General features: G+C 64.4%; 104 protein-coding genes, 2 tRNA genes and 1 other RNA gene (2 of these 107 only partly in view). 43 read left to right on the forward strand and 64 right to left on the reverse strand.

All coding sequences use genetic code 11. The features are described from left to right. From N6L26_RS00275 to N6L26_RS00290, 4 genes are all read right to left on the reverse strand, one after another. Positions 1 to 29: the beginning of a transporter gene (locus N6L26_RS00275; protein WP_263606074.1), read on the reverse strand. Its footprint begins 1,084 nt before the window's first position; only the first 29 of its 1,113 coding nucleotides appear in the window; its start codon is at positions 27 to 29; its stop codon lies beyond the left edge, outside the window. Positions 30 to 98: 69 nt separating this feature from the next. Then, a complete protein-coding gene (locus N6L26_RS00280) occupies positions 99 to 467 on the reverse strand; it encodes a hypothetical protein (protein ID WP_263606075.1) in 369 nt (122 codons plus the stop codon). A gap of 61 nt (positions 468 to 528) precedes the next feature. Continuing rightward, entirely contained in the window at positions 529 to 1,554 is a 1,026-nt protein-coding gene (locus tag N6L26_RS00285) for a retroviral-like aspartic protease family protein (protein WP_263606076.1), read from the reverse strand. Between the two features lie 90 nt (positions 1,555 to 1,644). Then, positions 1,645 to 2,808 carry a sensor histidine kinase gene (locus tag N6L26_RS00290; RefSeq protein WP_263606077.1) on the reverse strand — a complete coding sequence of 388 codons (1,164 nt, stop codon included), beginning with the start codon at positions 2,806 to 2,808 and terminating at the stop codon, positions 1,645 to 1,647. A 256-nt stretch (positions 2,809 to 3,064) separates the two neighbouring features. Between N6L26_RS00290 and rplK the strand changes: the two genes are divergently transcribed. The 3 genes from rplK to N6L26_RS00305 all read left to right on the forward strand — a co-directional run bounded on the left by rplK (position 3,065) and on the right by N6L26_RS00305 (position 4,536). Then, on the forward strand, positions 3,065 to 3,496 hold the full coding sequence (gene rplK, locus N6L26_RS00295; protein WP_067462399.1) for a 50S ribosomal protein L11: 432 nt from the start codon (positions 3,065 to 3,067) through the stop codon (positions 3,494 to 3,496). A 4-nt stretch (positions 3,497 to 3,500) separates the two neighbouring features. Beyond that, positions 3,501 to 4,193 (forward strand): 50S ribosomal protein L1, encoded by a 693-nt coding sequence (gene rplA, locus N6L26_RS00300; protein ID WP_263606078.1) that lies wholly within the window; start codon positions 3,501 to 3,503, stop codon positions 4,191 to 4,193. A gap of 163 nt (positions 4,194 to 4,356) precedes the next feature. Continuing rightward, the gene (locus tag N6L26_RS00305; protein WP_263606079.1) at positions 4,357 to 4,536 is read left to right on the forward strand and encodes a hypothetical protein; all 180 of its coding nucleotides are present in this window, start codon (positions 4,357 to 4,359) and stop codon (positions 4,534 to 4,536) included. Here N6L26_RS00305 and N6L26_RS00310 read toward each other — a convergent pair. From N6L26_RS00310 to N6L26_RS00325, 4 genes are read right to left on the reverse strand one after another with little or no spacing between them, the layout of a single operon-like run. After that, complete coding sequence (locus N6L26_RS00310) at positions 4,533 to 5,435, reverse strand: GNAT family N-acetyltransferase (protein WP_263606080.1); 903 nt, start codon at positions 5,433 to 5,435, stop codon at positions 4,533 to 4,535. The two genes, N6L26_RS00305 and N6L26_RS00310, sit on opposite strands and share 4 nt — an antisense overlap. 11 nt (positions 5,436 to 5,446) lie before the next feature. Continuing rightward, the gene (locus tag N6L26_RS00315) at positions 5,447 to 6,415 is read right to left on the reverse strand and encodes a hypothetical protein (RefSeq protein WP_263606081.1); all 969 of its coding nucleotides are present in this window, start codon (positions 6,413 to 6,415) and stop codon (positions 5,447 to 5,449) included. Between the two features lie 52 nt (positions 6,416 to 6,467). Then, entirely contained in the window at positions 6,468 to 7,226 is a 759-nt protein-coding gene (locus tag N6L26_RS00320; RefSeq protein WP_263606082.1) for a competence/damage-inducible protein A, read from the reverse strand. A gap of 33 nt (positions 7,227 to 7,259) precedes the next feature. Then, the gene (locus N6L26_RS00325) at positions 7,260 to 8,768 is read right to left on the reverse strand and encodes a flavin-containing monooxygenase (RefSeq protein ID WP_263606083.1); all 1,509 of its coding nucleotides are present in this window, start codon (positions 8,766 to 8,768) and stop codon (positions 7,260 to 7,262) included. Positions 8,769 to 8,927: 159 nt separating this feature from the next. On the opposite strand from N6L26_RS00325, the gene N6L26_RS00330 reads away from it, so the two are divergent. Continuing rightward, a complete protein-coding gene (locus N6L26_RS00330) occupies positions 8,928 to 9,956 on the forward strand; it encodes a LacI family DNA-binding transcriptional regulator (RefSeq protein ID WP_263606084.1) in 1,029 nt (342 codons plus the stop codon). A gap of 29 nt (positions 9,957 to 9,985) precedes the next feature. Continuing rightward, on the forward strand, positions 9,986 to 13,312 hold the full coding sequence (locus N6L26_RS00335; RefSeq protein ID WP_263606085.1) for an amidohydrolase family protein: 3,327 nt from the start codon (positions 9,986 to 9,988) through the stop codon (positions 13,310 to 13,312). Positions 13,313 to 13,377: 65 nt separating this feature from the next. Here N6L26_RS00335 and N6L26_RS00340 read toward each other — a convergent pair whose 3' ends face one another. The 9 genes from N6L26_RS00340 to N6L26_RS00380 form a co-directional block, all read right to left on the reverse strand. Next, positions 13,378 to 14,700 (reverse strand): methyl-accepting chemotaxis protein, encoded by a 1,323-nt coding sequence (locus N6L26_RS00340; RefSeq protein ID WP_263606086.1) that lies wholly within the window; start codon positions 14,698 to 14,700, stop codon positions 13,378 to 13,380. Between the two features lie 80 nt (positions 14,701 to 14,780). Next, positions 14,781 to 16,577 (reverse strand): methyl-accepting chemotaxis protein, encoded by a 1,797-nt coding sequence (locus N6L26_RS00345; protein ID WP_263606087.1) that lies wholly within the window; start codon positions 16,575 to 16,577, stop codon positions 14,781 to 14,783. Next, positions 16,574 to 18,112, reverse strand: a complete 1,539-nt coding sequence (locus tag N6L26_RS00350; protein WP_263606088.1) for a putative bifunctional diguanylate cyclase/phosphodiesterase — start codon at positions 18,110 to 18,112, stop codon at positions 16,574 to 16,576. The genes N6L26_RS00345 and N6L26_RS00350 overlap by 4 nt, the downstream gene beginning before the upstream one ends. A 105-nt stretch (positions 18,113 to 18,217) precedes the next feature. Beyond that, positions 18,218 to 19,084 (reverse strand): CheR family methyltransferase, encoded by an 867-nt coding sequence (locus N6L26_RS00355; protein WP_263606089.1) that lies wholly within the window; start codon positions 19,082 to 19,084, stop codon positions 18,218 to 18,220. Beyond that, positions 19,075 to 20,160 (reverse strand): chemotaxis-specific protein-glutamate methyltransferase CheB, encoded by a 1,086-nt coding sequence (gene cheB / locus N6L26_RS00360; RefSeq protein ID WP_263606090.1) that lies wholly within the window; start codon positions 20,158 to 20,160, stop codon positions 19,075 to 19,077. Before cheB ends, N6L26_RS00355 begins: the two co-directional genes overlap by 10 nt. 11 nt (positions 20,161 to 20,171) lie before the next feature. Beyond that, complete coding sequence (locus N6L26_RS00365; protein WP_263606091.1) at positions 20,172 to 20,537, reverse strand: response regulator; 366 nt, start codon at positions 20,535 to 20,537, stop codon at positions 20,172 to 20,174. A 56-nt stretch (positions 20,538 to 20,593) separates the two neighbouring features. Beyond that, a complete protein-coding gene (locus N6L26_RS00370; RefSeq protein WP_263606092.1) occupies positions 20,594 to 21,028 on the reverse strand; it encodes a chemotaxis protein CheW in 435 nt (144 codons plus the stop codon). After that, on the reverse strand, positions 21,025 to 23,415 hold the full coding sequence (locus N6L26_RS00375; protein WP_263606093.1) for a chemotaxis protein CheA: 2,391 nt from the start codon (positions 23,413 to 23,415) through the stop codon (positions 21,025 to 21,027). The genes N6L26_RS00370 and N6L26_RS00375 overlap by 4 nt, the downstream gene beginning before the upstream one ends. 43 nt (positions 23,416 to 23,458) lie before the next feature. Further along, positions 23,459 to 24,826, reverse strand: a complete 1,368-nt coding sequence (locus N6L26_RS00380; protein ID WP_263606094.1) for an MATE family efflux transporter — start codon at positions 24,824 to 24,826, stop codon at positions 23,459 to 23,461. Between the two features lie 122 nt (positions 24,827 to 24,948). On the opposite strand from N6L26_RS00380, the gene N6L26_RS00385 reads away from it, so the two are divergent. Together N6L26_RS00385 and N6L26_RS00390 are read left to right on the forward strand one after the other, a co-directional pair. Next, entirely contained in the window at positions 24,949 to 25,716 is a 768-nt protein-coding gene (locus N6L26_RS00385) for a class II aldolase/adducin family protein (protein ID WP_263606095.1), read from the forward strand. Between the two features lie 37 nt (positions 25,717 to 25,753). Continuing rightward, on the forward strand, positions 25,754 to 26,302 hold the full coding sequence (locus tag N6L26_RS00390; RefSeq protein ID WP_263606096.1) for a (2Fe-2S)-binding protein: 549 nt from the start codon (positions 25,754 to 25,756) through the stop codon (positions 26,300 to 26,302). A gap of 34 nt (positions 26,303 to 26,336) precedes the next feature. Here the strand turns inward: N6L26_RS00390 and N6L26_RS00395 are convergent, their stop codons facing one another. Together N6L26_RS00395 and N6L26_RS00400 are read right to left on the reverse strand one after the other, a co-directional pair. Further along, positions 26,337 to 27,371, reverse strand: coding sequence for a DUF6607 family protein (locus N6L26_RS00395; RefSeq protein WP_263606097.1), 1,035 nt, complete (start codon positions 27,369 to 27,371; stop codon positions 26,337 to 26,339). An 11-nt stretch (positions 27,372 to 27,382) separates the two neighbouring features. After that, positions 27,383 to 29,647 (reverse strand): TonB-dependent hemoglobin/transferrin/lactoferrin family receptor, encoded by a 2,265-nt coding sequence (locus N6L26_RS00400; RefSeq protein ID WP_263606098.1) that lies wholly within the window; start codon positions 29,645 to 29,647, stop codon positions 27,383 to 27,385. A gap of 146 nt (positions 29,648 to 29,793) precedes the next feature. On the opposite strand from N6L26_RS00400, the gene N6L26_RS00405 reads away from it, so the two are divergent. Beyond that, entirely contained in the window at positions 29,794 to 30,138 is a 345-nt protein-coding gene (locus N6L26_RS00405; RefSeq protein ID WP_263606099.1) for an ArsC/Spx/MgsR family protein, read from the forward strand. Here N6L26_RS00405 and N6L26_RS00410 read toward each other — a convergent pair. Then, positions 30,135 to 31,487 (reverse strand): MFS transporter, encoded by a 1,353-nt coding sequence (locus N6L26_RS00410; RefSeq protein WP_263606100.1) that lies wholly within the window; start codon positions 31,485 to 31,487, stop codon positions 30,135 to 30,137. The genes N6L26_RS00405 and N6L26_RS00410 overlap by 4 nt on opposite strands. A 121-nt stretch (positions 31,488 to 31,608) precedes the next feature. Between N6L26_RS00410 and N6L26_RS00415 the strand changes: the two genes are divergently transcribed. Next, positions 31,609 to 32,217: a class I SAM-dependent methyltransferase gene (locus N6L26_RS00415; RefSeq protein WP_412071356.1), complete on the forward strand. Its 609-nt coding sequence runs from the start codon at positions 31,609 to 31,611 to the stop codon at positions 32,215 to 32,217. Here the strand turns inward: N6L26_RS00415 and N6L26_RS00420 are convergent. Then, entirely contained in the window at positions 32,214 to 33,053 is an 840-nt protein-coding gene (locus tag N6L26_RS00420) for a glycerophosphoryl diester phosphodiesterase membrane domain-containing protein (protein WP_263606102.1), read from the reverse strand. The two genes, N6L26_RS00415 and N6L26_RS00420, sit on opposite strands and share 4 nt — an antisense overlap. Before the next feature lie 59 nt (positions 33,054 to 33,112). On the opposite strand from N6L26_RS00420, the gene lipB reads away from it, so the two are divergent. Continuing rightward, positions 33,113 to 33,784, forward strand: a complete 672-nt coding sequence (lipB, locus tag N6L26_RS00425) for a lipoyl(octanoyl) transferase LipB (RefSeq protein ID WP_263606103.1) — start codon at positions 33,113 to 33,115, stop codon at positions 33,782 to 33,784. Then, positions 33,781 to 34,098: a hypothetical protein gene (locus N6L26_RS00430; RefSeq protein ID WP_263606104.1), complete on the forward strand. Its 318-nt coding sequence runs from the start codon at positions 33,781 to 33,783 to the stop codon at positions 34,096 to 34,098. Before lipB ends, N6L26_RS00430 begins: the two co-directional genes overlap by 4 nt. Here the strand turns inward: N6L26_RS00430 and N6L26_RS00435 are convergent, their stop codons facing one another. Together N6L26_RS00435 and N6L26_RS00440 are read right to left on the reverse strand one after the other, a co-directional pair. Further along, entirely contained in the window at positions 34,099 to 34,974 is an 876-nt protein-coding gene (locus N6L26_RS00435) for an HpcH/HpaI aldolase/citrate lyase family protein (protein WP_263606105.1), read from the reverse strand. Positions 34,975 to 35,004: 30 nt separating this feature from the next. Next, the gene (locus N6L26_RS00440) at positions 35,005 to 36,117 is read right to left on the reverse strand and encodes an alkene reductase (protein WP_263606106.1); all 1,113 of its coding nucleotides are present in this window, start codon (positions 36,115 to 36,117) and stop codon (positions 35,005 to 35,007) included. Between the two features lie 53 nt (positions 36,118 to 36,170). Here N6L26_RS00440 and N6L26_RS00445 point away from each other — a divergent pair, with 53 nt between their 5' ends. Next, positions 36,171 to 37,076 carry a DMT family transporter gene (locus tag N6L26_RS00445; RefSeq protein WP_263606107.1) on the forward strand — a complete coding sequence of 302 codons (906 nt, stop codon included), beginning with the start codon at positions 36,171 to 36,173 and terminating at the stop codon, positions 37,074 to 37,076. A 3-nt stretch (positions 37,077 to 37,079) separates the two neighbouring features. Here N6L26_RS00445 and N6L26_RS00450 read toward each other — a convergent pair whose 3' ends face one another. The 5 genes from N6L26_RS00450 to N6L26_RS00470 form a co-directional block, all read right to left on the reverse strand. Continuing rightward, positions 37,080 to 38,396: a DUF2254 domain-containing protein gene (locus tag N6L26_RS00450; RefSeq protein ID WP_263606108.1), complete on the reverse strand. Its 1,317-nt coding sequence runs from the start codon at positions 38,394 to 38,396 to the stop codon at positions 37,080 to 37,082. A 58-nt stretch (positions 38,397 to 38,454) separates the two neighbouring features. After that, positions 38,455 to 40,575: a prolyl oligopeptidase family serine peptidase gene (locus tag N6L26_RS00455; RefSeq protein ID WP_263606109.1), complete on the reverse strand. Its 2,121-nt coding sequence runs from the start codon at positions 40,573 to 40,575 to the stop codon at positions 38,455 to 38,457. A 25-nt stretch (positions 40,576 to 40,600) separates the two neighbouring features. Further along, positions 40,601 to 41,587, reverse strand: coding sequence for a quinolinate synthase NadA (gene nadA / locus N6L26_RS00460; protein WP_263606110.1), 987 nt, complete (start codon positions 41,585 to 41,587; stop codon positions 40,601 to 40,603). 68 nt (positions 41,588 to 41,655) lie between these two features. Then, positions 41,656 to 42,339, reverse strand: a complete 684-nt coding sequence (locus N6L26_RS00465) for a DUF4230 domain-containing protein (protein WP_263606111.1) — start codon at positions 42,337 to 42,339, stop codon at positions 41,656 to 41,658. Beyond that, entirely contained in the window at positions 42,324 to 43,196 is an 873-nt protein-coding gene (locus tag N6L26_RS00470) for an MBL fold metallo-hydrolase (RefSeq protein ID WP_263606112.1), read from the reverse strand. The genes N6L26_RS00465 and N6L26_RS00470 overlap by 16 nt, the downstream gene beginning before the upstream one ends. Before the next feature lie 62 nt (positions 43,197 to 43,258). On the opposite strand from N6L26_RS00470, the gene N6L26_RS00475 reads away from it, so the two are divergent. Then, positions 43,259 to 44,722: a glycerol kinase gene (locus N6L26_RS00475; protein WP_263606113.1), complete on the forward strand. Its 1,464-nt coding sequence runs from the start codon at positions 43,259 to 43,261 to the stop codon at positions 44,720 to 44,722. Here N6L26_RS00475 and N6L26_RS00480 read toward each other — a convergent pair whose 3' ends face one another. Together N6L26_RS00480 and N6L26_RS00485 are read right to left on the reverse strand one after the other, a co-directional pair. Next, on the reverse strand, positions 44,723 to 45,184 hold the full coding sequence (locus N6L26_RS00480) for a DUF1465 family protein (protein ID WP_263606114.1): 462 nt from the start codon (positions 45,182 to 45,184) through the stop codon (positions 44,723 to 44,725). It lies immediately after the preceding gene. 91 nt (positions 45,185 to 45,275) lie between these two features. After that, complete coding sequence (locus tag N6L26_RS00485) at positions 45,276 to 45,485, reverse strand: YdcH family protein (protein WP_263606115.1); 210 nt, start codon at positions 45,483 to 45,485, stop codon at positions 45,276 to 45,278. Between the two features lie 165 nt (positions 45,486 to 45,650). Between N6L26_RS00485 and N6L26_RS00490 the strand changes: the two genes are divergently transcribed. The 5 genes from N6L26_RS00490 to tilS all read left to right on the forward strand — a co-directional run bounded on the left by N6L26_RS00490 (position 45,651) and on the right by tilS (position 51,077). Beyond that, positions 45,651 to 45,806, forward strand: coding sequence for a YdcH family protein (locus N6L26_RS00490; protein WP_253519010.1), 156 nt, complete (start codon positions 45,651 to 45,653; stop codon positions 45,804 to 45,806). Positions 45,807 to 45,877: 71 nt separating this feature from the next. Then, positions 45,878 to 48,148, forward strand: coding sequence for a phosphoenolpyruvate--protein phosphotransferase (ptsP, locus tag N6L26_RS00495; RefSeq protein ID WP_263606116.1), 2,271 nt, complete (start codon positions 45,878 to 45,880; stop codon positions 48,146 to 48,148). Positions 48,149 to 48,288: 140 nt separating this feature from the next. After that, positions 48,289 to 49,116, forward strand: a complete 828-nt coding sequence (locus tag N6L26_RS00500; RefSeq protein WP_263606117.1) for a helix-turn-helix domain-containing protein — start codon at positions 48,289 to 48,291, stop codon at positions 49,114 to 49,116. 103 nt (positions 49,117 to 49,219) lie between these two features. Next, positions 49,220 to 50,137 (forward strand): tetratricopeptide repeat protein, encoded by a 918-nt coding sequence (locus N6L26_RS00505; protein ID WP_263606118.1) that lies wholly within the window; start codon positions 49,220 to 49,222, stop codon positions 50,135 to 50,137. A 70-nt stretch (positions 50,138 to 50,207) separates the two neighbouring features. After that, positions 50,208 to 51,077, forward strand: a complete 870-nt coding sequence (gene tilS, locus N6L26_RS00510) for a tRNA lysidine(34) synthetase TilS (protein ID WP_263607316.1) — start codon at positions 50,208 to 50,210, stop codon at positions 51,075 to 51,077. 6 nt (positions 51,078 to 51,083) lie between these two features. On the opposite strand, the gene N6L26_RS00515 is transcribed toward tilS, so the two are convergent. The 8 genes from N6L26_RS00515 to rimO all read right to left on the reverse strand — a co-directional run bounded on the left by N6L26_RS00515 (position 51,084) and on the right by rimO (position 61,715). After that, complete coding sequence (locus tag N6L26_RS00515) at positions 51,084 to 51,746, reverse strand: L,D-transpeptidase family protein (RefSeq protein WP_263606119.1); 663 nt, start codon at positions 51,744 to 51,746, stop codon at positions 51,084 to 51,086. Between the two features lie 82 nt (positions 51,747 to 51,828). Then, positions 51,829 to 52,422: a bifunctional 4-hydroxy-2-oxoglutarate aldolase/2-dehydro-3-deoxy-phosphogluconate aldolase gene (eda, locus tag N6L26_RS00520; RefSeq protein WP_263607317.1), complete on the reverse strand. Its 594-nt coding sequence runs from the start codon at positions 52,420 to 52,422 to the stop codon at positions 51,829 to 51,831. Between the two features lie 14 nt (positions 52,423 to 52,436). Beyond that, positions 52,437 to 53,405, reverse strand: a complete 969-nt coding sequence (gene glk, locus N6L26_RS00525) for a glucokinase (protein WP_412071357.1) — start codon at positions 53,403 to 53,405, stop codon at positions 52,437 to 52,439. Positions 53,406 to 53,407: 2 nt separating this feature from the next. Beyond that, a complete protein-coding gene (gene edd / locus N6L26_RS00530) occupies positions 53,408 to 55,225 on the reverse strand; it encodes a phosphogluconate dehydratase (protein WP_263606121.1) in 1,818 nt (605 codons plus the stop codon). After that, positions 55,215 to 56,657, reverse strand: coding sequence for a glucose-6-phosphate dehydrogenase (gene zwf, locus N6L26_RS00535; RefSeq protein ID WP_263606122.1), 1,443 nt, complete (start codon positions 56,655 to 56,657; stop codon positions 55,215 to 55,217). The genes edd and zwf overlap by 11 nt, the downstream gene beginning before the upstream one ends. A gap of 85 nt (positions 56,658 to 56,742) precedes the next feature. Beyond that, complete coding sequence (locus N6L26_RS00540; RefSeq protein ID WP_263606123.1) at positions 56,743 to 57,540, reverse strand: transglutaminase-like domain-containing protein; 798 nt, start codon at positions 57,538 to 57,540, stop codon at positions 56,743 to 56,745. Positions 57,541 to 57,733: 193 nt separating this feature from the next. After that, positions 57,734 to 60,100: an EAL domain-containing protein gene (locus N6L26_RS00545; RefSeq protein WP_263606124.1), complete on the reverse strand. Its 2,367-nt coding sequence runs from the start codon at positions 60,098 to 60,100 to the stop codon at positions 57,734 to 57,736. Positions 60,101 to 60,341: 241 nt separating this feature from the next. After that, positions 60,342 to 61,715: a 30S ribosomal protein S12 methylthiotransferase RimO gene (rimO, locus tag N6L26_RS00550; RefSeq protein WP_263606125.1), complete on the reverse strand. Its 1,374-nt coding sequence runs from the start codon at positions 61,713 to 61,715 to the stop codon at positions 60,342 to 60,344. A 77-nt stretch (positions 61,716 to 61,792) separates the two neighbouring features. On the opposite strand from rimO, the gene N6L26_RS00555 reads away from it, so the two are divergent. Then, the gene (locus N6L26_RS00555) at positions 61,793 to 62,191 is read left to right on the forward strand and encodes a DUF1761 domain-containing protein (RefSeq protein WP_263606126.1); all 399 of its coding nucleotides are present in this window, start codon (positions 61,793 to 61,795) and stop codon (positions 62,189 to 62,191) included. Positions 62,192 to 62,194: 3 nt separating this feature from the next. Here N6L26_RS00555 and N6L26_RS00560 read toward each other — a convergent pair whose 3' ends face one another. The 3 genes from N6L26_RS00560 to serS are packed head-to-tail and all read right to left on the reverse strand — an operon-like array spanning position 62,195 to position 65,413. Next, a complete protein-coding gene (locus N6L26_RS00560; protein ID WP_263606127.1) occupies positions 62,195 to 63,313 on the reverse strand; it encodes a potassium channel family protein in 1,119 nt (372 codons plus the stop codon). 52 nt (positions 63,314 to 63,365) lie between these two features. Next, a complete protein-coding gene (gene surE / locus N6L26_RS00565; RefSeq protein ID WP_263606128.1) occupies positions 63,366 to 64,133 on the reverse strand; it encodes a 5'/3'-nucleotidase SurE in 768 nt (255 codons plus the stop codon). After that, on the reverse strand, positions 64,133 to 65,413 hold the full coding sequence (gene serS, locus N6L26_RS00570) for a serine--tRNA ligase (RefSeq protein ID WP_263606129.1): 1,281 nt from the start codon (positions 65,411 to 65,413) through the stop codon (positions 64,133 to 64,135). The genes surE and serS overlap by 1 nt, the downstream gene beginning before the upstream one ends. A gap of 132 nt (positions 65,414 to 65,545) precedes the next feature. On the opposite strand from serS, the gene N6L26_RS00575 reads away from it, so the two are divergent. After that, positions 65,546 to 66,847 carry a sulfotransferase family protein gene (locus tag N6L26_RS00575; RefSeq protein WP_263606130.1) on the forward strand — a complete coding sequence of 434 codons (1,302 nt, stop codon included), beginning with the start codon at positions 65,546 to 65,548 and terminating at the stop codon, positions 66,845 to 66,847. A 54-nt stretch (positions 66,848 to 66,901) separates the two neighbouring features. Here the strand turns inward: N6L26_RS00575 and N6L26_RS00580 are convergent, their stop codons facing one another. Next, positions 66,902 to 69,232 carry a TonB-dependent receptor gene (locus N6L26_RS00580; protein WP_263606131.1) on the reverse strand — a complete coding sequence of 777 codons (2,331 nt, stop codon included), beginning with the start codon at positions 69,230 to 69,232 and terminating at the stop codon, positions 66,902 to 66,904. Positions 69,233 to 69,357: 125 nt separating this feature from the next. Between N6L26_RS00580 and N6L26_RS00585 the strand changes: the two genes are divergently transcribed. From N6L26_RS00585 to N6L26_RS00605, 5 genes are all read left to right on the forward strand, one after another. Then, the gene (locus tag N6L26_RS00585; protein ID WP_263606132.1) at positions 69,358 to 69,969 is read left to right on the forward strand and encodes a TetR/AcrR family transcriptional regulator; all 612 of its coding nucleotides are present in this window, start codon (positions 69,358 to 69,360) and stop codon (positions 69,967 to 69,969) included. Between the two features lie 61 nt (positions 69,970 to 70,030). Next, on the forward strand, positions 70,031 to 70,294 hold the full coding sequence (locus tag N6L26_RS00590; protein ID WP_263606133.1) for a hypothetical protein: 264 nt from the start codon (positions 70,031 to 70,033) through the stop codon (positions 70,292 to 70,294). Between the two features lie 176 nt (positions 70,295 to 70,470). After that, positions 70,471 to 72,153 (forward strand): BCCT family transporter, encoded by a 1,683-nt coding sequence (locus tag N6L26_RS00595; RefSeq protein ID WP_263606134.1) that lies wholly within the window; start codon positions 70,471 to 70,473, stop codon positions 72,151 to 72,153. A 373-nt stretch (positions 72,154 to 72,526) separates the two neighbouring features. Further along, positions 72,527 to 75,172: a TonB-dependent receptor gene (locus N6L26_RS00600; protein ID WP_263606135.1), complete on the forward strand. Its 2,646-nt coding sequence runs from the start codon at positions 72,527 to 72,529 to the stop codon at positions 75,170 to 75,172. Between the two features lie 79 nt (positions 75,173 to 75,251). Next, positions 75,252 to 77,228, forward strand: a complete 1,977-nt coding sequence (locus N6L26_RS00605; RefSeq protein ID WP_263606136.1) for a tetratricopeptide repeat-containing sulfotransferase family protein — start codon at positions 75,252 to 75,254, stop codon at positions 77,226 to 77,228. A 48-nt stretch (positions 77,229 to 77,276) separates the two neighbouring features. Here N6L26_RS00605 and N6L26_RS00610 read toward each other — a convergent pair. After that, positions 77,277 to 77,351, reverse strand: a tRNA-Val gene (locus tag N6L26_RS00610). 79 nt (positions 77,352 to 77,430) lie between these two features. Next, entirely contained in the window at positions 77,431 to 79,311 is a 1,881-nt protein-coding gene (gene sppA / locus N6L26_RS00615; protein WP_263606137.1) for a signal peptide peptidase SppA, read from the reverse strand. Positions 79,312 to 79,413: 102 nt separating this feature from the next. Between sppA and N6L26_RS00620 the strand changes: the two genes are divergently transcribed. Next, the gene (locus N6L26_RS00620; RefSeq protein ID WP_263606138.1) at positions 79,414 to 80,439 is read left to right on the forward strand and encodes an aspartate carbamoyltransferase catalytic subunit; all 1,026 of its coding nucleotides are present in this window, start codon (positions 79,414 to 79,416) and stop codon (positions 80,437 to 80,439) included. Beyond that, a complete protein-coding gene (locus N6L26_RS00625) occupies positions 80,436 to 81,665 on the forward strand; it encodes a dihydroorotase (protein WP_263606139.1) in 1,230 nt (409 codons plus the stop codon). Before N6L26_RS00620 ends, N6L26_RS00625 begins: the two co-directional genes overlap by 4 nt. A 67-nt stretch (positions 81,666 to 81,732) precedes the next feature. On the opposite strand, the gene N6L26_RS00630 is transcribed toward N6L26_RS00625, so the two are convergent. From N6L26_RS00630 to N6L26_RS00640, 3 genes are read right to left on the reverse strand one after another with little or no spacing between them, the layout of a single operon-like run. After that, positions 81,733 to 83,043 (reverse strand): SPOR domain-containing protein, encoded by a 1,311-nt coding sequence (locus N6L26_RS00630; protein ID WP_263606140.1) that lies wholly within the window; start codon positions 83,041 to 83,043, stop codon positions 81,733 to 81,735. Positions 83,044 to 83,082: 39 nt separating this feature from the next. Further along, positions 83,083 to 83,592: a hypothetical protein gene (locus tag N6L26_RS00635; protein ID WP_263606141.1), complete on the reverse strand. Its 510-nt coding sequence runs from the start codon at positions 83,590 to 83,592 to the stop codon at positions 83,083 to 83,085. Positions 83,593 to 83,614: 22 nt separating this feature from the next. Further along, complete coding sequence (locus N6L26_RS00640) at positions 83,615 to 84,331, reverse strand: ParA family protein (protein WP_253518805.1); 717 nt, start codon at positions 84,329 to 84,331, stop codon at positions 83,615 to 83,617. Between the two features lie 230 nt (positions 84,332 to 84,561). Here N6L26_RS00640 and N6L26_RS00645 point away from each other — a divergent pair, with 230 nt between their 5' ends. The 4 genes from N6L26_RS00645 to bfr all read left to right on the forward strand — a co-directional run bounded on the left by N6L26_RS00645 (position 84,562) and on the right by bfr (position 87,920). Next, positions 84,562 to 85,674 carry an SPOR domain-containing protein gene (locus N6L26_RS00645; protein WP_263606142.1) on the forward strand — a complete coding sequence of 371 codons (1,113 nt, stop codon included), beginning with the start codon at positions 84,562 to 84,564 and terminating at the stop codon, positions 85,672 to 85,674. A 69-nt stretch (positions 85,675 to 85,743) separates the two neighbouring features. Then, the gene (locus N6L26_RS00650) at positions 85,744 to 87,033 is read left to right on the forward strand and encodes a DUF418 domain-containing protein (RefSeq protein WP_263606143.1); all 1,290 of its coding nucleotides are present in this window, start codon (positions 85,744 to 85,746) and stop codon (positions 87,031 to 87,033) included. 82 nt (positions 87,034 to 87,115) lie between these two features. After that, entirely contained in the window at positions 87,116 to 87,304 is a 189-nt protein-coding gene (locus N6L26_RS00655; protein ID WP_263606144.1) for a bacterioferritin-associated ferredoxin, read from the forward strand. Between the two features lie 124 nt (positions 87,305 to 87,428). Next, positions 87,429 to 87,920, forward strand: coding sequence for a bacterioferritin (gene bfr / locus N6L26_RS00660; RefSeq protein ID WP_263606145.1), 492 nt, complete (start codon positions 87,429 to 87,431; stop codon positions 87,918 to 87,920). An 89-nt stretch (positions 87,921 to 88,009) separates the two neighbouring features. On the opposite strand, the gene N6L26_RS00665 is transcribed toward bfr, so the two are convergent. From N6L26_RS00665 to der, 3 genes are all read right to left on the reverse strand, one after another. Next, positions 88,010 to 88,216, reverse strand: coding sequence for a hypothetical protein (locus N6L26_RS00665; RefSeq protein WP_263606146.1), 207 nt, complete (start codon positions 88,214 to 88,216; stop codon positions 88,010 to 88,012). A gap of 118 nt (positions 88,217 to 88,334) precedes the next feature. After that, a complete protein-coding gene (locus tag N6L26_RS00670) occupies positions 88,335 to 88,829 on the reverse strand; it encodes a DUF2721 domain-containing protein (protein WP_263606147.1) in 495 nt (164 codons plus the stop codon). Between the two features lie 8 nt (positions 88,830 to 88,837). Next, the gene (gene der, locus N6L26_RS00675; protein WP_263606148.1) at positions 88,838 to 90,238 is read right to left on the reverse strand and encodes a ribosome biogenesis GTPase Der; all 1,401 of its coding nucleotides are present in this window, start codon (positions 90,236 to 90,238) and stop codon (positions 88,838 to 88,840) included. Here der and N6L26_RS00680 point away from each other — a divergent pair. Next, positions 90,201 to 90,938: a CHAP domain-containing protein gene (locus tag N6L26_RS00680; RefSeq protein ID WP_318173609.1), complete on the forward strand. Its 738-nt coding sequence runs from the start codon at positions 90,201 to 90,203 to the stop codon at positions 90,936 to 90,938. The two genes, der and N6L26_RS00680, sit on opposite strands and share 38 nt — an antisense overlap. On the opposite strand, the gene N6L26_RS00685 is transcribed toward N6L26_RS00680, so the two are convergent. From N6L26_RS00685 to N6L26_RS00695, 3 genes are read right to left on the reverse strand one after another with little or no spacing between them, the layout of a single operon-like run. Next, on the reverse strand, positions 90,939 to 91,223 hold the full coding sequence (locus tag N6L26_RS00685) for a DUF3297 family protein (protein WP_263606149.1): 285 nt from the start codon (positions 91,221 to 91,223) through the stop codon (positions 90,939 to 90,941). 39 nt (positions 91,224 to 91,262) lie between these two features. Continuing rightward, complete coding sequence (locus N6L26_RS00690) at positions 91,263 to 91,442, reverse strand: hypothetical protein (RefSeq protein WP_263606150.1); 180 nt, start codon at positions 91,440 to 91,442, stop codon at positions 91,263 to 91,265. Positions 91,443 to 91,453: 11 nt separating this feature from the next. Further along, entirely contained in the window at positions 91,454 to 91,687 is a 234-nt protein-coding gene (locus N6L26_RS00695) for a hypothetical protein (protein ID WP_263606151.1), read from the reverse strand. Between the two features lie 133 nt (positions 91,688 to 91,820). On the opposite strand from N6L26_RS00695, the gene N6L26_RS00700 reads away from it, so the two are divergent. Further along, positions 91,821 to 91,905 (forward strand) — tRNA-Leu (locus N6L26_RS00700). Between the two features lie 63 nt (positions 91,906 to 91,968). Continuing rightward, a complete protein-coding gene (gene tig, locus N6L26_RS00705) occupies positions 91,969 to 93,546 on the forward strand; it encodes a trigger factor (protein WP_263606152.1) in 1,578 nt (525 codons plus the stop codon). Positions 93,547 to 93,617: 71 nt separating this feature from the next. On the opposite strand, the gene N6L26_RS00710 is transcribed toward tig, so the two are convergent. Both N6L26_RS00710 and N6L26_RS00715 read right to left on the reverse strand, forming a co-directional pair. After that, entirely contained in the window at positions 93,618 to 94,973 is a 1,356-nt protein-coding gene (locus tag N6L26_RS00710; protein ID WP_263606153.1) for a cation:proton antiporter, read from the reverse strand. A 54-nt stretch (positions 94,974 to 95,027) separates the two neighbouring features. Continuing rightward, positions 95,028 to 97,124, reverse strand: a complete 2,097-nt coding sequence (locus N6L26_RS00715; protein WP_263606154.1) for a TonB-dependent receptor plug domain-containing protein — start codon at positions 97,122 to 97,124, stop codon at positions 95,028 to 95,030. A 267-nt stretch (positions 97,125 to 97,391) separates the two neighbouring features. On the opposite strand from N6L26_RS00715, the gene N6L26_RS00720 reads away from it, so the two are divergent. From N6L26_RS00720 to N6L26_RS00730, 3 genes are all read left to right on the forward strand, one after another. Further along, positions 97,392 to 98,087, forward strand: coding sequence for an ATP-dependent Clp protease proteolytic subunit (locus N6L26_RS00720; RefSeq protein ID WP_253518732.1), 696 nt, complete (start codon positions 97,392 to 97,394; stop codon positions 98,085 to 98,087). 188 nt (positions 98,088 to 98,275) lie between these two features. After that, entirely contained in the window at positions 98,276 to 99,541 is a 1,266-nt protein-coding gene (gene clpX / locus N6L26_RS00725; RefSeq protein ID WP_263606155.1) for an ATP-dependent Clp protease ATP-binding subunit ClpX, read from the forward strand. 82 nt (positions 99,542 to 99,623) lie between these two features. Then, positions 99,624 to 99,866: a phosphotyrosine protein phosphatase gene (locus tag N6L26_RS00730; RefSeq protein ID WP_263606156.1), complete on the forward strand. Its 243-nt coding sequence runs from the start codon at positions 99,624 to 99,626 to the stop codon at positions 99,864 to 99,866. Between the two features lie 115 nt (positions 99,867 to 99,981). Here N6L26_RS00730 and N6L26_RS00735 read toward each other — a convergent pair whose 3' ends face one another. The 5 genes from N6L26_RS00735 to mtgA all read right to left on the reverse strand — a co-directional run bounded on the left by N6L26_RS00735 (position 99,982) and on the right by mtgA (position 103,528). Beyond that, positions 99,982 to 100,563, reverse strand: a complete 582-nt coding sequence (locus N6L26_RS00735; RefSeq protein WP_263606157.1) for a fasciclin domain-containing protein — start codon at positions 100,561 to 100,563, stop codon at positions 99,982 to 99,984. Positions 100,564 to 100,657: 94 nt separating this feature from the next. Further along, positions 100,658 to 101,377, reverse strand: a complete 720-nt coding sequence (locus N6L26_RS00740; RefSeq protein WP_263606158.1) for an anti-sigma factor domain-containing protein — start codon at positions 101,375 to 101,377, stop codon at positions 100,658 to 100,660. Then, complete coding sequence (locus tag N6L26_RS00745; RefSeq protein ID WP_263606159.1) at positions 101,374 to 101,943, reverse strand: sigma-70 family RNA polymerase sigma factor; 570 nt, start codon at positions 101,941 to 101,943, stop codon at positions 101,374 to 101,376. The genes N6L26_RS00740 and N6L26_RS00745 overlap by 4 nt, the downstream gene beginning before the upstream one ends. After that, entirely contained in the window at positions 101,943 to 102,854 is a 912-nt protein-coding gene (locus N6L26_RS00750) for a cation diffusion facilitator family transporter (protein WP_263606160.1), read from the reverse strand. The genes N6L26_RS00745 and N6L26_RS00750 overlap by 1 nt, the downstream gene beginning before the upstream one ends. A gap of 5 nt (positions 102,855 to 102,859) precedes the next feature. Continuing rightward, positions 102,860 to 103,528, reverse strand: a complete 669-nt coding sequence (mtgA, locus tag N6L26_RS00755) for a monofunctional biosynthetic peptidoglycan transglycosylase (protein ID WP_263606161.1) — start codon at positions 103,526 to 103,528, stop codon at positions 102,860 to 102,862. A gap of 107 nt (positions 103,529 to 103,635) precedes the next feature. Here mtgA and N6L26_RS00760 point away from each other — a divergent pair, with 107 nt between their 5' ends. Next, on the forward strand, positions 103,636 to 104,970 hold the full coding sequence (locus tag N6L26_RS00760) for an amidohydrolase (protein WP_263606162.1): 1,335 nt from the start codon (positions 103,636 to 103,638) through the stop codon (positions 104,968 to 104,970). Between the two features lie 70 nt (positions 104,971 to 105,040). Here N6L26_RS00760 and rpoH read toward each other — a convergent pair whose 3' ends face one another. Further along, positions 105,041 to 105,946, reverse strand: coding sequence for an RNA polymerase sigma factor RpoH (gene rpoH / locus N6L26_RS00765; protein WP_253518675.1), 906 nt, complete (start codon positions 105,944 to 105,946; stop codon positions 105,041 to 105,043). 122 nt (positions 105,947 to 106,068) lie between these two features. Continuing rightward, on the reverse strand, positions 106,069 to 107,013 hold the full coding sequence (locus N6L26_RS00770; RefSeq protein ID WP_263606163.1) for an RluA family pseudouridine synthase: 945 nt from the start codon (positions 107,011 to 107,013) through the stop codon (positions 106,069 to 106,071). 16 nt (positions 107,014 to 107,029) lie between these two features. Between N6L26_RS00770 and N6L26_RS00775 the strand changes: the two genes are divergently transcribed. From N6L26_RS00775 to N6L26_RS00785, 3 genes are all read left to right on the forward strand, one after another. Next, positions 107,030 to 107,425, forward strand: a complete 396-nt coding sequence (locus N6L26_RS00775; protein ID WP_263606164.1) for a M67 family metallopeptidase — start codon at positions 107,030 to 107,032, stop codon at positions 107,423 to 107,425. A 34-nt stretch (positions 107,426 to 107,459) separates the two neighbouring features. Further along, the gene (locus N6L26_RS00780) at positions 107,460 to 108,119 is read left to right on the forward strand and encodes a histidine phosphotransferase family protein (RefSeq protein ID WP_263606165.1); all 660 of its coding nucleotides are present in this window, start codon (positions 107,460 to 107,462) and stop codon (positions 108,117 to 108,119) included. A gap of 95 nt (positions 108,120 to 108,214) precedes the next feature. Continuing rightward, on the forward strand, positions 108,215 to 108,865 hold the full coding sequence (locus tag N6L26_RS00785; RefSeq protein ID WP_263607319.1) for an N-acetylmuramoyl-L-alanine amidase: 651 nt from the start codon (positions 108,215 to 108,217) through the stop codon (positions 108,863 to 108,865). A gap of 21 nt (positions 108,866 to 108,886) precedes the next feature. On the opposite strand, the gene N6L26_RS00790 is transcribed toward N6L26_RS00785, so the two are convergent. Continuing rightward, complete coding sequence (locus N6L26_RS00790) at positions 108,887 to 109,333, reverse strand: BLUF domain-containing protein (protein WP_263606166.1); 447 nt, start codon at positions 109,331 to 109,333, stop codon at positions 108,887 to 108,889. A gap of 15 nt (positions 109,334 to 109,348) precedes the next feature. Further along, entirely contained in the window at positions 109,349 to 111,388 is a 2,040-nt protein-coding gene (locus N6L26_RS00795) for a putative bifunctional diguanylate cyclase/phosphodiesterase (RefSeq protein WP_263606167.1), read from the reverse strand. 195 nt (positions 111,389 to 111,583) lie between these two features. On the opposite strand from N6L26_RS00795, the gene rnpB reads away from it, so the two are divergent. Then, positions 111,584 to 111,998, forward strand: an RNA gene (gene rnpB, locus N6L26_RS00800) — RNase P RNA component class A. A 113-nt stretch (positions 111,999 to 112,111) separates the two neighbouring features. Continuing rightward, a protein-coding gene (locus tag N6L26_RS00805) for a hypothetical protein (protein ID WP_263606168.1) crosses the window boundary here: on the forward strand, positions 112,112 to 112,192 show its beginning. 363 nt of this gene lie beyond the right edge of the window; 81 of the gene's 444 nt are visible here — the first part of the coding sequence; its start codon is at positions 112,112 to 112,114; its stop codon lies beyond the right edge, outside the window.

Genomic DNA, 112,192 nt, shown 5'->3' on the forward strand with positions numbered 1-112,192 from the left:
AGGACGGCGCGCGCAAAAGCGTGTTTCATTGTGTATTCCTGTCGTGAAATGGGGTTTGCCGAGATTGCGGCGCTCCCCAAGGCGACGGGAAACGCCGGTCAGACGACGACAGGAGGTCCGCGACCGGGCGGCAGCAGGAACGCGGTGCGCTGAAGCAGCAGCGCCGCGAGGACGGCGACGGGTTGCTGTTCCACCGGCGGCGCGGCGACGAGCGCGAGGTCTGCGGGTGCCAGCGGCGCATCGCCCGCGAAACCGGCAAACAGGCAGGTCCCGCTTTGATGCGCGGCGCTGTCGTCGGGCGTATGGTCGCGGTCGAGCGGGATGGTGACCACCATCGAGGAATTGCACATCTTGGCCACGATCACGTCGCTGCCGCTGGCCGTATCGGGCATCCACCCGGCGGGCACCAGCGCGCGCAGGAACAGCGTTGCCGCCAGCAACAGCCATATCGCCCTGGTTGAACGCACGCCTTCCATGGCCCGCGCCTTTAAGCGCGCTGCGGCGACGGTGCAATGATGGTTTCGCGGCTTAGCTGCACGCGGTCGATCGGTCCGCCCGCAAACGCGATGCGATCGTGGTGGTGCGCAGGACCAGCGAAGTGGCTTTGCATTTCTTCAACTGGAAACGTACCTTGCGGTCCTTGAAATCGAGCGACACCCGGCGGAAGTTCTCCATCAGATCGGTGCCCAGCAGCAACGAGGGTTTGTCCTCCAGTCCGAAGACCTCGAACGGCGGAATATCCGCAAAGGCGATCGGCACATTGCGCAGCATGATCGGACCCAGCTTCATCTCTTTCACCAGCATGAAGTCGATTTCCATTTCCTTGCCGGTAACGCCAAAGACCTTGATCTTGCTGAAATTGCCCGCGCGTTTCAGCGCCAGCCTATCCCGCAATGCGCGGTTGCCGATGGTGATTTCCGACCCGGTATCGACCACGGCCTCGACCGTCTGCCGCCCGACCTTGACGGCCGTCAGGATCAGTTGGCCGCGCTGGAGGCGGCCACGCACCACGATCACGCCGTCCATTACCGGTTCGGGGGTGAAGCCATCGTCCACGCTGATATGACGTTTCTCGAAATCGAGCAGCAGACGTTGTTCGACCAGCGCGTCGAGCCCGATCATCCCGTCTCCGCCAAGATCGCGCTCATCCAGCACCGGTAGTTCGAGATCGGTCGTCGCCGTCGGGCCAAGCACGATTTCATCGACCAATACGCGGTCGACGAGCTTGCTCTCGGTCACCCCGTGCAGCATCGCCGGGGACCCGGCAGGCATGGCCAGCCGCCCGGCAAGCCTTTCGCCCACCACCGAGCTGTCCGCCCCGCTGTCGACGACGAATTTGTGCGGGCCCGTACCATTGACCATGACATCCACGGTCATCCGGCTGCGCAGCTTGCGCGCGCCGATTTCCTCGCCGCCGATCGCCAGCGTTTCGTCGAACTCGGCAGATGGCAGTTCGGGCATGCGAACGGTTGCCGCTGACGGGTCCTGGGCGGAGGAAGCGGACGCCATGCTCAGCAGCGCGGCAAGAGCGATCGAGGTCAGAGCTTTGCTCATGATCCGTAGCCATAGACGATAACGCCGCGCCGCGCGAACGCAGGTCGATCAGGGGCGCACCTCGCCCGACCGGCGCGCCGGGTTCTGCGTCTAATCGTCGTCGAAATTCTCGTCGACGAGCCGCGCGGCGAGCGCGGCCGCTTCGGTATCGGCAGGATCGGCGAGCACGGCGGATGCAGGCGCCTCAAGGCGGTATTCGAGCATGCCATCCGCAAGCGTACGCACCGCGGTTCCGCGCAGCACCCGCGGGACGATCCGCGTCAGCAGAGTAGTCCCGAACCCGCCCTGTTCGGCAGAGGGTTCGGCGGCTGTGCCACCACCGGGGAGGTTTTCGCGCCAGGTGAACGTGAACAACTGACCTTCGTCGCGATCCTCGACCGTCCAGGCAATCGCCACGCGGGCGTCGGGGTCCTGCGAGAAGCTGTATTTCTGCGCATTGGTAGCCAGCTCGTGGATCGCAAGCGAGATCTGTTGCGCGGCTTCGCTGATGATCTGGGTGGACGGACCCTGGATGTCGATCCGCTCGCCATAGGTCAGCAGGACGGGTTCGAGCTGCAGTTTCACGATCGTCGCAAGGTCGCCCGAATAATTGTCGTCCCCGCGGATCACAGTGGAGGTGGCGCGGGCCAGCGAATGGATGCGGCCCAGCAGCGTGTCGACGAATTCGTCGGTCTTCTCGTGTCCGCGCGCGGTCTGCCGGGTGAGCGAGGTGACGACCGAGAGCAGATTGGCGCTGCGGTGCACCGCCTCGCGTGCCTGGACGGCGAGATTGGCATTGGCCACACGCAATTCCTCGGTCCGTTCGGCGACGAGTTCCTCCAGCTTGGCCAGCGTCTCGTTATGCGCGTCGGCCTCCGCCTCGAGCTTGGTGTTGGCTTCGGCCAGCTGCGCGGGCGAGGGCAGTGCCGCCAGCGTCGGGATCAGCCGGAACAGGACCACCGCGGTTGCCGCCGACACGAGGCCCGTCGCCAGCTTGAGCATTCCGACCCAGGGATAGATCGGATACCACAGCGTGACGATACCCACCAGATGCGTGAGTCCGCACAGCAGGATGAAGCTCGCGAACAGCACCACGAGACCGGAGAAGGGAATATCTTCGCGCTTGCGCAACACCGTCAGCAGCGCGAAGGGAATGGCGGTATAGGACAGGAAGATCAGCAGGTCGCTGCCGGCCCACAATGCCACCAGCCAGGGTTGCCACAGCAGGCACATGCCATGCGGCATATATTGCCAGATTTCGATGAAGTTCTGCATGTGCGCTCCACTTGCGGGAACTTGTGGTAGCATGGTGGGCGGCCCGCGATAGCAGGGCACCTCCCTTATACCCGCTCTTGAAGGCCCCGCGAGCGGGCGAATCGCTTGCATTCGGAGGCCAGATCGCTATGTGCGCGCCTTCCCAGGTCATCCTCGGGATACCCGTGCGGGAGGTTCGCCAAAGCGGACCGCTGGACCGCTTACCATGAGCCACGGTTCGAAAGTGCCGTGGCAACAGTGAGAAAGGAGGCCATTCATGGCCAAGAAGATCGACGGCTATATCAAGCTGCAGGTGCCTGCCGGCACCGCCAATCCCTCGCCGCCCATCGGCCCTGCGCTGGGTCAGCGCGGCGTGAACATCATGGAATTCTGTAAAGCCTTCAATGCCGCGACCGACGGCTTGGAAAAGGGCATGCCGATTCCGACCACGATCACGGTTTATGCCGACCGTTCGTTCAGCTTCACCACCAAGAGCCCGCCGGCCAGCTTCCTGATCAAGAAGGCCGCCAAGCTCAAGTCGGGCTCGAAAGAGCCGGGCAAGGTTTCTGCCGGGTCGATCAAGCGTTCGGCGCTGACCGAAATCGCCGAGCAGAAGATGAAGGACCTGAACGCGAACGACATCGAACAGGCCACCAAGATCATCGAAGGCAGTGCGCGTTCGATGGGCCTCGACGTGGTGGAGGGCTAAGACCATGGCAAAGCAGACCAAGAAGCAGCAGACTGTCGCCAAGCTCGACAGCGAGAAGCTCTACAGTGTGGACGAGGCCATCGCCACGCTGCGCGAACACAAGGCGAAGTTCGACGAAACCGTCGAAGTCGCGATGAACCTCGGCGTCGATCCGCGCCACGCCGACCAGATGGTCCGCGGCATGGTGTCGCTTCCGAGCGGTACCGGCAAGGACGTCAAGGTTGCCGTCTTCGCCAAGGGCGACAATGCCGAGAAGGCTACTGCCGCCGGAGCCGACAAGGTCGGTGCCGAAGACCTCATGGAAGACATGCAGAACGGCAATCTCGATTATGACCGCGTGATCGCCACGCCGGACATGATGGGTGTCGTCGGCCGCCTCGGTAAGCTGCTGGGCCCCAAGGGCCTGATGCCGAACCCGAAGCTGGGCACCGTCACCCCGAACGTGGAACAGGCCGTGAAGGACGCCAAGGGCGGCCAGGTCGAATTCCGCGTCGAGAAGATGGGCATCATCCACTCGGGCATCGGCAAGCTTTCGTTCAAGGACGAAGACCTGAAGGCGAACTTCAAGGCCATCACCGATGCGATCGTCAAGGCGAAGCCGTCGGGGTCCAAGGGCAAGTATGTCCAGAAGGTCACGCTGACTTCGTCGATGGGTCCCGGCCTCAAGGTCGACCTCGCCGAAGTCGAAGGCGCCTGACGCTTTTACGGACGTAGCGGCGGCGCGGGAACGCGGCGCTTTCTACGCCCGAATGCATTTCTGAAGGGCCGGCGGGTGCAAACCTGCCGGCCCTTTTGCATGGGCGAACGGAAAGATCGCCGTGCTGGGGCGTTGATGGGGCAAGATACGCAGGAGAATTTCCATGGAAGCCATCCTTCCCATCGCCACCGTCCTTGGCCCGATCGTCCTTCTCGCAGCGTTGGTCTATGCTTGGCTGCGCAATCGCAAGGCGCCGAAATCGGTCGACCGTGCTGCCGAACGCGGCGCGCGTGAATTACGCGAGGAAGTGGCCGAACGTCCGCAGAAGAATATCGACCTTTAACGCAGGAGCCGCCGCAGCGCGGTCTCCGCGCCGGTTTGCTGCGCGACCCGTTTGCCCGTCGCCACCGTCCGGTCGAACGCCTGCAGGCCGGCAAGCAGCATCCGGTTGATCCAGCTCGGGCGCAGCATCAGGAAACTGGCGCAGCGGATACTGTCGGTACGAAACAGTGCCTTGTGCGCGCCTTCGCCCTCGGTGAAATCGAAATAGCGAAAGCGGTTTTCGGCAAACAGGCTTTCGAGCGCCGCCAGTTGCAGCACGGTGCCGGGTGACAGGCCGGCATGGTCGGGATCGTAGCCAAGATGGGCATAGACCAGCGTGTCGCGCTCGATCGGCAGATAGAGATACGCGGCCGGCTCTCCATCGAGGAACAACAGGAAGGCGCGCACGCGATCCTGCCAGGCGAGCTCGCGCATTTCCGCGCGGGCGGTTTCGCTTTCGGGCAGGCCCGCATCGAGCAGCCGCGCCTGGTAGGTGCGCTGCGACAGCGGCAGCGCCAGGCGGACGAACTCGTCCATCTCGTCGGGCGATTGATAAGTGCGCAGGTCGAGCACGCCGCCCGAGGCTTCTTCGAACTTGCGCCGCTTGCGCCGCAGCGTGTTCCGGGTCTTGCCCGAGAACCGCGCGAGATAATCGTCATAGCCGCGCGCCATGTCGATATAGCTGCGCGCATACTCCTCGCGTCCGCCGATCAGGAAACCCGGCATCGCCTCACGTAGCCGCGCTTCGCCTGCGGGCGGGGCGGACAATACGCGCAGGCCTTCGACACTGTTGAGCGACGGCACCGCCGGGGTCCGCTCGGAGAGGATATCCCTGAGCGAAAAGGCCAGCGTGGCGACATCGCGTTCGACCGTCAGCAGGCGACGCGAACCGACGAAGAAGGGAATTCGGTAGGGGGGCATCGAACCGTCGCTCACGAGGCCCCGTACAACGCATTGGAGGCCAATTGTTCGGCGACGCGCGCGGCGCTGCGGATTTCGCTGTGCGGCATGCCCGCCGCGCCGGTGCCATCGCCGATTTGCGGCGGGCGGCTGGTGAAGGTGGCGCCATGCGCGCCGGGCGTCATGGCAACTGTCTCGCAGAATCTGGCAAACCGGCCGCGCACGATCGCATTGGCGCGCGTGCGGTCGCGGCTCATCAGTTCGAAGCTGTGGCTGACGATATTGAACATCGCCACGCCCTCACGCACGCAGAAGCGCAGCGCGGCGGCCATTTCCCAATGCGATAGCGCGGTGATCTGCGCATGGCGCTGCCCGCTGAAGCTGCGGATCGACCCGACCGGCACCTCGATCGTCCCTTCGCGGCGTACTACCTCGCGGTCGGCTGGGGTCAGGCCGATGCGGCAGTCCGACCCGGCAATGCCCGGCACATGGCTGCTGTCGTAGCGGATGCCGGTCCGTTGCAGCGCGCGCAGTGTCGCATCGTCGGCGCCGTAATTCCCCGCGCGAAAGGCAGTGGGGGCAGGCGCGCCCGCCAGCATCAGGTATTCGCGGCCCAGTTCGAGCAGTTCGACCTGCTCGTCCTCGGTGAAATCGTGCAGGTTCCGCCCCGTGCGGCCGTTCAGCGGATTGGCGTCCCCGGCGATTTCCAGCCATTCCGGATGAAGATGCAATTGCACCTCGTGACCCCGCGCAAGGATCGGCTCGACCACCGCGGCAATCGCCTTGATGCCCCAGACCAGCGCGGGCATCGGATCGACGAAGAACACGCCCTTGATCCCATGCGTATCCATCACCTCCATCTGGTGCTGGATACCCACCGCGCCATCCGCGGTGCGGCCGGCGATCGACCGGGCGTAGACCTCCTCGCGCGCATCCAGCCCCAGCTGGATGGCCAGCCCCGCCGAATACTCGGTATCGATGGTGATGTAGACCGCGGTCATCGGCGATACCCTAGCATGCACCCGGCAGTAGCGCGATGACCGTTCGGTCCGGTCAGATGCCGCCGGGGGTGAAGTCGAACCCGGCGGTGGCCAGCCCGTCGCACAGGCTGTCGACGCAGCTTTTCAGATCTTCCGCACTGGTCGAGCGGACCACGAAATTGGCGCCGACCCGGCCTTCGCGGAAAAACGGATAGCTGCCGATCTGGCAGTCCTGATGTGCCTTTTCGACCTGCCGCAGGATATCGGCGACCTCGCTTTCGGGGGTCCAGCAGCCGACCGTTTCGGACAGGAGCGGCGCGCCGCCCTCGAGCGTGCCGGTCAGCGCATCGAGCATGCCCGCGGTGATATGCGGCACCCCGGCCATCAGATGGATGTTGCCCAGCTTGATCCCCGGCGCGCCCGACATGCGGTTGGGGATCAGCTCGCCCCCTTCCGGAACCCGCGCCATGCGCAGCCGTGCTTCGGTCAGTTCCTTGTCGATGCTGGCGTAATAGCGCTCGAGCATCGCCTTCGCCTCGGGATGGACGACCACGGGGACACCCAGCGCCGCGGCCACCGCATCGACCGTGATGTCGTCATGCGTGGGGCCGATCCCGCCGGTGGTGAAGAGATAATCGTATCCTTCGCGCAGGGCATTCACCGCCTCGACGATCCGCTCGACCACATCGGGTACCACGCGGACCTCGGACAGGCGGATGCCCTGCACCTGCAGCCAGCTGGCGATCTGCGCGATGTTCTTGTCATGCGTGCGGCCCGACAGTATCTCGTCGCCGATCACGACAAGGCCTGCAGTGTAGATGCGTTCGGTCATGACGGCTGGCGTAACGCGGTTGGCAGGCGAAAGCTACTCCGCAGCTTCGAGCTGCTCGTCGGCGCCGCGGGCATTGGCCCCGTGACGGCGAAACTCGAGCAAGCCGTCGTCGACCGGATCGTCTTTCATGCGCTTGCGATCGCTGACATATTCCTGGTTGAGCCGCCAGGGATAGGCCACCGCGTTGCGCGGCATGATTGCCTTGCTGCGCTGGATATAGCCCGAGGAGAAATCGAAGATGTCGTCCTCCTCGATCGCGGCCTCGGCCTGCTCAGTGAGGATCGGCTCGGTCACGTCGACACCGCGCTTCCTGCTGGTGTTCAGTACGCGGCAGACATAATCCGAATTGATATCCGCGCGCAGCGTCCAGCTGGCGTTGAGATAGCCGAACACCACTGCCAGATTGGGCACGTTCGAGAACATGCAGCCCTTGTAGTAGAAGTGCTTGGACAGATCGATCGGCTGGCCTTCCTTCGACAGCGCGATCTTGCCCGCGACCGCCAGCTTGAGACCGGTCGCGGTGACCACGATATCGGCGGGGATGAACTGGTCGTCGGTCAGCCGCACGCCGCCCTTTTCGAAGGCCTTGATATGCCCGGTAACGATATCGGCCTTGCCGCTCTTCAGCGCTTTGAAAAGGTCGTCGTCGGGGACCAGGCAAAGCCGCTGGTCCCACGGATTATAGGGCGGGGTGAAGGGCGCCAGGTCGCAATCCTCGCCGAGCGATTTGCGGATACGCTTGTGCAACGCCTCGCCCATCTTCTGCGGCTTGGTGCGCGCGCGCTTGAAGCCGATGTCCTGCAGCGTGATATTCTTCCACCGGGTGATCCGGTAGGCGACCTTCTCGGGCAGGATCTTGCGCAGGAAATTGGCCATCGCGTCCTTGGCCGGGCGGCTGAACATCCAGGTCGGCGTGCGCTGCAGCATCGTCACCTTGGCGGCCTTGTCGCTCATCGACGGAACGATGGTGACCGCGGTCGCGCCCGAACCGATCACGACGACATTCTTGCCGGTATAATCGAGGTCCTCGGGCCAGAACTGCGGATGGATCACCGTGCCTTCGAACTCGCCGAAATCAAAGCCCGGATCATAGGCCTCGTCGTAATCGTAATAGCCCGATCCGAGATACAGCCAGTTGGCGGTCAGATGCTTGCGTTCGCCTTCGCCGGTTTCCAGCGTGACATGCCAGCGCGCCTCGCTCTCGCGCCAGTCTGCGGCGATCACCTTGTGGCCGAAGCGGATGTGCTTGCGGATGTCGCGCTCGTCGACGATGTCGTCGAGATAATTGAGGATGGCAGGACCATCGGCGATCGACTTTTCGTGCTTCCACGGCTCGAAATCGAAGCCCAGCGTATGCATGTCGCTGTCCGAGCGGATACCGGGATAGCGGAACAGGTCCCAGGTCCCGCCTAAATTCTCGCGGCGTTCGACGATGACGAAGCCGTGGTCCGGCGCCTTTTCCTTCATATGCGCCGCCATGCCGATGCCGGAAATCCCCGCACCTACGATCATCACGTCGAAATCGGTCGCCGTATTCTTCATTGTTCTCTCCCAAGTGACGCGAACGTAACGCAGACTGGAGCGAAGCGCCAGCCTCAGTTGCAGCGCGCAACCTAACCGCGCGCAAAGACCATGCCGCTTGGCTCTCGCTTTCGGCCATGCGCTGCGGTAGGGCAGCCGCAAAGGGAGAGCCGTTAGAGCATGTCCAGTAGCGACAAGCCCGAGCTGCGGCGGGTTACATCGATCGATGTGGCCGAGCGGGCGGGAGTAAGCCAGTCAACTGTCAGCCGCGCGCTCGCGGGATCGGAGACGATTACCGAGGCGACCCGCAGCCGGGTCGAGCGCGCTGCCGCGGAACTTGGCTATCAGGTCAATGCCCGCGCTGCGGGGCTGCGCCGGGGCGAAACCGGGACCATCGCGATCGTCGTCATCGGCCGCGAGGGCGAGGGGCCGACCGCGATCAACCCGTTCTATTACAGCCTGCTGGGCAGCACCTGCGCCGCCGCCGCCGAGGCCGGCTATGAAGCGCTGGTGTCGTTCCAGGCCAAGCCCGAGCAATTCTTCGGCCACTACGTCGCACGGCGCCATGCCGATGGCGTTGTGGTCATCGGTACCGCGACGAATGAAGCCGCATGGGATTATTTCCGCAATTGCGCCGAAGAAGCGCCGCGCATGGCCTTCTGGGGATCGCCTTTCGACGACAGCGTCTGGGTCCGCTCGGACAATCGCGCGGGCGGGCAGTTGGCAGTCGAACGGCTGGTACAGGGCGGGGCGAAGGAAATCGTCTTCGTCGGCGATCCGACCTCTTCCCAGCGCCAGTTCCGCGAGCGGTACGAGGGTTATCGCAGCGCCATGGATGCCGCCGGCCTGACCCCGGGCGAAGCCGTGGTAAGCGCGGGCGAGGATCGTGTCGCGCAGGGCCGCAATGCCACTGCGCAGATGGTCGATAGCGGCGCGCGCTTCGACGGGCTGTTCTTCGCCTGCGATGCGATGGCGCTGGGCGCGCTCGAAGAACTCGCCGCGCGCGGGGTCGCAGTTCCCGACGACGTCGCCGTGATCGGCTTCGACGGGCTGGGCTCGGGCGCCTTCAGCGCGCCGCCGCTGACCACTGTCGAACCCGATTTCGCGCTGGCCGGCAGATTGCTGGTCGAAACCGCGCTTGCTTCCGAGGCGGAGCGTCCCGAGCGGCGCGTCGCGGTCCATCTTGTCGAGCGCGCCAGCGTGCGCTGACCTTGCCTGTTCCTGTGAGAGAGATATTCATGAAAACCAGTATTGCCTCCGTCCTTGCCGTCCTGTTCGCCAGCCAGGCGGCCTATGCGCAGGATTCCGAGCCGAGCCCCAATCCGGTCGAGGAGCAGGAGGTGGATGCCTCGGCACAGGACGGCCCCGCCGAAGGCAGCGGGATCACGGTCGATGCCGCCCCGGCGACAGCCAATCCGGGAGCCGACGACGGCGAAGCCGAGAAATGGGACGTCACCGCGCCGCGTGGTGCGACGATCCGGCAAGTGCCGATCCGCACCGATGAAGGCACGTGGATGGATGTCGATGTCTCTCCCGACGGGCGGATGCTCGCGTTTTCGCTGCTTGGCGATGTCTACACCATGCCGATTACGGGCGGCACGCCGACGCGCATTGCCGAAGGGCTGGCATGGGAAGTGCAGCCGCGCTTCTCGCCCGACGGGCGGCGGATCGCCTTCACCAGCGACCGCGGCGGCGGCGACAATATCTGGATCATGAATGCCGATGGTTCGGACAAGCGCCAGCTGACCAAGGAAGATTTCCGCCTGCTCAACCAGGCAAGCTGGTCGCCCGATGGCAATTACATCGTCGCCAAGAAGCATTTCACCACCCAGCGTTCGCTCGGTACCGGTGAGATCTGGCTCTACCACGTCTCGGGCGGCGGCGGCGTCAAGCTGGTCGCGCGCGCCAATGAAGCGCTGCAGAAGGAATTGGGCGAGCCGGTCTATTCGCCCGATGGCGGCGCGGTCTATTATTCGCGCAATGTCACTTCCGGCCCGATCTTCGAATATGCGCAGGATTCGACGCAGGGCACCTTCGCCATCGAACGCTATGATCTGGCGACGGGTGAAGTCACCACTGCGGTCAGCGGCTTTGGCGGTGCGGTCCGCCCGCAGCCGTCGCCAGACGGCAAGAGCCTAGCCTTTATCCGCCGCGACAAGGACCAGACCGAGCTGTGGATCAAGGACCTCGCCAGCGGCGAGCAGCGCATGATCTACGGCGATCTCGACATGGACATGCAGGAAACCTGGGCGGTCCACGGGTTCTACCCGCTGATCGACTGGACCCCCGATGGCAATGCGCTGGTCCTTTGGGCCGGCGGAAAGCTGCGCCGCGTCGCTGCCGATGGCAGCGGTGACAGCGTGATTCCCTTCAGCGTCAACGATACGCGCGGCGTGGCCGATGCGCCGCATCCGGTCATCCCGGTCGCGCCCGACAGCTTCACTGCCAGGATCCCGCGTTTCGCCAGCGTCTCGCCCGACGGGCGGACGGTCGTGTTCGAAAGCCTCGGCAAGCTCTACGCAAAGCCGGTCGCAGGGGGCACCGCCCGGCGGCTGACCTCGGGCAGCGATGCGGCGCTCGAACTCTGGCCGTCCTGGTCGCGCGACGGACGCCGGATCACCTATATTCGCTGGACCGATGACGGGCTCGGCCAGGTGATGAGCGCCAATGCCAACGGTTCGGGCGCGCGCGCGCTCACCCGCATGCCCGGACATTACGCGCAGCCGCGCTTCTCGCCCGATGGCAGCACGATTGTCTTCGAAAAACGTTCGGGCGGGTATCTGACCGCGCCCGAATATTCGGAGAACGGCGGCATCTACCGGGTCAGCGCCAGCGGCGGGGCGGCGCAGCTTGTTGCACGCGATACCTCGAACCCGCAATTCGGTGCCGCCAGCGACCGCGTGTTCATGCTCGGCCGCAACGACGGCAAGCTCCAGCTGCTCAGCGCCGATCTCGATGGCGAGGCGCGGCAGGTCCATGCCGAGGGCGAACTGGCGACCGAATACCATGTCAGCCCGCGCGGCGATTTCGTTGCCTTCCGCGAAAACTACGAAGTCTTCGCCACTCCGCTGATGCCCGGCGGGCAAGCGGTAACCGTGGGCGAAAAGGCGAGTTCGCTGCCGGTCGTGCGCGCGTCGAAGGGCGGGGCGGATTACATCGGCTGGACGCAGGATGGCGATATGCTGACCTGGACGATGGGACCGGTGCTCTATCGTGCCAGCGTGGCGTCGATGTTCGCCAACGCACCCAAGGACAAGGACGCTCCCAAATTCGTCCCGCCGACCAGCGGTACCTCGCTCGAGCGCACGATCGCTGCCGACAAGCCGCGCGGCACGGTTGCCATCACTGGGGCGAAAATCCTCACCATGGCGGGGGAAGGCGCGGGTGAAATCGCCAATGGCACCATCGTGATTACGGGCAACCGGATCGCGGCGATCGGCCCCGCGTCGAGCGTCACGGTGCCGCAGGGGGCGACGGTGATCGATGCGGGCGGCAAGACGATCATGCCGGGCCTGGTCGATGCGCACGCGCATGGACCGCAGGGCGTCGGCGACCTGGTCCCGCAGCAGAACTGGTCGCTGGTGCAGAACCTCGCGATGGGCACGACGACGCTGCATGATCCCTCGTCGAGCGCGAGCATGATCTTCTCGGCTTCGGAGCGGCAGCAGGCCGGGCAATTGCTCGCCCCGCGCATCTTCTCGACTGCGGAAATCGTCTACGGTGCGAAGGCGCCCAGCGTCTATGCGCGGATCGACAGCTATGACGATGCGCTGGCGCATATCCAGCGGATCAAGGCGCAGGGCGGGATTTCGATCAAGAACTACAACCAGCCCCGGCGCGACCAGCGCCAGCAGGTGGTGGCCGCCGCACGCGCGGAGAATATGCTGGTGGTGGCCGAGGGCGGCTCGCTGTTCGGCATGGACATGAATCTGATTGCCGATGGCAACTCGACCATCGAGCACAATGTCCCGGGCGAGGTCTTCTACGAGGACGTGCTGCAATACTGGCAGGGATCGCAGTCCAATTACACGCCGACACTGGTGGTGACCTATGGCGGTCTTGCCGGCGATCCCTATTGGCGACAGGCGACCGACGTGTTCGACAACCCGCTGATGGTCCACACGCCGCCGCGCCAGCTGATTGCGCAGACCGCTCGCCGCGTGACTGCCCCCGATTGGGCCTTTGTCGACGACGAGGCCGCGCGCGAAGCGAAGAAGCTCGCCGAACGCGGGGTCAAGGTCAGCATCGGCGCGCACGGCCAGCAGGCAGGTGTCGGCGCGCACTGGGAACTGTGGAGCTTTGCCCGCGGAGGAATGACCGCGGTCGAGGCGCTGCGTGCGGGGACCATCGAATCCGCCCGTTCGCTGGGCATGGACCGCGATATCGGTAGCCTCGAGGTGGGCAAGCTGGCCGACCTGCTGGTCCTGTCGGCGGATCCGAGCGAGAACATCCGCAATTCGGACAAGATCGACCGGGTCATGCTGGGTGGGCGGCTGTACGATGCGCGCACCATGAACGAGGTCGAGACGGGGACTACCCGGCGCCTGCCCTATTGGTGGGAATAGCCCAAAAAAATGGCGGCGCGGGAAACGACCCCGCGCCGCCTATTTCGGCGCCTGTCCAGCCGCGGTCAGGCGGCGCGAATATGGTTCAGGAAAGCATCGACGCGGCTCTTGAGCGCGCCTGCCTGGCCTTCGAGTTCGGAAGCTGAATTGAGTACCTGGCTGGCAGCGGCGCCTGCGGCGAGGCTGGTCTCGTGGACCTGGCCGATATTGGCCGAAACCTCTTCGGTCGAGCGTGCCGCCACATCGATGCTGCGGGCCAGATCCTGGCCGGCGACCGATTGCTGGTCGACCGCACTGGCGATCGAGATGGCGGTCGATTCCAGCTCTTTGACCTGCCCGGCAATCGAACGCAGTGCGCCGACGCTGGCACCGGTGGAATCCTGCATCGCGCGGATCTGTTCGGCCACTTCCTGCGTCGCGCGGCTGGTCTGTGCGGCCAGTTCCTTCACTTCGCTGGCAACCACGGCAAAGCCGCGTCCCGCTTCGCCGCCGCGGGCCGCCTCGATCGAGGCGTTGAGCGCGAGCAGATTGGTGCGCTGCGCGATCGACTGGATCAATTCGACGATCTGGCCGACCTGGTCGGCCGAGCTGGCCAGTGCGGAAATGGTGACATCGGCGCCATTGGCGGCATCGGTTGCCTTGCGCGCGAGTTCGGCGGAATGCGAGGCCTGACGGCTGATTTCGCCGATCGACATGGCAAATTCGTCCGATGCGGCAGCCGCAGCGGTAACCCCGCCACTGGCCTGCTCCATCGAGGCCGTGACCTGGTTGGACTGGTCGGCCGCCTGGTCGGCGACCGCGGCCATTCCCGAAGCGGTCGAGTTGAGCTGGCTGGCCGCCGTGGCCACTCCGCTGACGACATCGCTTACGCCGCCCTCGAAATCGTTGGCCATGCGGATCAGTTCGGCCTTGCGTTCGGCAGAGGCCTTCTTGCGCCCGGCAAAGAGCTCGTCGAGCTTATGGCCTGAGCGCAGGAACACCGACAGCGAGCGTGCGAGGTCGCCGATCTCGTCCTGCCGGTGCGTGTCGGACACTTCGATGTCGCGTTCGCCCCGCGCGAGGCGCGCCATGCCGTCCTTGAGCGTGATAAAGGGTTCGACGATGTGCCGCAGCACGAAGTGCATGCTGGCGAACCCGACCAGCAGCGATACGCCGGCGACGACCAGCGTCAGGACCTGCGCGGTCGGGGCGAAAGACGGATAATAGAAGCCCGCCTGGGCAAGGGCGGTGATCGCTGCCAGCCCGCCAAGCGAGAAGACCGAAGCGATCCTGACCTTGGCGGCCAGCGTTCGCTGCATGAACCAGCCACTCAGTCCGGTAAGCTCTTCGCCATCCATGGCATCGGCGATTTCGACTTCCGCGATTTCGTTGGCCAGGTCGTCCGCCATGATTGTACTATGCGCGTTCATCCCCAAGCATCCCCCTCTTAAGGCTGTATCAACCCTAAGGGGGAATACTTGAAATCGCGTTAAGCTGCGCGGATGAGCTGGAGGAACTGCGCGACCTGCGACTTCAGCGTGCCCGCCTGCGCTTCCAATTCGGTCGAGGAATTGAGCACCTGGCTGGCTGCTGCACCGGTCGCGAGACTGGTTTCGCGAACCTGCCCGATATTGGTCGACACTTCATCGGTCGAGCGCGCGGCGAGGTCGATGCTGCGTGCCAGGTCCTGCCCGGCGACCGATTGCTGGTCGACCGCGCTGGCGATCGCTGTGGCGGTGGTCTCGAGTTCCTTGATCTGGCCCGCGATCGACCGCAATGCACCAACGCTGGCGCCGGTCGAATCCTGCATCGCGCGGATCTGATCGGCGATCTCTTCGGTCGCACGGCTGGTCTGCGCGGCCAGTTCCTTCACTTCGCTGGCGACGACCGCAAAGCCGCGTCCGGCTTCGCCGCCACGCGCCGCCTCGATCGAGGCGTTGAGCGCGAGCAGATTGGTGCGCTGCGCGATCGACTGGATCAGTTCGACGATCTGGCCGACCTGGTCGGCTGAGCTGGCCAGTGCGGAAATCGTTTCATCCGCGCCGCTTGCGGCATCGGTGGCCTTGCGGGCGAGGTTGGCCGAATGCGACGCCTGGCGGCTGATCTCGTTGATCGACATGGCGAATTCGTCCGACGCTGCCGCTGCTGCGGTGACCCCGTTGGAAGCCTGCTCCATCGAGATGGTGACGTTCGAGGTCTTGGTCGAAGCCTGTTCGGCGGCGGTGGCCATCGAACCGGCAGTGACCCTAAGCTGGGCCGAGGCCGAAGCCACGCCGTTGACGACTTCGCCGACGGTGGTCTCGAAGCGTTCGGCGAAACGGACCATGTCCTGTCCACGCTCACGGCGATCGGCTTCGCGTTCCTGCGACAGCTTTTCCAGCTGCCAGGCGCGCTGGAGGAAGACCTCCAATGCGCGGGCCAGATCGCCGATCTCGTCATAACGGCCGGTCGCGGGAATATGCATGTCCTTCTCGCCATTGGCGAGGCGCGTGGCGACATGCGTCATGCGGTGCAGCGTGGTCGACACATCGCGGCCGAGATAACGCGCGCTCAACATTGCGATCGCAATGCCGATCGCGGCCACCAGGAAGAAGGCGGCGAACATCCACATCACCATCGCCTGCGACCCGGCGTCCGATTCTGCACCGATACGTTCGATTTCCTCACGCGAGGTGACGGCGAGATCGACGAAATCCTGTCCTTCGAAATACACGCTGTCGGAGAATTCCTGCCACTGCTCCTGCGTGCCGCGCGAACTTTGCGCGGCGTCGATGCGCAGGCGCATCCGGGCGAGCATCGCGTCGAGCTGGTCGATCTGCGGCAGCACCGAAGGGGCGACATCGGTCACCTGGCCTTCGAGCGCGCTGAGCACCCGGTCGGTGTCGTTGAACGCATCCTGCGCGGCGACCAGATCGCTGCGCTCGCCCGAAACGGCATAACGCTGCACGAACAGGCGCCCTTCGTTGGTATCTGCCACCATCCGTTCGGCGGACACGGCCGCCGCGGTGATCGCCATGCGTTCGGTGCGCGCTTCCAGTGCGAAATACCCGCCGAGGCAGGTGGCGGTCAGGCACAGCAGCACCACGGCAATATTGGCGTGCGAGATGCTCTGCAGCTTCTCGCCGACCGAGCGGTTGGACAGCCAGCCTTTCCAGCCGGTCGCAATTTCCTCGTCCGGCGCGCTGCCGGCCGGGGGCGGATAGGCCGGGCCTCCGGGTACATTGCCGGGCGACGAAATTTCGTGTTCGGCAACCATGCCGTTGACCATGTCATCAAGCGCGCTCATGCGACCTTGGTTTCCTTGTTCTTGGATTTGCGGGCGAGCGTGATCGGCTTGCCCAGATGCTGCCCGATTTCCTCGGGCGGCATGGCTTTGAAATAGAGCCAGCCCTGGATCTGGTCGCACCCTGCGGCGCGGACCATGGCGGCCTGTTCTTCGGTTTCGACGCCTTCTGCGGTGACCGCCATTTTCATCGCGCGTGCCACGGTGATGCTGGAGAGCATCATCGCGCGGCTGCCGTCGTCCTCGCTCGCCTGGACCACCAGGCTGCGGTCGAGCTTGAGCTTTTCGAAGCGGAACTGGCGCAGGAAGCCGATCGAGGCATAGCCGGTACCGAAATCGTCGAGCGAGATCCTGACCCCGAAGCTGCGAATGACGGCAAGGCTGCGCTCGGCGACTACCGGGTCGAGCACGAGGCAGGTCTCGGTAATCTCGAGTTCGAGGCGATGGGCATCGAAGCCGGTTTCCTCGAGGATATGCCCCAGCTGGATCGGAAATTCGGGATTGCGCAATTGTGCCGCGGAAATGTTGACCGACAGCGTAATGTCGCCCCACGCGAGCGCATCGCAGCAGGCCTGGCGCATTACCCACAGGCCGATCGCATTGATCAGCCCGCTTTGCTCGGCAACCGGAATAAAGACATTGGGGCCCAGTTCCTTGCCGTCGGGACGCGCCCAGCGGAGCAGGCATTCGACGGCCACGATCTCGCGCGTATTGCTGTCGACCAGTGGCTGGTAGTGTACGCGGAACTCGTCATTGGCGAGCGCATGGCGCAACTCGTCATCCATTTCCTTGAGCTCTTCGCGGCTGCGGTCGAAGCTGGTGTTGAACCAGGTGCAGCGCATCTTGCCGCCCTGTTTGGCGGCATACATCGCAATGTCCGCGCGGCGGAGCAATTCGGAGGAGGGCACGTCGTCCTGCATGGTCCGGCGGGCGAGACCGATACTGGCCCCCAGTGTCAGCCGGCGGTCCTCGACATGGATGGGCTTGGTCAGACGGTCGATGATCCGGCGGCACAGTCCTTCGAGGAGCGTTCCGGCGACCGGCCCGCCGATCATCATCGCATATTCATCGCCGCCAAGGCGATAGATTGTCGCCTCGCCATCGCTGACCTGCTTGAAGATTCCGGCGCATTCGCGGATCGCGGCATCACCGACGAAATGCCCGTAATGGTCGTTGATCTGCTTGAAGCCATCGAGATCGATCATCGCCAGAGCGACTTCATGGCCCTGCCGGTATTCTTGCTGGATATCGAAATGCAGTGCGCGGCGATTGGGCAGCAGAGTGAGGCTGTCGCTGCGTGAGAGCTGGTCGACGCGGCGCAGGTAGCGCACACCGAGATAGGCGCAGATGGCGGTGGCGACGCTGGACGCGAGCGCACCGAAGCCGAGAATGACCGACGGCGAGCTGAAATCGAAGTGACGATTGGCCAGCGCCACCAGCCAGGTCAGGATGAAAATGCCCACGAGCGCAGCCATCGGACCGAAGATGATCGTCCGCGTGCCGCCGCATTCGTCAGACTGGTACGAGCCCACCGTCATCCCTCAACACGCGCCTCTTATTACGATCCTTGCAGTGACTTAGAGTTCATTCGCTAAATAAGGGTAAATCAGCAGTTTACCTTGCCGAAGGTTCGCCGGATGAGGTTAGAACACGGCCGCGCGCTGGCGCGGCTGGGCGGCCATGGACGTGTCTTCGTGAATTGGCGCATAAAGCGACGATCCGAATTCGGCGGGCTTGAACCTTTCGGTCTGTCCGACCACTGTTTCACCCGCTCCGAGCATCAGCCAGCCATCGTTTGCAATACCACCGGCAAGCCGGTCGAAAGCGGTCGCGCGCGTCTGCGGGTCGAAATAGAGCAGGACATTGCGGCACATCACCAGGTCGAACCGACCGGGCGAGGGCGGAAAGTCGAGGATGTTGTGCTGCTGGAAGCGCGTCATTGCGCGAATCCTGTCGGTCGCCTGCCAGTGCCCCTTGTCCTCGATAAAGAAGTTCAGCATCTGCGCGACACTGATCCCGCGCTGGATTTCGAACTGGGTATAAAGCCCGTCGCGCGCGGTATCGATCGCCTTGCTCGACACATCGGTGCCAAGGATCTCGATCGTCCAGTCGGCCCAGCGGGCGGGCTGTTCGGCGAAGATCATCGCCAGGCTCAGCGCTTCCTGTCCGGTTGAGCAGCCGGCCGACCAGATCGTCAGCCGCTTCCGTGCTTCGCGTTTGCGCGCAAGGTCGGGCAGGACCTGGTTGGCGAGGACCGAGAAATAGGCGTTGTCGCGAAAGAAATAGGTCTCATTGTTGAGCAGGGCTTCGACCACCCTGGTCGCCAACTGCTGCTCACTGGGGCGTTCCAGCATGCAGGCGAGCTGATCGACATTCTCGATCTCGAATTCGCGGAACAGGCCGGACAGCGCGCTCGAAACACGCCAGCGGCGCCCTTCCGTCAATTGCTGTCCGGTACGCTGTGCAAGAAGTTCGCCGATGATGCGATGCGAAGCGTCGTCTACCGCCATGCGTCGGCTCCCGCGCTCGCGAGCAACTCGTCGGCGAGTTCGGCCGGGGGCAGCACGGCAGCCGCCTGTCCCAGTTCGGTCACGGCGCGGGGCATGCCCCAGACAGCACAGGTTTCGGCATTCTGGGCGAAGATCGTCCCGCCCGCGGACACGATCGACTGGGCGCCGTCGCTACCGTCGCGGCCCATGCCCGACAGCAGGACGCCGGCGACATGCCCGTCATAGGCCTCGGCGAGCGTATCGAACATCGGATCGACCGAGGGCATGCAGCCGCTCTTCACCGGATGATAGGCGAGCCCGAGCGTGTGGGAACCGCCCGATTTGCGCACCACCATATGGCCATGGCCGGGTGCGATATAGATCTTGCCGCGTTCGATCCGCACACCTTCGTCCGCGAGGACTGCGGGCCGTTTGGCGGCTATCTCCATCTGCTGGGCGAACACGGGAATGAAGCTGGGGGGAAGATGCTGCGTAACCAGGATCGGCAGGTCGAAATTCTTTGGCACCTGGGCGAGGAAAAGGTTGAGCGCGTGGATCCCGCCGGTCGAGGCACCGATGGCGACGATCTGCGGCGGCTTGCCGAGTCCCTTGGTGGCAGGGGCGGCGGAGTTCGCGTCGGGCGCGATGCCCTTGAGCGCGCGGATCTTGCCCAGCAGGGTCGACTTGTAATCGTCGTTGAACCCGCCCGGACGCGGCTTGAGCATCGTGTCGGCGGCCCCCAGCGAGAGCGCCTTGACGGTCGCTTCCGCGCCATCGGCGGTGAGCGAGGAGATAACGAGGACCTTGGTGTCGGGTGCGACTTCCAGGATCTTGGGAAGCGCTTCGAGGCCTCCCATGCCGGGCATCTCGAGGTCGAGCAGCATGACGTCGGCAGTCGCCGAAGCCAGCTCGCTGAGCCCGCTTTCCGCCGTGTTGGAGGTCGCGACGATCTCCATGTCGGTTTCAAGCCCGATCATGCGCGTGAACACCGTGCGCACGGTGAGCGAATCATCAACGATCATTACCCGCACCGGATCGGCGCAAGTCGGGTCGGAGGTGTCGGAAGCTACGGGTTCGGAACGGAGAAGCGCGCCCATGTCACGCCTCCTCAGGCCATGCCGACAAGCTGGAGCTTGATCTGCAATGTTTCGTGGTCGAACGGCTTCATCACATATTCGTCGGCGCCCGCGCTGATCGCTTCGCGGATATGCGCGACATCGTTCTCGGTCGTGCAGAACACGACCTTGGGCTTGTCGCCGCCATCACGCTGGCGCAGCTGGGTGATGAATTCGATACCGGTCATCACCGGCATGTTCCAATCGAGCAGGACCACATCGGGCATCCCCTCGGCGCATTTGTCGAGGCCCTCCTGGCCGTTCTCGGCCTCCTCGACATGGAAGCCCAGCGTCTCGAGAATGTGCCTCGAAACCTTCCGGATGACGCGCGAATCGTCGACGATAAGGCAAGATTTCATTTCAGAACCCTCTGGTGTTTCCCACCAATTCCTAGCTTGAGTAGGTAACTATTAGCTTAAGCCGCTTGCGCGATCGGTCCCGCAACCAGTGCTTCGACATCGATCAGCAAAGTCGGGCCGCCATCGGTTTCGACCATGCCGCGCGCCGCGGCCTGCCAGCCCTCGCCAAAACCGCCGGGGACCCCGACCGGCTCGCTGCGGGCCTCGCCCACATCATAGGCCTCATCGACCAGCAGCGCATAAAGATGGCCTTCGATATCGACCACTGCGGCGCGCTGGCCCGATGTGTCCTGCCGGCCATCGAAGCCAAGCGCGACGGGGCAATCGATCACCGTCAGCGCCTGGCTGCGCAAGGCGGTCAGCCCGCGGATGAAGGATGGCACGCCCGGGATGGGGGTGATGTCGTCGATCTCGATCACCGACTGCACGCGAATCGCGGGGATCGCAGCGCGGCGCCCGGCGATCAGGCACATGAGCAGGAGTTCGTTCATGCTGTCTTCCCCATACGAGCTTGCTTGAGCGCGTCGAGCAATGCGTCGCGGTCATAGCGGTAGATGGTGTCGTCCGCGGTCTCGGGTTGTTCGGGTTCGGGGCGCAGGCGGATCACGCGGCGCGCCGGACCGCTTGCAATGGGCGCGTTCTCGGCGAGTTCGATAGCGACATCGGCTTCCTCGCTTTCGTCGGTCGAGACGCGGTAGCCGGCGGCTTCAACCAATGGTTCGAGAATGGTCCGAGCCCAATCGCTCTCGGCGGGCAGGCGGCAGGACATCGGCTGGTCGGTGCGGCGCGGTGCGTGGTGCCTGGCGAACAGCGCATGGCCGTCGATCACGGGGACCGGCTGGTCGCCGATCAGTGTGACGCCTTCGACCGACGTATCGCCATGCGAGGGGATGATGTCGCCATCCATATCGGCAGCGTCGAGCACTTCGCGCACCACATAGACCAGTTCGCATTCCCCATCGGACAGGCGCAGCAGGCGGCACTTGTCTTCGGGCAAGTCGCCATATTCCTGGCCGACAAGCGAGAAGATCGCCCCGTCGATGACTGCCTGGGCGCGGACGCCCTCGATGTCGATCGCTTCGCGTGCAATCGTGTCGATGCGGCGGACCAGTTCGAGGCGGACGGCGCGGCGGCGGCCGTCGAGGCCGGTGAAGAGCATGACCGGATGGGTCTTGCGGCGTTCGACCTGTTCTTCCTCGACCACCCGCGTCGAACTGCGCATTTCGTTCACCAGCTCGCGCTGTTCCGCGATACTTGGCAGGTCGAGCAGCATCATTGGACGGCCATCGTCGAGCAGTGTGGTCCCGGCATAAAGCCTGGTTTCCATGATCGCGGGCGCGATCGGCTTCACCACCACGTCCTCGTGGTCGTAGACCCGGTCGACTGCGAGCGCGAAGACATCCTCGCTGGCAAGGCGGATGAGGACGAGCGTCTTGTCCTGCCAATCGGTGTCGTGATTGGCGTCCGTACCAAGGATTTCGCCGAGCGAGAGGCATGGCACACGCTTGCCGCGGAAGGTCATCAGCTGGCGTTCGCCCGCTTCGGCAAAGTCGACGTGGTCGCTCGACCCGAAAACGATTTCTTCGACATAGCTGCGCGGGATCGCGTAGCGCTGGCCATCGCTTCCCACGGTCAGCGCGGCGATGATGCTCAGCGTGAGCGGCAGTTTGAGATAGAAGCTGGTGCCTTCGCCCGGCTTGGTGGCGACGTCGATCGAACCGCCGACGCGTTCGATATTGGCGCGTACCACGTCCATGCCGACGCCGCGGCCCGATACCGAACTGACCTCGTCTGCGGTCGACAGGCCGGGTTCGAAGATCAGGTAATGCCGCCGCCGTTCGGACATCTTGTCGACTTCGGACTGGCTGTAGATACCCGCTGCAACGGCCTTGGCCGCAAGCCGGTCGGTGTTGATCCCGCGCCCATCGTCGGTGATGGTCAGGGTGATCTGGTTGCCTGCCTGACGCGCGGCGAATTTGAGCAGGCCGATCTCGCGCTTGTTCGATTTGAGGCGTTCGCCCGGGCTTTCGAGCCCGTGATCGATGGCATTGCGGATGATGTGGGTCAGCGGATCGCGGACCATCTCGACCATCTCGCGATCGAGTTCGACTTCGCCGCCCTCGAAATCGACCATGACCTGTTTGCCGAGTTCGTTCGACAGGTCGCGCACAAGCCGCGGCAGCGAGGTGAACAGGTGTTCGAGCCGCTGCATGCGCATGCGGGTGATCGAGGTGCGGACATCGGCAAGGATCGCGCTGAGGCGATCGAACGGGCCGTCGATGGTCGGCTGTTCGCCCGCTTCGCGCAGGCGCCGCGCGAGGTCGTTGCGCGCCAGGACCATGTCCGACACGCCCTTCATCACCTCGTCGAGCAATTCGGTGGGCAGGCGGATGGACCGCTGGACGCCCGCATTGGACGCAGCCTTCGGAGCCGCGCCTTCTTCGCTTGCCTCGGTCGGTGTTTCGGGAGGGGGCTGCGACGATGCGCCGCCGGTGACTTCGATCGTTGCGCCTGCCTGCAATGCGGCAATCAGCTGGTCGTCCCCGCCCTCGGGATACTCCTCGCCCGCCTCGATGGAATCGGTCATCTCGCTGATGCGGTCGATGATCGCGAGAACGGCGGATACCAGTGCACGGTCGGGTTCGCGGCGTCCGGAACGGCATTCGGCAAGCGTGTCTTCGGCCGCGTGGCTGAGCTTTTCCAGCCGCGGAAAATCAAAGAAACCGCAATTGCCCTTCACTGTGTGGACGAAGCGGAAAATGGTATCGAGCCGCGCCTTGTCAGAAGGATCGGCTTCCCAGGCGACGATCTCGCCGCCGCTCGCTTCCAGCATTTCGCGGGTTTCGGCCACGAAATCCGCCAGCAGGTCATCCATCATTGTAAGCCCCTCGTACGATGCGAACGGCTATGGACGAGGATGGTTAACTATTGGTTTGGGCGGAGCCAGCCTTTTCGGAAGGTGCGCGCAGCACGCGCCAGACGATAAACGCGGCCAGCGCCCCACCGGCCAGATTGGCGACCAGTTCGGCGGCATAAATCGCGGGCGAGCCCCAATATGCGCGCAGCACCCAGCCGAACGGCAGCATCACCAGGAACACCCGCGCGGCGCTCTGCGCGAGGGCGAAACCCGCCTTGTCGACGGCATTGAGCGCGCCATTGGCCACGATCAGCAGGCCGAACCCGGCATAGCCCCACACCGAAATCGCGAGATAACGGGAGAATTCCTCGATCACCGCAGGATTGTCAGTGAAGATGTCGGCAAACCAGTCACCGGTGAAGAACAGCACCAGCGCGGTCGCGAGGCCATAACCGATGCAGAACAGCCCCGACCACCACATCGCCCGGCGCGCGCGATCGGGTCGCCGCGCGCCCCAGTTCTGTCCCACGATTGCGCCGATCGATCCCGATAGTGCGAGCAGGGGAACGACTGCGAAACTCTGCAGCCGTCCGGCCGCACCGAAACCCGCGACCGCCGCCTCGCCCTGGCTGGCGAGCAGCGCGGTAAGGACCGATAGGCCGATCGGATTGATCGCGTTCGAAAAGGCGGCGGGGGCGGCGACCGAGAGGATCGCCTTGCTCGAAGCGCCGACATCGCAATCGCGGATCGCAGCGGGGTGGATGTGCAGTTTTGCGCCCCGGATCAGCCACAGCGCGACAAGAATCGCGATGAAGAACCCGGCAATGGTCGCATAGGCGGCACCGGCGATACCGAAACCGGCAATACCGAACGCGCCGGTGATCAGGATGGGATCCAGGATCCAGTTGGCCACCGAATAGGTCAGCGAGACATAGCTGGTCTTGCGCGCCTCGCCCTGTCCTCGCAGCACGCCATTGAGCCCCATCTGCAGCAACATGATCGGCAGTCCCAGCGCATAGGGGCGCATGTACTGGCCGATCAGTGGGAGCAGGTTTTCCGAGGCCTGCATCAGCCGGAACAGCGGATCGAGCAGCAGATAAAGCCCCAGCCCGAGCAGGAGCCCGGCGACCAGCGCGAAGACCGCGCCGAAATTCGCCCGCCGCTCGGCGCGCGAAACGTCGCCTTCGCCCAGCGCGCGGGCGATGACCGAATTGATGCCGACCATCACGCCGACGCCAAGGCTCGAAAGCGCGATGGTGATGGGGAAAATGAAACTGACTGCGGCCAGTTCCTGCGCGCCCAGCTGGCCGATGAAATAGGCATCGATCAGCCCGACCGACATGATCGCCGCGACGCCGAAAATCATCGGCATCGTCTGGCTGACAAGATGGCCGCGAATGCTCCCGCGGGTGAGTTTGGCCATCTCGCTCATCGCGCGCGGCGTTAGCGGGGCGGGGCTACCTTGCATAGCGCCAAGTCCTGCCATCTTGCGGACTCGCGCCCGCCCGTGCGATACAGGTCCTCAAACAAAACCCCTTACGGAGAGAGCTTGCCATGGCCACGCAAATGAAGACCCGCGATTTCGAATGCAGCGATGCCGAATGGCAGGCGCGGCAGGATCTGGCGGCATGCTATCGCATCTTCGACCATCTCGGCTGGGGCGAAAGCATCTACAACCATATCTCGGTAGCCGTGCCGGGCGAGGAAAACGTTTTCCTGATCAACCCCTTCGGGCTGCTTTACGACGAGGTCACCGCGTCCAACCTGGTCAAGATCGATGTCGAGGGCAACAATGTCGGCCCGTCGCAATATATGGTCAATAAGGCGGGCTTCACCCAGCACGCCTATTTCCATGAAAAGCTGGGCACCCGCGCCAATGCGATCTGCCACGTCCACACCACTGCCACGATGGCGGTGTGCAGCCACAAGGACGGGCTGGTGCCGACCAATTTCTACGCCTGCAATTTCCAGGGGCAGATCGGCTATCACGATTTCGAAGGCGTCACCGTCCGCAGTGAAGAGGGCGAGCGGCTGGTCCAGAACCTCGGCGATCATTCGATCCTGATGCTGCGCAATCACGGCCCGGTGGTGATGGACAAGACCATCCAGGGGATGTTCGTGAAGATGTGGGCGCTCCAGCGGGCGTGCGAAATCCAGATCGCCACGCTCAGCCAGGGCGAAGCCAATGTGATCTCGCAGGATGTGGTCGACGTGCACCAGCGCGACCTGTCGGTGATGCAATCGCAGGGCGGCGCAGGCGTGTTCGATTTCGAAGCGTGGAAGCGCCGCGTGTCGAAAATCGACGACAGCTGGAAATCCTGAACCCGGCCACAGGCGCAGGACGTAAGGTACAGCGCGCATGACCGGAATGACCGTCAACGGGAAGCCGCTCCGCTTCCTGATGGATCCCGACACCCCGCTGCTGTGGGCGCTGCGCGATGCGGCCAATTTGACCGGCACCAAGTTCGGCTGCGGCGAGGGTGATTGCGGCGCGTGCATGGTCCATGTCGATGGCGAGGCCCTGCGCAGCTGCCTGATCACCATTGCCGAAGCCGAAGGGCGCTTCATCACCACGATCGAGGGGCTGAGCCGCGACCGTTCGCACCCGGTGCAGCAGGCAATGGTGGCCGAACAGGCGATCCAGTGCGGCTATTGCACGCCGGGCATCGTCATGGCGGCGAGCGCGCTGCTCGCCAAGAACTCCGCGCCGTCCGAAGCGGAGATCAAGGCGGCGATCCCCAATCTGTGCCGCTGCGGGGTCTATCCGCGGCTGGTCCGCGCGATCCAGCGGGCGGGGCGGGTGACGCGGCGGACCGAGACGATCAGCGCCGCACCCGCGCCGGGGATCAGCGCCGGGGACGCCGCGCAGGAAGTCCCCGCGATCAGCGCCCCCGAACCAAGCGAATAGCCGGGCGCGCGCAGCCGCGCACCCGGCCATCGGTTCAATATTCGCCGTCGGCCTCGGCTACCTCGGCCGCCGCAGCGGCACCTTCGGCAGTGGCCCGGGTGATAAGCTGCTGGGCCTCGGCAATGGCATCGGCTTCGCTTAGTTCGCCATCCTTGATCTCGTTGGCGATGGTCAGCAGGCGGCCCGAAATGACCGTGCCGGTCTGTGCCTCCTCGGCAATTGCAATCCCGCCATTGGCCTCCGCCACCGCGTCCCATTGCTTGCGCACGGCTGCCCAGTAATCCGCGGTCGCCGCCCAATAGTCGTCGGCGGCGGCGACATTGTAATCGTCGAAATGATCATAGGTGTTGAGGACATATTCCTGCACCACCGGCGCCAGACCGTCCTCACCCGCACTGTCGGGCATCATCTTGGTGTTGTCCTGCCAGTGGATCCAGCCGGTGGGGGTCAGCTGGTGGCGGTTGATCGAGGCATAGCGATCGTAGACCGGGTCACGCACCGCATCGCGGCGGGCAAGCGGGCGCCAGGTCCAGTTCGAACGCCAGCGGCGGATGCCCTGGCTATCCTGCCATTCGCCCCACCCGGCATAGCGCGGGCTGTCATCGACCTGATAGACCGTTTGCGACCAGCGGCCATTGCGCAGCCGTTCGGGCATTTCCATCCATTCCCAGCTGTTGGGGCCGGTATAGGCGAGGATTTTCTCGGGCTCGTATTCCCAATCCTGGCGCCAGTGCTTGATGACGAATTCCTCGCCCTCGGCGCCGACCACCAGCAGATGCTGGAGGATGATCTTGGTGCCGGTATCCTCGATCACGCGGACCGACTCGTGCCCGCCCGAAGTCTTGCGGTCGAGCGGTTCGTATCCCGCCATCCACGGCGTCGATTCCTGCATATCGAAGCGGACCTTGTAATCGCCCGCCATGCTCAGGATGGTGGCGCGGTCGCGCTCGAACTGCGCGGTTTCGACTGCTTCGCCGCGGTCCGCAATCGGGCCATCAGCCAGTGCTGGCGCGGCGACGAGCGCGGTGGCGAGCAGGGCGGTGCGAAAGAAAGTTCGTATGTTGGTCATGGTGTCCTCCCTCAGAACTGGAAGCTGAGCGAAACGCTCGCATTGCGGCCGGGCCGGGTATAGGCGTCGGTCGTGGTGGATGTGGCCGAGAGACCCCTGACGTCCTGCCAGTAGGCGTATTTCTCGTCGAAGATGTTGAAGATACCCGCGCGCAGTTTGAGCGCGTCGGTCACGGCGAAGAACGCCGTTGCGTCGAGGATAGTGAAGGCATCGGGGCGATAACCGCCGTCGGTTTCGTCGAGCGGTTTGCGTGCGTGGTGCGTCGCGATCAGCTCGCCGCCGAAGCGGCCCTGCGGCTCGCGATAGCCGATGCCGACCACCAGATTGAGCGGATCGATCGTGTCGAGCGGGCGGGGTGCGGCGCCCGGGGACAGGATGTCGCCATCGGCATAGGCGATCGCGAAGCGGCTGTAGAAGCCGTTGCCCATGCGGAAATTCGCCTTGGCTTCGACGCCCTCGATCTCGACTGCATCGTAATTGACGAACTGGTACTGCGCCGGGTCCATCGGGGTGAACGACCCGCCCACGACCTGCTGGCTGATGAAATCGTCATAGTCGGCAGTGAAGGCGGCGATTTGCAGCGACACTGCCTCGGTCGAAAACTTGATCCCGGCTTCCCAGCTCTCGCTGGTTTCGGGGCCGAGATCGGGATTGGGCAGCGAGGTGTAGCCGAATGCGAGGTTTTCGAAGAAGTTGTTCACCTGGTACGGTGTCGGTGCGCGGAAGCCCTGCGCGTAATTGCCATAGAGCAGGACATCGTCCGCCAGCTTGACCGTCACGCCCAGCTTGGGCGACAGGCGATCGTCGCTCTGCGCCGACCCAGCGAAGCTCGGCAGCAGCGGGTCGTCGGTCGGATCGAGATCGTAGAAGTCGTACCGTAGCGCGGGAAACAGCGTCACCGCCCCATCGAGGAAGCTGAATTCGGTGGCGAGGAACACGCCGCCGAGCATGAAGTCGGTGGCGGGGAAGGCGCGCGTCGGGAACACCTCGCCAAACGGCGGTTCGGTGCCGTCGCGCAGGCCCTCCTGCCGCGTCCAGCTGACATCGCCGCCAAAGGCGAGCGTGGTGCGGAAGGCATCGTCGCCGAACACGCTGCGCGCTTCGGCAGACAGGCCGTAGACCTCGTTCTCGAAGGTGTTCAGCCGTTCGCGATCGGGACGCGGCGTAGCGCTGACGGTCGAGCGGTCCTCGTCGGTGAACTGCACATCCTCGCCCGTCTGGTAGTAGGCCGCGGCATGCGCGTAATCGATCGCGCCTTCGCCGACGTAGGTCCAGTCGAGCGACACGCGCCCGCGCTCGGTGGTGTCGCGCGCGGTCAGATCGTCGACGATCCAGCTGGGGGAGGGACCGAAGAGGAAGGCCGGACCTTGCCCGGACAGAATATCGGTAGCGACCTCGGTTTCGAGATATTCGCCCGACAGCCGGAACCGGTGCGCGCCGGTGTCCCACACCAGCTTGCCGAGGAATGCGTTGGATGTCCCGTCCTGCGGGTTCGGCAGCGTGCGTTCGCTGCCCAGACCGCCGACTTCACCGGCGTTTTCCAGCTCGTGAAAGTCGCGGCGGGTGTAGGACAGCATGGCCGAAAGATCGCCGAACAGGCCTGCGATCGCTGCGGTCTCCGTGAACTCCTCGTCGGCGCTCGAATAGGAGGCACGGGCAAAGCCGCCGAACCTCTGTCCCGCTTCAACGAGGTCGACCGGGTCGCTGGTGGTGAAGCTGATCGCGCCAGCCAGCCCGTCGCTGCCGTAGAGTGCGGAGGCGGGGCCGCGCAGGATCTCGACCGATTTGACCAGCGAGACATCGGTGTACCCGCCGCGTCCGGCATCCTGCGCGCCAAAGGAAAAGCCTTGCGGGCTGCGGATGCCGTCGACCTGGATCAGCACGCGATTGCCGCCGATGCCGCGGATGACGAAGTCCTCGTTACGGGCGCGACCGGTGGCGCCGAGCGCGGCACCGAAGCGGGCGGGCGCGCGGCGCACCGATACACCGGGTTCGTAGCGCACGAGGTCCTTGATGTCGGTGGCCAGCTCATCGGCGATCTGCTCGTCATCGATGACGGTGATTGTGGCCGGGGCATCCTCGATCTGGAGCGGGGTGCGCGTGGCCGTGACGACGATCTGGTCATCCCCCGGCAAATCCTCCTCGGCAGCGATGGCCGGCGCCGGAACACTTGCTGCGGCCAGCGCGGCGAGTGCAGAACCCAGCTTGAGTGCGGTCTGCCGCTGGCCTGCCGCCATGCCCGAGGCGCGCGCAGTGCGTTCGAATGTCGATCCCATGATTTCCCCTGTTGATGCTGTTTTGCGTCCGCGGTGCTGATATTGCGACTCACTCGCATTTGCAAGACGTCTCTGGGAATTTCGACATTTGCCCTCTTTCCGTCAGCGTTTGGCTGGCGTAGCGAGCCGGAAAAGGAGATCGACCGATGAAAGCGACTATCTGGCACAACCCGAAATGCGGCACTTCGCGCAAGACGCTGGCAATCCTCGAGAACCTGTCGCGGGTCGAGGTTGAGGTGATCGAATATCTGAAGGATCCGCCGAGTGCGGAGAAGCTGGCGCAGCTCTATAAGGATGCGGGCATCGCGCCGAACGCGGGCCTGCGCCTGCGCGGAACCGATGCTGCGGAGCGTGGCCTGCCCGAGGCTTCGGCGGCGGATGTATTGGCGGCGATGGCGGCAGACCCGATCCTGATCGAGCGTCCGCTGGTCGAAACCGACAAGGGCGTCCGCCTGTGCCGGCCGCAGGACACCGTGCTCGAAATTCTCTAGCGGCGGTCCTGCGTCAGCGCAGCGTCGGCCTGCAGCGCGCGAGAGCCATAGACGAACACGATCGCGCACAGTGCGACGATCAGCCCAAAGCCGAGCCAGTCGGAATGGTTGTACAGCCAGACGCCCAGCGCGGGCGCGTAGATGAAGCTCGCGCCCGCGACCGAGGCGGTGACCCCGCCCGCCTGGCCCTGTTCGGCGCGGCTCAACGCCAGCGACGTTCCCGACGTATTCCCGGGCCGGAACAGGCCGAAGCCGAGCGAGGCGATCGAATATCCCAGGGCGATGGTATGAATGGTCTGTCCCAGGCCCAGCACTACCGTGCCGGCCGCAGCGATGGCGATGCCCCATAGCGAAGCCGCGCGCGGGCCGAGATTGAGGCGCGGGATCAGGCCCCATTGCGCGAGCAGCGTGGCAATCGCACCCGCCATGAGCACGAGCCCGACCGGTCCGGCTCCCGCCGCGGGATCGTCGCGCAGGCCAAGGCGGTCGAGCACGAGGAAGCCCGCAATCCCCAAGATCATGGCCTGCGCATGCCCGCCGAGCAGTCCCGAGATCACCCAGGGCCGCAGGCGCGGTTCGAACCAGCGCAGCTTGCCCGGCACACGCCCGTCGCCCTCATCCTCGTCCTCGGAAACGTCGGCAGTCGGACTGCCGGAATAGGGCGCGTCATAGGCGCTCCCGCGCGCGGCGAATTGCGGTTCGTCATCGGGCAGCCGCAGGCGGAGCGCGATCAGCGTGACCAGCCCGATCAGCGCAAAAACCAGAAACGGTCCGGCCAGGCCCAGCACGGGCATCACCATGAGCGGGGCAAGTGCGGGGCCGATCACCGTACCGAGCCCGAAGCTCGACGCAATCAGCGACAATGCCTGGGTGCGTTCCGAACGCGGGGTGCGGCTGGCGACATAGGCCTGGACCGCGGGCGGCGCGGCGCTGCCGAACCCGCCATAGAGGCTGCGCGCGGCGGCAAACAGCATCAGCGCCCAGAACGCGGGCAGGATGCCCGCCAGCCCCAGCCACAGCATGAGGCCGCACAGCAGGAAGCTGGCGATGAAGCCGAGCATGCCCAGCGCCATCATCGCCTTGCGCCCGCGCTGGTCTGATCGCTGGGCCCAGATGGGCGCGCAGATCACCCACAGGAGCGCCGACCAGCTATAGGCGAGGCTGATCCACACATCGTTCACGCCCAGCGACGTGCCGATCGAGGGCATCACCGACTGCATCGCCGTATTGCCCGCCGCAGTGGTCAGCATGACCGCGAATAGCAGCGCCATCCGCCCGCGCGGAATGGTACGCGCCGGGCGTGCCGGAGACGGCGGTGCCAGCGGGGCGGTGGGGTCGACATCGGCCATCGCCAAGGCGGTAGGCGCGCGTTCGCCTCCTTGCAATGGCACAGCGGGGCTGGCAAACCGGCAGTTCAGTGAAACAGTCACAGGGTACGCGATTTTGACCGGACATCAGGGCGTTGGCACCATTTCGCGGCCACGGCTGCGCACACGCGCGGCGCGTTTCTTCGGCCAGTGGGGGGTGTTCTTCCGCGGCTTTGTGGAAGAACCACGGATGGTCGGCTCGATCATCCCGTCTTCGCGTTTCACGATCCGCAAGATGCTTGCCCCGGTCGAATGGGACCAGTGCGAGGTGTTCGTTGAATACGGCCCCGGGGTCGGGACTTTCTGCCAGCCGGTGCTCGACCGCTTGCGCCGCGATGGTACGCTGATCGTGATCGACACCAACCCGCTCTATATCGATTATCTGCGCAAGCATTTCCGCGACAGCCGCTTCCACGCGGTCCACGGGTCGGCCGCCGATGTGGTCGAGATCGTCAAGGCGCATGGCCATGACGGCGCCGATTACGTGCTGTCGGGCCTGCCCTTTTCGACCCTGCCCGATGGCGTCGGCCCGGCGATCGCGCAGGCGACCTATGACGTGATCCGCCCGGGCGGGGCCTTCCTCGTCTATCAGTTCTCGGCCAAGGCGCGCGACTTCATGGCGCGCCATTTCCGCCGCATCGATCGCGGGTTCGAACTGCTCAACGTGCTTCCCTGCCAGCTCTTCTGGGGCTGGAAGGACCGCGAAAGCTAGTCTTCGGCGTCGGGTACGGGGGCGTCGGGCACCGGGGCGTCGGTCAGGCGGCTGAACTGCGTGTGCACGGCTGCCATCACGCACACCATCAGCACGATCATCACCGCGTTGAGCAGCCCCGATACGATCGCCTCGCCCAGCAGCGCGCCCTGTTCCCCGGCAAGAGCGAACACGAGGCCGAGAACCAGCGAAACCACCGCCGATACTACGATGAAGGCGACCGTCAGCAGCAGGTAGAACAGGAACAGGCGCATGCTGTTGCCGCGCGTCAGCGACCACGAGCGTTGCAGCGCCTTGACCGGATTGAGTTGCCCCTCGATCGCAATGACGGGGGCGGCAAGCGACAGCTTGGTCACGATATAGCAGATGACGACGAAGGCGATGATCCCCGTGAGCACGACGAGCGCGTTCAAACCGGTGAGCGCGCCGACGGTCAGGAGCAGCGTGGCGACGATCACGATCAGCGCGGTCTGCAGCAATTGCGCCCCGATATAGCTGGGGACCGAGCGCGCGCCGGTCGCCAGCGCTTCGCCCACGGTGGGATTGGCGCGCCGCCGGACCAGGGCCAGCATCGCCAGCAGCCCAACGCCCTGGATCAGCGCGAGCAGCAGGAATACCCACCAATATTCGAGATACAGCTTTGTCACCGCCGCCATCACGGTTTCGAAGTCACCGCTCGCCTGCGCGCTTTGCATAGTGCCCATCTCGGGCACGGCGATCATGAAGCCGGCATAGGGCAGGAAGAAGAAGACGCCCGCCAGCACCGCCAGCAGGCTTATATTGCGCGACAGCAGCCCCATGGTGTCCTTCCACGCGGTGTCGAGATCGAATTTCATCCAGCGGGTCTCCCGTTTGCCCCTTGATAAGCGCTTCGCCAGTCGCCACGCAATCGCGCATGTCGTCTGCACCCCCCGAAACCGTCGAATGGCGCGCCGAACCCGGCCGTATCGGCTATCGCGACGCGCTCGAAGCGATGACCGCGCGCAATCGCGCGATCGCCGAGGGCGAGGCGCGCGAGATGGTGTGGCTGCTCGAACACCCGCCGGTCTATACGGCGGGAACCAGCGCCGATGGTGTCGAATTGCTCGACCCGCGGTTCGAAGTGGTCGAGGCCGGGCGCGGCGGGCGCTATACCTATCACGGACCGGGCCAGCGGGTCGGCTATGCCATGATCGACCTGCGCGAGCGCGGGCGCGATGTGCGCTGTTTCGTCCATGCGCTCGAAGGCTGGGTGATCGCCACGCTGGCCGATATCGGCGTGACCAGCTGGCGCAGCGCGGGCCGGGTCGGCATCTGGACAAGGGATGTCGATGGCCGCGAAGCCAAGATCGGCGCGATCGGCGTGCGGGTGCGGCGCTGGGTGACCATGCACGGCTTCTCGGTCAATCTCGCGCCCGATCTGTCGCACTTCACCGGCATCGTCCCCTGCGGGATCGAGGAATTCGGCGTGACCAGCCTCGAACGGTTGGGAATCGATCTTGCGCCCGCGGCCTTCGATGAGGCATTGCGGGCGCGCTTCGGGGATTTCCTCGCGGCGCTCGAAGGAAAGGCCAACGCGCTGCCATGATGATACGTCCAGCTGTCTTGCTTGTCGCTGCCACCGCGATCCTGTCCGGCTGCGGCGATGATACGCCCCCGGCGGAGACCGAGGTCGAGGCCGAGCGCAACGCCAAGGGTGAAGTAATCGGCGGAACGATCAGCGATGCGATGATCCCGCTCGACCGGCTGCGCTCGCAGTCGCCGCCGGTACGCGAAGCGCCGAGCCAGCCGTCCGCCGCGGCGCCAGCCAGCGACGCGCCGGCCGAACCCGAGGAAGCCAGCGAACCTGCGCCTGCTCCGGTGATCGCGGAAGAAGCAGGCGACGACCCTGCCGGGGACTAGTCAGTCCTCGCCGAGCAACCGCCTGGCGCGCTCCAGATCGGCCTGGCCGACGCGGCGCTCGCCCACCGACAACATCGTTGCCCCGGGATTGGTCGCAAAGGCCGAGACGATCTTGTGCGCGTCGGAAATTTCGCTTTCGAGCGGGGCGAAGGCGGCATTGATGCCCTCGACTTGCCCAGGGTGAATGGCGAACATGCCGGTGAACCCGTCCGCCCGTGCCGCATCGGCAATGCGGATAGCCGCTTCACTGTCGCGGACATCGCGGAACGGGTGTTCGATCGCGCCGATACCGCGGGCATGGGCGATCAGCAGGATCTGCGCGCGGACCTGCGCCAGCGCATCGCCCCACCGCCCGCCGGGCCCGCGCAGGCGGCGCGCGCCGATGGCATGAGCCAGCCCGACCGCATCCCAGGTCATCGCCGACACGCGCGGGTGCAGCTCGTCTGCCAGCCGGCGGATCGTCAGCGCGCTGGCGGGGGTCGAACCCAGTTCGGGCATGATCCGCGTGATGTTGGCGGCCAGCCCCAGCCGGTCCTCGAATTCGTACAGGACCGAGGCCAGTTGCCGGATATCGTCCGCGCCGCGGCATTGCGACAACACGATCCCATGCGGCGAGCCGTCCATCGCGGCCTCCAGATCGTCGCGCCAGTGCGGGGTGCCAAGCGCGGGGATGCGCACCCAGCGTTCGAACTTGCGCTGCGCCACCAGCTGTTCGCGATGCAGCCGCAGCCAGGTCGTCGCAGCGATCCGGGCGGTGGCCTGCTGGGCAGCACGAAGGGGCCGGGCGAGGTCGATGACCACTGCCTCGGCCCCCGTGCCCGCTGCCGAGCCGATCGCCTTCTCGTTATCTGCCGGGATGAGAATCCACGACCGCATTCAGCCTCCGAAGTGTCGCCGCACGGCGACTCACTCGGCCGCAGCTTGCTCCTGCTTAGTTAGCATCGGGTAATCGATGTATCCGGCAGGTCCCTGACCATACCAGCTATGCGGCACATTCACATTCGGCGCAATCTCCGCACCTGTCCGGAAGCGTGCCGGCAGGTCGGGATTGGAAATGAAGTCGCGGCCCCAGCTGATCGCGTCGGCTCGGTCGGCCTCGAGATCGGCCACGGCGCCCTCGGGCGTGTAATCGCTGTTGATCACCAGGGTCCCGGTATAGAGTTCGCGGATCAGCGGGCTCTGTTTGGGGACGTCGGTGCTGCCGAAGGTGCCGTCGGGACCTGGCTCGCGCAGTTCCAGGAAGGCGACGCCGAGTTCCTCGATCACCCGCGCAGCGGCGCCGAAGGTGGCCGCCGGGTCGCTATCGTCGCAGCCCTGCGTTTCGCCATTGGGCGACAGCCGCACGCCGACGCGGTCCCCGCCCCAGACGTCCACCAGCGCGGTCAGCACTTCGCGCAGGAAGCGGCTGCGGTTTTCCGGGCTGCCGCCATAATCGTCATCGCGCAGATTGGTGCTGTCGCGCAGGAACTGGTCGACCAGGTAGCCATTCGCGGCGTGCAGCTGGACGCCGTCGAACCCGGCTTTTTTCGCGTTCTCGGCAGCGTGACGATAATCCTCGACCACGCGTGCGATTTCATCGACGGGCAGGCCCCGCGCAGCTTGGTAATCCTTGCGCCCTTCGAAGGTATGCGCATGGCCCGGCGCGGTCGTCGTGCTGGCGGACACCGGCGGGTTGCCACCGAGGAAATCGGGGTGCACCAGACGGCCCATGTGCCACAGCTGGAGAACGATCAATCCGCCTTCTTCATGGACGGCGTCGGTAATCGGCTTCCAGCCTTCGACCTGTTCATCGCTCCAGATTCCCGGCGCGGCAGGCCAGCCGAGGCCTTCGACGCTGATCCCGGTGGCTTCGGAAATGATCAGGCCGGCGCTGGCACGCTGGCGATAGTAGGTTTCCATCATCTCGTTGGGGACCGAGCCGGGCTGGGTCGAACGACCGCGGGTCAGCGGGGCCATGAAGATGCGGTTCTTTGCTTCGAGAGCACCCATGGTGAGCGGCTGGAACAGGCTTTCGTGCATGCGGGCAAATCCTTTTTGCTGGCGCGAGTTGGCCATTGAGCTAGGGGCGGGCCATGGGCAGCGCAACCGCCACGCCGGACAAGAATGGCTATCAGGCAAGTGCATGGCACTTCGCCGCGCTGGTCGCTGGAAACATCGCGCTGGCGCTGGGGCCATGGCTCGTCCGGCTGTCCGACACCGGCCCCGTCTCTGCCGGTTTTTGGCGCCTGCTGCTGCCGCTGCCGGTGCTGGCGCTGCTCGCCTGGCGGGGGCGCTCGCCCGGGCCGATCGACGGGCGGTTGGTGATGCTGTGCCTGCTCGCCGGTGCGTTCTTCGCAGTCGATCTCGCCAGCTGGCATGTCGGGATCGAACGGACCCGGCTCGCCAATGCCACGCTGTTCGGCAATTCGGGCAGCGTGATCCTGATGGCCTGGGGAATCATCGCGGCGCGGCGTGCGCCGTCGGGACAGGAAGGGGTGGGCGTGCTCGCGGCGCTGGTCGGCGCGGGCATATTACTTGGTCGCAGCCTGGAGATTTCCGCGACCACCTTCGTCGGCGATTTGTTTTGCCTCGCGGCGGGTATTTTCTACGCCTTCTACCTGCTCCCGGCACAGCGAGCTCGCACGGCGTTGGGACCGTGGGAGGTGCTGCTGCTGGTCAGCCTCATCGCCGCGCCGGTGCTGCTTGCCATCGCGCTGGCTGCGGGCGAGCCGGTATGGCCGGGCGACGCGGGGTGGACGCCGGTACTGGTGCTCGCGCTCAGCAGCCAGCTTGTCGGGCAGGGACTGCTGGTCTTCTCGCTACGCCATTTCCCGCCGCTGATCATCGGGATGGCGCTGCTGACCCAGCCCGCCATTGCCGCCACGGTCGGCTGGCTGGCATTCGGCGAATTGCTGGCCCCGCTCGATGTCGTCGGCATGGTGCTGGTCGGTACCGCGCTGGTGCTGGCGCGCGCGGGGCGGCCGGGCCGGGTTCGCTAACCCCTACCAAAAGACCTTGTTGAACCGGGTCACGTGGCGTTCGAACCGATCGAGGTCAGGGCCCACGAGTGTCAGTCGCGTCTGCCGGGCGAGCTTGTCGGCCTGATCCTTGAGCAGCGTCTGGCGCCGCTCGTCGCGGATCGGTACCGCGGCGTTGGCAAGCGTGTCGAGCATGACTTCCGCAGCGGTGGGCGAACTTGCCACCGCGCTGCGGATCGCTCCGAACCCGCGGCTGACGTAATGGTCGAAATCGTCGGGCAGCGGGATCACCGGACAATCGTCGCAATCCTCGCCGCAGATATCCTTGCGCAGGTCGCGCCGCCCGATCTCTGCAGTCGCCGCGCCGAGCCAGTGAAGCGCGGTGATCGCGGTAAAGGGATCGTTGATCCCGGGCGATAGCGCGCGCAGCCCGATCTCGACCAGTTCGTCGATCAGGAACTGCGGGTCCTGTTCGGGTGTCCGGGTGGAGCCGAGCGTGAAACAGCCGCGGATGCGTTCCTCGATGGTCTCGGGGTCGCAGCCATCGACATCCAGGAAAGGCATGTCGCGGTGGACGAAGTCGCCCGTGCGCACGCGTAGCGAGATGGTGCAGCCGCAATCGCGCGCGATCTTCACCAATTCGCCGAAGTCGACCAACTGGACATAGCCCGTGCCGCGTGCGGTCAACGGCTCGCCGCCCTTGGGTTCGACCGCTTCGTAGAACTCGTCTTCGACCGGATAGGTCTCGCGGACTTCCTCGAGCAGCCGTTCGCCGATACCCTTGAGCACCTTGTTGATGCGAATGCTCGATGGGATGTGGTTGAGGAAGAACACCAGCACCGCAACGCACAGGCCCATCAGGACATAGGCGACCAGCAGCGACAGTTGCGGGGTGAAGCCGGGCAGGGCGGTGGCGGTGGCATCGGCGAGGACGGCTGGGGTTTCATCCTCCGCACGCACCGCGCGCAGCACGATCAGCGCATAGACGAAGCTGCCGATGAAGGTCGCCAGGCTCAGCTGGTTGCCGCGGTCCTCCATGAAATTGGTCAGCAGCCGCGGGCCGTAATTGCCGCTGGCATAGGCGACCGCGGCGATGGTGATCGAGAACACGGTGGAAGCGACGCCGATCATGCTGCCCGCCATCACGGTCAGCATGTCCGCTGCGCCCTTGGGACGCGCGGGCACGATCCAGTCGACCTCGTTGAGAAATTCGGCCAGCCCGGCACGGTCGAGCCACACCATGGTGAAGGCAAGCGCGCCCGCCATGATCGAGAACAGCGCCGGATAGAACCAGTAATTCGCGTTCAGTCGTGCCCAGAAAAAGCGTATGTCGGCGGTCACGCACCCATCCCCTGCCAGTTGCGGTCAGGGGATGAACGCGCGAAGCCCATCTCCGTGCCTAGTCCGCTCCGCTACCGATTTCGCGATTGAGATAGGCGAGCAGCAATGCGGCACGCTTGGCGTCTTCTTCGTGGTCCGAGCCGACCGAATGGCCGCCCTCGCGATACTCGTGATAATAGAAGGTCTGGCCCCAGGCTTCGTGCTTGGCGGCTGCCTTGCGCGCATGGCCGGGATGGACACGGTCGTCGAGCGTCGAGAGATAATAGAACGCCGCCGGGACATCCGCCGCGTCGCGCATGTTCTGATAGGGCGACCATTCGCGCATGAAGGCCCAGTCCGCAGGCACATCGGGATTGCCGTACTCGGCCATCCACGAAGCCCCGGCGAGCAGCTTGTTGTAGCGCCGCATGTCGATCAGCGGGCTGCCGCTGATAATCGCGCCGTAGAGGTCGGGCCGCTGGTTCGCGACCGCGCCGACCAGCACGCCGCCATTGGAGCGACCCGAAGCGGCAATGCGGCCCGGATCGGCCAGCCTGTTGGCGACGAGGTCGTCGGCTACGGCGTGGAAATCGTCGAAGCTGTTCTGGCGTTTTTCGCGCAGCGCGTCTTCGTGCCAGCGCGGGCCATATTCGCCGCCGCCACGGATATTGGCGAGGACATAGGCATTGCCGCTCTCGACCCAGAACAGGCCCAGCGGCCCGCTGCGATAAGGTTCGGCGGTGAGGTATTTGGGTGTCTGCGCCGCGCGGAAGCCGCCATAGGCATGGATCAGCGTGGGCAGCGGCCCCTCGGCACCCGCAGGGCGGACGACGTAATAGGGCACCTTCGTGCCGTCCTTCGACGTGGCGAATTTCTGCTCGACGCTGAATTTGCTGGCGTCGAACTGGGCAGGTTCGCTGGCGATCGCTTGCGGCGCGCCCTCGCTGGGCACGGCATAGAGTGTCGGCGGCGTCAGCATGCTTTCGACCGTCACGAAGGCGGTGTCGCCCTTGCCGCTGGTCTCGGCGATCTGGATCGTGCTGTTGGCAGGCAGGTCCATGGTACGCTGGGCCCAGCCCTCGGCGCCCGGCGTCAGCTCGATCAGTTTGCCCGACACATCGTCGAGCACCTTGACCCACAGCTTGTTTTCCGACGCCGCGACCTGTTCGACCGCTTGCGTTTCGCTCGGTTTGAAAATCACGGTCGGTGCAACGCTGCGGCCGGATGCGATATCCGCAAGCGGCCAGGCGACCAACGCTCCCATCGGCGCGCTCCACCCGGCGCTCGACACCTGCAGCGAGTTCATCTTGGCAATCACATGGCCGTCGAGCACGGCCTCGAAGCCCGCGTCCCTAGGCAGCGGCAGGGCGATCAACGATCCGTCCTCGGCGACGAGGCTGTATTCGCCCGTCCAGAAATCGGGTCCCCGGCGGACGAACCGCCACCGCGTTTCACCATCGAGCACCGAGAAGCCGCTCATGCTGATATCGGTCTGCTGGCCTTCGGCAATCAGCCGTGCCTGGGCGAAATCTGTCCCGCGCTGCCACAATTTGACCAGCCGCGGATAGCCCGAATCGGTCAGCGATCCGGCGCCTTCGTCGGTGCCGACGAACAGCGTGTTCTCGTCATACCAGGCGACATTGGACTTGGCTTCGGGAAGGGTGAAACCGCCCTCGACGAAGCTGCCGGTTTCGACATCGAATTCACGGACCACATCGGCATCGGTGCCGCCCGGGCTGAGCGAGACAAGGCAGCGGGTGTATTCGGGTGCGAGGCAATTGGCGCCGTGCCATACCCAGCTCTGGCCCTCATCCTCGCCCAGCTGGTCGACATCGATGAGTGTGCGCCATTCGGGGGCGCCCGCCAGATAGCTGTCGAGCGTCGCGGTGCGCCACAGGCCGCGCGGGTTTTCCGCATCGCGCCACAGGTTCGTGACCATGTCACCCTGGATCGCATCGGGCATGGCGATCTGCCGCGTATCGTCGAGGATCTGCCTGGCCCAGGCTTTGGCCAGCGGATATTCCGCCTGCGCGGTCAACACCGCCTCGGTGTCGGCATTCCACTGATCGACCTTGGCCAACGCACGCTCGCCCTGGATTTCCTCGAGCCAGATATAGGGATCGTCCGCATCGCTCTCCTGCGCGGCAATCGGGGCGGCGGTAAAAGCAAGCGCGGCGACCAGCGCCAGACGTGCGACCATTTTGTTCTCTCCCTGAAATCGTATCCTAGACGCGGCCCAGATCGCCCTTGCCGATCGTGCCGCTGGCCATTTCGAGCATGCGGTCGAGGCTCTGCTTGGCCTTGAGGCGCAGGCCTTCCTCGATCTCGATACGCGGTTCGAGATCGCGCAGGCAGGCGTAGAGCTTTTCCATCGTGTTCAGCGCCATATACGGACAGATGTTGCAGCTGCAGTTGCCGTCCGCACCGGGCGCGCCGATGAAGGTCTTGTTGGGCAGCGCCTTTTCCATCTGGTGCATGATGTGCGGTTCGGTCGCCACGATCAGCGTGTCGCCCTCGAAGGTCTCCGCAAACTGCAATATGCCGCTGGTCGAACCGACATAATCGGCATGATCGACGATGGTCGGCGGGCATTCCGGGTGCGCGGCGACCGGCGCATCGGGGTGCTGCGCCTTGAGCTTGAGCAGCTCGGTTTCGCTGAAGGCCTCGTGCACGATGCACACGCCCGGCCACAGCAACATTTCGCGGTTGAACTTGCGGCTCATATAGCCGCCCAGATGCCGGTCGGGCCCGAAGATGATCTTCTGGTCCTCGGGGATCTGGCTGATGATCGTTTCCGCGCTGGAACTGGTAACGATCACGTCGCTCAGCGCCTTAACCTCGGTCGAGCAATTGATGTAGGTCAGCGCGATGTGGTCGGGATGCGCTTCGCGGAAAGCCTTGAACTTTTCCGGCGGGCAGCTGTCCTCGAGGCTGCAGCCCGCGTCCATGTCGGGCAGCACCACGATCTTTTCGGGGCTGAGGATCTTGGCCGTGTCGGCCATGAACTTCACGCCGCAGAAGGCGATCACATCGGCATCGGTTTCGGCGGCCTTCTTGCTCAATTCCAAACTGTCGCCGACGAAATCGGCAAGATCCTGGATATCGGCGGTCTGGTAGTAATGCGCGAGAATGATCGCGTTCTTCTCCTTGCGGAGGCGATCGATCTCGGCGAGCAGGTCCTGGCCGGTCGGCAGGTCGGTCTGTGCGGTCATATGGGGTCCCGTATGCTGCGTTTGTGGCGCTTATAGACCGAACGGTCCGTAAGGCGAGGGCGTTCCGTTCAGTCTTGCCGTTCACCATCGAAACGAACGTTTACCGTCACATCGCCATAGCCTGCCATCTGCAGCGGAATGGTGAGGTTCTGGCGGACGGCCGCCTTCGCCGCCTGCCGCGCCAATGCCAGCACTTCGGGGTTTTTCGCGAATTCGGCCGCCTTGCGTTCGGCCTGCAGCGAATTGTTGCGGGCCAGGTCGGAACTGGCATCGCGGCTGACATAGGTGCCTTCGGTGAAGGTCTTCTGCGCCGCTTCGTCGAGATTGGGGCGCGAAATCCGCAAGGGCGGCAGGATCACCGACAGCGTATCGCTGCCATCGTCCCAGGCAAAGCGGTCGCGGTCCATGCTCGACAGGTCGAGCCGGTATTCGACCGTCGCCGGGATGATTGCCGCCTGGCGGCTTTCGAGCAGGTCGATATTGAGCACGCCGCGCCGGTCGACGCTTTCGGCAACCACCTCGAAGCGGCTGGAAAAGACGATCAGCGAATTCTGCTTTTCGAAGGCGAGCATCGCGCTGCCCACCGGATCGCCTTCCTCTTCATAGAAGAACGCGCGCCAGCCGAGCCAGGCGGTCGCGGCGAGCAGCAGGATCACGATCAGCCACGGCACCGCCTGCGTGCGGGCAAGCGGCTGTTCGCGCCGGATTTCGGGTTCGACTGCCGTCTCGCGGGGTTTCAGATCGTCTGCCATATATCGCCCGAACGGACGACGAGGCCGCGCTGTTCCAGATCGATCAGATGCGCAGTGACCGACATTTCGGCCGCCTTGTGCAGCTTGGGGTCGAGCCCCTTGTACATCTTGCCGACGAAATCGCTGGCCTCGTGCGGCCCTTCGCTCAGGTGGCGGACGATTTGGTTTTCGCGCTGGCGGCGGTGCCCGATCATTCCGCGCACCAGCTGGCGCGGCTTGTCGACTGCCTCGCCGTGTGCGGGGTAGAACACCCGATCCTCGCGCGCATAGAGCTTCTCGAGGCTCTTCATGTAATCGCCCATATCGCCATCGGGCGGGATCACGACGCTGGTCGACCAACCCATGATGTGATCGCCGGTAAACAGCGCACCGCTTTCCTCCAGCGCAAAGCACAGATGGTTCGAGACATGTCCCGGGGTGGCGACCGCAGTCAGCGTCCAGCCGGGTCCGGTCATCTGCTCGCCATCCTCCAGCACCCGGTCGGGCTCGTAGCTGCGGTCGAACGAGGCATCGGCACGCGGGCCGCTGTCGTCGAGTACCAGCGGCGCGCAGCCGACCACCGGGGCGCCGGTCCGCGCTGCCAGTGTCTTCGCAGCGGGCGAATGATCGCGGTGCGTATGCGTGCACATGATCGCGCAGAGGTGTTCCTCGCCGATCGCCGCATCGAGCGCGAGCAGGTGCTCGGTCTCGTCGGGTCCGGGGTCGATCACCGCGCAGCCATCGCCGAGGCCAACGATATAGGTTTGCGTGCCGGTGTAGGTATAGGGCGAAGGGTTCGGCGCCAGCACGCGCCGCACCAGCGGCTCGAGTTGCATCGCCTTGCCGGTCGGCCACGGTTTGGGAGGAGGTCCAGCCATGCCCTTGCATATGGGGACTAGGCTGCGCCATGTCACGTCCCGCCGCTTGCATGGGAGACAGCATGGCCGATTGCATCCTCGTTCTCGACGCCGGGACCACCTCGACACGGGCCATGATGTTCGCCGCCGACGGCACGATGGAAGCGGTCGCGCAGCAGGCGCTGACGCAGCATTATCCCAAGCCCGGCTGGGTCGAGCACGATGCCGCCGAGATATGGGACAAGACGCTCGCCTGCGCGCGCGAAGTGACCGGAGACGATGTCGGCCGGATCGGCGCCATCGGCATCACCAACCAGCGCGAGACGGTCGTGGCCTGGAATCGCGAGAGCGGCGAGCCGCTGGCACGTGCAATTGTCTGGCAGGACCGGCGGACCGCGGCGTTCTGCGCGGACATGAAGCAATATGGCCATGAACCGGAAGTGCAGCGGCGCACCGGCCTGCTGCTCGACCCCTATTTCTCGGGCACCAAGATGCGCTGGATGCTCGACCATGACGAGGGTGTCCGATCCGCCGCGCAAGCCGGCACGCTGGCTTTCGGCACGGTCGAGAGCTGGCTGGTCTACAAGCTGTCGGGCGGCGCGCATCTGAGCGATGCGAGCAATGCCAGCCGCACGCTGCTGCTCCCGCTTGATGGGGCGCAGTTCGACGAGGATCTGTGCGAACTTTTCGGTGTGCCGCGTGCCGCCTTGCCCGAAGTGGTCGATACGCATGGCCAGCTCGCCACCTGCGATGCGCAATGGCTGGGCGCAGCGGTTCCGATCTGCGGACTGGCGGGCGACCAACAGTCGGCGACGATCGGGCAGGGGTGCCTGGGCTTCGGCGAAACCAAGGCGACCTATGGCACCGGGGCCTTTGTCCTGACCAATATGGGGCAGGATATCCCGCACTCGGATCATCGGTTGCTTGGCACGGTGCTCTACCAGCAGGACGGTGTGCGGACCTATGCGATCGAGGGTTCATGCTTCGTCGCGGGCAGTCTTATCCAGTATTTGCGCGACCAGCTTGGCCTGATCGGCAGCGCTGCCGAGACCGAGGATCTGGCGCGCTCGATCGAGGATAGCGGCGAGGTCGTAATCGTGCCCGCACTCGCCGGGCTGGGGGCGCCGCATTGGAATCCCGATGCGCGCGGGGTCATTTCGGGCCTCAGCTTCGCGAGCGGGCGGGCGCAGATCGCGCGCGCAGCACTCGAGGCGATGGCACACCAGACGCACGACCTCGCGAGTGCCTTCGCTGCCGATGGCGCGCCGTGGTCGCGGCTGCATATCGACGGCGGGATGAGCGCCAACGACTGGATGGCACAGGACTTGGCCGATATCCTCGATCTCGAAGTCGAACGGCCCGATTTCGTCGAGACGACCGCGCTCGGCGCCGCCATTCTCGCTGCTGTAGGATGCGGAATGCAGGACAATCTCGAGATGGCCGCGCAGGCCATGCGCGGCGGCGGAAAGGCGTTCACTTCGCAGATGACGGGGGACGTGCGCGAAGCCCGGCTTGCGCGCTACGCCAGGGCGCTGACCGCGGCCTGATCAGCCGGCGGCGAAGGCCTGGGTGATCCGCCCCTGCAGCAAGGCCACCGGCGTGGTGGCCACGACTTGCGAGCGCCGGTGGCGATCGAGCCGTGCCACGCGCGCATGCAGTCGCTCGCTGTCCTCGATCAGTGCGCGGGTGCTGGGATCGAGTCGGGCAAGATTGTCGGCATCGGCTTCGCGTTCCTCGGGCAGGGTGCCACAGCGCTCCAGTTGCTGCTCGGACAGTTCGCCCGCCATGTAGGCGCGCTGGTTGAGCAGCCATGCCAGCACATGCATCAACCGCGTGGTGGCGCGCAGCCCCTCGATCGACAGCGCTACACGCGCCAAATCATCGGGATCGGCGCTGGCGTTGGTATCGTCACAGCGCAGGTCGAAAGCCGCGCGCGCATCATCGGCGAGCATAAGCGCTGCGCTGTAAAGATCCTCGATGATCTCTTCATTGATATCGCGGGCCGACATGCGCTTTTCTTACGCATTTCGCGTCATACCTTCCAGCGGATTAACCACGGCACCCCTCGCGTGACAGCGGGTGCGACGCAAACTCCGGGAATCAGGCGATAATATCGGGCAGCAGCACATCCTCGATCGCGGCGATGCGATCCTTCAGCACGAGCTTGCGCTTTTTCAGCCGGGCCATTTGCAGCTGGTCGGTGAAGCCCCGCTGGTCGCCCGCATGAGTCAGTGCCGCGATCGCGACATCGAGATCGCGATGCTCGCTGCGGAGCAGCGCGAGCCTCTTGCGCAGTTCCTGTTCGTTCACGCCGACCTTTCCGGACAATCGCCCCTCGCGACCGCTTGGCCGCATGCCCACAACAAGGCTCTTTGTAAATTGGCAATCCTGTGGTTTGTTACCGGGTCTGCGGCTCGTTCCGCGCAAGCGTACGAGTCGCTCCTGGGGTCAAACAACCGTCAAGGAGACAACCCGATGCAATCATCCCATGTCGACGCGCTCAAAGCCAAGCACGCCGGTCTCGAGGTCCGCCTGCACGAGGAACAGATCCGACCCGCACCCGACATCGCGATGATCCAGCAGATCAAGAAGCAAAAGCTCCGGATCAAGGAAGAGATCGCTTCCTGCTGACGATGGCAAACCGGGGGGCGGGGCCACGTGCCCCGCTTCCGCCCGACCACATATTTGCTATAGGCTGAGGCATGTCCGCAGTTGCTTCCGCCCGCCAGATACTTACGCGCCTGCACGAGGTCATGGCCGGGCGTACCCATGCACAGCACAAACTCGACCGCGTGGTCGAGATCATCGCCGAGAGCCTGACGAGCGAGGTCTGCTCGATCTACCTGCTGCGCGAAGGCGCGCTGGAGCTTTACGCGACGCAGGGCCTCAACGCCGAAGCGGTCCATGTCACGCGGCTGGCAGTGGGCGAAGGCCTGACCGGGACCATCGCCAACAATATCGAAACGCTCAACCTGGCCGAGGCCAAGGCCCACCCCGATTTCGCCTATCGCCCCGAGACGGGGGAGGAAAAGTTCCATTCCTTCGCCGGTGTGCCGATCGTCTATCGCGAGCGCGCGGTGGGGGTGCTGTGCGTTCAGCATGTCGATCCGCGCCGCTACGAGGAAATCGAGATCGAGGCGCTGCAGACCACCGCGATGGTCCTGTCCGAGCTGATCGCGCACAAGGAACTGGTCGATGGCGAAGGGCCGATCGACCTCGAGATTGCGCATGTCGAGAACGATGTGCTCGAGGGCCTGGCACTGGTGAAGGGTCTCGCGGCAGGGCACGCGGTCTTCCACCAGCCGCGGATCGAGATCGACCAGGTCGTGGCCGAGGATATCGAAGCCGAACGCCAGCGCGTCTATCGCGCCTTCGACAAGATGCGCGACCAGATCGACGCGCTCGGCAAGGAAGCGGAATTCGGCAAGGGCGGCGAGCATGTCGAGGTGCTCGAGACCTACAAGATGTTCGCTTATGACGAAGGCTGGAGCCGCCGGATCAACGAGGCGATCGACAGCGGCCTGACCGCCGAGGCGGCGATCGAACGCGTCCAGCAGCGCACCCGCATGCGCATGCGCGAGATCGACGATGCGCTGCTGCAAGACCGGATGCACGATCTGGAGGACCTTTCCAATCGCCTGCTGCGGATCGTTTCGGGCCAGCTTGGCACTGCGGCGACGCAGGGACTGCGGCGTGACACGATCCTGTTTGCGCGCAATCTGGGTCCGGCCGAACTGCTCGAATACGACCGGCGCCGGCTCAAGGGCGTGGTACTCGAAGAAGGCTCGCTCACCGCGCATGTCGTGATCGTGGCGCGCGCCATGGGTGTGCCGGTAATGGGCCGGGTCACAGGTATCCGGACGCGGGTTGCCGAAGGCGACGAGGTGATCCTCGATGCCGACAAGGCGCGGGTCACTCTGCGCCCAAACCAGCAGGTGTTCGAAGCGTTCGAGACCCGCTTCGCCAGGACCCGCGAAAAGCAGGCAGCTTACGCGGAGCTGCGCGATGTCGAGCCCTTTACCCGCGATGGTACGCGCATCACGGTGATGATGAATGCAGGCCTGCGCGACGACATGAGCGCGCTGGCGATGAGCGGCGCGGACGGCGTCGGGCTGTTTCGCACCGAATTCCAGTTCCTGGTGTCTTCCACCCTCCCGCAGCGCGATCGCCAGATGCGGCTCTATCGCGATGTGCTCGATGCGGCGGGCGACAAGCCGGTCATCTTCCGCACGGTCGATATCGGCGGTGACAAGGTCGTCCCCTATCTCGCCAACGCCGTGGCGGAGCGGGAAGAGAACCCGGCGATGGGCTGGCGCGCGCTGCGGCTCTCGCTCGAACGCGAGGGTCTGCTCAAGGCTCAGGCGCGGGCGCTGCTTGAAGCCGCGGCGGGCCGCACGCTTTCGGTGATGTTCCCGATGGTCAGTGAGCCATGGGAGTTCGACGCCGGGAAGAAAGTCTTCGACGAACAGCTCGCCTTCCTGCGCGACCGGCGCAAGCTGGTGCCCGAAGCGATTGAATATGGCTGTATGCTCGAAGTGCCGGCCTTGGCCGACATGCTCGACGTCTTGGCACCCAAGCTGTCCTTTATCTCGGTCGGGACCAACGATCTTACGCAGTTCCTGTTTGCTGCGGATCGCGCCAACCCCAAGCTGGCGGAGCGCTACGACTGGCTCAGTCCGGCTATCCTGCGCTTCCTTGCGCGCGTTTCGCAGACGCTGGTCGGGCAGAATGTCCGGCTTGGCGTCTGCGGCGAAATGGGCGGGCGACGGCTCGAAGCGCTGGCGCTGCTCGGGATCGGCTATCGGCGGCTGTCGATCACGCCCGCCGCGGTCGGCCCGATCAAGGAACTGGTACGCAAGGTCGATCTGGCCGAACTGACGGAGTATATGAAGCGGCTGCTTGCCTCGCCGCCGGACGACATGCGCGCCGAGTTGCACAAATGGGCCAGCGAACGCGATATCGATCTCGACTGATTTCGTCGCGAATGCACCTCTTCTCGTCCATAGATACCAACTGTGTTATGCTGCATGCTTGACAGGCGTACCGCGGGTTCGCTTTTCCTGCGTCAAGACCACATGCGGGAAAACCGCGGGATCGCATTATCGGGGATCGCATGAGCGACGAAGAAATTCTTGAACAAGAACCGGTTGTGCCAACCGGCACGGTCGGCGCGCGGCTCAAGCAGGCGCGTGAGGAAGCGGGGATGGAGCTGACGCAGGTCGCGGCAGAGACTCGCATACCCCAACGCCATCTGCTGACTATCGAGAACGGCCGACTCGCCGATCTCCCCGCACGAACCTATGCCGTCGGCTTTTCGCGCACCTATGCCCGGCTAGTCGGACTGGATGAGCGCGAGATTGTCGAACAGGCTCGCATGGAACTCGCCCAAGGCGACCATGACGGCGATGCGCCCGCCAAGTTCGAACCCGGCGATCCCGCGCGCGTCCCAGGACGCGGGCTGGCGTGGTTTGCGCTGTTCGCAGCCGTGCTGTTGCTGGGCGGGATCTACGCCTTCTACAGCAGCTATTTCGCCCCCGGCATGGGCCCGGCGCCGCTGCGGGATCCCGATGCGCAGGTCGCGGACACTGCGGCGGACAGCGATGCCCCCGCAAAGGCAGCGGCCCCTGCGGCCGCAGGCCCGGTGGTCTTCACCAGCGAGATGGATGGAACCTGGGTCAAGTTTTACGATGCCAACGGCGAGCGTCTGTACGAGGCGCAAATGGCCGAGGGTGACAGCTTTACCGTGCCCGCCGATGCCGAAGGGCCGCAGGTCTGGACCGGCCGACCCTATGCGCTGGCAATAACCGTGGCTGGCCGTTCGGTCCCCAAGCTGTCCGAGGTGGACGAGGTCATCAAGGATGCCCCGATCACCGCCGAAGCACTGCTGGCGCGCGCCGAACGACCGGCAGCTCCCGCTTCTCCCGCCGCCGACGGCGGTTAATTTTCCCTGTCCGGAGGGGGATAAGCCCGCATCATGGCCTCGACAGATTCGCGGGGCTAGGGCAATTTCCGCCGCCTACGGACATCCCACCAGGAGCCTCCCGATGACTTTCGGATCGATTACCCGCAACCTGACGTTCCTTGGGGCGGGTTTTGCCTTGCTGGCGACCGCCACGCCAGCGCTGCCGCAGGACAGCACCGACGAAGCGCGCATGCGCCGGCTCGAGGCCGAGGTGCGGGCGCTGCAGCGCAAGGTGTTCCCCGGCGGCGACGGACGCTTCTTCGAGCCCCAGATCAGCGCGCAGCCCACCGTATCCTCGACCGGGCCGAGTACCTCGACCACGGCGGTGACCGACATCCTGACGCGGCTCGACGCGCTCGAAGCGCAGCTCCAGCGCCAGACGGCGCTGAACGAGGAAAACGCCAATGCGGTCCGCCTGTTGAGCGAGCGGATGGATACACTCGAAGGCGGTAGAGGATCGACCACGGTAGCGGCAACGGCGCCCGCCGCCACGCCCACTGCGAGTGCGGGCGCAACGCGCAATGTCACCGCGACGGCGACGGCACCTGCCGCGGGACCGAGCGATGCACGTCTCGCCGCAGTGCAGGCGATTGCCAAGCCGCAGACCGACGATGCGGCGGACGACGAATATTCCTATGGCTTCCGCCTGTGGGATGCAGGGTTCTTTCCCGAAGCGCAGCAGCAATTGACGCTGTTCGTCGAGCAGAACCCCGATCACTGGCGCACGACCTATGGCCGCAACCTGCTGGGCCGTGCCTATCTCGATGACGGCAAGGCCAAGGAAGCGGCGCCGTGGTTCCTCAAGAATTATCAGGAAGACAAGACCGGCGCGCGCGCGGGCGACAGCCTGCTCTATCTCGCCGAAACCATGATTGCGCTCAAGGACACGCGGCGCGCCTGCATCGCGCTGGCCGAATTCTCCGAGACCTATCCTGCGCTCGCCGCGGGCCGTTTGCAGAGCCAGTACGAGGCCAATCGCGGCAAGGTGACGTGCGATTGATGGGGACATCGGGCCCGCGCAGCTAGCGCGCTTCGAAGCGGCTTTTGATCGCTTCCATCTGAACGGCAGGCTGGGCCTCGCGGTATCGGGCGGGCCCGACAGCATGGCGCTGTTGGCACTGGCGCAAGAGATGCTGGGCGATGGGATCGAAGTGGCGACGGTCGACCACGGCCTGCGCCCCGAGGCAGCCGAGGAATGCGCGGTGGTCGCGCGGGTCTGCGCCGAACGGAACATCCGCTGCCGCGTGCTCACGGTCCGGGTAGAGCAGGGCAATGTGCAGGACCGCGCGCGCGCGGCGCGCTATGCGGCCTTGGGAAAATGGGCGCGCGAGCGCGAACTGGCCGCGCTCGCGACTGCGCACCATGCCGACGACCAGGCCGAAACGCTGCTGATGCGGCTCAATCGGGGTGGCGGGCTGGGCGGACTTGCCGGGATCCGCTCGTCCACGAGAATCAAGGGCTGCGGAGTTCCGGTGGTTCGCCCGCTGCTCGGTTTCCGCAAGCAAGAGCTACGCGATCTCGTCGAGCGCCTGAGGATTCCGTTTGTCGAGGACCCGAGCAACCGCGACGAACGCTACGACCGCGTGCGTATCCGGCGCGCGCTGGAGGAGGCCGACTGGATCGACCCCGTTGCACTGGCCCGGTCCGCTGCGCATTTGGAGGAGGCTGATCAAGCGCTACAGATAGTCGCCGACCAGGTGTGGGAAGATGCGGCTGTGATCGGTGATGCACGCGTTGCGGTGCCGGTCGGACCTACGCGCGATACCTCCGCGCGGCTGATCGCACGCGCAGTTGCTATCCTTGGCGGCGAGATTTCGCATGGCGAGGTCGCCGCATTCCTGAAAGCGGCGAATGGGCGAAGCAATATCGCGGGTGTGCTGGTCGAACAGCGCGGCAATAGTTTTATCTGCACGCCGGAACCGCCGCGTCGCAGCGGGTGATTCACATCAGATGATGCTGTCGCCGACGGTCATCTGCTCACCTCTGGTAATCACGATCTTGTCGCCCTTCTTGGCGATCGCGAACAGACGCTTGGCGATATCGTCGGGCACGCCGATGCAGCCATGGCTGGCATAACCGTTCTCGACGACGCTGCCGCCATGGATAGCGACCCCGTCGGTCGTCAGGAACATGCTCCAGGGCATCGGTGCGTTGCCGTATTTCTCGGAGACATTGTGCCGCTGCTTCCACAGGATCGGGAAGACTCCGGTCGGGGTCGGATGCTCGTCGGTGCCGAGCATGACCGCCGCGGCGCCGATTTCATACCCGCCGCGAAAGATCGAGATTACCCGCGCATCAAGGTCGACAGTGACCAGCAGCGGCCCATCGGGGACGCCCTCGTCATCCCAATGCCACTCGCCATATTTGATCGGTCCGTCGATCGGCAGGATCCGGCGGACGGTGTAAAGGCGTTTGGCGTCGGCAACTGCCTTGGCTGCAAGCGCGCCATGGACTTCGATGGGTTGCACCACCGGCTCCGGCTCCGGGGCTGCGGTCGCCATCTCCGGCGTTTCGGCCTCGGCGGTTGCGCGTCCGCCCATAGCGACGCCCGCCAGTACCAGCGCTGCGGCGACGGTTCCCCCGCCGATCCATTTCAAAATCACGTCCATCCACCCATTATGCGCATGAATGGTTGAATTTTCCACCTAGCCGGAAAAGAACGCCCCGCACCGGGACGGATCGGGGGGGGTGCTAGGCAGCCAGCGCGGCGGCCTCGCGTGCTAAACGCTCGACCTCGACCTCGTCGACCGCGCCGCGCGGGGCAACCCAGCTACCGCCGACGCACAGCACCGGATCGAAGCCGAGCCATTCGGGCGCATTGGCCAGCGAAACACCTCCGGTCGGGCAGAAACGGCATTGGCCGAAAGGTGCGGCCAAGGCCTTGAGCGCAGGCAGGCCGCCCGCCGCCATGGCGGGGAAGAATTTGAAATGGGTGAGGCCCAGATCGAGCCCGCGCATGATGTCCCCGGCGTTGGCGATACCGGGCAGGAAGGGGATATTTGCGCTTATGGCAGCCTTGCCCAGCGGCTCGGTCAGCCCGGGCGAAACGATGAACTGGCTGCCGGCATCGACCGCGGCGGCGAGTTCGGACGGGTTGGTAACCGTCCCCGCGCCGACCACCGCGCCTTCGACCTGGCGCATCGCGCGGATCGCATCGAGTGCGGCGGGAGTGCGCATCGTCACTTCCAGCACCGGCAGCCCGCCCGCCACCAGCGCGCGCGCGAGCGGTACGGCATGCTCCAACTCATCGATCACGATCACCGGAATGACCGGTGCGGTCTGCATGATGTCGGCAATGGTCAAGCGTGTCTCCTGGCAAAGGCTGCTGCCGCGCCGAACAGGCCCGGCTGGGGATGGGTGATGAGCTTGACCGGAATGGTCGCCATCAATTGAGCAAAGCGCCCCTTGGCGCGAAAGCGCTGGGCAAAACCCGATTTGGGTAGATGGTCGCGCAGGCGATAGCCGAGCCCGCCGGCGATCACGACACCGCCAAAGCCGCCCTGCGCCAGCGCGATATCGCCCGCGACGCTGCCCAGTGACAGGCAGAACCGGTCGAGCGCGGCGGCGGCGAGGCTTTCCTCGTCGCTCATGGCGCGGGTCCAGATCGCAATATCTTCCTCGTCGCGCGTCTTGCGTTTTTCCATCGCGGCCAGCGTCTGGTAGATGTCGACGATCGCCGGACCGGAGACGACCCGCTCGACCGATACGCGCGTATGGCGCTTGCGCAGCCGTGCAAGGATCGCATCCTCGATACTGTCGAGCGGGGCAAAATCGATATGGCCGCCCTCGGTTGCCTGCACGCGGTAATCGCTGCCCGAACGCCACAGGTGGGCGACGCCCAGCCCCGTCCCGGGACCAAGCACGCTGATCGTGCCATCGGCAGTCAGCGGTTGGTCGGGCCCGGCAAGGTGCAGGAACTGCTCCTCCGGCGCGCGCGCCACTGCATGTGCGACCGCTTCGAAGTCATTGACGAGGAAGTAGTTCTCGACGCCGAGTTTCTGCTTGATCAGCGCGGGGCGAATGATCCACGGATTGTTGGTGAAGCGGATGACATCGCTGCCGACCGGCCCCGCAATCGCCATCGCCACGCGCGGCGGCAGGGTGCCGCCCATCCGCTTGCGGAAATCCTCCCACGCGGTCTGAAAGCTGGCATATTCGTCGGTGTGCAGCGTTTCGGGTTCGCCCAGGACGATCGTCCCGTCGTCATGCACGGTGGCCAGCGCGAACCGCGCATGGGTGCCCCCGATATCGACGCTGACGAGGTCCACGCTCACAGCCCGGCCAGTGCCAGCATCGACGATGCACCCTGTTCGGCGCCATCGGCATTCGCGCGGAACATGGCGAAGAATTCTCGGCCCATGCCCGTCTCGGGCGGGGGTGCCGGGGCGGGATCGCGGCTGTCGAGATCGGCTTCGGTCGACAGCGTGCCCGTGGCGGCGCAGACTCGCACAACATCGCCATCGCTCAGCCGCGACAGCGGGCCGCCGCCGCGCGCTTCGGGTGTGCAGTGGATCGCTGCGGGGACCTTGCCCGATGCGCCCGACATGCGGCCATCGGTGACCAGCGCGACGCGGTAGCCGCGATCCTGCAGCACACCAAGCGCGGGGGTAAGCTTGTGCAGTTCGGGCATGCCATTGGCCCGCGGCCCCTGGAAGCGGACCACGACGACGACGTCGCGATCGAGCTCGCCCAGCTTGAATGCCTCGTTTACCGCGTGCTGGGTTTCGAACACGCGGCAAGGTGCCTCGACGGTCCAGCGCTCGCGTTCGACGGCGGAGGATTTGAAGCACGCGCGGCCGAGGTTGCCTTCGACAAGGCGCATGCCGCCATCGGGTTCGAACGGCGCGGAAGCGGGGCGCAGCATCTCGCTATCGCCCGAGGGGCCCGGATCGCGCCAGGTCAGCGCATCGTCATCCATGCCGGGCTCGCGTGAATAGCTTTCGAACCCGCCATCCCAGATAGTCATGATGTCGGAATGGGCGAGGCCCTCTTCCAGCAGCGTGCCGATCACATAACCGATCCCGCCGGCCTCATGGAAATGGTTCACATCGCCCGAGCCATTGGGATAGACGCGCGCGACGAGCGGAACGACAGAGGACAATTCCGCCAGATCGGCCCAGTCGAAGCGGATGCCTGCCGAGCGCGCCATCGCGGGGATATGGATCGCGTGATTGGTCGATCCGCCCGTTGCGAGCAGGCCGATGGCGGCATTGACGATCGCCTTTTCGTCGACGACGCGCGCGAGCGGGCGGAAATCGTCACCCGACTTGCCGATCGCCGCCAGCCGGTGCGTGGCCGCGCGGCTCAGTTCCTGCCGCAGCTTCGCGCCGGGCTGGACGAAGGCTGCGCCGGGCACATGCAGGCCCATCATCTCCATCATCATCTGATTGGAATTGGCGGTGCCGTAAAAGGTGCAGGTGCCCGCCGAATGATAGCTGCCCATCTCGCTCGCCAGCAATTCCTCGCGGGTGGCCTTGCCCTCGGCATAAAGCTGGCGGACGCGCTGCTTTTCCTTGTTAGAAATGCCGGTGCCCATCGGGCCGGAGGGCACGAAGATCGCGGGAAGGTGGCCGAAGCGCAGCGCCCCCATCAGCAGGCCCGGCACGATCTTGTCGCAAATGCCCAGCAGCGCGACGCCGTCGTACATCGCATGGCTCAGTGCGACCACGGTCGACAGCGCGATGGTGTCGCGGCTGAACAGCGACAGCTCCATCCCCGCCTCGCCCTGCGTCACCCCGTCGCACATGGCGGGTGTGCCGCCCGCAACCTGCACGGTCGCGCCAACTTCGCGCGCCCAGATTTTCATCCGCTCCGGGTAGCGATGGTAAGGCTGATGCGCGGAAAGCATGTCGTTATAAGCGGTAACGATGCCGAGGTTCGGCCCCCGCGCGGCCATGATCGCGGCCTGGTCTTCTTCCGCCCCCGCGAAGGCATGCGCCAGGTTGGAGCAGGACAGCGAACCGCGGTTGACCTGCCGGTCGCCCTCGCGGTCCATCAGCTCGAGATAGTCGGTGCGGCTGTCGCGCGAATTGTCGATCACGCGCTGGGTGACGCGGTGGATCGTGTCGTTGAGCGGCTTATTCGTCATGCCAGGTCACTCCGTCGCGTTCGGCAAGCGCTATGGCCGCGCTGGGTCCCCAGCTGCCCGCGCCATAGGGCTTGGGCGTGATCTCTTCGCGGTCCCACAGCGCGCGGATCGCATCGATCCACTCCCATTGCGCCTCGACCTCGTCGCGGCGCACGAACAGCGTCTGGTCCCCTTCGATCAGGTCTAGGAGCAGGCGTTCGTAGGCGATCCGGCGGACCGTTCCGGAAAAGGCATCGGGCATGGCAATGTCGAGCGGGACCTGCCGCAGGCGGATGCCCTCGCGGTCGAGCCCCGGCACCTTGGCCATCATCGACAGCTGGACGTTCTCTTCGGGCTGGATGCCGATGACCAACCGGTTCGGCTTGGTGCTCGCGCCGCGGCCTTCGAAGATCGAATGCGGGATGCAGCGGAACTGGATCACGATTTCGGTCACGCGTTCGGGCAGGCGTTTGCCGGTGCGCAGGTAGAAGGGCACACCCTTCCAGCGCCAATTGTCGACATGCGCCTTCAATGCGACGAAGGTCTCGGTGTCGCTGGGCTTGCCCAGCTCCTCGTCATAGCCGGGGACGGCGGCCCCATCGACCGCGCCCGCGCGGTACTGACCGGTCACGGTTTCACCCTTCGCGATTGGGCGAAGCGCGCGCAGGACCTTGACCTTCTCGTCACGCACGGCGGTGGAATCGAAGCTCGTCGGCGGCTCCATCGCCACCAGTGCGAGCAATTGCAGCATGTGGTTCTGCACCATGTCGCGCAAGGCGCCGCTGTCGTCGTAATAGGCGACCCGCGATTCCAGCCCGATCGTCTCGGCAACGGTGATCTGGACGTGATCGATATAGGTGGCGTTCCAGACCGGCTCGAACAGCAGATTGGCGAACCGCAGCGCGAGCAGGTTCTGCACCGTCTCCTTACCGAGGTAGTGATCGATGCGGAAAATGCGGTCTTCGCTGAACGCCTTGGCGACCGCATTGTTGATTTCCTCGCTGCTGGCGAGATCGGTGCCGAGCGGCTTTTCCAGCCCGATACGGACATTGCCTTCGGTCAGCCCGGCATGGACGAGCCCGTCAATGGTCGGTTCGAACAGGCTGGGCGCGGTCGACAGAAAGATCGCCAGACCCTTGTCATAGGTGCCGACTTCCTTGGCGAGCTCGTCATAGCCGTCGAGCGTCGTGGCATCGACGGGTACGTAGCTGAGCCGGCCGAGAAAGCTGTCAACGCCGCTCCGCCGGTGGTCGGGAAGGTTCTTTTCGAGAGCAGTGCGCGCCCAATCGCGATATTCCTGTGATGTCATTTCCGAGCGGGCGGTGCCGACGATTTTGAGATCCGGCTCGAGCAGACCGTCGGCATCCAGTGCGCACAGCGAGGGCAACAGCATGCGCTGCGCCAGGTCTCCGGTCGCGCCGAAGAGCAGCAGGCGGTCGGCGTTCACACTCATGCGTGGGGCCAGGCAATCATCGGTTGGTCACTCCTGGTCGATGCGGTTACCAGCGCCAACTCATGCACACCAGCCGCCTGCATTCCTATTCTTTCTTCACGCTGACCGCGCTGGACCGAAAGTCATTGGGACCGAAACTGGTGAGGAAACTGACATCGGCGGCGTCGCGGCCAATCCCGATTTTCACGGTTTCAGCGGGGTCGGCCATGTCGGTCGCGTCGACGAGTTGCCAGGTTCCCCCGTCAGCGCGGTTCGGGTCGGCCAGGAAGACCTCGGCAATGGCGTGGAAATCGGGGGGCTGCACGCCTGGGGCATAGCACGCAACATACCGCGCGGGGATGGTGCTGGCGCGCGCCAGCGTCACCAGCACATGCGCATAGTCGCGGCAGATGCCCTTGCGCGAGATGAAGGTCTCTGCGGCCCCGGTCTCGGTGGTCGAGCTGCCCGGCGTGTAGCTGAAGTGCTCGGCGATCCAGTCACGGATCGCGGCCACCCGGGCACCGCCGGTGGTGCCCGCAAACTGCGCTTCGACGAAGGACTGGAAATCGTCGGCCGGACAATAGCGGCTGTCGAAGAGGTATTCGACTGCTTCGCCGGGCAGTTCGTGCGGGGCGAGGGCGGTCATGTTCTCCAGTGTGTCGAGGTGGCGGTTGAGTTCCACCTGCGCACGGTAGTCGACTTCGAACTCACCCTCGGCGCGGATCCAGATCCGTTCGCCAATGTGGTCGCGCGCGGGGACGCGGGCACAATGTTCGCTGTCCCCCAGCCGTGTCTCGCTCGACAGGATCGTCTGTTCGGGGATGGCAGCCACCTCGAATTGCAGCAGCACATCGGTGGGTGCGGGGAGGTGGAAAGCGAAGCGGGTTTCGATGGAGATCGGCATATGAGGGGTCAACGCCGCAGTCGGAGGTTCGTTTCGCATCGGCGAAACGAAAAAGGGCCCCGTAAACGGGGCCCTTTGAAACACTTAAGTTATGAAATTCAGCCGTCGAACAGCCATTCCCAAATATTCCACATGGTCGTACCTCCTGATTGCTCAAGAGTTATATTTCATTAACCATGTCTGTTTGTAAAGTCTAAACCATGTTTGCGATGGCCCTGTCTGACGTAAAGTCTTGATATTCCAAAAGATTGGATAATGAGAGAGGCCGAGAAAACGCGAAACCCTGCACCTGCTGGCACCCGACATGCTCGAGCAAGGCGATGTCCTGCGGGTTCTCGAGGCCCTCTGCCACCACGGTGATTCGCGCTTCGCGACCCATTGCCGCAATGCTCGATACGATGGCTCTAGCCTTCGGGTCCTTGGCGATATTGGTAATGAAGAGCCGGTCGATCTTGATCTCGTCGAACGGCAATTCATAGAACGCTTCGTAGCTGGCCGCACCGACGCCGAAATCGTCCATGGCAATGCGCACGCCGATCGAACGCAGCTCCTGCAGAATGCTCGAAGCGACATTGTGATCGGAGATGCGCGCCGTTTCGGTAATCTCGAGCGTCAGATACTGGGGATCGAAACGCGTCGCCTGCAACACGTTGCGCACCAGTCCAACCACGCGCATGTCGCCCAGCAGGGTGGCCGAGATGTTGACCGACATGGAAATGGTCCGGCCGCGGAAATGCAGGAGCTGACCAGCGGAGCATGCGCTTTGCAGGACGTAGCGGGTCAAGTGCTCCATCCGCCCGGCCTTTTCGCACTGCTGGATAAAGTGCAGCGGCGAAATGAAGCCACGGGCCGGATCATGCCAGCGCACCAGCGCTTCGACACCGACCATGGATTTCGACGCGAGGTCGATCTTGGGCTGGTAGACGCAATAGATTTCGCCCGCTTCCATCGCCTCGTCGATCCGTGCGCGGAGCGAGATGTCCCACAGGAGATCGGTTTCGGAGCCCGTTTCGGCAATCGCGATCGGATTATGGGCTTCGGACGTTTCCTCCGCCGCCGCGACGGCAGCAGCCAGACGCCCGGGCGGATCGCCCTCGATCGATGCAACCCCGAAGGTAATGCCCACATCGACCGAAAAACCGCCCACCTGGACCGGGGCGGCAAAGATCGCCCGCAGTCCTTCGAGATGCTCCACGACCGCATCGGTCTCGTCGCTCGCAACGTGCCAGCCGAGGTTATGTCCCTCGCTGTAAACCGCGAGATTTGGGTCGGCGGCCCGCAGCCGGTCGACGAGTTTGAGGACATAGCTGCCCTTGTCGTCCGCCCGTAGCGTTTTCAGAACGCGTTCGTAATTCTGGATCTTGGCGATGACGATGTGACCGTTGCCGATCGAATCGCGCACCAGCCGGGCCTCGAGTGCGCGCAGCTTCGGCAGCCCGGTCTCCGGGTTGACCATCTCGACCCGCCGCTTCCAGCGCATGCGCGAGCGGAAGGCTGCATAAACCACCAGGAACCCGAGAGCATAGGAGAGTTCGACGCGGACGCCGATCTTTGCCGAGGCGAACAGGAGGACGGGCGCGAGGAGGGCGATCCCCGAATACGCAATCCAGCGATGCTTCCTCGGCCGACATACCAACAAGGCGATCAGCAACAGGGATGCGAACAGCGACAGAACCATAGGTCCACGAAGGTTGCCAGTGTAGCCCGCTTTCAGCGACTCCCCGGCATAGATATCGACATAGCTCGCCGCTGCGTCGATCTTGCGCGGCATGGCTTGTTGGCTTCCAGTTACCCGCCCGCTGTGACCGACCACCACGGTTTTGCCGGTTAATTCGACCGGGATGTCGGCACCCTCGGTGCCGCTTTTCGACAGGGTAGCGATGGACAGGACGGGAATGCGATCGGGAGCGAAGCCATAATCGACCGAGAAGGTGGCCTTGGGCCTGGCTTCCACGCCGGCAATCGCTGCGCCGAACGACCGGACTGGTTTGCCGTTGACGTCGTAGGCGTAGTGAAGCTCCCACGCAAAACCCAGCCAGTTGCGGTCGGTCTGGTCGGACACGACATGCGCTGCGGTACCGCCAATCGCCGGTGAGGTCGTGCGGAGAAATTCGTCTACGCCGGTTTCCTCGACGACGCGGTCAACCAACGTGATGCGCGGCCCGAGGTCGGCGATGGCGCGCGCAAGGCGCTTATCGGCGTCTGGATCCGCCGATTCCGCGAATGAAACGTCGAGGAAGACTTTCCCCACGCCCCGCCGGTCGAGCTCGTCCAATGCGGCGGCAACTTCATAGCGCTTCTCGGGAGCGTCGGGATCGTTCAGCGCCTCGTCGGAGGCGACGAAGACCACATCGCCCGTCGGGCTGCGGTCAGCGGCGCGCGATTGAACCAGCCAGAGGAACTGGTCGATCGGCTGGAACAGGAAAACGGCATACATCGCCAGACTGATCAGCCCTGCCCACAATACGTGGCGCAGACGCTCGATCAGCCGTCCGCGGAACAGCAGACGGCCATGGGTCATGATTGGCCCGGCAAGGTTCGAGATGCGTTTGTCACCCATCGAACGCCCTTATGGCGCCCTTAAGTTTAAGAAAGTTTTGATGGTGCGGGCGCGAATCCCTCGTAACCCAACCGGGCTGCGGGTTTCGAAGGTAAATTCCGGTTTAGGAACTGGGGTGAAGGGAATTCACGTTTACCGCCGGCCTCATTGCCGCGCAGGCGAGATTAGCTGTTTTATAACAACGTGTTGTGCTCACGCATACTGCGTGACTTTACGAAGTTAACGGCCCATTGAGGGCTTACTAGGCTACCACCCCGAACAGATCGTGGGCATCGCTGTCCTCAATTGAGACAGTTACGATATCGCCCTGGGTCAGGCCCTGCGGCACGTTCCGTAGGTACACGGCGCCATCGATTTCGGGTGCATCGGCCTCGCTGCGACCGGTCGCGCCGATATCGCCATCCTCGTCGGGTTCGCCCACTTCGTCGATGATGACCGGGATGGTCCTGCCGACCTTGGCGGCAAGCTTGGCGGCGCTGATCCGCTCGGTGACTTCCATCACGCGGGCGTAGCGTTCTTCCTTGATTTCTTCAGGTACCGGATCGGGCAGGGTGTTGGCCCGCGCGCCATCGACCGGTTCGAACCGGAACGCGCCGACGCGGTCGAGCTGGGCTTCTTCGAGCCAGTCGAGCAGATATTTGAAATCGTCCTCGGTCTCGCCGGGGAAGCCGACCACGAAGCTGGAGCGGATCGCGATGTCGGGGCAGATTTCGCGCCAGCCCTTCAGCCGCTCGAGTACCTTGGCTTCGTTTGCGGGGCGCCGCATCGCGCGCAGCACCTTGGGGCTGGCGTGCTGGAACGGGATGTCGAGATAGGGCGTCAGCAGCCCCTCCGCCATCAGCGGTATCACCGCATCGACATGCGGATAGGGATAGACATAATGCAGCCGGACCCAGGGCGGTGTGCCGCCGCCGATATCGAGCTGGCCTAGCTCGCGTGCGAGGTCGGTCATATGTGCGCGGACGGGTTCGCCCTTCCACAGGCGTTCCTCGTGACGCGTATCGACACCGTAGGCGCTGGTGTCCTGACTGATGACCAGCAGTTCCTTCGTGCCCGCGGCAACCAGTTTTTCGGCTTCGCGCAGCACGGCGTCGATCCGGCGGCTGGCGAGTTTGCCGCGCAGGTCGGGAATGATGCAGAAGGCGCAGGAGTGGTTGCAGCCCTCCGAAATCTTCAGGTAGCTGTAGTGGCGCGGGGTCAGCTTGATGTCGGGCTGCGGGATCAGATCGACATAGGGCCCCTGGCTGGGCGGAGCATGCGTGTGCACCGCGTCGACCACCTGTTCGTACTGATGCGCGCCGGTCACTGCCAGCACCTGTGGATGCGCGGCGCGAATTGCATCGGCCTCTTCGCCCATGCAGCCGGTCACGATGACGCGGCCGTTTTCCGAAATCGCCTCGCCGATCGCCTGCAGGCTTTCTTCCTTGGCGGAATCGAGGAAGCCGCAGGTGTTCACCAGCACCACGTCGGCGCCGGCATAATCGGGGCTCATCGCATAGCCATCGGCGCGCAGCCGTGTGAGGATGCGCTCGCTGTCAACCAGCGCTTTGGGACAGCCGAGGGATACCATGCCGACCTTCTTCTGGTCGGGGATTGCGGTGGTGGTCGTGCTCATGATTGCGCGCGCCCCTACACCCGTGCGCCGAATTAGGCTAGCTTCCTGCGCATCGAGAGACATGGGGAGGATGGGATATGGCCGAAATCAATTGGTTGGCGGTGCTGCTGGGGGCGCTGGCGTTCTTCCTGGTCGGTGCGATCTGGTATGGCGTGCTGTTTTCGAAGGCCTGGCAGAAGGCTGCGGGAATGAGCGACGAGAAAATCCAGAGCGGCGATATGGCGCTGATTTTCGGACTGACCTTTCTGGCCGAGCTCGTGATTTCGCTGACGCTGTGGCACGGGATCGCGCGCAGCGGCGCAAGCGATCGGGCGGTGATGATGATGGCGGTCGGCTTCGGTGCCACGATCATGGTGCCCGCGATCGGGATCAATTATCTCTATCTGCGCAAGACTTTCGCGCATTTCCTGATCGATGCGGGCCATTTCATCTTCGGCATGGCGGCGATGGGCGGGGTCTTCCTGCTCTTCCGCTAGCGTCTAGCTATTATCCAGATCATCGCGGTCGTGTCCGTCGCCCCGGGTCTCGCCATTGGGGGTCGGGATGATTTCAACCACGATGTCGCCCGCGAGCAGGCTCTGGCATTCTTCTTCCCAGAAGCCGAGCGCCTGTCCGTTGCGATAGACGCGCAGCCCGCGCCCGCCGGTGGTCAGTTCGCCGATGGTCTTGCCGCATTCCTCTTCCGTCACCTCGCGTTCGACCAGTTGGACGCGGCCTGAAACGCTCGCGAGATCGGCAAGGTAATCGGCAATATGTTCGCCCTTGGCGCTTCCGGCCAGCAGCAGGCCGGTAAAGCGCACCGGGTTGATGACATTGTTCGCGCCTGCCTGCCGGGCGAGCGATTCGTTGTCGTCCGCGCGAACCACCGCGCTGATCGGCACATGCGGTGCCAGCGCGCGCACGGTGAGCGTGATCAGGATCGTGGTGTCGTCGCGCCCGGCCGAAACCAGCACATTCTGGGCCTCGCGGATGCGTACCGCCTTCAGCGTCTGGTCGCGCGTGGCATCGGCGGCCATTACATTGCAGCCGAGCGCTTCGGCTTCGTGCAGCCGGTCCTCGCTCGGGTCGATTACCACGATGCAGCTGGGATCGGTGCCGCGTTCGATCAGTTCACCCACTGCCTCGGAGCCGGAGATGCCGTAACCGAGCACGACGATATGGTTCGAGAGCTGTTCCTGGATGCGGGCCATGCGCCATTTCTCCCAGCTGCGCTTGATAAGGAAATTGTAGGCGGTGCCCACGAAGATGAAGAACACCGCAAAGCGGATCGGGGTAACGATGACTGCCTCGACCAGCCTTGCACGGTCCGAAATTGGTGCGATGTCGCCGAACCCGGTGGTGGTGATCGAGATCATGGTGAAATAGACGACGTCGAGGAAGCTTACCTCGCCATCGAGATTGTCGACCAGTCCCTCGCGGTCCCACCAATGGACCAGCACCACGACGAAAATCAGGAACAGCGCCGCGCCAAGCCGGATCCCCAGATCGCCCCAGACGGGCAGCTTCAACGCACGGCGAAGGGGCTGGAAACTGGGCCCTCGATAGGTCCGCACCCGCGTGCTTGCGGCGATCCGGTCGACCTTTTTCTCGCTGCTCATGCGCCGCTTAGGTGCGCGCGGAAGGCCGCAGGGTCAATAGCATAGCCTCCGCTCAACCCTCGTAGCGCGCCGCTAGCGCGCCCAGCGACGAATGATGCGTCAGGTCGAGCTGGAGCGGGGTAACCGAGATATAGCCGTCGTCGATCGCTTCGAGGTCGGTGCCGTGGTCCAGCGTATGCTCGATCGCCTCAAGCCCGAACCAGTAGTACTGGAACCCGCGCGGATCGCGTCCCTCGACCACCGTGCCGCGCGAATAGTCATGAAATCCCTGCCGCACCGCGCGGATGCCCTTGACCGCATCGGGTGCGATCGGGGGGAAATTGACATTGACCAGCGTCCGCTTGGGTAGGGGGGTATCGAGCAGCGGGCCGAGCACTCGCGCGCCCCATTCGATCGCGGGAGTAAAAAGCCCGTCTTTCCCGTTCGGCCCGTCCTTGGCGTAGACCTGGCTGAACGCGATCGAGCGCACGCCTGCCAGCGCGCCTTCGATCGCGGCGGAGACAGTGCCCGAATAGGTGATGTCGTCGGCCAGATTGGCGCCGCGGTTGACGCCCGAGAGGATCACGTCGGGCGGTCCGTCCATGACCTTGCGCAGGCCCATGGTCACTGCATCGGTCGGCGTGCCGGTGACAGAGAAGCGGCGCTCGCCATGCTTGCGCAGGCGCACCGGGCGGGTGAGCGTGAGCGCGTGGCCCATGCCCGACTGTTCCTCGTCGGGCGCGCAGATCCAGATGTCGTCGGAGAACTGGCGCGCGATGCCTTCGAGCACATCGATGCCCGGCGCGTGGATGCCATCGTCATTGGTCAGCAGGATACGCATCAGGACCTCGGCTCCAGTCGGGTTACGCCGCCCATATAGGGGGCAAGCACTTGCGGGACGTCGACGCTGCCGTCGGCATTCTGGTAGTTTTCCATCACCGCCACCAGCGTGCGTCCGACTGCGAGGCCCGAGCCGTTGAGCGTGTGGACGAAGGCGGTCTTCTTCTCGCCTTCTGGGCGATAGCGCGCGTTCATCCGGCGCGCCTGGAAATCGCCGGTGTTCGAGCAGGACGATATCTCGCGATAGGCGTCCTGCCCGGGCAGCCAGACTTCGAGGTCGTAGGTCTTGCGTGCGCCGAAACCCATGTCGCCGGTGCACAGCAGCATGCGGCGGTAGGGCAGCTCCAGCGCTTCGAGGATACCCTCGGCGCACTTGGTCATACGCTCATGCTCCGCCTCGCTGTCTTGGGGGCGGCAGATGCTGACGAGCTCGACCTTTTCGAACTGGTGCTGGCGGATAAAGCCGCGCGTGTCGCGGCCCGCCGAGCCCGCCTCGGAGCGGAAGCACAACGTATGCGCGGTCAGGCGGATCGGCTGCGCGAGACCGGGCAGGATGTCGCCTGCGACCGAATAGGTCAGCGGAACTTCCGAGGTCGGGACGAGCCAGCGGTCGTCGGTCGTGCGGAAGCTGTCCTCGGCGAACTTGGGCAGCTTGTCGGTTCCATACATCGCGGCGTCGTTGACCAGCACCGGTGGGAGGCATTCGGTATAGCCGTTTTCACGCGTCTGCTTGTCGAGCATGAACTGCGCCAGCGCGCGGTGGAGCCGCGCCATGTCGCCGCGCAGGAAGGTGAACCGCGCCCCCGACAACTTGGCGCCGGTTTCGAAATCCATTCCCAGCGCCGGGCCGAAGTCGGCATGCTCCTGGGGCGTAAAATCGAACGTGGGCTTCGTGCCCCATTGCGCCACTTCGACATTGTCGTCCTCGTCTGCGCCCTGCGGCACATCCTCGGCCGGAAGATTGGGCAGGATCGCGAGCAGCCGGTCCAGCTCGGCTGCCGCAGCGCGTTCTCTCTCTTCCCATTCGGGCATCGAGTCCTTGATCTCGGCGACTTCGGCCTTGAGCGCTTCGGCCTTGTCCTTATCGCCCTGGCCCATCGCCTGGCCGATTGCTTTCGACGCCTCGTTGCGGCGGCTCTGCGCCTGCTGGACCTTGGTCGTCGCCTCGCGCTTCTGCGCGTCGAGCGCGACGATGCGGTCGGCTACCGGTTCGGCCCCGCGGCGGGCGAGGGCGGCGTCGAATTCCTGCGGATTGCTGCGGATATAAGCGATGTCGTGCATGGGTCGGGCCTATGCCTTTTCGCTTCCCGCTTGGCCAGTCACTTCACGTAGGGCGAGCTTGTCCTTTCGTGGGCACCGCATTAGGCCCCGAACGTTCAGGGGCACATCCGCGAGCTTGAAAGGCCAGCCAGCTTGAACGACCAGCCGATCCAGCCGCCGCGCCGCACGCGCTTTATCGATCTTGCGGACGGGGTGATCCGGGGCGGACGCAAGCTGGGGCTGATGGACCCGGCGCGGCTGGAAAAGGACTTCCTGCTGGAAGAGGCCGTACAGGCCACCGGTCTCGACGATTTCGGCGATCGCTGGTTCGAGCGTCCGTTGGAGGTTCTGCTCGACAGCGTGAAGCGCGAAGCCCAGCTCAATGCGGCGGGTGATTTTTCCGCCATGAAGATGTTCCACCACGTGCTGCGCGACCGGCTATACACGCAGATGTGGTTCAAGCGGCACCCGGAAATCCTCGCCCGACCGCTCAGGAACCCGGTGGTTATCGTCGGCCCGATGCGGTCGGGCACCACCCGGCTCCACCGCCTGCTCGCAGCCGACCAGCGCTTTGCCCATCTGCGCAGCTTCGAAACCATCAGCCCGGTGCCCCGGCCCGAGTTCGAGCAGGTGCTGGCGGGCGAGGCGGAGGACTTCCGGCCAAAGCTCGCTGCGCGTATCCTCAAGGTCGCGCGATTGGCCAACCCGCGCACGCTGTCGATCCATCCGACCGGCCCCTACGAACCGGAGGAGGAACTCGGCCTCGTGGCCGCCTCGATGTACGGCATGAAGTGGGAAGCGCAGTGGAAGGTACCTTCCTATGCCGCATGGTGCCACGAGGAGAACGCGGTGCCCGCTTACCGGCACATGGCGAACTTGCTGCGTCTGATCGGCTGGTCCCAGCAGGAAAGCTCGCTACGGCCGTGGATCCTCAAGACGCCGCAGCACATGCTCGATCTGCCCGCGCTGCTCGAGGTCTTCCCCGACGCGCGGCTGATCTTCACTCACCGCGATCCCAAGCAGGTGGTCGGTAGCGCGGCCTCGCTCGCGTGGAACCAGACGATCATCTATTCGGATCACAACGATCCGGCGCAGACCGGGCAGGAATGGCTGGGCAAGACCGCGACCATGATCGCCCGGATGCGCGCCGCGCGCGACGCAATTCCGCGCGAGCGGATGATCGATGTCCAGTACGAGGACATGGAAACCGATTGGCGCGGCACGATGGAGCGGGTTTACCACTTCCTCGGACTCGACATGGAGCCGGCGGTCGCGGGGATGGAAGACTATCTCGACCGCTCGGCCCGGCTCAAACGGCGCCCGCATCGCTACAGCCTCGAGGAATTCGGGCTGGGCGAGGGTGAGGTGGATGCGCTGTTCGCGGACTATACCGAGACATACGGCATTCCGGTGGGCGATGCTCCGGCGTTACCCCGCATGCGATTGGCCGAATAGGCATGCAAAAGGGGCGGGAAGCGAACTTCCCGCCCCTTTGCCAATTCCAGTCGATCAGTAGCTGAAGGTGACCGTGGCGAAGACCTGCCGCGGATTGCCGTAGAACGCCGTCAGCGTACCCTCGGGCCCGAGCGTCGGGACGGGGAAACCATTGGCACCGTTGACGATGTCGCCAGTGATCGGGTCGGTGGCAACGAAGGTGTAGCCGCTGGTCTTGTATTCCTTGTCGAGCAGGTTCTTCCCGTACAGCCCCACGCTCCAGCTATCGTCGGGCGCGCTATAGACCACGCTCACATCGAGCAGCGCATAGCCGCCCTGGTCGAGATAGGGGTTGGGGATCTCGAACTGGCTGGTCTTGCTGCGATAGGACAGCGTCGTTCCCAGATAGAGATCGCCTGCGCCAACCGGCGTATCGTAGCTGGCAGTGATGCTGCCGGTCAGCTCGGGCGTGTTCTGGACCACGCGGAACGCTGCCACATCGGTCGGCGTGCTGCCGATATTGGTGATGTATTCGTCGTATTGCGCGTCGATATAGCCGAGCGATCCAGCAAGGCCGAAGCCCCCGCCGAAGCGGGCATTGGCTTCCAGTTCGACCCCCTTGAAGGTCGCCTTGCCGGCGTTCGATACGACGCCGCAGAAGCTGGGCAATCCGCCCACTTCACAGGCGACGGAACCCGGTATCTGCACATCGGTGTAGTCCGCATAGAAGGCTGCGGCGGCGATGTTGAGGATGCCGATATTGCCCTTGTACCCGATTTCGTAGCTATCGACCTCTTCGGGTGCGAAGCTGAGGAACGCGGCCACTTCGGCATCGGTCGGCGCCCCCGGCGTGGCTGCCGGCGCGTTGGTTCCGACCCCGCGCGGGTCGAAGCCGCCGCCCTTGAAGCCCTTCGAATAGCTGGCGTAGATATTGTGATCGGGCGTCGGCATGAAGCTCAGCGAGGCACGCGGCGTGAACTTCTTGAACTCGCGGCTGCCGTTGAAATCGGTGCTTGGGGCCCCGAAGGGTATGCCTGCGCCGCCGAACTCGGGCGACCCGCCGCCAAGATAGTTCTGGCGGAGGATTTCCGCGCTGCGTTCGTCCCAGGTATAGCGTCCGCCGACCGACAGGCTGAACTGGTCGGTCAGATCATAGGTGAAGTCGCCGAAGATGGCGAAAGTCTCGGTATCGACATTCGCCTGGGTGAAAGCGGTCAGCCCGGCGAAGGTGGTGAAGATACGCACATCGAACAGCGTGTCCGCCTTGGCATCGAGGTAGTAGAAGCCGAGCAGTCCGGCGAACGGTCCGTCATTGTCCCACAGAAGCTGGAATTCCTGGCTGATCTGTTCGTTGAGATAGGCGCCGGGCACGTCGAGATCGACTGCGGGGAGCGCATCGAAATCGATCGGCGAATAGCTGTCATCCTTGCGCCAGGCGGAAATCGACCGCAGCGTCAGCGCGTCGCTCAGCTCGATTTCGGCATGCATCGCCAGGCCGTAGGATTCGACCTCTTGCTCGGGATCGTTGAGCGCCCCGCGCGTGTCGAAGACATTGTCGAGCACGGGCGCGCCCGACACCAGCCCGGGGATGAGCCGGTGGCCGCCGCGCGGATCGCTGCTGTCCTTGGTATAGTCCCCCTGGATCCGGATGAAGCCGGGCTCGCCGTAGCCGCCGACCTCAAGGCTCATCCGGCCACCCCAGATATCCTTGTTATAGTTTTCCAGACCGGTGGTGAGGTTGTCGCCGAACCCACCGCGCGACAGCCGCGCGACCGATCCGCCGACGCGGACCAGATCACTGATCGGCGCCGAAGCGGTGATCACGCCTTCGGCCTGGTCGTCGGTGCCGTAAGTCGCGCGCACTTCGATCGAGGGATCGAGCGGCAGGCGCCGCGTGACGTATTTGACCGCGCCGCCGATCGTGTTGCGACCATAGAGCGTGCCCTGCGGGCCGCGCAGGACTTCGATGCGCTCGACATCATAGATATCCAGCACGGCGGCCTGCGGGCGGTTGAGATAGACATCGTCGAGATAGATGCCGACGCCCTGTTCGAAGCCCGAAACGGGGTCCTGCTGGCCGATCCCGCGGATAAAGGCCGACAGCGTCGAATTGGTCGCACGACTGGCTTCTAGCGTGACGTTGGGCACGCTCTGGCCGACATCGGTGATGTCCAGCGCGCCGCGCCGCGAAAGCTCTTCGCCGCTGATTGCGGTAACGGCCACCGGCACGTCGATCAGCCGCTCTTCGCGGCGGCGGGCGGTGACGATGATGACATTGTCGTCGGCGGCAGGTGCAGCCTCGGCAATCTGGTCATCGGCCACTTGGGCAGATGCAGGGGCGGCGGCAAGCGCGGCGGTTGCCGCGCCGCACAGCAGGCTGACGGTAAGAATCTGTGTCGGACGCATTTCGGTATCTCCCTCCCGATTGTCTTATTGGAAGACACGATACTGAAACCTGAACCACCTTTCAAGTTTGTTGTTGCGCGGGGAGTCCGATTTGATAGGCTGGCTGCGTTTCGGAGGGACGAACCTTGGCTGCATTGCATAACCCCGGCGACAAGACGCCGCGCACCGAGCGCGGGCGCAAGACGCTGCGCAAGCTGCTCGATGCAGCCGCGACCGAGTTTGCCGACAAGGGGTTTCACGAAGCCTCGATCAGCGGGATAACCCGCAGCGCGGGCGTCGCGCTGGGCACGTTCTATACCTATTTCGACAGCAAGGATGCGGTCTTCCGCGCGCTCGTTTCCGACATGAGCGCTGGCGTCGGCAAGGCGGCGCGCGAGGCGCTCGACCCGTCGATGGGCGCACTCGAGATCGAACGCGCCGCACTGCGCGCGTTTCTCGAATTTGCTGCCCAGCACAAGGAAATCTACCGCATTATCGACGAAGCCGAGTTCGTCGATCCGGACAGCTACCGCAAGCATTATGAAACCATCGGCGCCCGTATCGAGGAACGGCTCAGGCAGGGCGGCGACAGCGGCGAATTCGTCCCGGATCTGGGCACGCCCGAAGCCTGGGCGCTGATGGGGATGAACGTGTTCCTCGGCCTGCGCTATGTCATCTGGGGGCGGGAGGGCGATCCCGATTTCACCGAAATCGCGCGCCGTGCCAATATCTTGCTGACGCAGGGGATCGGCCGCTAGTCTCTCGCCCCGTGGAACCACCGGGCGGTGGGGCCGTTGGTTTCCCAAAGGAGAAATCAACATGATCGGCAAGGTAATCGGAGCATTCGTCGGCGACAGGCTCGCCAAACAAACCGGCGGTATCGGCGGCGCCAGCGGGGCCGCGCTCGGCGTTGTCGCCACCAGTGTCCTGCGCCGGATGAGCCTCCCCGCGATGGTCGCGCTGGGCGTCGGCGGCTATGTCGTCAAGAAGGTGATCGACAAGAAGCAGGTGGGCGATGACACGAGCACCCCGCCCCAAACCTCGACTGCGCCTGCGAGCGCGGCCAAGGCCAGGGCTGCCTGACATCGTCCCATCCGTTTTCGGACTAGCGAAGGGCCGCCCCGATCGGGCGGCCCTTCTGCGTTTCGGGAACAAGACATTTGCATCTTGCGCCCCGCTTTCTATGCTTCCACCACACGGTTCCCCCGAAACATACGACCACTTCGCGCCCTGTACGGTGTGCAAGGGCAGGAGATAGCATGACAGCCGAGACCGATTATCCAGTCGAGCCTCCGCTGATAGATTTACCGATCAAGACCGCCTCGCGCGGATTTTACGATGGCTTCAGTCGTGAAGTGACGATCCCCTCGAAGGTGATCGTTTCGCTGCTGATCATGTGGGCGATCTTCTTTCCGGTGAATGCGAGCGAAACGCTCACCGCCGCCAATTCGAGCATCATCGCCACCTTCTCCGGCTGGTATGTCTATCTGGTCGCATTCCTGATGTTGGCGTGTTTCGTGCTCGCGATCATCCCGCAATCGGGCAGCCTGCGCATTGGCAACCCGGGCGAGAAACCCGAATTCGGGCGCTTCTCGTGGTTCGCCATGCTGTTCGGCGCGGGCATCGGAATCGGCATGCTGACCTACTCGACCGGCGAGCCGCTGGCGCATTTCTCGAACAATCCGGACATCATCCGCGGCGCGATCGAGGCGCAGACCGCCGAGGCGATCCGTCCCGCCTATATCTACACTTTCCTCCACTGGGGGTTCGCCGCGTGGGGTACCTATGCGCTGGTCGGTCTGGCGATCGGCTATGTCGCCTATCGCCGTGATCTGCCGCTGACGATCCGTTCGGGCCTTGCCCCGCTGTTCGGCCTTAACCTGTCGGGTCGTTGGGGACATCTGGTCGATATCGTCGCGGTCGTTGCAACCATCCTCGGCGTGGCGGTGACAATGGGCTTCGGGGTGGAACAATTTGTCGCCGGCCTGGCCCGCCTGGGGCTGGGCGACTGGTTGCTCGACCCCGATGGATCATCCTCCGCGCTGGCGGTTATCGCCGCGCTAGTGGTGCTCGTCGGTGCCTCGACGCTCAGTGCGCTGTCGGGTGTGGGTCGGGGGATCAAATGGCTTTCCAACCTCAATATGGGCCTGTCCTTCGCGCTGCTGGCGCTCTTCCTCGTCGCGGGGTCGGGTCTTTATGGGTTGCAACTGCTGGGTGTGAGCCTCTGGGATTACGTCCGCACGCTGGTGCCGAACTCGCTGACACTGTTCCAGGGCGGCGGCGAATTCGGTGATGCACTGGTGCAATGGCAGCTCGACTGGTCGGTATTCTACTGGGCATGGTGGATCGCATTCGCGCCGTTCGTCGGCATGTTCATCGCACGCATTTCACGCGGCCGGACGATCCGCGAATATGTTCTCGGCGTGGTCCTCGTGCCCTCGCTGATGTGCTTCTTCTGGATGACGATTGTCGGCGGGACCGCCATCGATCTCGAACTGAGCGGGGCGGCGCAGGGCAGCATCGTCAACGCCGGGCTCTCGGACCAGCTGTTCGCCACTCTCGCGGTGCTGCTCGATCCGGCGGTGGCATCGGTCGTGTCGGGTCTCGTTGTGCTGCTGCTGATGACCTATCTCATCACCTCCGCCGACAGCGCGATCCTGATCGTCAATACGATCAACGGGGCAGGGGATAGCGAAGGCGAGCGCCGTCATCACATTCTGTTCTGGGGCGCAGCACTGGCCTTCGTGGTCGGCAGCATGCTGATCCTCGGCGGGATCGATGCGATCCGGATCACCATGATCATCGGCGCGCTGCCGTTCAGCTTCGTGGTGGCGATCATGGGCGTCGCGATCCTCAAGGCGGTGGCCTACGACCTGCGGCGCAAGCACCACGGCGTGCCCACTACTGCGCAGGCCTGCAACGAAATCGCTGCCGGCAAGTAACCGCTTTCCTAGAGTTCCAGGCAATTGGTAGCGGATTGAAATGGATATCCGCGACCACTTGGCGGGTATTTGTGCATTTTATAAGTAAAATCCGAACGCGATTTCAAATTATAAGTCGCGAAAATGAATATTTGCGATCTTCATGCTGGAATTAAAAAGTAATCTATCCGGCGGAATTGAATGTTGTTTCGATGCCACAGGCGTGGCCATAATCCCCCTCGTGTCCGGTGTCTCCGGTGGTCGCCTTCGATCAAGCTTGTTACTGCTTTCAAAGGCGACGGTTCCAATCTGAATTCGCGCCCTGTTTTGCCGGTCGGACTGGGGTCTGTCCGCGAGGCAATTGAGACATAATCGAGAGCGAGGGCTTCCCGAAATGAAATATCTTGTAAGCGGTGCGTCGTTGGGCGCGCTGGCTATTGCATCCGCAGCACCTGTCGCGGCGCAGGACACTGCACCCGCCACCCAGGAACGCCAGGGCGGCGTCAACGTCATCATCGTGACCGCGCAGAAGCGTAGCGAAGACCTCCAGGACGTGCCCGTCTCTGTGTCCGCGATCGGCGAAGAAGGGCTCGAAGAGCTCGCCATCGACACTTTCGAGGACTACCTCGAGCAACTGCCGACGGTTACCGCGGGCGGCAGCGGCCCGGGCCAGAGCACGATCTATATTCGCGGCCTTGCCTCGACCACGCCCAACCTCACCACCGCCGGCGTCGCGGGCCTCGCGCCCAATGTTGCCATGTATCTCGACGAGCAGCCGCTCGCGCAGCCGGGGCGTAACCTCGATGTCTATGCCGCCGATCTGGCGCGCATCGAAGTGCTCTCGGGTCCGCAGGGCACGCTGTTCGGGGCCAGCTCGCAGGCCGGCGTCGTCCGCCTGATCACCAACAAGCCCGACCTCGGCGGCTTCGACGCCGGGTTCAACACCGGCGTGTCCTTCACCAAGGGCGGCGAAAGCAGCTACAAGGTCGATGCGATGGTCAATGTGCCCGTCACCGACACCTTCGCGCTGCGCGGCGTGGTCTATCTCGACGACCAGGGCGGCTATGTCGACAATGTCGCAGGCACCCGCAACGCCAGCGAAAGCGCCCGCTTCCGTTCCGCGGGAACGATGCGTTCGAACGGCGTTCCGGTCAGCGCGCTGCGCGGCGGCTTCCAGGCCGGGGCCGACCTGTCGAACGTCAATTTCATCGACGCCGATAACGCCGGCATCGTCGAAGACGATTTCAACGACACGCAATACGCCGGCTTCCGTGCGACCGCGCTGTGGGAAATCACCCCCGATTGGACCGTGACGGTCGCGCATTCGCGCCAGAGCGTCGAAAGCGACGGCGTGTTCTTTGCCGATCCCGAACTCGGCGGTCTCGATGACCTCGAAATCCAGCGCTACGAGGAAGACCGGCTCGAAGACGATTTCTCGAACACCAGCTGGACCGTCGAAGGCCGCCTGGCGATGCTCGATGTGGTCTACACCGGTGCCTATACCGACCGCGAGACCGAACAGCGGGTTGATTATTCCGACTATCTCTTCGTCGGCCAGTACCTGCCTTACTACATCTGCGACGGCAGCGTCAGCTATCCCGGCGCGGCCGATCCCAGCGGCACCTGCCAGGCGCCGAACCTCTATGTGACCTCGGCCAGCAAGACGAGCGTGTTCACGCAGGAACTGCGCTTCAGCACGCCCGCGGAAAACCGCTGGCGCGTGACTGCTGGCGGCTTCTATTCGGACCTCGAGCTGAAGGAACGCAACGACTTCGCCTATCCGGGCAATGTTCTTGCTCAGCCCTTCGGCCCGTTCGCACCGAACTTCCCGCAGGACGGTTTCACCTCCGATCCGGGCCCGTTCCCGGCGGAAACGATCTTCCGCAACGACATCCGCCGGACGGACGAACAATGGGGCATCTTCGGCGAAGCCAGCTTCGACATCGTGCCCGACCTGCTCACCGTTACGCTGGGCGCGCGCTATTACGATATCGAAGTCGATTTCGAAGGCAGCGCCAATGGCAGCTTCTGCAACAGCGGCGCCGCGGCCGACGCCAATGCCTTCGGTACCGATCTGAACGATCTGTATGATGGCGATGGCGAATACACCTTCATCGGTTCGTGCGATGCCTCGCTGCGGCAGACCTTCGACCTGAACGACAGCCTTGCCGACATCCAGGCGGCGGGTCTTTCGGCTTCGCAAGCGCAACAGGTGTTCAACGCCGTCCGCGCGCCCGACACTGCCAAGACCGATGGGTTCATCTACAAGGCGACGGCAACGTTTACCCCGACCGAAGACCTGCTGTTCTACCTGACCTATTCGGAAGGTTTCCGTCCCGGCCTGCTTAACCGGCCGGGCGGCGCGACCAATGGTGCGGGCTTCACTGTCCCGTTCGAGCTCGAAACCGACGAGGTCCAGAACTACGAACTGGGCTGGAAGCTCGATCTTGCCGATGGCCAGTTCCGTTTCAACGGCAGCGCCTTCTATGTCGACATCAGCCGTCTGCAGACCACCATCTTCGACCCCTCGATCACCAATCTGTTCTTCTCGGCCAATGCCGCGGATGCACGGATCAAGGGCGTCGAAGCGGACTTTACCTTCGCGCCCTATTCGGCGCCGGGGCTGACGGTGGCGGGTGCTTTCTCGGTGCTCGATACCGAGATCACCGAAGTGCTGATCCCGACGTCCGACGTGGTCGAAGGTTCGGACCTCGCGTTCGCGCCGTCGTTCCAGGGGAACCTGCGTGTCCGTTACGAATGGGACCTGTCGGCAACGCTGGGCGCCTATGTCCAGCCGCAGGTCAGCTATTCGGCGTCGAAGTTCACCGACGTGATCGAGATCAACAAGCTCGAGCTCGACAGCTACACCGTGGTCGATTTCGCTGCCGGGATCACCTCGGACAATTGGAAGTTCGAGCTGTTCGGCGACAATCTGTTCGACGAACGCGCGCAGATCTCGGGCAATTTCGTCAACGATCGCGCACGGATCAGCACCAACCGTCCGCTGACGGTCGGTATCAGGGTCGGCTACGACTACTGATCCGTACCACCGGAAAACAGGGCGGCGGGGGCGAACACGGGTTCGCCTCCGCCGTTTCTCTTTGTAAGGGTCGCAGGCAATGACGACACGCGACGACAGTCTGGCGCGGGCGCAGCAGGCGCTGCAGGCAGGCGATTTCGCCACGGGAGCGGCGCTGGTCGAGCCTGTGCTGATGAATGATCCGGCCGATGGCGAAGCGCTGTATCTGGCCGCGGTCGCCGCGCGCTATCTTGAACGGTTCGACGACGCCGACCGGCATCTTGCGGCGCTCCATGCCGCCATGCCCGAATACGGCCGCGCATGGCAGGAAGCTGGGCACCTTGCACGCGCCATGGCCGATATTCCTGGTGCCATTGCCGCCTTCGGCCGCGCCACGCGGTTCAATCCCGCGCTCGATGCCAGCTGGCGCGCGCTGGCCGAGCTTGAACAGGGCCGGGGACGCCCTGCCGAAGCGCAGGCGGCCCGCGCGCAGGCCGATCGCATCGCCGCGCTCCCGCGCGAACTGGTCGCGGTTACGCATCATCTGCACGAAGGCCGGCTGCTGCGGGCAGAGGAAATATGCCGCCATTTCCTGCGCGCCAATCCGCGCAATGTCGAAGGCATGCGGTTGCTCGCGCAGATCGGCATCAAACTGGGCATTCTCGATGATGCGGAGTTCCTGCTCGACAGCGCGCAGGCGTTCGAACCCGACAATATCCAGATCCGGCTCGACTATATCGATGCGCTGCGGCGGCGGCAGAAATTCGCGCAGGCGCGCGAACAGGCCGAAACGCTCCATGCGCGCGATCCCGACAACCCGCTGTTCCAGTCGCATCTCGCGATCGAGAGCATGCAGACGGGCGATTACGCGCGCGCCTTCGAACTGTTCGACGCCATTCTCGCCAAGCTGCCGCGCGATCCCGCGACGCTGACCAGCAAGGGCCATGCGCTCAAGACCACCGGCGCGCAGGAGGATGCGGTCGCCAGCTACCAGGCGGCCCTCGCGGCCAAGCCCGACCATGGCGATGCCTGGTATGCGCTCGCCAATCTCAAGACCTATCGCTTCACCGATGACGAGATCGCGGCGATGCGCGAGCAGGCCGGGCGCCCCGATCTCGCCTTCATGGACCGGGTCCATCTGTCCTTCGCGCTGGGCAAGGCGCTGGAAGATCGCGGCGATTATGCGGACAGTTTCGAGCATTACGAGCGCGGCAATACGCTCAAGCGCACGCAGACACGCTACAGCGCCGATGCGATGAGCGCCGAACTCGCCAGGCAGCGCGAGATCTGCACCCCCGAACTGTTCGCCAAACATGACGGCGTGGGCGATCCCGCGCCCGATCCGATCTTCATTCTCGGCCTGCCGCGCGCGGGCTCGACGCTGCTCGAACAGGTGCTGGCCAGCCACAGCCGGATCGATGGCACGCTGGAACTGCCCAACATCCTCGCGCTCGCCCACCGCCTGCGCGGGCGCCGGGCAGGGCAGTTACGCTATCCCGAAGTGCTGCACGATCTGACCGCCGAACAGCTAGCGTCCTTCGGCGCCAAGTTCATCGAGGATACGCGCGTACACCGGCAGGGCGCCCCCTTCTTCATCGACAAGATGCCGAACAATTTCCGCCATATCGGGCTAATCCATCTGATCCTGCCCAATGCGAAGATCATCGATGCGCGCCGCGCGCCGATGGATTGCTGTTTTTCCGGCTTCAAACAGCTGTTCGCCGAAGGGCAGGAGTTTACCTACGGCCTGCCCGAGATCGGGCGCTATTACGCCGATTATGTCGCGCTGATGGACCATTGGGACGCGGTGCTGCCGGGCAAAATCCTGCGTGTACAGCACGAAGACGTGCTCGACGATCTCGAAGGCCAGACCCGCCGCATGCTCGACTATCTCGGCCTGCCGTTCGAGGAGCAATGCCTCGCCTTCCACACCACCCGCCGCGCGGTCCGTACCGCGAGCAGCGAACAGGTCCGCCAGCCCATCAACCGCAGCGGCCAGGACGCATGGAAACCCTATGCGCCATGGCTCGCTCCGCTGCGCGAGGCGCTGGGCGAGGCGCTGGGCGAGCACGGCTGAACACCGGTTCTGGCGAACGCTGCCGCGAGGGACATTCTCGAAAGGGAATGGTGGGCGCGGCAAGGATTGAACTTGCGACCCCACCCGTGTGAAGGGTGTGCTCTACCACTGAGCTACGCGCCCGCCCGGTGGTGCGCGCGGGCTGGGCCGCGGCAGGGCAGGGGCGCGCCTTTACTGTGCGAATCGGCGCATGGCAAGCATCCTAGCCGAACAGCAGCGCAACCATCCGTGCGAGCCAGCCGTCGGACGCCTTGGCCTGCGACTGTCCCGCCTGGGGCGCAGGACAGGCGAGGCAATAGGCCTGCGCGCCCTTGGCACCCAACAGGCGGTCGGCATCGGCGGCGACTTGCGTCACCACGCTCGCCTGTCCGCGCGCCATGCGGGCAAAGACATCGCCGCCCGAACCGGTTTCCTCGCCATCGCCGATCAGCCATTGCCGCAGCAGCGTGTCGTAGGTCGACGGGTTGGCGCCGAGGTAGACGACATGCCAGTCGCTGCCGAGGTCGGCCTGTGCGGCGGTCCACGCCAGCGCCTCTTCCATGCCGCCATATTCGTCGACCAGCCGCAACTGGCGCGCGGTTCCGCCATCCCAGACGCGGCCCTGGCCTACCGCATCTGCCTGGTCGCGCGTCATGCCGCGCGCTTCGCCGACCCGGTCGAGGAAATCCTCATATCCGTTCTCGATAAAGGCCTGCAGGATCGCGTCGGTTTCGGGGGTGAAGCCGCCGATCAGATCGGGTTGGCCCGACAGCGGCGTGGTGCGCACGCCGTCGCTGGTGACCCCGGCTGCGGCTGCGGTTTCCTCGAAGGTCGGGATGACCGCGAAGATGCCGATCGAACCGGTGATCGTCTCGGGCTCGGCAAAGATGCGGTCGGCGGGGGTGGAGACCCAATAGCCGCCGCTCGCCGCGACATTGGCCATCGACACAGCGATCGGGATGTCCTGCGCCTTGTGCCGCAGCACCGCCTCGCGGATCAATTCACTCGCGAGCACCGAACCGCCGGGGGAATCGACCCTGACGACCAGCCCGGCAAGCTCGTCCTCGAGCGCTTCGTCGAGCAGCTCGGCGATCCGGTCGCCGCCGGCCACGCCGGGTCCGGCCTCACCATCGACGATTTCGCCCGCGACGGTGATCACACCGATCGGGCGGCCCGGAGTGGGCAGCGGATTGTCCTCCAGCCACACGGCCAGCCTTGTATGCGGATAGGCGTTCGCGCCATCGCCCCATTCGTCTTCGCCGACGAGTTCCACGACGCGCTGTTCGAAGTCGGCGCGGCTGCCGATCTTGTCGACCAGTCCCGCTTGCAGCGCGGCAGTGGCGAGGTCGCCCTGGGCGGCTTCGATCCAGGCGACCGGCTGGGTGGTGATGCGTTCGATATCCGCCGCCGGACGCGCTTTCTTGAGATTGGCGCGATATTCCTCCCACAATGTCTCGTAGAGCGCGCGGGCGTTTTCGCGGGCGGGATCGGACATGTCGGCGCGGCTATAGGGTTCGACTGCGCTCTTGTATTCGCCGACCTTGTAGACCCGCGCATTGACTTTCAGCCGGTCGAGCAGGCCGGCATAATAGAGCCGTTCGCCTCCCGGGCCGGCGACGACCGCGCCGCCCATCGGGTTGACCCACACCTCGCTGGCATGTGCGGCCAGCAGCATGCCGTCGTCGCTATAGGCGGTGGCATAGGCGAGCACGGGCTTTTCCGCCGCGCGGACCCGGTCGAGCGCTTCGCCGATTTCCTGCAGATGGACCTGCCCGCCGCCCATGAAGCGGTCGAGATCGAGCACCACTGCCGAAATCCGTTCGTCTCCCGCCGCCTCGTCGAGCGCATGGACGAGGTCGCGGGCCTGGTATTCGCCCATCGGGGTCTGGCCCGACAGCAGCGCCTCGAGCGGATCGATCCGCGTCCTTTCCTCGACCACTACGCCGTTGAGGTCGAGCAGCAGCGCCCCATCGCGCACCGCAGCGGGGCTGGGGCGCGCAGTCAGCACTGCGAACAGGGCGGAGAAGAACAACAGCATGAACAAAAGGACGAGCCCGTCCTTGATTCCGACCAAAAGGCGCCACACTTTTCCGGCGAACTGCATGCGTAAAATCTCCTGTTGCGGGAGAGTTAGGGGAGGGCGTGGCGCTTTGCCACCGGAAAGCGCTTGAGCACATGATACCCCTCGACTAAGGGCGTGGTCTCAATGACATCGACGGAAACTTCGCCCCATGCGGCCCGCTATCCGGCGGGCGCGCTCGCTTTCCCGCACCGCGACCTGATCGGGATCGGCCAGCTGGAACGGCACGAAATCCTCTTCCTGCTTGACGAGGCGGAGCAATGGGTCGCGCTCAACCGCCAGCCGACCAAGCACGAGAACGTGCTGTCGGGTCTCACCGTCATCAACGCCTTCTTCGAAAACTCGACGCGGACGCTGCTGAGCTTCGAAATCGCGGGCAAGCGCCTTGGCGCCGATGTGGTCAATATGCACGCCGCGCAATCGAGCGTGAAGAAGGGCGAGACGCTGATCGATACCGCGATCACGCTCAACGCCATGCGCGCCGATGCGATCGTCATCCGCCATGGATCGAGCGGGGCCACGCAGCTGATTGCCAACAAGGTCGACTGCCCGGTGCTCAATGCGGGCGACGGGCAGCACGAACACCCGACGCAGGCCTTGCTCGATGCGCTCGCGCTGCGGCATGCCTTGCGCGACCGGGGCGAGACGGCGGATGATTTTACCGGCCTCAGGATCGTCATCTGCGGCGATATCCTGCACAGCCGCGTGGCGCGCTCCAATCTGCTCTGCCTGCAGGCGCTCGGTGCTTCTGTGCGGCTTTGTGCGCCGCCTGCGTTGATGCCGGCGGGGATCGAGGCAATGGGGGCGGAAGTGTTCCACGATTTCGACGCGGCGCTCGACGGCGCGGATGTGGCGATGATGCTGCGCCTTCAGACCGAGCGGATGAGCGGCCAGTTTATCCCCTCGGCACGCGAATACCATTACCTCTACGGACTGACTGCAAAGCGGCTGGAGAAAGCGTCGAAGGACGCGCTGGTGATGCATCCCGGTCCGATGAACCGCGGGGTCGAAATCGATAGCGAAGTGGCGGATATGATCGACCGGTCGATCATCACCCGGCAGGTCGAGATGGGCGTCGCGATCCGCATGGCGGCGCTCGACGTGCTTACTCGCCGGGCCCGCAGGGTTGCCGGTTGGGGAGATGCAGCATGAAGCAGCAAACCCCCCTGACGATTACCGGCGGCCGATTGGTGACGCCCGATGGCGTGCGCGAAGGCGCGCTGCGGCTGGTCGACGGCTGTATCGAAACCATTGGCGGCGAAGCGCAGGATGGTGATGACATCGTCGATGCCAGGGGCCGCCTGGTTGCCCCCGGGCTGGTCGATCTCGGCGTGTTCGCGATCGACAAGCCCGCCTTCCATTTCGGCGGGATCACGCGCGCGGCGCTGATGCCCGACCAGTCGCCGCCGTTGGACCTGCCCAGCCGGGTTTCCTACATCGCCAAGAGCGGCAAGCCCGATTTCTGGGTCCATCCGCTCGCCGCCGCGACCCGCGGGCTCGAAGGGCGCGAGATTGCCGAGCTGGGCCTGATGCGCGCCGCCGGTGCGCGCGGCGTTGCCACCGGACGCCAGTGGATTGCGGATTCGGGTGCGATGCTGCGGCTGCTGCAATATGCCGCCATGCTCGACCTCGTGGTGGTCGCTCACGCGGAGGATGCCGCATTGGTCGGCAGCGCGGTCGCCACGGCGGGCGAAATTGCGACGCGGCGCGGTCTGCCCAGCGCCCCCGCCGAAGCCGAAGCCATCGCGCTGACCCGCGATATCGCACTGGCCGAGATGGCGGGTGCGCGCATCCATTTCAGGCAGGTGACCACGCGGGCGGGGCTGGATATCGTCCGCCAAGCGAAAGCGCGCGGGCTACCCGTCACCTGCGGCGTCACTCCGGCGCATTTCATGCTCTCCGATCTGGCGACGGTCGATTTCCGCACCTTCGCCCGCCTGTCGCCGCCGCTGCGCAGCGAAGACGACCGCCATGCGGTGCGCGAGGCCATCGTCGACGGGACGATCGACGTCATTGCCAGCGGGCACGATCCGCGCGGCCCGGAAGACAAGCGCCTGCCGTTCTCCGATGCCGAGCCGGGCATGGCAGGGGCCGAGACGCTGTTGGCGATGACGCTGTCGCTGGTCCGCGACGAGGTCATCGATATGCCGCAAGCCTTTGCGCTGGTGGCGACGGCGCCGGCGCGCATCCTCGGAGTCGATGCCGGTGCGATCGCGGTGGGGCTCGAAGCCGATATCGCGATCGTCGATCCCGAACAGCCCTGGATAATCCAGAGCGCCAGGATGGAAGCCACCGCCGGCAATACACCGTTCGACGGCCAACCCACGCAGGGGCGCGTGAAGACACTGTTCAAGGGCGGGGTGCGGATCCACCACTAGGCGCACGAAAAACCCCGCCCGGATTGCTCCGGACGGGGTCGCTCGGTGGTCTGGTTTGGTGGGCTGCCTAGCGTGCGGCGACCCGCATGTCACTGGCAACGACGTCGATCGCGCCGGGCAGCGGACGGCTCGAGGCATAGGCGATGCAGCCGCCGCCCTTGCCCTTGACCGTGCGGCACATCGAATCGGCCGATGCCTTGGCGAAACCGGCAGCCGCGACGCGGTAGTAGATCTTGCCGTTGACGCGCGCCTTGGTGATCACGCGTTCGGCATCGCCGAGTTCGGGATAGCGCTTCTGGAACTGCTTCCAGGCTTCATTGGCATCCGACATCGAGAAGAACGAGCCGAGCTGGACGTTGTAGTCGCCGCTGCGGGCAGTGCTGGTGGGCGCTGCGGCACCTGCGACACGCGGGGCAACGGCTTTGCGCGACTGGACCGGCATCTGCTGGACCACTTCGCGCGAGACATAGCGGACACCGCCGATGCTGGGAGCGAGGCCGGCATCGGCCAGCGCCGCGTCGGCACGGTCGTCGATGGACGGTGCGGCGCCTACTGCGGGCAGTTCCTCGGCAAAGGCGAAATCGCCCTGCGGCTCGGCAACTGGCTCGAGCTCGCCCACTTCCTGTGCGGCCAGCATATTGACGCTGGGATGATTGGCGAGGGCGAGCATCTGCGGCTGTCCGGGATCGACCCGCGGCTGGACGCCGAGCAGATTGGCAACGCGGGTGGTAAAGGCTTCGGGGCGGACAACCGCCGCCCACTGGGCCATGCGATCGCCGACTTCGCCCGCGGGCACATCTTCTGCGGCCATGACACGCGCAGAGCGCCAATTCCCTTGCAGCGCATAGGCATAGGCGAGGTTCTGGCGAACCTTCGGCGTGTTCTGGCCCGAACGCAGTGCATTGCTCAGTACATGGACGCCATGGTCGGGACGACCGGCCAAGGCGATGGCGAGGCCGAAATCGGCCGGGTCGAGCGTGGTTTCGAATTGATCGAGCGTTGCCAGCGCGCCGACCTGATCACCAATGGCGATCTGCGCCAGCGTATAGCTGATGATGGTGCGCGGAGCAGTGTCGCCCAGCTCTACAGCCTCGGCGAAAGTCGTCGCGGCCGATGCGAAGCGCCCGTCTTCAAGATAGGCATTGCCCAGCAGCGTGCGTGAATAGGCATCGCGCGGACTGGCCAGTACGGCCGCTTCGGCGTGCTGTACGGCCTTCGAGGTGCGGCCCTTGCTCAGCGCCTGTTCGGCATGCGCAGCCGAATAGGAATGGCTTGGTGCAGCCTTGCCGGTGCACGCCGTAAGCGCGGTCGTCGCCAGCGCCGTGGTGACGGCGAGCTGGACGAACCGCTTGCTCCTGGCTTTCGTCTCGGTGCTCATAATTACCCCCTTGAAGGCGATCCCACGTCGTTAAAGTTCTTATTCGCCGCGCTGGACCTGGGCAGCGAGGCTTGCGATTTCGGGCATTTCGGCAAGCAACGCGTCGAGCGCGTCGGTCACCAATTGCTGCGCGCTGCGACCGCGGACGGTGCAGGCAAGGCGCAGCATGAGATGGCGTTCCTGGTCGAGCCGCAGCGTGAAGGCGGCGCGCTTGCCCTGTGCGGCGGCGGCCTTGCGTACCATCGGCCGAGGCTGGGCGGGGCGTTCGAGTTGCGCCTGGATCTTGGTCAGCGATTCGCGCACCTGATTGGGTGCGCCCGCTTCATTCGCGGCCCGCGATGTGATCGCGACCACCTTTTCCTCGGCCGGATTGGCCGGGGCCTGCTCGCTCTCGCCCATGTCGTTCCAGCCGAGATCCTCGAGGCTGGCGGCGGCTTCCTTGCCGTCGACCGGACCGAGAATTCCCGATTGGGGACGCATGGCAGGCTTCGCGCCGCCCTTGCGTGCCAGCAGGGTCGAGGAAAGAGAGGCGAAATTGGCGTCAGACATCCGGGAGTCTCCGCCCTTTCTGTTACTGGGCCACGCGGCGGCCGAAGCCACCGGCAGGACGATGGACGCCGGGCATCGCGGATTGCGAATTGGGCGCGGCGAAGACTGTGCGGCGGAAGTTCTTTTCCAGCCGGTCGGCGATATATTTCCACAGCGCGGTGACCTCGGCAGCCGAACGGCTTTCGGGGTCGACCTCCATCACCGTGCGGCCATCGATCATCGAGGCAGCGAAATCGGTGCGGTGGTGCAGGGTGATCGGCGCGACCGTGCCGTGCTGCGACAGCGCGACGGCGGCTTCCGAAGTGATCTTGGCCTTGGGCGTCGCGGCATTGACCACGAACACCAGCGGCTTGCCGGCGCGTTCGCACAGATCGACCGTAGCGCCCACGGCGCGCAAATCGTGCGGGCTCGGACGGGTCGGGACGACGATAAGTTCGGCGACCGAGATGACCGATTGGATGGCCATGGTGATGGCCGGCGGGGTGTCGATCACCGCCAGCTTGAAACCTTGCTGGCGCAGAATGGCCAGGTCGGTTGCCAAACGGGCGACGGTGGTCTGGGCGAATGCGGGATATTCATCCTCGCGCTCGTTCCACCAATCGGCCAGCGACCCCTGCGGATCGATATCGATCAGGACGACGGGACCGGCGCCGGCGCGCTGGGCCTGAACGGCCATATGTCCCGAGAGCGTGGTCTTGCCCGATCCGCCCTTCTGCGATGCCAATGCCAGTACACGCAAGACTTGGTCCCCCTGGTTTGCGCCAGTATTCAATTCACTCGTGCTGCTTTGCTTTGCAGCGTTCTTGTCATGGAAATCGCAGACTACCCCTAATTTTGGGTTAACCGGATGCCACTTTGGTCGGGCTCGGGAACAGCAAAATGCCTCGCAACACTTTGCTAACGAGTGATTTACTATAGGATGCCGCTGATCCGACGCGTTCCCGCGCGTCGTCGCATGGGAAGGGTACGATGCTACGAGTGGCGAAAGCAGCATGGCTGGCCGGCGTAATGGCCGCGGCAACCATGGTTTCGGTTCCGGCGCAGGCCGACGTCAAAGCCGGTGTCGATGCCTGGACGCGGGGTGATTTCGCCACTGCAGTGCGCGAATGGGCAGGCCCCGCCGCGCAAGGCGATCCCGATGCACAGTTCAACATGGCGCAGGCCTATCGGCTGGGCCGCGGGCTCGACGCCGACACGCAGCAGGCCGAGGCGCTCTATGCGCTGGCCGCGGCGCAGGGGCACGTGAAGGCGGCGGACAATTACGGCTTGTTGCTGTTCCAGCGCGGTGCGCGCGAGGAAGCCCTGCCCTATGTTTCAGCCGCTGCCTCGCGCGGCGATCCGCGCGCGCAATATCTGCTCGGCATCGCGCATTTCAACGGCGACCTCGTCGCGAAGGACTGGCGCCGCGCCTATGCGCTGCTGACGCTGGCCAATTCGGCGGGCTTGCCGCAGGCACGCGGCGCGCTGGCGCAGATGGACGAATATATCTCGCTCGAGGACCGACAGGCTGCACAGCCGCTCGCCGCATCGCTCAAGGCCGAGGCCGAAGCGGCGCGCGCGCGTGAACTGGCCGCGGTCGATCTTGCACTGGGCACCGATGCGCCGACCGGACCAGTTGTAACCGCCCCGGCTGCTGCACCGACGACGCGTCCCGCGGGCACCCCGCGCGTCGCGGGCAGTACTGCCGCACCGGCGACCGCGGGGGCGGATTACACGCTCCCCGCCTCGCGCCCGACGGTTGTCGCGCGGCAGGAAGAGGAAGCGCTCTCTCGCGAAGCCGTGGTCGTGGCTTCGCGCCCGGTTCCCTCAACTCCCGCACCGGCCCCTGCCGCAGTTACGCGCGTCGCGCCCGCCACGGGTCCGTGGAAGGTCCAGCTCGGCGCGTTCGGCGTACCGGGCAATGCCGAACGGCTGTGGAGCCAGTTGGCCGGGCGAAGCGAAATTGCCGGGCGTACCCGTCTGCTCGAAAAATCGGGGCGGCTGACCAAGCTGCTGGCGGGCGGTTATGCCACCCGAGATCAGGCGGCGACGGCCTGCGCTTCGCTCAAGCGCAGCGGGCAGGGCTGTCTCGTTACCCGCTAGGGCACATATTGCTCACGGTTTGCGCTTCTTCCTGTCGAGGCTAAGGCCCGCAGGCGAAGGGGGCCATAAATGAGCCAAGCAACCGAACAGGCGGCAATCGCCGAGGCGACAGTGGACGATCCGCTGCCGAGCGCGCTCGCGGGCAACCGCATCGCCAGCCTCGATTTCATCCGTGGCATCGCCGTCATGGGTATCCTGGCGGCGAATATCGTCGCCTTCGGACAGCCATTCTCTGCCTATATGTACCCCGATGGCTTCCTGGTTCCGCACAGCGATGCGGAAGACTGGATGTGGGTGGCGCAATTCGTCCTCGTCGACGGCAAGATGCGCGGCCTGTTCACACTCCTGTTCGGCGCGGGGCTGTATCTGTTCATGGAGAAGGCCTGGACCAAGGGCGAGGGCCGCGAGTTGCAGGTTCGCCGCCTGTTATGGCTGCTGCTGTTCGGGCTGGCGCATTTCTACCTGATCTGGCGCGGCGACATCCTGCTCTATTATGCCGCATTCGGCCTTGTCGCGATGATCGGGATACGCTGGGCGGCCAAAACCCAGCTGATCGTCGGCCTGCTCGGATATGCTGCGGGAATCGCCATGGTCGCCAGCTTCACCGCCTTCCCCTATTTCATCGCCGAGACGTCGCTCGGCGAACAGCCCGCCTATGCCGAATTGCGCGAACAACTGGCCGCGGACAAGGAAACCACGCTCGAAGAGGGACTGACCGAGCGGCAGGTCATCGCCGAAGGCTCCTACCCGGACTACGTGCGCCACAACATCACGGAACATGGCGGTGACCCGCTGTTCGGGCTGTTCCTCTTTGCGCTCGAATCCGTACCGCTGATGCTAATCGGCATGGCGCTCTATCGGTTCGGCCTGTTCAGCGGCGGCATGGACCCCGGCAGGCAATTGCGCTGGGGACTGGCCGGTATCGCGAGCGGAAGCGCGGTGACCCTGCTGATTGCGCTGTGGGTCAAGGGGATCGGGTTTTCCTACTGGAGCACGCTCGCCGCTTTCATGAGCTTTTCGATGCTCCCGCGGCTGCCCGTCGTCCTAGGCCTCGCCGCGGTGCTCGCAGTGGTCGGTTTGCGGACATCGAGCTGGCTGGCGGAGCGGATTTCGGCGGCCGGACGTGCAGCGTTCACCAATTACATGGGCACCTCGCTGGTCATGCTGCTGGTGTTCCACGGCTGGGCCGGCGGGCTTTATGGCGAGCTGGGGCGCAGCGAGCTCTATCTCCTCATGCTCGCCACCTGGGCGCTGATGCTGCTGTGGTCCAAGCCGTGGCTGGCCCGCTTCCGCTTCGGCCCGCTCGAATGGCTGTGGCGCTGCCTGACCTATTGGCGGATGTTCCCGCTGCGGCGGTAAACACACGGTGGAAAACGGCGCTTGATAATGAGAACGACTCTCACTAGAACTGCTCATGCGAGTCAATCGCAGGAGTTGTCGAGTGTACGTCTGCATCTGTAACGCGATCCGGGAAAACGAACTGCGCCGCGCCGCGCGCCATGTCTCGGGTGATGCCGAAGCGTGCTATGCTGCGCTGGGCAAGGCACCGTGCTGCGGGACCTGTCTCGACGATGCCGACGATATCCTGCAGGAAGAACGCGAGTTCGGTCTCGTCTCCGCCGCAGCGTGACTTTCCGCTAACAAGAATTGCTCGCAACTGGCGGAATTACGCCGATTTTTCGACCTTCGACCTTGCCAAGCGGCGGTGGAGGCGCGCATAGGTGCGCCGCGTCCATCACCCAGGAGACAGGGCCATGAAAGGCGATCTGAAGGTCATCGAGTTCCTCAACAAGGCGCTCACCAACGAATTGACCGCGATCAATCAGTACTGGCTGCATTACCGCGTGCTGGCCGATTGGGGCGTGACCAAGCTCGCCGAATACGAACGGCACGAATCGATCGACGAGATGAAGCACGCCGACATCCTCGCCGAGCGGATCCTGATCCTCAACGGGCTCCCCAATTTCCAGGCGATCCACAAGCTCAAGGTCGGCGAAACGGTCGAGGAAATCCTCAAGGCCGATCTGGCGATGGAAATGGAAGCGATCCCGTTGCTTAAGGAAGCGGCGGATTATTGCCAGGACGTGCGCGACTTCACCACGGGCCAGATTTTCGAAGACATCCTCGCCAGCGAGGAAGAGCATGTCGATTTCCTCGAAACGCAATTCGACATGATCGCGCGGATGGGGCTGGAAAACTACGTCCAGCTCAACAGCAAGCCGGTGGGCGGGGGCGAAGCGGGCTGAACTGGAGAGTCGGCTTGTTCGGAGCCAGGCGGTTTCCTCCTCACTGCCCCGCCTCGTCGCGCTGGTGTTCGGTCCCGGGATAGTGTCCGTCAGGTAACGCGCCAGAAGGTCGCGTGGACGCCGCCATGCTTGGACAGACGGGCTAGACGCTGCTCGCCATCCCAGATTTCCGCGTCGCCCCTGCCGACATTGATATCGGCGATCGTCAGTGCGGTCGCAATGTCGAGTGCTTCGAGAGCGAACTTATCGTCCGCGCGATTGGCATGCCCGTGGATCGAAACGCGGAGTTTGCTCATATTTCACCTCCTTGCCCCGCCGCGTTCTATGACAGGTGGAGATGAACCGTAGCCGACGTTTTTGCGCCAATCGTCGCGCAAATGCCTTCGGCCGGTCGCGCGCGGGACCCAAACCGCGTCAGGACTTGGCGGCGGCCCGGCGTTCGCGGATCCGTTCACGGTTGCGGCGGGCTGCGGTGCGGGTTTCCATCAGGAACGACGCAAGCCCTGCGACAAGCAGGCCCATGCACATCACCCATGTCGCGGCAACCAGCGTGCCCAACGGGGTGGTGACAAAGGCACTCACGAACAGCAGGACGATGACCACGCTGATGGCCAGCGCCGAAGCGGTGCTGAACATGACCGCCCGCTGCGCGTAATTGCGGCGCATTTCCAGCGCGGGCAGTTCGGCGCGCATCGCGTCGACATCGCCGTCCTCGCCGGCGTTGAGAATGCGCTCGATCTTGTTGGCGACCCAGATCAGCCGGTTGGTCATGACGTTCATCACCGCGCCGATCCCTGCGAGCAGGAAGGCCGGGGCCAGGCTGAGCTGGACGACCTGCTGGACGCGCAAGGTCGAACTGGTGCGCTCAATAAGCTCGAAGGCGCCGACGCCGGCCAGGATGTCGAGCACCGGCAACCTCAGTCCTTCTGGAACGGGTTCTTGGGGCTCTTGAGCACCACGCGTACCGGCACCGCCTCGAAGCCCAGCTTGTCGCGGATACCGTTCACCAGATACCGCTCGTAGCTCTTGGGGAGCATGTCGAGCCGGGTACCAAAGACCACGAAGCGTGGCGGGCGGATGCTGGCCTGCGTGATATAGCGCAGCTTGATCCGCTTACCCTTGGGTGCGGGCGGCGGATTTGCTTCCAATGCATCGTCGAACCAGCGGTTGAGCGCGGCGGTCGGTACACGGCGGCTCCACGCCTCGCGCAGGTCGAAAGCCGCGCCGAGCATCTGATCGAGACCCTTGCCGGTTTTGGCACTCACGGCGAACAGCGGCACTCCGCGCACCTGTGCCAGTCCTTCGTTGAGCGCTTCGCGGATGCCGTTGAACAGCGCGCTGGCGTCTTCGGCGATGTCCCATTTGTTGATCGCGATCATCAGCGCGCGACCTTCTTCGAGCACCATGCTGGCGATCTTGAGATCCTGCGATTCCAGACCGCGGGTGGCGTCGAGCAGCAGAACCACGACTTCGGCAAAATCGACCGCGCGGCGCGCATCGGCGACCGACAGGCGTTCGAGCTTGTCGACCACCTGCGCCTTCTTGCGCATCCCGGCCGTGTCGATCAGCCGGATCTCGCGGTCTTCGCCGCTACGCGGGTCGTGCCATTCCCAGTCGATCGCGATCGAATCGCGCGTGATCCCGGCTTCGGGACCGGTCAGCAGCCGGTCTTCGCCCAGCATGCGGTTGATCAGCGTCGACTTGCCAGCGTTCGGCCGGCCGACGATGGCAAGCTTGAGCGGTCCGGCGAGCAGCGCCTCTTCGTCTTCTTCGCTCAGTTCGAGGGTTTCGGCAGCAGCTTCGGCCTTTTCCCCGATGATTGGCCAGAGCCGTTCGAACAGGTCGCCAATGCCTTCGCCATGTTCAGCGCTGATGCCGGCCGGTTCGCCAAAGCCGAGCGAGAAGCTTTCGTAGATGCCGGCATCGCCCTGCGTGCCTTCCGCCTTGTTGGCGACGAGCACGACGGGAACTGCCTGTCCGCGCAGCCAGCGCGCGATTTCCTCGTCGAGCGGGGTCAGGCCGACGCGCGCATCGAATACGAACATCGCGGCATCGGCGCCTTCGAGGCTGACTTCGGTCTGCATGCGCATCCGGCCGGGGAGGCTGGCGGGGTCTTCGTCCTCCCACCCGGCAGTGTCGACCACCTGAAACTCGAGCCCGGCGATTTCGGCATCGCCGAAGCGCCGATCGCGCGTCACGCCGGGCTGGTCGTCGACCAGCGCCAGGCGCTTGCCCACGAGCCGGTTGAACAGCGTCGATTTGCCGACATTGGGCCGGCCGATGATGATCACCGTTGGCTTGGAGGAGGAGGGCACCATGATGGCGCGGCAAGTGGCGCTTTGCGCGCCGCTTTGCAAGCGGCAGCAAGGATCATGGTTAAATCGCGTTAACCGTAACCGGAAAGATCGCGATAAGCTTAACCGGCATAATCCTGCCGGTATGAGGAAGAATCTTGCCGTGATCGCCTTACTTGCCTGCGCCACACCGGCGTTGGCCGAGGACTTCGACAACTTCGCCGCCCAAGGTGCGGAATTGGACGCCTATCTCCAGTGCGTACCTTATGCGCGCAATGTCTCAGGTATTCAGATCTACGGCGATGCCCATACCTGGTGGGACCAGGCGCAAGGCCGTTACGCTACCGGCTCGATGCCGCGTCCCGGCGCAGTGATGGCCTTCAGCGCGCATCGCAGCATGCAATTGGGCCATGTGGCCACTGTCAGCCGGGTACTCGATTCGCGCCGTGTGCTGCTAGATCACGCCAATTGGTCGCCGATCAACGGCCGCCGCGGTCAGATCGAGAAGGATGTGCTCGCGGTCGACGTCTCGCGGAACAATGACTGGAGCGAAGTACGTGTCTGGTATGCTCCGCTGGGCAAGGTCGGTACGACCGCCTGGCCGGTAGATGGCTTTATTTATAGTGATCGGCAGCCGCAGCCGCGCCGCCAGATCGCAATGGCACCGGCGCGCAAGCAAACCTCCAAGAGGTTCCTAAGCGCCTTCGCCGATTTCGCAGACTGATCAGTCTGCCTTGGCTACCGGCGGTTCGTCGCCGAGATCTTCAAACCAGGCTTCTACCGGACCCGTCAGCTTGATCGTCAGCGGCTTGCCGCGGCGATCAACTGTCTTGCCTGCTTGAACGCGCACCCAGCCTTCGGAAATCGAATATTCCTCGATGTCGGTGCGCTGCTTGCCCTTGAAGCGGATGCCCACACCGCGCTCGAGCGCTTCCATTTTGAAATGCTCGCTATCCGGATTGACCGAAAGGTGGTCGGGCGGGGTCTGGCTCTTGGTTTCTTCGCTCATGGCGCGCGCCGATACTGCGCCCCACGCGCGCGGGCAAGATCAATCGGGGGGCGGGGGCGTTTCATCGGGGCCGCGATCAGGCTCGTCGAAGTCGGGTTGCGGCGGCTCGAAACCGGGTGGTTCGTGCATCGGCGCTTCGTCGGGCGGGCTCGTGGGCGGCATTTCGTCGGGTGCGCCCGGATTGATGGTATCGGGATTAGGGTCGGGTTGCGTCGCCATATATTGTGTCCTCAATCGGGCTGCAGGCTGTCGAGCGCGGCTTCGCCCGCACCGTCGCTCCCGCCTTCTTGCGCCTTGCCGAGCGCTTTCTCGACTTTCATGTCGTCATTGTCGGTGCCATCGGTAGACACCTCGCCTTTATCTCCGCCCTCGGCCTTGATATCGGCCGGGCTGTTCGGCTTTACCGCGGGATCGATGACTGGCGGCGTATTGGCCGGTGGCTTCGGTTTATCGTAGTCACGCATGATTACAAAACGCGTGCGCGCGCAAAGGCGTTCCTTCACCCGTCGCCGCGCTTGCGCATTTGGTCGCATCCTACTAGAGGCACGCGCCTACACGCGTGGCGCATGCCGCCAACGCGCAGCTTCGTTCGGGTTAGCGGGCGTGGCGGAACTGGTAGACGCGCTGGTTTTAGGTACCAGTATCGAAAGATGTGGGGGTTCGAGTCCCTTCGCCCGCACCAGTGCCGCCGCCGCGCGAATCCCCTTGCACATAGTCGCTTTTGGAAAGTCACGAGTTTCAACCCATGCAGATCAAAGAGACCGCCAACGAGGGCCTCAAGCGCGCCTACACCGTCACCATTCCTGCGAAGGAAATCGACGAGCGCGTCAACAGCGAAGTCAAGAAGATCGCCCCGCAGGTGAAGATGCCCGGCTTCCGACCGGGCAAGGTGCCGGCGAACTTGGTGCGCAAGATGCACGGCGAACAGCTGCACGCGCAGATGGTCAACGACATGATCCGCGAATCGGTCGACAAGGTGATGGCCGACAACAAGCTTCGCCCCGCGATGCAGCCGAAGGTCGAGATCGAAGAAGGCTACGAGGAAGGCAAGGATGCCTCGCTCAGCGTCGAAGTCGAAATCCTTCCCGAGATCGATGCTCCCGAAGTCGAGGGCCTCGCGCTCGAACGCCTAACCGTTCCGGTGACCGACGAGCAGGTCATGGAAGCGGTGGAGCGGATCGCATCGAACAACAAGAGCTATAAGGACGCCGCCAAGACCAAGAAGGCAGGCGACGGCGACCAGCTGATCATCGATTTCGTTGGCCGCGTCGACGGAACCGAGTTCGAAGGCGGCAAGGCCGAGAACACCCCGCTGGTGATCGGCTCGGGCCAGTTCATCCCCGGCTTCGAAGAACAGCTCACCGGTGCGAAAACCGGCGATGAAAAGACCATCACGGTGACGTTCCCCGAAGATTACCCGGCTGAAAACCTGAAAGGCAAGGAGGCGGAATTCGACGTCACGGTCCAGCAGGTCAAGGTCCCGACCGACACTGCGATCGACGACGAGTTCGCCAAGAACCTCGGTCTCGAGGATCTTGCCAAGCTCAAGGAACTGCTGCGCGGCCAGCTCGAGCAGGAAACTGCCGGCCTCACCCGCACGCAGATGAAGCGCCAGCTGCTCGACACGCTGGCTGCCGGTCACGATTTCGCCGTGCCGCAAGGCATGGTCGAAGCCGAATTCGAACAGATCTGGGCCCAGCTCCAGCAGGAAGCCGCGCAGTCGGACGATGCCGAAGCGATGCTCAAGGAAATGGACGACGAGAAGGACGATTACCGCAAGATCGCCGAACGCCGCGTGCGTCTCGGCCTGCTGCTGTCGGAAATCGGCCAGAAGAACGGCGTCGAGGTCAATGCCAATGAGATGAACATGCTCATCCAGCAGGCAGCGCAGCAATATCGCGCCGAAGACCGCGAACGCTTCGTCCAGTACGTCCAGTCCGAGCCGATGGCCGCCGCCCAGCTGCGCGCGCCGCTCTATGAGGATAAGGTCGTCGACTTCCTGTTCGACAAGGCCGAGATCACCGACCGGGAAGTGACCCGCGAGGAACTCGAAGCCGCGATCGAAGCGGAAGAGACCACCGAAGAGAAGCCGAAGAAGAAGGCCCCGGCCAAGAAGGCTGCGGCGAAGAAGGCTCCGGCCAAGAAGGACGCTACCAAGGACGCGGACGACAAGCCCGCCGCCAAGAAAGCGCCTGCCAAGAAAGCCGCGCCGAAGAAGGCTGCTGCCGCCAAGGACGACGACAAGGCTCCGGCGAAGAAGCCCGCTGCCAAGAAGCCGGCTGCCAAGAAGGCCCCGGCCAAGAAGGCTGCTGCAAAGAAATAACCCCGCACCAACGGGTTACGCGAGGGGCGGCGGACTACGGTTCGCCGCTCCTTGTCGTTTGGATGACGATGCTACTCGCGTTTGTTTGCGGTCGTTGCTGCTTCGGGAGATAGCGCTTCCATGCTGGTATCCTGCCCGGCATGGACATGCGCGCGGCGGTTCTCGACATGGCGGATAAGCGGGCCTGAGACGACGCCATGAACCACGATCGATAGCAGGATCGCAAAGCTGACCGTGGCCCATAGCAGTTCGATCTGGGCGAAATCGGCGTGGTTCTGACCATAGGCGAGATAATAGATCGAGCCCATCCCGCGCACCCCGAGGAACGCCACCGCCAGCTTGCCGACCATTGGGAGATCGCAGTTCAGCTCCGCCAGCAGGCCCGCAATCGGGCGGATGATGAAGATCAGCGCAATTCCGACCAGCGCAGCGGGCCAGGTCAGCGCGGACAGCACGCCGCTTGCCAGCATCGCTCCAAAGCCAAACAGGACCGCGACCAGCACGATCTGCTCGATCTGGTCGATGAAGTGGTGGCTGATCTTGTGATAGCGGCTGCGGTTCTCGCGCTGGCGCGCGGTCACCGCGCCGACAAACACCGCGAGGAAGCCGTAGCCTTCGACCAGCTCGGCCAGTCCATAGGCGAGCAGCAGCGTGCCGAGCACGATCAGCCCTTCGCTGGTCGAATAGCTGGGCTGGGCGGTGCTCTCGCTGGCTTCGTCGATCTCCTCCATCGGGGAATCGGCTTCGCGTTCGAAGACATACCACGAGCCAATGCGGCCGACGGCCCAGCCGACCGCGCAGCCCATCACGATCCGCCAGCCGAGATCGAGCGCGGCCCATTCAAGCGTCCAGCCACCCAGCGCGGTCATCCCGACTGCGGCGATCGCCAGATAGGTAAAAGGGAAGGCGAAGCCATCATTGAGCCCGGCTTCCACCGTCAGGCTGAAACGGACATCGTGCCGCTGGTCCTCGCCTGGCGGGCCGACCTGCACGCTGCGCGCCAACACCGGATCGGTCGGGGCCAGAGCTGCGCCCAGCAGGATCGCGCTGGCGGGGGCCAGTCCCAGGCCCCACCAGCCGAGCAGCGCAACCGCGCCGATCGTCAGCGGCATGGCGATCACCAACAGCGGCCAGATCTGGCGCCAGTTGACCCAGCTGACCGGCCGGTCGATCGCGATCCCGGCTGCCATCAGCGAAGCGATGACAATGAACTCGGTGGCATATTCCAGCGTGATCGCATCGAACCCGTCGACCGTCGGGTTGAAATGCGGGAGCCCCAGCGGCAGCGACCACACCGCGAACCCGACCGCGATATAAAGGATCGGCAGCGACAGCCAGTAGCGCGCCAACCACCGTTCGAGCGTGACCGCCAGCGTCAGCCCGGCGCCGAAAACGACGAACATCACGATACGCGGATCGAATTCCAAGATGATCTCCCTTGTTCCGCCTAACGCGCGGAACGGGGGAGGGGTCCGCGGGACCTAGAAATCTCCGCTGACAGTCAGACGGAAGATCGGGCCGATGCGGCGGTCCTGATACTCCCCGAAGCGAATCTCGCCATCGGGCCGCTCGCCTTCGTAGACCGTGCGGCGGAAGTAATTGCGCGCACCCAGCAGATTGCTCGCCCGGGCCTGAACCGTGAGGCCGAATACATCCTTGTGCTCGATAAACAGCCCGCCCCACACAGGGCCTTCCCATTCGCGGCCCTCTTCGTATCGCCGCGCATAGGGGGCCGGGTCATCGTGATCGAGACTGGCACCCCAGGCCCAGGCACTGCCGGGGACATCGTGGCGAAAATCGATCTCGAATGCGCCCTCCTGATCGTAGGAGAACGGCCGCTCCAGACCAGTGAAAGGATCGGTGACATTCATGAACCGCTTGATCACCTCGACATCGAGCCGTGCCCCGCGAAATCCGATCGGATCGAGATTGAGCGTCGCATTGGCCTGCAAATGGAGCCGGTCCGCATCGCCGATATTGCCGCGCGCCTCGCCACCATTGGGCAGCGGGAACCAGTCGATGAAATCTTCGAACCACGCCTTGCGCGCTTCCAGCTTGATCGAGCCCCACGGACCGAAGGTCTTGTTGGCTTCGATCTCGACATTGTAGCTCTGGTAGGGAACGAGCTCGTTATTGCCGCCGTTCTGATTATCGTTGTTGAGCGATACCGAAGCGAGGAAATCGCCGAAAGACAACTGGCTGACGCGTTTTGCCAGAGTGACCGAGACGTCGAAATCGGCGCGCGGTTTCCAGGTCGCGGCGAACGAACCTTTGGGTCGCTTGAAGCTGCGCGAATTGGCGGCAAAGCCGGTCTGCTCAATGGTCGAAAATTCCATCGCCCCGATCAGCTGGACCGACAGCGTAGGTGACAGGGAACGCGAGACGCTGAGGCTGGCTTCATAGCGATCTTCGGTGACCCCGCCGGTGCCTTGCGGGAAGGCGCGCTCGACGAATTCGTCGCCGGCTTCCAGTTCGAATAGCCTCGACCGCCGGTCGAGCCGGTTGAAGGCGGCCTCGCCCGATAGCTGCCAGTCGGCCTTCCACAACCGCCAGTCATATTCAAAGCGGCCGATGCGCTCGCCTTCGCCGTTGGTCTGCTGGAAACGCGAACCCCGCGACGGGCTCCCGTCGGAGAACCTGTCGATCAGCATTGAGGAGTAGTTCTCGCGCTCGAACCGCTCGAGGCCGATCAGCTTGAGCAAGCCGGGGCCGAAGGGAAACTGGATGTCACCGCCCAGCTCGTAGAAGGGGCCGTCTTCATCGGTCCGCGATTCTCGGGTGCGGGTCTCGCCCGATGCGCGCGTACCGGTCTCGGGTTCCTGACGGGAATAATAGTCGACGCCGTAGCTGAGGTTGAGATTGGCCAGTACGCCGCCGCCGAAATCGTAGGAAAAGGCGGTCGAAAGCTTGGGATTGTCGAACCGGCCCGAAAACTTGGTGTCCTGCAGTTCGAGTAGGGCGCCGTCGCGGTCGGTAATGGTGACCGGCCCATCGGCGCCGAACCGGTTGTTCTCGTTCGACAGCGAGACCGTGTAATCGAGCGCGCCGCTGCTGCCGACTACCGAGATTTCGCCGCCATAAAGCTGCGCCGCGGTGTTGTACGGGCGGAAACCGGTGGTCCATTCAAACTGTCCGGAGGCGCCGTCGCTTGTATAGACGACGTTGGCAACCTGTCCGGTCAGCCCCGGAATGCTGGTGGCATTGCCGTCGAGGATCTCGATCCGCACCACATCGGGGGCGGGTATGCGGCGCAGCTGGTCGCGCACGCTTTCGGACTTGCTCGACAGGCGCTCGCCATTGACGATCACGTTCTGCGTCGCCTGGCCAAGCCCGCGCTGGCCCTGGTCGTTACCGCCGCTGATCGAGAAGCCGGGGATGCGATCGACCATGTCGAGCGCATTGCGCGGTGCGAACTGGTCGAAATAGACCGGCTCGAACACCTGCGCGCCCGTAGTTGGCGCGGTGGCCGCGGTAGCGGTGTCCGCCACATCGTCGCTGCCTTGCGCATGGGCCGGGGCGTGGGCTGCAGTAGCCAGTGCAAGGGTAAACGCCGCCAGCGTCAACGAACGTAAAGTCATGGTTTAATAGCCTCCCCGCCATCTCGTTGAGCGTTCGTCTACGAGTGTAGGCGAAAGGGCCAACGACGCCTCGACCGATGTCGTTCCACGTCCGACAAACGGATTCGGGGCAGCAACCTGTGCTGTATGTCTCTCTATATGGGCCGAGAAAGTGACCCGATCTTGGCCGCATCTGACATATCCGCGGCTTTCGAGGGTTAAGGCCCTTGAACATCCCGGGATGCATGGCGACATAGGCGGCCAATCGACCCGACAAAAGGACTATTCATGATCGACCTGTTCGGCAGCAACGCCCACGGCGCGCAGGGCCAGTTCACCACCGATCCCGTAACCGGTGCGCTCGTGCCCGTGGTGGTCGAACAGACCAGCCGCGGCGAACGCAGCTTCGACATCTTCAGCCGCCTGCTGCGCGAACGTATCGTGTTCGTGACCGGCCAGGTCGAAGACGGCATGGCTTCGCTCATCACCGCGCAGCTGCTGTTCCTTGAAAGCGAGAACCCGTCGAAGCCGATCAGCATGTACATCAACTCGCCGGGCGGCGTGGTGACTGCCGGCATGGCGATTCACGACACGATGCAGTATATCAAGCCGCGCGTGTCGACGGTGTGCATGGGCCAGGCTGCCAGCATGGGTTCGTTCCTGCTTGCGGCGGGCGAACCGGGCATGCGGATCGCGCTGCCCAATGCGCGGATCATGGTCCACCAGCCTTCGGGCGGAGCACGCGGCATGGCCTCGGATATCGAGATCCAGGCCCGCGAGATCCTGCGCATCAAGAAGCGCATGAACGACCTTTATGTGAAATACACCGGCCAGAGCCTCGACGATATCGAGAAGGCGATGGATCGCGATACCTTCCTCGAAGCCGATGAGGCGATGAAGTTCGGTATCGTCGACAAGGTATTCGAAACCCGTCCCGAATCCGAAAACGGCGATGCCGAAGGTTCGGGCGGCGCGCCCGAATAGGACGGCACCCAGATTCCCGCGCGGGTAGTGTGCCCGCGCGGGACTGTTGCAAGAATGTCGTAGGAATTGGGCAACCCTGCCGCTTCAGACTGTGGCAAGGGGTGTGTGATACCTGGGATATTGACCCATAACCCATGGCCCCTACAGTCTGGAGCCTACTGATGGGGACGCGGGAAAGACGTTAGGATATGACCAAGTTGAGCGGAACCGACAGCAAATCGACCCTGTATTGCAGCTTTTGCGGCAAGTCGCAGCACGAGGTGAGGAAGCTCATCGCGGGCCCGACCGTGTTCATCTGCGACGAATGTGTCGAACTGTGTAACGACATCATTCGCGAAGAAACCAAGGCAGGACTGGCCGGCAAGAAGGAAGGCGATGTTCCCACGCCGGCCGAAATCTGCGCCACGCTCGCCGATTATGTGATCGGGCAAGAGCGCGCCAAGCGCGTCCTCTCGGTCGCGGTGCACAACCACTACAAGCGGTTGAAGCATGGCGCGAAGGCCGGCGATGTCGAACTGGCCAAGTCGAACATCCTGCTCGTCGGTCCGACGGGATCGGGCAAGACGCTGCTGGCACAGACGCTGGCGCGCACTTTCGACGTGCCTTTCACTATGGCCGATGCGACCACTCTGACCGAAGCCGGTTACGTGGGCGAGGACGTGGAAAACATCATCCTCAAGCTGCTCCAGTCGTCCGACTACAACGTCGAGAAGGCGCAGCACGGCATCGTCTATATCGACGAGATCGACAAGATCACGCGCAAGGCGGAAAACCCCTCGATCACGCGCGACGTATCGGGCGAGGGCGTCCAGCAGGCGCTGCTCAAGCTGATGGAAGGCACTACCGCTTCGGTCCCGCCGCAGGGCGGGCGCAAGCATCCGCAGCAGGAATTCCTGCAGGTGGACACGACCAATATCCTGTTTATCTGCGGCGGTGCCTTCGCCGGGCTCGACAAGATCATCGGCGATCGCCTGCAGAAGCGCTCGATCGGCTTCGGCGCGCATGTCGCCGATCCGGACAAGCGCCGGGTGGGTGAACTGCTCGAGAAGAGCGAACCGGAAGATCTGCTCAAGTTTGGCCTGATACCCGAATTCGTCGGCCGCCTGCCGGTCATCGCCACGCTGCACGACCTCGATGTCGACGCGCTGGTGACGATCCTGCAGGAACCGAAGAACGCGATCGCCAAGCAGTATCACAAGCTGTTCGAGCTCGAGGATGTCGAGCTGACCTTTACCGACGAAGCGCTGCGCGCGATCGCCGAACGCGCGATCAAGCGCAAGACCGGCGCCCGCGGATTGCGTTCGATCGTCGAAGGTATCCTGCTCGACACGATGTTCGACCTGCCCGACATGGACGGGGTGACCGAGATCGTGATCGACAAGGACGTGGTCGAAGGCAAGAAAGAGCCGATCCAGGTTCATGGCGGCAAGAAGGACGAGGAAGAAGCCGCCTGACCAGGCAGCGCTTCCTGTCCGCCTGCGGAAAGAACCGCTGGCGAAGTCCGACAGCAGAGCATTTTTTTCCGGCAGGAAGGGCGTGGATGTCCTTTCTGCCGGAATTGCATCCGAAGCCGACACGCCGCTCGATGACGAGTTGGTGCGGTGGGCGGATCGGGTCTTCGTGATGGAAGACAGGCACCGGACCGCCATCCGGCGGCAGTTCAGGGCGTTGCTGGGTTCGACACCGATCGTCTGCCTCGGGATACCCGATCGCTATCGGTTCATGGACCCCCAGCTGGTCGACTTGCTCGAACGCAAGGTGGCGCGGTTTGTCGGCTAAGGCGGCTTGGTACTCGCCATAAAAAACCCCGCCCGGCCTCTGCTGAGCGCCGGACGGGGACAGTGGAGTGCCGGGCGGAGATGGAAGTGACCCGATCGGCACCCGTGGGGATGGGTTAGCCGGGCAGGAAAACGCCGTCGGTCACGTGGATCACGCCATTGGCGGTGTCGACATCGGCCTGCACCACCTTGGTTTCGCGGCCCGCGCCGTCGGTGACCACGATGGTGTGCCCGTCGAAGCGCGCGCTCAGCGTCTCGCCGGCGACGGTCGTGAATTCATAACTTCCGCCCGCGCTGCGGATCGCCTGCGTCAGCGCTGCGGCCGAAACCCGTCCTGCGACCACGTGATAGGTCAGGATGGAGGTCAGCTGGCCCTTGTTCTCGGGCCTCAGCAGCGTGTCCACCGTACCCGTCGGCAGCGCGGCAAAAGCGTCGTCGGTCGGGGCGAAGACCGTATAGGGGCCAGGGGCAGACAGCGTATCGACGAGGTCGGCGGCCTTGACCGCCGCGACCAGCGTGCCGTGAACGCCCGTGCCCATCGCGGTCTCGACAATGTTCGGCTGGCTGGTCTCGGCCGCCTTGGCGTGATGGTCGGCAACTGCGGGGGTACCGGCCATGAGGGCGAAACTGCCCATGGCGGCAATCGATGCGAAGGCTGCGGCCTTGAGCTTGCTGGAAATCGGCCTAGAAATCGACATGTGTAACTCTCCTTATGCGCCAGGCCCCGTCCTGCCTGTGCGCTGAGTTACGCAAGCCGCCGCATGCCGGATGCACACAGCCGCCCAATTTTTCTCAGATCGTGGTGAAACGGGCCTCGGCCACCACCGGACCCGCCCCGGCATCGGCGGGCTTGCCGCCCAATGGCTCGCGGGTGAGCACCAGCTGCGAGCCGTCGTGCAAGGCCTGCGCGACTGCATCGGGCACATTGTGCGCAACCACTTTGCCGGGTGTCACGATACCCAGCGAAACGAGCTCTCCTTCGGGCGGAACGAACCAGATTTCGTGATCGTGGACCCCGTCGGCGGTCAGCCCGATTGCGCCGACCAGCAGGCTGTCTTCGGCGGGGAGATAGGTAAAGTCGAGGCGCAGCGGCGTTCCCGCGATGGGCATGTTGGCGGCCAGCGGCGGACCGGCGGCGACCGGGCCCTGCGCAATATCGGGCAGCGTATCGCCGGGTCCGGTCAGCTGGGGTAATGCGAGAAAGGCCAGCAAGACGGCGGCGGCCGCGCTCAGCCCGCCTGCCCACTGCCAGCGGCGCAGGCTGCGGCGCAGCGAGACCACTTCGGCGCTGCCGCTATCGCGGGACAGTTCGGCTTCGATCCGCTGCCACACTTCCGCGCGCGGCAGGCGCGGGGGGATGTGATCGGCCAGCGGAGCGAGGCGGTCCTGCCAGACATCGACTTCGGCAGCGAACCGGGCATCACTGCCAACGCGCGCACGCGCCGCGAGCAGCTCTTCGCCTTCGAGCAGGCCGAGCGCATATTCGGCGGCGAGGGTCTGGTCGCCGGTCATTCACCCGCCTCCATACAGGCCTTGAGCTTGGCGAGGCCGCGGCGGATCCAGCTTTTCATCGTCCCCAGCGGCACGTCCATGCGGTCGGCCAGCTCGGCATAGGTACGACCTTCGAAGAATGCCGTCCGGATGGCATCGCGCGGGGTCTCGTCGAGCGTGTCGAGGCAGCCATGCACGCGGGCTTCGCGTTCGGCGTCGATCAGCATGGTTTCGGCAAGCGGGGTCTCGTCCGCCAATGGTGCCGCCTCGTCCTCGGATACCGAACCCCGGCGCACCTTGCCCGTGCGCAGGCGATCGATCGCGCGGTTGCGCGCGAATGTCGCCAGCCAGGCAATCGGGCTGGCGCGGTCGGGATCGTAGCGATCCGCGCGCCGCCAGAGGGTAAGATAGACGTCCTGCAATGCGTCCTCGGCTTCCTTTTCGTCCCCCAAGATACGGTAGCAGATGCCCAATAGTTTCGCCGAGGTCGCGCGGTAGATGTCCTCCAGCGCCGCGCGGTCGCCGCTGGCGAGCCGGCGCATGGCGGCCTTGAGCCGATCACGGGCTTCCTGGCTCGCCGGTTGCATCAGCAGCCGCCTGCGCAATTCGCGCGGGTGGTTTCGATCTGGATGGTCGGGTGGCCGATGCGGTGGTGATGCTCCAGTTCATCCGCCAGTTTGCGCAGGAACGGATCGCCTGGATGGCCTGCGGGCATCACCAGATGCGCGGTCAGCGCGGTCTCGGTCGTGCTCATCGGCCAGATATGCAGATCGTGTACCGCTTCGACCCCGGGCAGGCTGGCAAGATAGGTGCGCACCTTGCCCTCCGAAATGCCCTTGGGCACGCCAAGCATGCTCATGGCCACGCTGTCTTTCAGCAGGCCCCAGGTGCCCCAGGCTATCACCAGCACGATGCCGAGGCTGACCGCCGGGTCGATCCAGCGCTCACCCGTCATGATGATCGCCACACCCGCGATCACCACGCCCAGACTGACCAGCGCATCGGCTGCCATGTGCAGGAACGCGCCACGGATGTTGATATCGTGCTGCCCGCGCATGAACAGCGCGGCAGTGCCGGCATTGATGGCGATGCCGATCCCGGCGACCACCACCATGGTCTCGCCCGCGACCGGGGCGGGTTCGGCAATCCGGTGGAGCGTTTCGAACAGGATCGCGCCGATCGCCACCAGCAGCAGCCCGGCATTGGCCAGCGCGGCGAGGATGGTCGAGCTTTTGTAGCCATAAGTGAACCGCTCCGACGCGGGCCGCTTGGCGGCGACGCTTGCCCCCCATGCGAGCAGCAGCGCGAGGACATCGGAAAGATTGTGTCCCGCATCGGCGATCAGCGCCATCGAGCCGGAAATCCAGCCGTAGACGGCTTCGATCACCACGAAGGCGGTGTTGAGGACGATACCGATAAGGAAGGCATTGCCGAAATCGGCGGGCGCATGGCTGTGCCCATGCCCGTGATCATGCGAATGGCTGTGACCCGCTCCCATCGACCCTACCGATAGACGCAGGAATCGAGCCCGTCACGGGATACCGACCCGATCCGTGCGGATATCGTGTTGCCGTGGCGCGCCAGCCAGCCGCGGGGGTTGACGACCGAGCGTTCCTTGGGGAGCGGCAATGCGGCGGCCATCCGGGCGGCTTCGAGCGGGGTGAGCGAGGCGGCGGATTTACCGAAATAGCGGCGCGCGCCTGCCTCTACGCCATAAGTGCCGATGCCGGTTTCGGCGACGTTGAGATAGACTTCCATGATCCGCCGCTTGCCCCAGATCTGTTCGATCAGCACCGTGAACCACGCTTCGAAGCCTTTGCGGACATAGCCGCCGCCCTGCCACAGGAAGACGTTCTTGGCGGTCTGCTGGCTGATGGTCGAGCCGCCGCGAATCCGTCCGCCGCGCGCATTGCTGGCGATCGCGTTCTCGATCGCCTCGCGGTCGAACCCGTCATGGGTGCAGAACTTGCCGTCCTCCGCAGCGATTGTCGCGCGCACCATGTTGCGGTCGATATTGGATAGCGCGGTCCAGTCCTTGGTGATGCCATTGCCGTTGAGCAGCATGGTGGCGGTGACCGGCACGGGCACGAATTTGAACAGCAGGACGAGCGCGAGGCTGAGGCCCACGAAGCCGATCAATGTCTTGAACAGGAAACGGACCAGCCAGCGCATGCAGCGCATCTAGCCGCGGGGGCGGGGCAAGGCAAACTGCCTGCTTGCGGTGCGTGGCGGCGCATGCTTATTTCGCAATGCGGCCACGGGGGCCCGGGGGACATTTCATGCGCAAGGCAATTTTCGGACTGGCCGCTTCGGCGGTGGCACTGACATGGGGCGCGACGCCCGCAGCGGCGGATCCCGCGGCGGTGAAGCAGGCCGTGGCGGCTGATTACGACAGCCACCTCGAAGACCTGTTCCTTCACTTTCACACCAATCCCGAACTGTCCTTCCTCGAAACCGCAACCGCCGCGCGGATGGCGGCGGAATTGCGCGCCGCTGGTCTCGAGGTGACCGAAGGCGTTGGCGGAACCGGCGTGGTAGGCATGGTGCGCAATGGCGACGGGCCACTGATCCTGCTGCGTGCGGATATGGACGGGTTGCCGCTGCCCGAGAAGACCGGTCTCGACTACGCGTCGACGGCGACGCAGGTCGGACAGGATGGCGAGGAATACCCGGTCATGCATGCCTGCGGCCACGATGTGCATATCACCTCGATGGTCGGCACCGCGCGGCGGCTGATGGCGACGAAAGACCAATGGTCGGGTACGCTGATGTTCGTCGTGCAGCCGGCCGAGGAGCGCGTCGGCGGCGCTGCGGCAATGCTGGAGGACGGGCTGTACGACCGCTTCGGCACGCCCGATTACGCCTTGGCGTTCCATGTCGCCTCGATCCTGCCTGCGGGCAAGATCTCGGCTTCGGAAAGCATCCAGTATTCGAGCGCGGATTCGGTCGACATCATGGTGCCCGGCATCGGCGCGCACGGGGCCAGCCCCCACGCGGGCCGCGACCCGGTCTATATCGCCTCGCAGATCGTCACTGCCATGCAGTCGGTCGTCAGCCGCGAAGTCGAGCCGCTGTCGCCCGCCGTGATCACGGTCGGCGCCTTCCACTCGGGCACCAAGCACAACATCATTTCGGACCGCGCCGATCTGCAACTGACCGTGCGCGCCAATGACGAGGACACGCGGGCGCAGCTGCTTGCCGCGATCGAGCGGATCGCAGTCAATATCGGCGCTGCGCATGGCCTGCCCGACGACATGCCCGTGCAGGTGCGCGTGTCGGAGGGGACGCCGGTGACCAATAACGATCCCGCGCTGGCGCGGCGGTTGAACGCAGTGATGCAGCGCGACCTTGGCGAGGATGTGTTCATCCCGTTCGAGCAGCGCGGCATGGGGGCAGAGGATTTCGCCTATTTCGTCGCCGAGGAATATGGTGTCCCCGGCTATTACTTTGCGGTTGGCGGCACCCCGCAGGCGGCCTTCGACGCGGCCGCAAACGGCGGACCGCCGGTCCCGTCGCATCACTCGCCGCTGTTCAAGATCGCGCCGCGCGAGAGCGTGACGTTGGGGACCGAGGCGATGGTGGCAGCGGTGCTGGACCTGGCACCCGCCGGTTAGGTCCAAGATACGAAAAGGCCGCCGACACCCAAAGGTATCGGCGGCCTTTTTCGTGTTCGCTCGGGCTGGCTTACGCCACGCCGGCCAGCAGCCGGTCACCGGCGATGGTCTTCATCGCCTTTTGCACCTTTTCGAACGCGCGCACTTCGATCTGGCGGATGCGTTCGCGGCTGACGTCGTAAACCTGGCTCAGTTCCTCGAGCGTCTGCGGGTTTTCCGTCAGGCGGCGTTCGGTGAGGATGTGCTTCTCACGCTCGTTGAGGCTGTCCATCGCCTCGACCAGCATGTCGTGGCGCACTTCGGATTCCTGCGCGTCGGCGACCAGCTCGTCCTGCAGCGGACCATCGTCCTTGAGCCAGTCCATCCATTCGCCCGAACCCTCTTCGCCATTGCGCATCGGCACGTTGAGCGAGCCATCGCCGCCCATCAGCATGCGACGGTTCATGTTGACCACCTCCTGCTCGGGCACGCCGAGATCGGTGGCGATCTTCGTCACATCGTCGGGGTGAAGATCGGTGTCCTCGTAAGCGTCGAGGTTCTTCTTCATCCGGCGCAGGTTGAAAAACAGCTTCTTCTGCGCGGCGGTGGTGCCCATTTTCACCAAGCTCCACGAGCGCAGGATATATTCCTGGATGCTCGCCTTGATCCACCACATCGCATAGGTCGCCAGACGGAAGCCGCGATCGGCCTCGAACTTCTTGACGCCCTGCATCAGGCCGACATTGCCTTCGGAAATGAGGTCGGACACCGGCAGGCCGTAGCCGCGGTAACCCATGGCGATCTTGGACACCAAGCGCAGGTGCGAGGTGACGAGCTGCGCGGCAGCTTCGGTATCGTCATGTTCCTCGTAGCGCTTGGCGAGCATATATTCCTGCTCTTGCGTCAGCACGGGGAATTTCTTGATTTCGGAAAGATAGCGGTTGAGGCTCTGCTCACCGCCGAGCGCCGGAACGCTCAAAGTTTTGGTATTGCTCACTTGTACCCTGACCTTTCTAGCGTCGACCTCGTGTGGCGGACCCCTGATGGGCATCCGACCGTCGGGCCACTAAGGTTACCTATAGCGGACGCAGCCCAGATTGCACACGCCTTTCATCGATTTCAACGTGCGGTTTGGTCGATCAGTTCCCGCATATCGGAGGGCGGTTCGGCGCAGAAATCCAAGCTTTCGCCGCTGATAGGATGTTTGAATCCCAGCCGTGCAGCATGCAATGCCTGGCGCGCGAAACCGAGCTCTTCGAGCAGGGGTCTGAGGGCCCTTGGGGTGCGTCCATAGACAGGGTCCCCCAATAGCGCATGGCCGATTGACGCACAGTGAACGCGGACCTGGTGCGTGCGTCCGGTTTCGAGACGGCACTCGATCAATGATGCATGGGGCAGGGTGCGGAGGGTCTCGTAATGGGTGACTGCGTGCTTGCCGCGGGACGTATCGTCGGGCAGCACCGCCATCTTCTTGCGGTCGCGGTCCGAGCGGCCGAGGCGGCCTGAAATCGTGCCCGCGGGCGGGTTTGGGTGCCCGGCGCACAGCGCCAGATACCGGCGGGTGATCGAATGGTCGGCGAACTGCCGCGCCAGACCTTCATGCGCCGCATCCGACTTGGCGACGACCAGCAGGCCCGAGGTGTCCTTGTCGATGCGGTGGACGATCCCCGGCCGCGCGACGCCGTTGATGCCCGACAGCTGCCCCGCGCAGTGATGCAGCAGCGCATTGACCAGCGTACCGTCCGGATTGCCCGCTGCCGGGTGGACGACCATGCCCGCCGGCTTGTTCACGACCACGAGGTGCGCATCCTCGAACACGACATCGAGCGGGATATCCTGCGGCTTTGCGGCCAGCGCTTCGGGCGGGGGCAGGACGATGGCAAAGCGTTCCTCGCCTTGGACCTTCGCCGATGCGCTGCGCGCCACGGTCTTGCCCACGGTCACGGCACCTTCGGCAATCAGGCCCTTGATCCGTTCACGCGACAATTCGGTCGCCTCGGCCAGTGCCTTGTCGAGGCGGCCGCTGCTGGTCAGCTTTCCGGTGATGATGTCGGCATCGGCCATGCTAGGGCCATGCGCGATGCCGGTCCAAGTCTCAAGCGATGTCGTCGAACATCTCCTGGTCGAGGCGCGTTCCGCGCATCCGCAGGAATGCTGCGGCATCCTGCTGGGCGGCGGCGACGCGATCACCGCGATCCGGCGCGCGCGCAATGTCCACCCCGACCCCGCACGCCGGTTCGAGATCGACCCCCAGGCTCTGGTCGATGTCTATCGCCAGGCCCGCGAGGGCGGGCCGCAGGTGCTGGGATATTACCATTCGCACCCCAATGGAGTGGCCGAGCCCTCGGCCACCGATCGCTCGCTCGCGGCGGGCGACGGGGCGATCTGGGCGATAATCGCGGCAGGGCGAATCGCCTTGTGGCGTTCGGGGGATGCAGGGTTCGAGAAGCTTCCCTATGAGCTTGCCCCTCGCTAAGACCGTAATCGAATATTCACCACTCGGAATCTCAATGGACGACCGCCAATCGATCGATCTTGCCGCGATGCTGTGCTCGCGCTTGTGCCATGACCTGCTCAGTCCCGTCGGAGCGCTGTCCAACGGCCTCGAGCTGCTGGCAATGGAATCCGATCCCGAAATGCGTGCCAATGTGATGCAGTTGCTCGAGCAGAGCGCGCTGATCAGCACCAACAAGCTGAAGTTCTTTCGCCTCGCCTTCGGGGCTGCGGGGGGCTTTGGCGAGCGCGTCGAGATTGCTGAGCCCAAGGCGCTGATCGAAGCGCTGATCGCGGACAAGCCCAATGTCACGATCGAATGGGGGCTGGCCGAACCCACGCTGGGCAAGCCCGCAGTCAAGGTGCTGCTCAATTTCGCGCAGATCGCGATCGATGCGCTGGTGCGTGGCGGGACGCTCGATATCGGTGCCGAAATGCGCGATGGCGCGTGCGAGATCGTGGTCCGCGCAATCGGACCCAAGATCGCTTTCGACGAGACCATCGGCAAGGCGCTCGATGGCTCGCTCGACCGCGCCGACCTGACCAGCCGCACGGCGGCCGCGCATATGATCAATCTGCTCGCCACCGAAAGCGGGGGCGGGCTGCAATATCACAAGGGCCCCGATGCGCTGGTGCTCGGCGCGGTCCTGCCTGCGGGCGAAGGGCTGATCGGGTGAGCTCCGATTTCGGCAAGCTGGGCCAGGGGCTCCCCGCCAGCAAGGACGAACTCGTCGACCGCGAAGTACTTTCGCCCAATCACGACGAACGCACCATGCCGATCGACATGCTGGTGATCCATTACACCGAGATGGAGGACAAGGGCTTCGCCATCGAACGGCTGTGCGATCCCGAAGCCAAGGTTTCGGCGCATTACCTGATCGGCGAGAAGGGCGAGGTCGTCCGGCTGGTCCCCGAGGAAAAGCGCGCCTGGCATGCGGGCCAGTCCTACTGGCGCGGGCACAAGGATGTGAATTCCGCCAGCATCGGGATCGAGCTCGACCATCCGGGCCATAAATATGGCTATCGCGAGTTCAACGATGCGCAGTTCGAAGCGCTGGTGCCGCTGGTCGCGCGGATCGTGAAGGAATACGATATCCCGCGCACCAATGTGGTCGGCCATTCGGATGTCGCCCCGGCGCGCAAGATCGATCCGGGCGAATTGTTTCCATGGGATCGGCTGGCCGAATACGGCCTGTGCCTGCCGCGCCCGAAGAAGCTCGAACGGGGCGATCCGTTCGACAATGACGCGTCGTTCTACCTCGCGCTCGAGCGCTTCGGTTACGATATCACCGATGGGCGCAAGGCGGTCGAAGCCTTCCAGCGCCGTTGGCGGCCGGAGAAGATCGACGGGACAATCGACGGCGAAGTGCGCGCGATCCTGTTCCAGCTCCTGCTGGATCGAGACCGGGGGAACGCCCGGTAATCCGGCGATTCCGCCGCCCGGTCAGGCGGGTGAGAGCAGCCCATTGGCCTCGCATTCGAGCAGGCATTCGTGCATCTTTTCGACCGCAACGCGCGCATTCACGCCCATCAGGAAGCGGATGTGCTGCAATTCCTCGTCGAGCGGGGATCCCGCGTTCTCGCTGCCGGACAATTCGGCCATATGCCAGCGGTCGAACATGCGGTCCTTCACGCCAACGAGATCGACCAGCCGCACCTGTGCGTGATCGAAATCGCAGCAGATGCGCTCGAACACGTCCTCGACGACAGGGCCTTCGCCCTCGATCAGCTGGATAAAATGGTCCTCGACGAAGACCAGCACCCCGGTGATGCCGACTTCCTTGTTCCGGATGGCCGCACGCGCTGCAATGTTGCTGGCCTGTTGTTCGACCGTCAGTTCGGCGGGTACGAGACAGGAGCGGCTGGTGTATAGGAGCCTGCTAATGGGCATGGTTGTCTCCCGGGCCTAGACTTCGGCCAGATCGGTTTGCGTGCCAGCAAAGGCAAGGAACGCCGCGGGCGGTATCGGGCGCCCGGTCAGGAAGCCCTGTACCTCGTCGCATCCATGATCGCGGATGAACGACAATTGCGAATCGGTTTCGATCCCCTCGGCGGTGATCTTCATGTTCAAGCTGGCGCCCAATTGCGCGATCGCCCGCACGATCGACGCGCTGCCCACATCGTCGGGCAGTTTCTGGACGAAGCTCTTGTCGATCTTGATCCGGCTGATCGGGAAGCGGTGCAGATAGCTCAGCGACGAATATCCGGTCCCGAAATCATCGAGCGAGATACGCACGCCCAGGTCGCGGATATGCGTGAGCGTGCGCAGCGCCGCTTGATCGTTATTGAGCAGGGCGGTTTCGGTAATCTCGAGTTCGAGGCGGTGCGGGGCAAGACCGGAATCCGCCAGCGCTTGCGCCACGGTCTGGGGCAGCCGCGGATCGAGCAATTGCACGGGCGACACATTCACCGCCAGATCGATATGGGCGGGCCATGATGCTGCATCCTTGCACGCCTGGTGCAGGACATCGGAGCCGATGCGCGATACCAGCCCCAACTCCTCGGCAATCGGGATGAATTCGGTCGGCGAAATTTCGCCGTGTTCGGGACAGGTCCACCGCAGCAGCGCTTCTGCGCCCGTGACCACGCCGCTGCGCGAAGCAAATACCGGCTGGTAAACGATCGTGAACTCATCGCGCATGCACGCCCGGCGCAGGGCGGCTTCAAGGGACCGGCGACGCTGGATGATCTCCATCAGTGTCGGTTCGAACACCCGATGCGTCTGCTTCCCATCATGCTTGGCCGAATACAGCGCGATATCGGCGTGCTGGACCAGCACGTCGGGGGTGGTCCCGTGGTCGGGCGCCAGCGCCACGCCGACGCTGCCGCTGAGTTCGACGACATTGCCGTCAATGATCATGGGGCGCGACAGGACCTCCACCACCCGCTCGGCGATTGCCGTGGCGCGGAGATGCTCGCCGATGCCGAAACAGATGATGGCAAATTCGTCGCCGCCGATGCGCGCGACCATGTCACCCTCGCGCACCGCCAGAGTGAGTCGGTGTGCCAGACGCTTGAGAACCACATCGCCGATCGGGTGGCCGAGCGTATCGTTGATCGGCTTGAAGCGGTCGAGATCGACCATCATCAGCGCGAAGGGCCGCCCGAACAGCGCGATCTTGTCGCATTCCAGCCGCAGGGCTTCGGTAAACTGGTGCCGATTCGCGAGATTGGTCAGCGCATCGTGCATGGCGATATGCGCGATCCGGCTCTCGCCATCCGAACTGGTCTTGCGCTCGACGAGATAGGTCGAGACTCCCGTCCCGACGATGAGCAGCGCAACCATGCCGATTGCGGCGGCCATTGGGGCGAAGGCTTCGCTATCCGCGCCTTGCGAATAGCCCGCCATGGCGGAGACCGAGAAGGCGGCCATTCCGCAGAAATGAATCCCGAGGATCGCCAGCGTCAGCAGTGCGCCGGCTTGCCATACGCGATAGATGCCTGACCCGTCGCGTAGCAGGCGGATCGCCAGAGACGAGCAGGCCATGGCGATAAACAGCGAAGCGATCACATACCGCCAGTCCCATTGCACGATCCCGTCCACGCGATAGGCGAACATGCCGACATAATGCATGGCGCCCATCGCGAGGCCGATGATCGACCCGCCGAAGATCGGTGCGAACCGGGAGAATCTCGCAGAAGCCAGCGCGAGTCCGGTACCGATTCCCGCGACCGCGATCAGGGCGGAGATGACGGTCAGCACCCCGTCGAGTGTGACCGGCGCATTCGGCTGATAGCCGAGCATGGCGATGAAATGCGTCGCCCAGGTGGCAGCCCCCGCGGTCACGGCGGACAGGAAGCACCAGTGGACCCGCGCGATCCCTTTCTCCGACAAAGTCCGACGGAACAGCGTTGCCGACACCATCGCCCCGGCGATGCACATCAGCGCCGCCATCAGCACGAACCAGAGATTATGATCGTAAATTATGCAGCTGATTATCAGCATGAAACCTCACGCGACCGCCCGCATCGATTGCAGGCCGAAGGCCGCCTAGTCGGCAAAGGTTAACGATTGCTCCAAGTGCGGGACTTCAAGCCTAATGGCCGCGCTTAAGCGGTGAGGAAAGACGGACCGGGCCTTGGCGGGCGCGCATGTACTTTGGCTTGGCGAAACGTCCCCTTTGCCCTATCTGCCATGCCGCCAGGGGGCCGGGCAGCCGCGTGCCGCAAGGTACGAGGAAAGTCCGGGCTCCACGAAACAAGGGTGGCGGGTAACGCCCGCCCGGTCGGTTTCTTCGGAGATCGGTCGAGGGAAAGTGCCACAGAGAGCAAACCGCCGATGGCCTGCTTGCAGGCTCAGGTAAGGGTGAAAGGGTGCGGTAAGAGCGCACCGGGGCTTCGGCAACGCGGCCCGCACGGCAAACCCCACCCGGAGCAAGGCCGAATAGGGGCGGCGCGTCCGCGCAAGCAGGCAGGTGCGTTTCGCATCGACCGCCCGGGTTGGCTGCTTGAGCTTCTGAGCAATCCGAAGCCTAGAGGAATGGCTGCCGCCGCACGGCCGGTCCCTCGGGATACCGCGTGCGGGACAGAACCCGGCTTACAGGCCCCCTGGCAAATCTTCGACCGCGGGCAATAGCGAGGGCGTGGGGGTCTCTTCGGGGACCAGCTGCCCATCGACTTCGAGCCCTTCGAATGGGCGGCACGCCTCGTTCATCGCGTCGGAATGCAAATGCACTTTCAACATCGGATCGGCCGTGGTCCAATCGGTCTGCGGATCGTCCCGCACCACGCAGAGCGCGCGCCACGCCAG

The organism is Qipengyuania sp. SS22 (assembly GCF_025736935.1).
GTDB lineage: Bacteria > Pseudomonadota > Alphaproteobacteria > Sphingomonadales > Sphingomonadaceae > Qipengyuania.

What these genes read in the sequence shown, in the direction of transcription:
- N6L26_RS00285 (WP_263606076.1), bottom strand. Translation starts at nt 1,554, where the DNA reads ATGAGCAAAGCTCTGACCTCGATCGCTCTTGCCGCGCTGCTGAGCATG.
- N6L26_RS00290 (WP_263606077.1), bottom strand. Translation starts at nt 2,808, where the DNA reads ATGCAGAACTTCATCGAAATCTGGCAATATATGCCGCATGGCATGTGC.
- rplK (WP_067462399.1), top strand. Translation starts at nt 3,065, where the DNA reads ATGGCCAAGAAGATCGACGGCTATATCAAGCTGCAGGTGCCTGCCGGC.
- rplA (WP_263606078.1), top strand. Translation starts at nt 3,501, where the DNA reads ATGGCAAAGCAGACCAAGAAGCAGCAGACTGTCGCCAAGCTCGACAGC.
- N6L26_RS00305 (WP_263606079.1), top strand. Translation starts at nt 4,357, where the DNA reads ATGGAAGCCATCCTTCCCATCGCCACCGTCCTTGGCCCGATCGTCCTT.
- N6L26_RS00310 (WP_263606080.1), bottom strand. Translation starts at nt 5,435, where the DNA reads ATGCCCCCCTACCGAATTCCCTTCTTCGTCGGTTCGCGTCGCCTGCTG.
- N6L26_RS00315 (WP_263606081.1), bottom strand. Translation starts at nt 6,415, where the DNA reads ATGACCGCGGTCTACATCACCATCGATACCGAGTATTCGGCGGGGCTG.
- N6L26_RS00320 (WP_263606082.1), bottom strand. Translation starts at nt 7,226, where the DNA reads ATGACCGAACGCATCTACACTGCAGGCCTTGTCGTGATCGGCGACGAG.
- N6L26_RS00325 (WP_263606083.1), bottom strand. Translation starts at nt 8,768, where the DNA reads ATGAAGAATACGGCGACCGATTTCGACGTGATGATCGTAGGTGCGGGG.
- N6L26_RS00330 (WP_263606084.1), top strand. Translation starts at nt 8,928, where the DNA reads ATGTCCAGTAGCGACAAGCCCGAGCTGCGGCGGGTTACATCGATCGAT.
- N6L26_RS00335 (WP_263606085.1), top strand. Translation starts at nt 9,986, where the DNA reads ATGAAAACCAGTATTGCCTCCGTCCTTGCCGTCCTGTTCGCCAGCCAG.
- N6L26_RS00340 (WP_263606086.1), bottom strand. Translation starts at nt 14,700, where the DNA reads ATGGCGGACGACCTGGCCAACGAAATCGCGGAAGTCGAAATCGCCGAT.
- N6L26_RS00345 (WP_263606087.1), bottom strand. Translation starts at nt 16,577, where the DNA reads ATGAGCGCGCTTGATGACATGGTCAACGGCATGGTTGCCGAACACGAA.
- N6L26_RS00350 (WP_263606088.1), bottom strand. Translation starts at nt 18,112, where the DNA reads ATGACGGTGGGCTCGTACCAGTCTGACGAATGCGGCGGCACGCGGACG.
- N6L26_RS00355 (WP_263606089.1), bottom strand. Translation starts at nt 19,084, where the DNA reads ATGGCGGTAGACGACGCTTCGCATCGCATCATCGGCGAACTTCTTGCA.
- cheB (WP_263606090.1), bottom strand. Translation starts at nt 20,160, where the DNA reads ATGGGCGCGCTTCTCCGTTCCGAACCCGTAGCTTCCGACACCTCCGAC.
- N6L26_RS00365 (WP_263606091.1), bottom strand. Translation starts at nt 20,537, where the DNA reads ATGAAATCTTGCCTTATCGTCGACGATTCGCGCGTCATCCGGAAGGTT.
- N6L26_RS00370 (WP_263606092.1), bottom strand. Translation starts at nt 21,028, where the DNA reads ATGAACGAACTCCTGCTCATGTGCCTGATCGCCGGGCGCCGCGCTGCG.
- N6L26_RS00375 (WP_263606093.1), bottom strand. Translation starts at nt 23,415, where the DNA reads ATGATGGATGACCTGCTGGCGGATTTCGTGGCCGAAACCCGCGAAATG.
- N6L26_RS00380 (WP_263606094.1), bottom strand. Translation starts at nt 24,826, where the DNA reads ATGAGCGAGATGGCCAAACTCACCCGCGGGAGCATTCGCGGCCATCTT.
- N6L26_RS00385 (WP_263606095.1), top strand. Translation starts at nt 24,949, where the DNA reads ATGGCCACGCAAATGAAGACCCGCGATTTCGAATGCAGCGATGCCGAA.
- N6L26_RS00390 (WP_263606096.1), top strand. Translation starts at nt 25,754, where the DNA reads ATGACCGGAATGACCGTCAACGGGAAGCCGCTCCGCTTCCTGATGGAT.
- N6L26_RS00395 (WP_263606097.1), bottom strand. Translation starts at nt 27,371, where the DNA reads ATGACCAACATACGAACTTTCTTTCGCACCGCCCTGCTCGCCACCGCG.
- N6L26_RS00400 (WP_263606098.1), bottom strand. Translation starts at nt 29,647, where the DNA reads ATGGGATCGACATTCGAACGCACTGCGCGCGCCTCGGGCATGGCGGCA.
- N6L26_RS00405 (WP_263606099.1), top strand. Translation starts at nt 29,794, where the DNA reads ATGAAAGCGACTATCTGGCACAACCCGAAATGCGGCACTTCGCGCAAG.
- N6L26_RS00410 (WP_263606100.1), bottom strand. Translation starts at nt 31,487, where the DNA reads ATGGCCGATGTCGACCCCACCGCCCCGCTGGCACCGCCGTCTCCGGCA.
- N6L26_RS00420 (WP_263606102.1), bottom strand. Translation starts at nt 33,053, where the DNA reads ATGAAATTCGATCTCGACACCGCGTGGAAGGACACCATGGGGCTGCTG.
- lipB (WP_263606103.1), top strand. Translation starts at nt 33,113, where the DNA reads ATGTCGTCTGCACCCCCCGAAACCGTCGAATGGCGCGCCGAACCCGGC.
- N6L26_RS00430 (WP_263606104.1), top strand. Translation starts at nt 33,781, where the DNA reads ATGATGATACGTCCAGCTGTCTTGCTTGTCGCTGCCACCGCGATCCTG.
- N6L26_RS00435 (WP_263606105.1), bottom strand. Translation starts at nt 34,974, where the DNA reads ATGCGGTCGTGGATTCTCATCCCGGCAGATAACGAGAAGGCGATCGGC.
- N6L26_RS00440 (WP_263606106.1), bottom strand. Translation starts at nt 36,117, where the DNA reads ATGCACGAAAGCCTGTTCCAGCCGCTCACCATGGGTGCTCTCGAAGCA.
- N6L26_RS00445 (WP_263606107.1), top strand. Translation starts at nt 36,171, where the DNA reads ATGGGCAGCGCAACCGCCACGCCGGACAAGAATGGCTATCAGGCAAGT.
- N6L26_RS00455 (WP_263606109.1), bottom strand. Translation starts at nt 40,575, where the DNA reads ATGGTCGCACGTCTGGCGCTGGTCGCCGCGCTTGCTTTTACCGCCGCC.
- nadA (WP_263606110.1), bottom strand. Translation starts at nt 41,587, where the DNA reads ATGACCGCACAGACCGACCTGCCGACCGGCCAGGACCTGCTCGCCGAG.
- N6L26_RS00465 (WP_263606111.1), bottom strand. Translation starts at nt 42,339, where the DNA reads ATGGCAGACGATCTGAAACCCCGCGAGACGGCAGTCGAACCCGAAATC.
- N6L26_RS00470 (WP_263606112.1), bottom strand. Translation starts at nt 43,196, where the DNA reads ATGGCTGGACCTCCTCCCAAACCGTGGCCGACCGGCAAGGCGATGCAA.
- N6L26_RS00475 (WP_263606113.1), top strand. Translation starts at nt 43,259, where the DNA reads ATGGCCGATTGCATCCTCGTTCTCGACGCCGGGACCACCTCGACACGG.
- N6L26_RS00480 (WP_263606114.1), bottom strand. Translation starts at nt 45,184, where the DNA reads ATGTCGGCCCGCGATATCAATGAAGAGATCATCGAGGATCTTTACAGC.
- N6L26_RS00490 (WP_253519010.1), top strand. Translation starts at nt 45,651, where the DNA reads ATGCAATCATCCCATGTCGACGCGCTCAAAGCCAAGCACGCCGGTCTC.
- ptsP (WP_263606116.1), top strand. Translation starts at nt 45,878, where the DNA reads ATGTCCGCAGTTGCTTCCGCCCGCCAGATACTTACGCGCCTGCACGAG.
- N6L26_RS00500 (WP_263606117.1), top strand. Translation starts at nt 48,289, where the DNA reads ATGAGCGACGAAGAAATTCTTGAACAAGAACCGGTTGTGCCAACCGGC.
- N6L26_RS00505 (WP_263606118.1), top strand. Translation starts at nt 49,220, where the DNA reads ATGACTTTCGGATCGATTACCCGCAACCTGACGTTCCTTGGGGCGGGT.
- N6L26_RS00515 (WP_263606119.1), bottom strand. Translation starts at nt 51,746, where the DNA reads ATGGACGTGATTTTGAAATGGATCGGCGGGGGAACCGTCGCCGCAGCG.
- eda (WP_263607317.1), bottom strand. Translation starts at nt 52,422, where the DNA reads ATGCAGACCGCACCGGTCATTCCGGTGATCGTGATCGATGAGTTGGAG.
- edd (WP_263606121.1), bottom strand. Translation starts at nt 55,225, where the DNA reads ATGACGAATAAGCCGCTCAACGACACGATCCACCGCGTCACCCAGCGC.
- zwf (WP_263606122.1), bottom strand. Translation starts at nt 56,657, where the DNA reads ATGAGTGTGAACGCCGACCGCCTGCTGCTCTTCGGCGCGACCGGAGAC.
- N6L26_RS00540 (WP_263606123.1), bottom strand. Translation starts at nt 57,540, where the DNA reads ATGCCGATCTCCATCGAAACCCGCTTCGCTTTCCACCTCCCCGCACCC.
- N6L26_RS00545 (WP_263606124.1), bottom strand. Translation starts at nt 60,100, where the DNA reads ATGGGTGACAAACGCATCTCGAACCTTGCCGGGCCAATCATGACCCAT.
- rimO (WP_263606125.1), bottom strand. Translation starts at nt 61,715, where the DNA reads ATGAGCACGACCACCACCGCAATCCCCGACCAGAAGAAGGTCGGCATG.
- N6L26_RS00555 (WP_263606126.1), top strand. Translation starts at nt 61,793, where the DNA reads ATGGCCGAAATCAATTGGTTGGCGGTGCTGCTGGGGGCGCTGGCGTTC.
- N6L26_RS00560 (WP_263606127.1), bottom strand. Translation starts at nt 63,313, where the DNA reads ATGAGCAGCGAGAAAAAGGTCGACCGGATCGCCGCAAGCACGCGGGTG.
- surE (WP_263606128.1), bottom strand. Translation starts at nt 64,133, where the DNA reads ATGCGTATCCTGCTGACCAATGACGATGGCATCCACGCGCCGGGCATC.
- serS (WP_263606129.1), bottom strand. Translation starts at nt 65,413, where the DNA reads ATGCACGACATCGCTTATATCCGCAGCAATCCGCAGGAATTCGACGCC.
- N6L26_RS00580 (WP_263606131.1), bottom strand. Translation starts at nt 69,232, where the DNA reads ATGCGTCCGACACAGATTCTTACCGTCAGCCTGCTGTGCGGCGCGGCA.
- N6L26_RS00590 (WP_263606133.1), top strand. Translation starts at nt 70,031, where the DNA reads ATGATCGGCAAGGTAATCGGAGCATTCGTCGGCGACAGGCTCGCCAAA.
- N6L26_RS00595 (WP_263606134.1), top strand. Translation starts at nt 70,471, where the DNA reads ATGACAGCCGAGACCGATTATCCAGTCGAGCCTCCGCTGATAGATTTA.
- N6L26_RS00600 (WP_263606135.1), top strand. Translation starts at nt 72,527, where the DNA reads ATGAAATATCTTGTAAGCGGTGCGTCGTTGGGCGCGCTGGCTATTGCA.
- N6L26_RS00605 (WP_263606136.1), top strand. Translation starts at nt 75,252, where the DNA reads ATGACGACACGCGACGACAGTCTGGCGCGGGCGCAGCAGGCGCTGCAG.
- sppA (WP_263606137.1), bottom strand. Translation starts at nt 79,311, where the DNA reads ATGCAGTTCGCCGGAAAAGTGTGGCGCCTTTTGGTCGGAATCAAGGAC.
- N6L26_RS00620 (WP_263606138.1), top strand. Translation starts at nt 79,414, where the DNA reads ATGACATCGACGGAAACTTCGCCCCATGCGGCCCGCTATCCGGCGGGC.
- N6L26_RS00625 (WP_263606139.1), top strand. Translation starts at nt 80,436, where the DNA reads ATGAAGCAGCAAACCCCCCTGACGATTACCGGCGGCCGATTGGTGACG.
- N6L26_RS00630 (WP_263606140.1), bottom strand. Translation starts at nt 83,043, where the DNA reads ATGAGCACCGAGACGAAAGCCAGGAGCAAGCGGTTCGTCCAGCTCGCC.
- N6L26_RS00635 (WP_263606141.1), bottom strand. Translation starts at nt 83,592, where the DNA reads ATGTCTGACGCCAATTTCGCCTCTCTTTCCTCGACCCTGCTGGCACGC.
- N6L26_RS00645 (WP_263606142.1), top strand. Translation starts at nt 84,562, where the DNA reads ATGCTACGAGTGGCGAAAGCAGCATGGCTGGCCGGCGTAATGGCCGCG.
- N6L26_RS00650 (WP_263606143.1), top strand. Translation starts at nt 85,744, where the DNA reads ATGAGCCAAGCAACCGAACAGGCGGCAATCGCCGAGGCGACAGTGGAC.
- bfr (WP_263606145.1), top strand. Translation starts at nt 87,429, where the DNA reads ATGAAAGGCGATCTGAAGGTCATCGAGTTCCTCAACAAGGCGCTCACC.
- N6L26_RS00665 (WP_263606146.1), bottom strand. Translation starts at nt 88,216, where the DNA reads ATGAGCAAACTCCGCGTTTCGATCCACGGGCATGCCAATCGCGCGGAC.
- N6L26_RS00680 (WP_318173609.1), top strand. Translation starts at nt 90,201, where the DNA reads ATGATGATCACCGTTGGCTTGGAGGAGGAGGGCACCATGATGGCGCGG.
- der (WP_263606148.1), bottom strand. Translation starts at nt 90,238, where the DNA reads ATGGTGCCCTCCTCCTCCAAGCCAACGGTGATCATCATCGGCCGGCCC.
- N6L26_RS00685 (WP_263606149.1), bottom strand. Translation starts at nt 91,223, where the DNA reads ATGAGCGAAGAAACCAAGAGCCAGACCCCGCCCGACCACCTTTCGGTC.
- N6L26_RS00690 (WP_263606150.1), bottom strand. Translation starts at nt 91,442, where the DNA reads ATGGCGACGCAACCCGACCCTAATCCCGATACCATCAATCCGGGCGCA.
- N6L26_RS00695 (WP_263606151.1), bottom strand. Translation starts at nt 91,687, where the DNA reads ATGCGTGACTACGATAAACCGAAGCCACCGGCCAATACGCCGCCAGTC.
- tig (WP_263606152.1), top strand. Translation starts at nt 91,969, where the DNA reads ATGCAGATCAAAGAGACCGCCAACGAGGGCCTCAAGCGCGCCTACACC.
- N6L26_RS00715 (WP_263606154.1), bottom strand. Translation starts at nt 97,124, where the DNA reads ATGACTTTACGTTCGTTGACGCTGGCGGCGTTTACCCTTGCACTGGCT.
- N6L26_RS00720 (WP_253518732.1), top strand. Translation starts at nt 97,392, where the DNA reads ATGATCGACCTGTTCGGCAGCAACGCCCACGGCGCGCAGGGCCAGTTC.
- clpX (WP_263606155.1), top strand. Translation starts at nt 98,276, where the DNA reads ATGACCAAGTTGAGCGGAACCGACAGCAAATCGACCCTGTATTGCAGC.
- N6L26_RS00735 (WP_263606157.1), bottom strand. Translation starts at nt 100,563, where the DNA reads ATGTCGATTTCTAGGCCGATTTCCAGCAAGCTCAAGGCCGCAGCCTTC.
- N6L26_RS00740 (WP_263606158.1), bottom strand. Translation starts at nt 101,377, where the DNA reads ATGACCGGCGACCAGACCCTCGCCGCCGAATATGCGCTCGGCCTGCTC.
- N6L26_RS00745 (WP_263606159.1), bottom strand. Translation starts at nt 101,943, where the DNA reads ATGCAACCGGCGAGCCAGGAAGCCCGTGATCGGCTCAAGGCCGCCATG.
- N6L26_RS00750 (WP_263606160.1), bottom strand. Translation starts at nt 102,854, where the DNA reads ATGGGAGCGGGTCACAGCCATTCGCATGATCACGGGCATGGGCACAGC.
- mtgA (WP_263606161.1), bottom strand. Translation starts at nt 103,528, where the DNA reads ATGCGCTGGCTGGTCCGTTTCCTGTTCAAGACATTGATCGGCTTCGTG.
- N6L26_RS00760 (WP_263606162.1), top strand. Translation starts at nt 103,636, where the DNA reads ATGCGCAAGGCAATTTTCGGACTGGCCGCTTCGGCGGTGGCACTGACA.
- N6L26_RS00770 (WP_263606163.1), bottom strand. Translation starts at nt 107,013, where the DNA reads ATGGCCGATGCCGACATCATCACCGGAAAGCTGACCAGCAGCGGCCGC.
- N6L26_RS00775 (WP_263606164.1), top strand. Translation starts at nt 107,030, where the DNA reads ATGCCGGTCCAAGTCTCAAGCGATGTCGTCGAACATCTCCTGGTCGAG.
- N6L26_RS00780 (WP_263606165.1), top strand. Translation starts at nt 107,460, where the DNA reads ATGGACGACCGCCAATCGATCGATCTTGCCGCGATGCTGTGCTCGCGC.
- N6L26_RS00785 (WP_263607319.1), top strand. Translation starts at nt 108,215, where the DNA reads ATGCCGATCGACATGCTGGTGATCCATTACACCGAGATGGAGGACAAG.
- N6L26_RS00790 (WP_263606166.1), bottom strand. Translation starts at nt 109,333, where the DNA reads ATGCCCATTAGCAGGCTCCTATACACCAGCCGCTCCTGTCTCGTACCC.
- N6L26_RS00795 (WP_263606167.1), bottom strand. Translation starts at nt 111,388, where the DNA reads ATGCTGATAATCAGCTGCATAATTTACGATCATAATCTCTGGTTCGTG.